Annotated in this window: 115 protein-coding genes (1 of these 115 running past the window's edge); 63 read left to right on the forward strand and 52 right to left on the reverse strand. The window is 58.1% G+C overall.

Features of this window, described 5'->3' with window-relative positions; all coding sequences use genetic code 11:
• Nucleotides 1-46 precede the first annotated feature (46 nt).
• On the forward strand, nt 47-601 hold the full coding sequence (locus tag JXR15_RS15260) for a YqgE/AlgH family protein (protein WP_422054290.1): 555 nt from the start codon (nt 47-49) through the stop codon (nt 599-601).
• 14 nt (nt 602-615) lie between these two features.
• On the opposite strand, the gene JXR15_RS15265 is transcribed toward JXR15_RS15260, so the two are convergent.
• Nucleotides 616-1,563 (reverse strand): L-threonylcarbamoyladenylate synthase, encoded by a 948-nt coding sequence (locus tag JXR15_RS15265; protein ID WP_422054066.1) that lies wholly within the window; start codon nt 1,561-1,563, stop codon nt 616-618.
• Between the two features lie 115 nt (nt 1,564-1,678).
• On the opposite strand from JXR15_RS15265, the gene JXR15_RS15270 reads away from it, so the two are divergent.
• From JXR15_RS15270 to JXR15_RS15290, 5 genes are all read left to right on the forward strand, one after another.
• A complete protein-coding gene (locus JXR15_RS15270) occupies nt 1,679-3,397 on the forward strand; it encodes an acyl-CoA dehydrogenase (protein ID WP_422054067.1) in 1,719 nt (572 codons plus the stop codon).
• A complete protein-coding gene (locus tag JXR15_RS15275; protein ID WP_422054068.1) occupies nt 3,397-4,440 on the forward strand; it encodes an MBL fold metallo-hydrolase in 1,044 nt (347 codons plus the stop codon). The genes JXR15_RS15270 and JXR15_RS15275 overlap by 1 nt, the downstream gene beginning before the upstream one ends.
• A 15-nt stretch (nt 4,441-4,455) precedes the next feature.
• Nucleotides 4,456-4,914, forward strand: a complete 459-nt coding sequence (locus JXR15_RS15280) for a DUF6173 family protein (protein WP_422054069.1) — start codon at nt 4,456-4,458, stop codon at nt 4,912-4,914.
• Nucleotides 4,915-5,006: 92 nt separating this feature from the next.
• Nucleotides 5,007-5,141, forward strand: coding sequence for an aa3-type cytochrome c oxidase subunit IV (locus JXR15_RS15285; RefSeq protein WP_299418673.1), 135 nt, complete (start codon nt 5,007-5,009; stop codon nt 5,139-5,141).
• Nucleotides 5,142-5,166: 25 nt separating this feature from the next.
• The gene (locus tag JXR15_RS15290; RefSeq protein WP_422054070.1) at nt 5,167-5,796 is read left to right on the forward strand and encodes a hypothetical protein; all 630 of its coding nucleotides are present in this window, start codon (nt 5,167-5,169) and stop codon (nt 5,794-5,796) included.
• A 105-nt stretch (nt 5,797-5,901) separates the two neighbouring features.
• On the opposite strand, the gene JXR15_RS15295 is transcribed toward JXR15_RS15290, so the two are convergent.
• Together JXR15_RS15295 and JXR15_RS15300 are read right to left on the reverse strand one after the other, a co-directional pair.
• The gene (locus JXR15_RS15295) at nt 5,902-6,225 is read right to left on the reverse strand and encodes an AzlD domain-containing protein (protein ID WP_422054071.1); all 324 of its coding nucleotides are present in this window, start codon (nt 6,223-6,225) and stop codon (nt 5,902-5,904) included.
• Nucleotides 6,222-6,935: an AzlC family ABC transporter permease gene (locus JXR15_RS15300; protein WP_422054072.1), complete on the reverse strand. Its 714-nt coding sequence runs from the start codon at nt 6,933-6,935 to the stop codon at nt 6,222-6,224. The genes JXR15_RS15295 and JXR15_RS15300 overlap by 4 nt, the downstream gene beginning before the upstream one ends.
• A 149-nt stretch (nt 6,936-7,084) precedes the next feature.
• Between JXR15_RS15300 and fdhD the strand changes: the two genes are divergently transcribed.
• From fdhD to glp, 4 genes are read left to right on the forward strand one after another with little or no spacing between them, the layout of a single operon-like run.
• The gene (gene fdhD / locus JXR15_RS15305) at nt 7,085-7,972 is read left to right on the forward strand and encodes a formate dehydrogenase accessory sulfurtransferase FdhD (RefSeq protein WP_422054073.1); all 888 of its coding nucleotides are present in this window, start codon (nt 7,085-7,087) and stop codon (nt 7,970-7,972) included.
• Nucleotides 7,969-8,589 carry a molybdenum cofactor guanylyltransferase MobA gene (gene mobA, locus JXR15_RS15310; RefSeq protein ID WP_422054074.1) on the forward strand — a complete coding sequence of 207 codons (621 nt, stop codon included), beginning with the start codon at nt 7,969-7,971 and terminating at the stop codon, nt 8,587-8,589. Before fdhD ends, mobA begins: the two co-directional genes overlap by 4 nt.
• A 2-nt stretch (nt 8,590-8,591) precedes the next feature.
• Nucleotides 8,592-9,089: a molybdopterin-guanine dinucleotide biosynthesis protein B gene (mobB, locus tag JXR15_RS15315; RefSeq protein WP_422054075.1), complete on the forward strand. Its 498-nt coding sequence runs from the start codon at nt 8,592-8,594 to the stop codon at nt 9,087-9,089.
• Between the two features lie 21 nt (nt 9,090-9,110).
• Nucleotides 9,111-10,382 carry a gephyrin-like molybdotransferase Glp gene (glp, locus tag JXR15_RS15320; protein ID WP_422054076.1) on the forward strand — a complete coding sequence of 424 codons (1,272 nt, stop codon included), beginning with the start codon at nt 9,111-9,113 and terminating at the stop codon, nt 10,380-10,382.
• Between the two features lie 34 nt (nt 10,383-10,416).
• Here glp and JXR15_RS15325 read toward each other — a convergent pair whose 3' ends face one another.
• Nucleotides 10,417-11,439 (reverse strand): hypothetical protein, encoded by a 1,023-nt coding sequence (locus tag JXR15_RS15325; protein WP_422054077.1) that lies wholly within the window; start codon nt 11,437-11,439, stop codon nt 10,417-10,419.
• Between the two features lie 26 nt (nt 11,440-11,465).
• The gene (gene greA, locus JXR15_RS15330; protein WP_422054078.1) at nt 11,466-11,936 is read right to left on the reverse strand and encodes a transcription elongation factor GreA; all 471 of its coding nucleotides are present in this window, start codon (nt 11,934-11,936) and stop codon (nt 11,466-11,468) included.
• Between the two features lie 251 nt (nt 11,937-12,187).
• Between greA and JXR15_RS15335 the strand changes: the two genes are divergently transcribed.
• From JXR15_RS15335 to JXR15_RS15345, 3 genes are all read left to right on the forward strand, one after another.
• A complete protein-coding gene (locus JXR15_RS15335; RefSeq protein WP_422054079.1) occupies nt 12,188-13,837 on the forward strand; it encodes an electron transfer flavoprotein-ubiquinone oxidoreductase in 1,650 nt (549 codons plus the stop codon).
• 112 nt (nt 13,838-13,949) lie between these two features.
• Entirely contained in the window at nt 13,950-15,656 is a 1,707-nt protein-coding gene (locus JXR15_RS15340; protein ID WP_422054080.1) for a tetratricopeptide repeat protein, read from the forward strand.
• Nucleotides 15,646-16,491: a 4-(cytidine 5'-diphospho)-2-C-methyl-D-erythritol kinase gene (locus JXR15_RS15345; RefSeq protein ID WP_422054081.1), complete on the forward strand. Its 846-nt coding sequence runs from the start codon at nt 15,646-15,648 to the stop codon at nt 16,489-16,491. The genes JXR15_RS15340 and JXR15_RS15345 overlap by 11 nt, the downstream gene beginning before the upstream one ends.
• Here the strand turns inward: JXR15_RS15345 and JXR15_RS15350 are convergent.
• The gene (locus tag JXR15_RS15350; protein WP_422054082.1) at nt 16,488-17,489 is read right to left on the reverse strand and encodes a polyprenyl synthetase family protein; all 1,002 of its coding nucleotides are present in this window, start codon (nt 17,487-17,489) and stop codon (nt 16,488-16,490) included. The genes JXR15_RS15345 and JXR15_RS15350 overlap by 4 nt on opposite strands.
• Nucleotides 17,490-17,548: 59 nt before the next feature.
• On the opposite strand from JXR15_RS15350, the gene JXR15_RS15355 reads away from it, so the two are divergent.
• The 3 genes from JXR15_RS15355 (at nt 17,549) to JXR15_RS15365 (ending at nt 18,886) form a co-directional block, all read left to right on the forward strand.
• Nucleotides 17,549-17,770, forward strand: a complete 222-nt coding sequence (locus tag JXR15_RS15355; protein ID WP_422054083.1) for a DUF2007 domain-containing protein — start codon at nt 17,549-17,551, stop codon at nt 17,768-17,770.
• Nucleotides 17,767-18,519 carry a tRNA1(Val) (adenine(37)-N6)-methyltransferase gene (locus JXR15_RS15360; protein WP_422054084.1) on the forward strand — a complete coding sequence of 251 codons (753 nt, stop codon included), beginning with the start codon at nt 17,767-17,769 and terminating at the stop codon, nt 18,517-18,519. Before JXR15_RS15355 ends, JXR15_RS15360 begins: the two co-directional genes overlap by 4 nt.
• A 202-nt stretch (nt 18,520-18,721) precedes the next feature.
• Nucleotides 18,722-18,886 carry a YdcH family protein gene (locus tag JXR15_RS15365; protein ID WP_299418704.1) on the forward strand — a complete coding sequence of 55 codons (165 nt, stop codon included), beginning with the start codon at nt 18,722-18,724 and terminating at the stop codon, nt 18,884-18,886.
• 3 nt (nt 18,887-18,889) lie between these two features.
• Here the strand turns inward: JXR15_RS15365 and JXR15_RS15370 are convergent, their stop codons facing one another.
• Nucleotides 18,890-19,756: a DMT family transporter gene (locus JXR15_RS15370; protein ID WP_422054085.1), complete on the reverse strand. Its 867-nt coding sequence runs from the start codon at nt 19,754-19,756 to the stop codon at nt 18,890-18,892.
• The gene (gene gcvA / locus JXR15_RS15375) at nt 19,753-20,703 is read right to left on the reverse strand and encodes a transcriptional regulator GcvA (protein ID WP_422054086.1); all 951 of its coding nucleotides are present in this window, start codon (nt 20,701-20,703) and stop codon (nt 19,753-19,755) included. Before gcvA ends, JXR15_RS15370 begins: the two co-directional genes overlap by 4 nt.
• A gap of 115 nt (nt 20,704-20,818) precedes the next feature.
• On the opposite strand from gcvA, the gene JXR15_RS15380 reads away from it, so the two are divergent.
• On the forward strand, nt 20,819-20,977 hold the full coding sequence (locus JXR15_RS15380) for a hypothetical protein (RefSeq protein WP_422054087.1): 159 nt from the start codon (nt 20,819-20,821) through the stop codon (nt 20,975-20,977).
• Nucleotides 20,978-21,051: 74 nt separating this feature from the next.
• Here JXR15_RS15380 and phbB read toward each other — a convergent pair whose 3' ends face one another.
• From phbB to JXR15_RS15405, 5 genes are all read right to left on the reverse strand, one after another.
• Nucleotides 21,052-21,774: an acetoacetyl-CoA reductase gene (gene phbB, locus JXR15_RS15385; protein WP_164644962.1), complete on the reverse strand. Its 723-nt coding sequence runs from the start codon at nt 21,772-21,774 to the stop codon at nt 21,052-21,054.
• A gap of 193 nt (nt 21,775-21,967) precedes the next feature.
• Entirely contained in the window at nt 21,968-23,146 is a 1,179-nt protein-coding gene (locus JXR15_RS15390; protein ID WP_422054088.1) for an acetyl-CoA C-acetyltransferase, read from the reverse strand.
• Between the two features lie 202 nt (nt 23,147-23,348).
• A complete protein-coding gene (locus JXR15_RS15395; protein WP_422054089.1) occupies nt 23,349-24,188 on the reverse strand; it encodes an EAL domain-containing protein in 840 nt (279 codons plus the stop codon).
• 193 nt (nt 24,189-24,381) lie between these two features.
• Nucleotides 24,382-24,999, reverse strand: a complete 618-nt coding sequence (locus JXR15_RS15400) for a hypothetical protein (RefSeq protein WP_422054090.1) — start codon at nt 24,997-24,999, stop codon at nt 24,382-24,384.
• A gap of 43 nt (nt 25,000-25,042) precedes the next feature.
• Nucleotides 25,043-25,645, reverse strand: a complete 603-nt coding sequence (locus JXR15_RS15405; RefSeq protein WP_422054091.1) for a TlpA family protein disulfide reductase — start codon at nt 25,643-25,645, stop codon at nt 25,043-25,045.
• A 22-nt stretch (nt 25,646-25,667) separates the two neighbouring features.
• On the opposite strand from JXR15_RS15405, the gene argH reads away from it, so the two are divergent.
• The 5 genes from argH (at nt 25,668) to JXR15_RS15430 (ending at nt 31,782) form a co-directional block, all read left to right on the forward strand.
• Nucleotides 25,668-27,062, forward strand: coding sequence for an argininosuccinate lyase (gene argH, locus JXR15_RS15410; protein ID WP_422054092.1), 1,395 nt, complete (start codon nt 25,668-25,670; stop codon nt 27,060-27,062).
• A 139-nt stretch (nt 27,063-27,201) separates the two neighbouring features.
• Nucleotides 27,202-27,399, forward strand: a complete 198-nt coding sequence (locus tag JXR15_RS15415; protein WP_422054093.1) for a hypothetical protein — start codon at nt 27,202-27,204, stop codon at nt 27,397-27,399.
• 105 nt (nt 27,400-27,504) lie between these two features.
• Nucleotides 27,505-27,822 carry a DUF2834 domain-containing protein gene (locus tag JXR15_RS15420; RefSeq protein ID WP_422054094.1) on the forward strand — a complete coding sequence of 106 codons (318 nt, stop codon included), beginning with the start codon at nt 27,505-27,507 and terminating at the stop codon, nt 27,820-27,822.
• Nucleotides 27,823-27,906: 84 nt separating this feature from the next.
• The gene (gene lysA, locus JXR15_RS15425) at nt 27,907-29,187 is read left to right on the forward strand and encodes a diaminopimelate decarboxylase (protein ID WP_422054095.1); all 1,281 of its coding nucleotides are present in this window, start codon (nt 27,907-27,909) and stop codon (nt 29,185-29,187) included.
• A gap of 21 nt (nt 29,188-29,208) precedes the next feature.
• Complete coding sequence (locus JXR15_RS15430; RefSeq protein WP_422054096.1) at nt 29,209-31,782, forward strand: TIGR02302 family protein; 2,574 nt, start codon at nt 29,209-29,211, stop codon at nt 31,780-31,782.
• A 20-nt stretch (nt 31,783-31,802) separates the two neighbouring features.
• On the opposite strand, the gene JXR15_RS15435 is transcribed toward JXR15_RS15430, so the two are convergent.
• Complete coding sequence (locus JXR15_RS15435; RefSeq protein WP_422054097.1) at nt 31,803-32,981, reverse strand: zinc-ribbon domain-containing protein; 1,179 nt, start codon at nt 32,979-32,981, stop codon at nt 31,803-31,805.
• Between the two features lie 144 nt (nt 32,982-33,125).
• On the opposite strand from JXR15_RS15435, the gene JXR15_RS15440 reads away from it, so the two are divergent.
• Genes JXR15_RS15440 through JXR15_RS15455 form a run of 4 tightly spaced genes read left to right on the forward strand, consistent with a single transcriptional unit; the run spans nt 33,126 to nt 36,034 of the window.
• A complete protein-coding gene (locus tag JXR15_RS15440) occupies nt 33,126-33,803 on the forward strand; it encodes a cell division ATP-binding protein FtsE (protein ID WP_422054098.1) in 678 nt (225 codons plus the stop codon).
• A complete protein-coding gene (locus JXR15_RS15445; protein ID WP_422054099.1) occupies nt 33,800-34,702 on the forward strand; it encodes a cell division protein FtsX in 903 nt (300 codons plus the stop codon). The genes JXR15_RS15440 and JXR15_RS15445 overlap by 4 nt, the downstream gene beginning before the upstream one ends.
• The gene (locus JXR15_RS15450; protein WP_422054100.1) at nt 34,702-35,445 is read left to right on the forward strand and encodes a lysophospholipid acyltransferase family protein; all 744 of its coding nucleotides are present in this window, start codon (nt 34,702-34,704) and stop codon (nt 35,443-35,445) included. The genes JXR15_RS15445 and JXR15_RS15450 overlap by 1 nt, the downstream gene beginning before the upstream one ends.
• Nucleotides 35,429-36,034, forward strand: coding sequence for a pyridoxamine 5'-phosphate oxidase family protein (locus JXR15_RS15455; RefSeq protein ID WP_422054101.1), 606 nt, complete (start codon nt 35,429-35,431; stop codon nt 36,032-36,034). The genes JXR15_RS15450 and JXR15_RS15455 overlap by 17 nt, the downstream gene beginning before the upstream one ends.
• Before the next feature lies 1 nt (nt 36,035).
• On the opposite strand, the gene JXR15_RS15460 is transcribed toward JXR15_RS15455, so the two are convergent.
• From JXR15_RS15460 to sucC, 8 genes are all read right to left on the reverse strand, one after another.
• Nucleotides 36,036-36,563 carry a hypothetical protein gene (locus tag JXR15_RS15460; protein WP_422054102.1) on the reverse strand — a complete coding sequence of 176 codons (528 nt, stop codon included), beginning with the start codon at nt 36,561-36,563 and terminating at the stop codon, nt 36,036-36,038.
• A gap of 64 nt (nt 36,564-36,627) precedes the next feature.
• Nucleotides 36,628-38,022 carry a dihydrolipoyl dehydrogenase gene (gene lpdA / locus JXR15_RS15465; RefSeq protein ID WP_422054103.1) on the reverse strand — a complete coding sequence of 465 codons (1,395 nt, stop codon included), beginning with the start codon at nt 38,020-38,022 and terminating at the stop codon, nt 36,628-36,630.
• 85 nt (nt 38,023-38,107) lie between these two features.
• Nucleotides 38,108-38,377: a hypothetical protein gene (locus JXR15_RS15470; protein ID WP_422054104.1), complete on the reverse strand. Its 270-nt coding sequence runs from the start codon at nt 38,375-38,377 to the stop codon at nt 38,108-38,110.
• 367 nt (nt 38,378-38,744) lie between these two features.
• Entirely contained in the window at nt 38,745-39,179 is a 435-nt protein-coding gene (locus JXR15_RS15475) for a hypothetical protein (protein WP_422054105.1), read from the reverse strand.
• Nucleotides 39,180-39,201: 22 nt separating this feature from the next.
• On the reverse strand, nt 39,202-40,698 hold the full coding sequence (gene odhB / locus JXR15_RS15480; RefSeq protein WP_422054106.1) for a 2-oxoglutarate dehydrogenase complex dihydrolipoyllysine-residue succinyltransferase: 1,497 nt from the start codon (nt 40,696-40,698) through the stop codon (nt 39,202-39,204).
• Between the two features lie 3 nt (nt 40,699-40,701).
• Entirely contained in the window at nt 40,702-43,662 is a 2,961-nt protein-coding gene (locus JXR15_RS15485) for a 2-oxoglutarate dehydrogenase E1 component (protein ID WP_422054107.1), read from the reverse strand.
• A gap of 249 nt (nt 43,663-43,911) precedes the next feature.
• Complete coding sequence (gene sucD, locus JXR15_RS15490) at nt 43,912-44,793, reverse strand: succinate--CoA ligase subunit alpha (RefSeq protein ID WP_422054108.1); 882 nt, start codon at nt 44,791-44,793, stop codon at nt 43,912-43,914.
• A 5-nt stretch (nt 44,794-44,798) separates the two neighbouring features.
• Nucleotides 44,799-45,992 carry an ADP-forming succinate--CoA ligase subunit beta gene (gene sucC / locus JXR15_RS15495; protein ID WP_422054109.1) on the reverse strand — a complete coding sequence of 398 codons (1,194 nt, stop codon included), beginning with the start codon at nt 45,990-45,992 and terminating at the stop codon, nt 44,799-44,801.
• An 885-nt stretch (nt 45,993-46,877) separates the two neighbouring features.
• Between sucC and JXR15_RS15500 the strand changes: the two genes are divergently transcribed.
• On the forward strand, nt 46,878-47,876 hold the full coding sequence (locus tag JXR15_RS15500; RefSeq protein WP_422054110.1) for a glycosyltransferase family 2 protein: 999 nt from the start codon (nt 46,878-46,880) through the stop codon (nt 47,874-47,876).
• Nucleotides 47,877-47,929: 53 nt separating this feature from the next.
• On the opposite strand, the gene mdh is transcribed toward JXR15_RS15500, so the two are convergent.
• A complete protein-coding gene (gene mdh / locus JXR15_RS15505; protein WP_422054111.1) occupies nt 47,930-48,892 on the reverse strand; it encodes a malate dehydrogenase in 963 nt (320 codons plus the stop codon).
• A gap of 222 nt (nt 48,893-49,114) precedes the next feature.
• Between mdh and JXR15_RS15510 the strand changes: the two genes are divergently transcribed.
• Both JXR15_RS15510 and JXR15_RS15515 read left to right on the forward strand, forming a co-directional pair.
• Nucleotides 49,115-49,318, forward strand: a complete 204-nt coding sequence (locus tag JXR15_RS15510; protein WP_422054112.1) for an SHOCT domain-containing protein — start codon at nt 49,115-49,117, stop codon at nt 49,316-49,318.
• 75 nt (nt 49,319-49,393) lie between these two features.
• Complete coding sequence (locus JXR15_RS15515; protein ID WP_422054113.1) at nt 49,394-50,134, forward strand: sulfite exporter TauE/SafE family protein; 741 nt, start codon at nt 49,394-49,396, stop codon at nt 50,132-50,134.
• A 12-nt stretch (nt 50,135-50,146) separates the two neighbouring features.
• Here the strand turns inward: JXR15_RS15515 and JXR15_RS15520 are convergent, their stop codons facing one another.
• Nucleotides 50,147-50,464, reverse strand: coding sequence for a hypothetical protein (locus JXR15_RS15520; protein WP_283427043.1), 318 nt, complete (start codon nt 50,462-50,464; stop codon nt 50,147-50,149).
• A 314-nt stretch (nt 50,465-50,778) separates the two neighbouring features.
• Here JXR15_RS15520 and JXR15_RS15525 point away from each other — a divergent pair, with 314 nt between their 5' ends.
• The 16 genes from JXR15_RS15525 (at nt 50,779) to JXR15_RS15600 (ending at nt 63,570) form a co-directional block, all read left to right on the forward strand.
• Nucleotides 50,779-51,633 carry an HpcH/HpaI aldolase/citrate lyase family protein gene (locus JXR15_RS15525; protein WP_422054114.1) on the forward strand — a complete coding sequence of 285 codons (855 nt, stop codon included), beginning with the start codon at nt 50,779-50,781 and terminating at the stop codon, nt 51,631-51,633.
• A gap of 39 nt (nt 51,634-51,672) precedes the next feature.
• The gene (locus JXR15_RS15530) at nt 51,673-52,224 is read left to right on the forward strand and encodes an NnrU family protein (protein WP_422054115.1); all 552 of its coding nucleotides are present in this window, start codon (nt 51,673-51,675) and stop codon (nt 52,222-52,224) included.
• Nucleotides 52,225-52,228: 4 nt separating this feature from the next.
• The gene (locus tag JXR15_RS15535) at nt 52,229-52,432 is read left to right on the forward strand and encodes a DUF1737 domain-containing protein (RefSeq protein ID WP_132858657.1); all 204 of its coding nucleotides are present in this window, start codon (nt 52,229-52,231) and stop codon (nt 52,430-52,432) included.
• Nucleotides 52,432-53,463: a MaoC family dehydratase gene (locus JXR15_RS15540; RefSeq protein WP_422054116.1), complete on the forward strand. Its 1,032-nt coding sequence runs from the start codon at nt 52,432-52,434 to the stop codon at nt 53,461-53,463. The genes JXR15_RS15535 and JXR15_RS15540 overlap by 1 nt, the downstream gene beginning before the upstream one ends.
• Nucleotides 53,464-53,471: 8 nt before the next feature.
• Nucleotides 53,472-54,224, forward strand: coding sequence for a DUF4344 domain-containing metallopeptidase (locus JXR15_RS15545; protein ID WP_422054117.1), 753 nt, complete (start codon nt 53,472-53,474; stop codon nt 54,222-54,224).
• Between the two features lie 52 nt (nt 54,225-54,276).
• Complete coding sequence (locus JXR15_RS15550) at nt 54,277-54,942, forward strand: DUF1194 domain-containing protein (RefSeq protein WP_422054118.1); 666 nt, start codon at nt 54,277-54,279, stop codon at nt 54,940-54,942.
• 258 nt (nt 54,943-55,200) lie between these two features.
• On the forward strand, nt 55,201-55,584 hold the full coding sequence (sdhC, locus tag JXR15_RS15555) for a succinate dehydrogenase, cytochrome b556 subunit (RefSeq protein ID WP_422054119.1): 384 nt from the start codon (nt 55,201-55,203) through the stop codon (nt 55,582-55,584).
• 11 nt (nt 55,585-55,595) lie between these two features.
• Complete coding sequence (gene sdhD, locus JXR15_RS15560; protein ID WP_299418779.1) at nt 55,596-55,967, forward strand: succinate dehydrogenase, hydrophobic membrane anchor protein; 372 nt, start codon at nt 55,596-55,598, stop codon at nt 55,965-55,967.
• 23 nt (nt 55,968-55,990) lie between these two features.
• Nucleotides 55,991-57,799, forward strand: coding sequence for a succinate dehydrogenase flavoprotein subunit (gene sdhA, locus JXR15_RS15565; protein ID WP_299418781.1), 1,809 nt, complete (start codon nt 55,991-55,993; stop codon nt 57,797-57,799).
• Nucleotides 57,799-58,353 (forward strand): hypothetical protein, encoded by a 555-nt coding sequence (locus JXR15_RS15570; RefSeq protein ID WP_422054120.1) that lies wholly within the window; start codon nt 57,799-57,801, stop codon nt 58,351-58,353. Before sdhA ends, JXR15_RS15570 begins: the two co-directional genes overlap by 1 nt.
• A gap of 46 nt (nt 58,354-58,399) precedes the next feature.
• The gene (locus tag JXR15_RS15575) at nt 58,400-59,218 is read left to right on the forward strand and encodes a hypothetical protein (RefSeq protein WP_422054121.1); all 819 of its coding nucleotides are present in this window, start codon (nt 58,400-58,402) and stop codon (nt 59,216-59,218) included.
• Nucleotides 59,219-59,271: 53 nt separating this feature from the next.
• Entirely contained in the window at nt 59,272-60,051 is a 780-nt protein-coding gene (locus JXR15_RS15580) for a succinate dehydrogenase iron-sulfur subunit (protein ID WP_283427031.1), read from the forward strand.
• Nucleotides 60,052-60,238: 187 nt separating this feature from the next.
• Nucleotides 60,239-60,391: a hypothetical protein gene (locus tag JXR15_RS15585; RefSeq protein WP_422054122.1), complete on the forward strand. Its 153-nt coding sequence runs from the start codon at nt 60,239-60,241 to the stop codon at nt 60,389-60,391.
• 135 nt (nt 60,392-60,526) lie between these two features.
• Nucleotides 60,527-62,167 carry an FAD-binding dehydrogenase gene (locus JXR15_RS15590; protein ID WP_422054123.1) on the forward strand — a complete coding sequence of 547 codons (1,641 nt, stop codon included), beginning with the start codon at nt 60,527-60,529 and terminating at the stop codon, nt 62,165-62,167.
• A 58-nt stretch (nt 62,168-62,225) separates the two neighbouring features.
• The gene (locus tag JXR15_RS15595; RefSeq protein WP_422054124.1) at nt 62,226-62,660 is read left to right on the forward strand and encodes a DUF4399 domain-containing protein; all 435 of its coding nucleotides are present in this window, start codon (nt 62,226-62,228) and stop codon (nt 62,658-62,660) included.
• Between the two features lie 49 nt (nt 62,661-62,709).
• Nucleotides 62,710-63,570 carry an urea carboxylase-associated family protein gene (locus tag JXR15_RS15600; protein ID WP_422054125.1) on the forward strand — a complete coding sequence of 287 codons (861 nt, stop codon included), beginning with the start codon at nt 62,710-62,712 and terminating at the stop codon, nt 63,568-63,570.
• Nucleotides 63,571-63,671: 101 nt separating this feature from the next.
• Here JXR15_RS15600 and JXR15_RS15605 read toward each other — a convergent pair whose 3' ends face one another.
• The 6 genes from JXR15_RS15605 to JXR15_RS15630 form a co-directional block, all read right to left on the reverse strand.
• A complete protein-coding gene (locus JXR15_RS15605) occupies nt 63,672-64,256 on the reverse strand; it encodes an HNH endonuclease (RefSeq protein ID WP_422054126.1) in 585 nt (194 codons plus the stop codon).
• Nucleotides 64,257-64,484: 228 nt separating this feature from the next.
• Nucleotides 64,485-66,179, reverse strand: coding sequence for a hypothetical protein (locus JXR15_RS15610; RefSeq protein WP_422054127.1), 1,695 nt, complete (start codon nt 66,177-66,179; stop codon nt 64,485-64,487).
• Between the two features lie 101 nt (nt 66,180-66,280).
• Entirely contained in the window at nt 66,281-66,946 is a 666-nt protein-coding gene (locus JXR15_RS15615) for an alpha/beta hydrolase (protein WP_422054128.1), read from the reverse strand.
• A 111-nt stretch (nt 66,947-67,057) separates the two neighbouring features.
• Nucleotides 67,058-67,762 (reverse strand): purine-nucleoside phosphorylase, encoded by a 705-nt coding sequence (gene deoD, locus JXR15_RS15620; protein ID WP_422054129.1) that lies wholly within the window; start codon nt 67,760-67,762, stop codon nt 67,058-67,060.
• 195 nt (nt 67,763-67,957) lie between these two features.
• The gene (locus JXR15_RS15625) at nt 67,958-68,272 is read right to left on the reverse strand and encodes an H-NS family nucleoid-associated regulatory protein (RefSeq protein WP_412555471.1); all 315 of its coding nucleotides are present in this window, start codon (nt 68,270-68,272) and stop codon (nt 67,958-67,960) included.
• 192 nt (nt 68,273-68,464) lie between these two features.
• Nucleotides 68,465-70,459, reverse strand: a complete 1,995-nt coding sequence (locus JXR15_RS15630) for a methylmalonyl-CoA mutase family protein (RefSeq protein ID WP_422054130.1) — start codon at nt 70,457-70,459, stop codon at nt 68,465-68,467.
• Between the two features lie 191 nt (nt 70,460-70,650).
• On the opposite strand from JXR15_RS15630, the gene JXR15_RS15635 reads away from it, so the two are divergent.
• Together JXR15_RS15635 and ccrA are read left to right on the forward strand one after the other, a co-directional pair.
• Nucleotides 70,651-72,009: a 1-acyl-sn-glycerol-3-phosphate acyltransferase gene (locus JXR15_RS15635; RefSeq protein WP_422054131.1), complete on the forward strand. Its 1,359-nt coding sequence runs from the start codon at nt 70,651-70,653 to the stop codon at nt 72,007-72,009.
• A 151-nt stretch (nt 72,010-72,160) separates the two neighbouring features.
• The gene (ccrA, locus tag JXR15_RS15640; RefSeq protein ID WP_422054132.1) at nt 72,161-73,447 is read left to right on the forward strand and encodes a crotonyl-CoA carboxylase/reductase; all 1,287 of its coding nucleotides are present in this window, start codon (nt 72,161-72,163) and stop codon (nt 73,445-73,447) included.
• Nucleotides 73,448-73,603: 156 nt separating this feature from the next.
• On the opposite strand, the gene JXR15_RS15645 is transcribed toward ccrA, so the two are convergent.
• Nucleotides 73,604-74,299, reverse strand: coding sequence for a hypothetical protein (locus JXR15_RS15645; RefSeq protein ID WP_422054133.1), 696 nt, complete (start codon nt 74,297-74,299; stop codon nt 73,604-73,606).
• 159 nt (nt 74,300-74,458) lie between these two features.
• On the opposite strand from JXR15_RS15645, the gene JXR15_RS15650 reads away from it, so the two are divergent.
• Nucleotides 74,459-75,991, forward strand: a complete 1,533-nt coding sequence (locus JXR15_RS15650; protein WP_422054134.1) for an ATP-dependent DNA helicase — start codon at nt 74,459-74,461, stop codon at nt 75,989-75,991.
• Complete coding sequence (locus JXR15_RS15655; protein ID WP_422054135.1) at nt 75,988-76,716, forward strand: SDR family oxidoreductase; 729 nt, start codon at nt 75,988-75,990, stop codon at nt 76,714-76,716. The genes JXR15_RS15650 and JXR15_RS15655 overlap by 4 nt, the downstream gene beginning before the upstream one ends.
• A gap of 114 nt (nt 76,717-76,830) precedes the next feature.
• Here JXR15_RS15655 and JXR15_RS15660 read toward each other — a convergent pair whose 3' ends face one another.
• The 4 genes from JXR15_RS15660 to JXR15_RS15675 form a co-directional block, all read right to left on the reverse strand.
• Entirely contained in the window at nt 76,831-78,729 is a 1,899-nt protein-coding gene (locus JXR15_RS15660) for a PhoX family protein (protein ID WP_422054136.1), read from the reverse strand.
• A gap of 126 nt (nt 78,730-78,855) precedes the next feature.
• Nucleotides 78,856-79,254: a BLUF domain-containing protein gene (locus JXR15_RS15665; protein WP_422054291.1), complete on the reverse strand. Its 399-nt coding sequence runs from the start codon at nt 79,252-79,254 to the stop codon at nt 78,856-78,858.
• A gap of 87 nt (nt 79,255-79,341) precedes the next feature.
• Nucleotides 79,342-79,827, reverse strand: coding sequence for a VOC family protein (locus JXR15_RS15670; protein WP_422054137.1), 486 nt, complete (start codon nt 79,825-79,827; stop codon nt 79,342-79,344).
• Between the two features lie 111 nt (nt 79,828-79,938).
• Complete coding sequence (locus JXR15_RS15675) at nt 79,939-80,523, reverse strand: M23 family metallopeptidase (RefSeq protein WP_422054138.1); 585 nt, start codon at nt 80,521-80,523, stop codon at nt 79,939-79,941.
• A gap of 181 nt (nt 80,524-80,704) precedes the next feature.
• Between JXR15_RS15675 and JXR15_RS15680 the strand changes: the two genes are divergently transcribed.
• A complete protein-coding gene (locus JXR15_RS15680; RefSeq protein ID WP_422054139.1) occupies nt 80,705-81,244 on the forward strand; it encodes a GNAT family N-acetyltransferase in 540 nt (179 codons plus the stop codon).
• A gap of 64 nt (nt 81,245-81,308) precedes the next feature.
• Here JXR15_RS15680 and trpS read toward each other — a convergent pair whose 3' ends face one another.
• Nucleotides 81,309-82,346, reverse strand: a complete 1,038-nt coding sequence (gene trpS, locus JXR15_RS15685; RefSeq protein WP_422054140.1) for a tryptophan--tRNA ligase — start codon at nt 82,344-82,346, stop codon at nt 81,309-81,311.
• A gap of 87 nt (nt 82,347-82,433) precedes the next feature.
• Here trpS and JXR15_RS15690 point away from each other — a divergent pair, with 87 nt between their 5' ends.
• Complete coding sequence (locus JXR15_RS15690; protein ID WP_422054141.1) at nt 82,434-83,120, forward strand: rhomboid family intramembrane serine protease; 687 nt, start codon at nt 82,434-82,436, stop codon at nt 83,118-83,120.
• Nucleotides 83,121-83,129: 9 nt separating this feature from the next.
• Here the strand turns inward: JXR15_RS15690 and JXR15_RS15695 are convergent, their stop codons facing one another.
• From JXR15_RS15695 to JXR15_RS15710, 4 genes are all read right to left on the reverse strand, one after another.
• Nucleotides 83,130-83,675: an HdeD family acid-resistance protein gene (locus tag JXR15_RS15695; RefSeq protein WP_422054142.1), complete on the reverse strand. Its 546-nt coding sequence runs from the start codon at nt 83,673-83,675 to the stop codon at nt 83,130-83,132.
• 95 nt (nt 83,676-83,770) lie between these two features.
• Nucleotides 83,771-85,312: a murein biosynthesis integral membrane protein MurJ gene (gene murJ / locus JXR15_RS15700; RefSeq protein WP_422054143.1), complete on the reverse strand. Its 1,542-nt coding sequence runs from the start codon at nt 85,310-85,312 to the stop codon at nt 83,771-83,773.
• On the reverse strand, nt 85,309-88,122 hold the full coding sequence (locus tag JXR15_RS15705; RefSeq protein ID WP_422054144.1) for a [protein-PII] uridylyltransferase: 2,814 nt from the start codon (nt 88,120-88,122) through the stop codon (nt 85,309-85,311). The genes murJ and JXR15_RS15705 overlap by 4 nt, the downstream gene beginning before the upstream one ends.
• The gene (locus JXR15_RS15710; protein WP_422054145.1) at nt 88,082-89,254 is read right to left on the reverse strand and encodes a penicillin-binding protein activator; all 1,173 of its coding nucleotides are present in this window, start codon (nt 89,252-89,254) and stop codon (nt 88,082-88,084) included. The genes JXR15_RS15705 and JXR15_RS15710 overlap by 41 nt, the downstream gene beginning before the upstream one ends.
• 93 nt (nt 89,255-89,347) lie before the next feature.
• Between JXR15_RS15710 and rsmI the strand changes: the two genes are divergently transcribed.
• The 3 genes from rsmI (at nt 89,348) to gshB (ending at nt 91,613) form a co-directional block, all read left to right on the forward strand.
• Nucleotides 89,348-90,208 (forward strand): 16S rRNA (cytidine(1402)-2'-O)-methyltransferase, encoded by an 861-nt coding sequence (gene rsmI / locus JXR15_RS15715; RefSeq protein ID WP_422054146.1) that lies wholly within the window; start codon nt 89,348-89,350, stop codon nt 90,206-90,208.
• A 26-nt stretch (nt 90,209-90,234) separates the two neighbouring features.
• Nucleotides 90,235-90,606: a YraN family protein gene (locus JXR15_RS15720; protein WP_422054147.1), complete on the forward strand. Its 372-nt coding sequence runs from the start codon at nt 90,235-90,237 to the stop codon at nt 90,604-90,606.
• A 71-nt stretch (nt 90,607-90,677) separates the two neighbouring features.
• Nucleotides 90,678-91,613 carry a glutathione synthase gene (gene gshB, locus JXR15_RS15725; protein ID WP_422054148.1) on the forward strand — a complete coding sequence of 312 codons (936 nt, stop codon included), beginning with the start codon at nt 90,678-90,680 and terminating at the stop codon, nt 91,611-91,613.
• Here gshB and JXR15_RS15730 read toward each other — a convergent pair.
• From JXR15_RS15730 to cobU, 4 genes are all read right to left on the reverse strand, one after another.
• Nucleotides 91,610-93,124: a YifB family Mg chelatase-like AAA ATPase gene (locus tag JXR15_RS15730; RefSeq protein ID WP_422054149.1), complete on the reverse strand. Its 1,515-nt coding sequence runs from the start codon at nt 93,122-93,124 to the stop codon at nt 91,610-91,612. The two genes, gshB and JXR15_RS15730, sit on opposite strands and share 4 nt — an antisense overlap.
• A gap of 78 nt (nt 93,125-93,202) precedes the next feature.
• Nucleotides 93,203-94,069, reverse strand: coding sequence for a glutathione S-transferase (locus tag JXR15_RS15735; RefSeq protein WP_422054150.1), 867 nt, complete (start codon nt 94,067-94,069; stop codon nt 93,203-93,205).
• A 57-nt stretch (nt 94,070-94,126) separates the two neighbouring features.
• Nucleotides 94,127-94,705 (reverse strand): histidine phosphatase family protein, encoded by a 579-nt coding sequence (locus tag JXR15_RS15740; protein ID WP_422054151.1) that lies wholly within the window; start codon nt 94,703-94,705, stop codon nt 94,127-94,129.
• A complete protein-coding gene (gene cobU / locus JXR15_RS15745; RefSeq protein WP_422054152.1) occupies nt 94,702-95,223 on the reverse strand; it encodes a bifunctional adenosylcobinamide kinase/adenosylcobinamide-phosphate guanylyltransferase in 522 nt (173 codons plus the stop codon). Before cobU ends, JXR15_RS15740 begins: the two co-directional genes overlap by 4 nt.
• Nucleotides 95,224-95,345: 122 nt before the next feature.
• Here cobU and JXR15_RS15750 point away from each other — a divergent pair, with 122 nt between their 5' ends.
• From JXR15_RS15750 to JXR15_RS15770, 5 genes are all read left to right on the forward strand, one after another.
• Nucleotides 95,346-96,137, forward strand: a complete 792-nt coding sequence (locus JXR15_RS15750; protein WP_422054153.1) for a ChaN family lipoprotein — start codon at nt 95,346-95,348, stop codon at nt 96,135-96,137.
• A 66-nt stretch (nt 96,138-96,203) separates the two neighbouring features.
• Nucleotides 96,204-97,400: a bifunctional phosphopantothenoylcysteine decarboxylase/phosphopantothenate--cysteine ligase CoaBC gene (gene coaBC, locus JXR15_RS15755; RefSeq protein WP_422054154.1), complete on the forward strand. Its 1,197-nt coding sequence runs from the start codon at nt 96,204-96,206 to the stop codon at nt 97,398-97,400.
• A gap of 40 nt (nt 97,401-97,440) precedes the next feature.
• Nucleotides 97,441-97,908: a dUTP diphosphatase gene (gene dut, locus JXR15_RS15760; RefSeq protein WP_422054155.1), complete on the forward strand. Its 468-nt coding sequence runs from the start codon at nt 97,441-97,443 to the stop codon at nt 97,906-97,908.
• Nucleotides 97,908-98,963, forward strand: coding sequence for a HesA/MoeB/ThiF family protein (locus JXR15_RS15765; RefSeq protein WP_422054156.1), 1,056 nt, complete (start codon nt 97,908-97,910; stop codon nt 98,961-98,963). The genes dut and JXR15_RS15765 overlap by 1 nt, the downstream gene beginning before the upstream one ends.
• 155 nt (nt 98,964-99,118) lie before the next feature.
• Entirely contained in the window at nt 99,119-101,131 is a 2,013-nt protein-coding gene (locus JXR15_RS15770) for a M3 family metallopeptidase (RefSeq protein ID WP_422054157.1), read from the forward strand.
• Between the two features lie 66 nt (nt 101,132-101,197).
• On the opposite strand, the gene JXR15_RS15775 is transcribed toward JXR15_RS15770, so the two are convergent.
• Nucleotides 101,198-101,566 (reverse strand): hypothetical protein, encoded by a 369-nt coding sequence (locus JXR15_RS15775; protein WP_422054158.1) that lies wholly within the window; start codon nt 101,564-101,566, stop codon nt 101,198-101,200.
• 156 nt (nt 101,567-101,722) lie between these two features.
• Between JXR15_RS15775 and JXR15_RS15780 the strand changes: the two genes are divergently transcribed.
• Together JXR15_RS15780 and JXR15_RS15785 are read left to right on the forward strand one after the other, a co-directional pair.
• On the forward strand, nt 101,723-102,232 hold the full coding sequence (locus JXR15_RS15780; RefSeq protein WP_422054159.1) for a hypothetical protein: 510 nt from the start codon (nt 101,723-101,725) through the stop codon (nt 102,230-102,232).
• Nucleotides 102,233-102,240: 8 nt separating this feature from the next.
• Nucleotides 102,241-102,453 (forward strand): helix-turn-helix domain-containing protein, encoded by a 213-nt coding sequence (locus JXR15_RS15785; protein ID WP_422054160.1) that lies wholly within the window; start codon nt 102,241-102,243, stop codon nt 102,451-102,453.
• 65 nt (nt 102,454-102,518) lie between these two features.
• On the opposite strand, the gene JXR15_RS15790 is transcribed toward JXR15_RS15785, so the two are convergent.
• The 6 genes from JXR15_RS15790 to JXR15_RS15815 form a co-directional block, all read right to left on the reverse strand.
• Nucleotides 102,519-104,015 carry a phosphomannomutase/phosphoglucomutase gene (locus tag JXR15_RS15790; protein ID WP_422054161.1) on the reverse strand — a complete coding sequence of 499 codons (1,497 nt, stop codon included), beginning with the start codon at nt 104,013-104,015 and terminating at the stop codon, nt 102,519-102,521.
• Between the two features lie 32 nt (nt 104,016-104,047).
• Nucleotides 104,048-104,881, reverse strand: a complete 834-nt coding sequence (gene kdsA, locus JXR15_RS15795) for a 3-deoxy-8-phosphooctulonate synthase (protein WP_422054162.1) — start codon at nt 104,879-104,881, stop codon at nt 104,048-104,050.
• Nucleotides 104,881-106,545 carry a capsule biosynthesis protein gene (locus JXR15_RS15800; RefSeq protein WP_422054163.1) on the reverse strand — a complete coding sequence of 555 codons (1,665 nt, stop codon included), beginning with the start codon at nt 106,543-106,545 and terminating at the stop codon, nt 104,881-104,883. The genes kdsA and JXR15_RS15800 overlap by 1 nt, the downstream gene beginning before the upstream one ends.
• Entirely contained in the window at nt 106,523-107,182 is a 660-nt protein-coding gene (locus JXR15_RS15805) for an ABC transporter ATP-binding protein (RefSeq protein ID WP_283426985.1), read from the reverse strand. The genes JXR15_RS15800 and JXR15_RS15805 overlap by 23 nt, the downstream gene beginning before the upstream one ends.
• A gap of 290 nt (nt 107,183-107,472) precedes the next feature.
• A complete protein-coding gene (locus tag JXR15_RS15810; RefSeq protein ID WP_422054164.1) occupies nt 107,473-108,510 on the reverse strand; it encodes a permease in 1,038 nt (345 codons plus the stop codon).
• On the reverse strand, nt 108,503-108,847 hold the full coding sequence (locus JXR15_RS15815; protein ID WP_422054165.1) for an ArsR/SmtB family transcription factor: 345 nt from the start codon (nt 108,845-108,847) through the stop codon (nt 108,503-108,505). Before JXR15_RS15815 ends, JXR15_RS15810 begins: the two co-directional genes overlap by 8 nt.
• An 84-nt stretch (nt 108,848-108,931) precedes the next feature.
• On the opposite strand from JXR15_RS15815, the gene JXR15_RS15820 reads away from it, so the two are divergent.
• Both JXR15_RS15820 and JXR15_RS15825 read left to right on the forward strand, forming a co-directional pair.
• Nucleotides 108,932-109,513, forward strand: coding sequence for a uracil-DNA glycosylase family protein (locus tag JXR15_RS15820; protein ID WP_422054166.1), 582 nt, complete (start codon nt 108,932-108,934; stop codon nt 109,511-109,513).
• A complete protein-coding gene (locus JXR15_RS15825) occupies nt 109,510-110,301 on the forward strand; it encodes an SseB family protein (RefSeq protein ID WP_422054167.1) in 792 nt (263 codons plus the stop codon). The genes JXR15_RS15820 and JXR15_RS15825 overlap by 4 nt, the downstream gene beginning before the upstream one ends.
• A 71-nt stretch (nt 110,302-110,372) precedes the next feature.
• Here JXR15_RS15825 and JXR15_RS15830 read toward each other — a convergent pair whose 3' ends face one another.
• A protein-coding gene (locus tag JXR15_RS15830; protein ID WP_422054168.1) for a 2-hydroxyacid dehydrogenase crosses the window boundary here: on the reverse strand, nt 110,373-110,653 show its 3' end. 649 nt of this gene lie beyond the right edge of the window; 281 of the gene's 930 nt are visible here — the last part of the coding sequence; its start codon lies beyond the right edge, outside the window — the gene reads right to left on this strand; its stop codon occupies nt 110,373-110,375.

The following is a 110,653-nucleotide window of genomic DNA, read 5'->3' on the forward strand; positions in this document are numbered from 1 at the left end:
AACGTATGAGGTCCCCTTGGACACAACACAAGACACTGACACGCAAATGGATTTGACCGGACAGCTTCTCATTGCCATGCCAGGCATGAGTGACCCGCGCTTTGCCCATTCCGTTGTGTTCCTCTGCGCCCATTCCTCAGACGGGGCCATGGGGTTGATTGTGAATAAGGCGATTGACGGCGTGAACCTGTCTGATCTGTTCGATCAACTCTCTATCGAACCCAAGTCCCCTGACGCCACATCCACGCTGCATTTTGGCGGACCTGTGGAAACCGGTCGTGGCTTTGTGTTGCACTCGCCGGAGTATAAATCTGATCTGTCAAACTTGAAGGTTGGGGCAACCTTCGCGTTGACCACAACTCAGGACATCCTCGACGACATGGCGCAGGATTTGGGCCCGCATAAGGCGCTCACCTTGCTGGGCTATAGCGGTTGGGGGCCGGGGCAACTGGAAAATGAGATTGGCGACAATGGCTGGTTGGTCGCTGATGCCACCGACCAGATTGTCTTTGAAACAAGCAATTCAGACAAATGGGCTGAAGCTTTAAAAAGCATTGGGGTGGATCCCCTGACGCTCAGCTCCGCAGCTGGTCACGCTTAAGACCCTCTTTGTCTTTAACTGTCTCGAGGCGCGGCCGCGCGGCGCAAACGGTCATTAATCGCACGGCCAAGACCGTGGTCAGGAATGGGTGAAACCGCAATTGGCGCGTCCCCGTCAGCATCCAAAGCATGCAGATGGTGGAAAAGGTTGGCCGCTGCTTCGGTCAAATCGCCCGCGGCGCTGAGGTTCAAAGCAGCCCCGTCAACTTTGCCAAATCCCAGGAGGCGCTCATCTTCCGCAATCTCAACCGCATTCAAGCGCACCGACGCGCCCGGCGCATAGTGCGACAACATCTGCCCGGGGGCGGTCAGCGGATCTGCCTCCGAGCGGATGAGAACCGGACGTCCCAAAGCGGCTTCTATAGCTTCCTGCGGCAAGCCGCCGGGGCGCAGTAATGTGGGTTCGTCAAACAATCCAAGGATGGTGCTTTCCACACCAACGCCGCACTCGCCACCGTCTACCACAGCCTCGATCCGACCGGACAACCCGTTGACCACATGTTGGGCGCGGGTGGGGCTGATTTTGCCTGATGGATTGGCCGACGGCGCGGCCACTGGCCCGTCAAATTCGCTGAGCAAGGCCCGCGCCACGGGGTGTTCCGGCACGCGAATTGCTAGGGTTGGCAGGTTGGCTGTCACCAGTGGCGACAATCCAGAATCATCTCGCAATGGCAGCACAAGGGTGAGCGGCCCGGGCCAGAAGGCGGCGGCCAGCCGGTCCGCCATATCGGTCCATTTTACGTAGCGTTTTGTCGCAGCCACATCCGCCACATGTACAATCAACGGATTGAAGGTTGGGCGGTTTTTGGCCTCAAAAATCCGCGCCACGGCCTTGTCCTGACGCGCGTCTGCGCCAAGCCCATATACGGTTTCCGTGGGGAACGACACCAATCCGCCACCCCGCAGAACCGATGCTGCACGCGCATATCCTGAGTCATCAGGGGAGAGGATTTCTGTGTCCAAGAGGCGCTCCTGTGACGCTGCGTTTTTCTGTGATCGTCTCAACAAGACCCTTACCGTAAGGCCCAAAGCTGCATACAAGCAGCAGCACTTATTGCCAAGCCTGCCGGAGAGACAGATGCCCTTTCGCGCCCCAGTAACCGATTTCCAGTTCCTTTTTGATCACGTGGTGGATTTTGCAAATGTCTCCGCAACTGAGCGTTTTGCCGATGCGGACCGTGACACAACTGAGGCGATCCTGCTCGAAGCAGGCAAGATGGTTGACGAGGTCATGGCGCCAATCAACCGCAATGGTGACCTCACCCCGGCGGTGTTGGAAAATGGCGTTGTGCGCACCTCTCCCGGGTTTGCCGACGCTTATAAGGCCATTGCCGAAGGCGGCTGGATTTCCACCGGAGCGTCGCCGGAATACGGCGGCATGGGCCTGCCACACACCATCACCACCGCAGTGAACGAAATGATGGCGGCGGGCTGCCTTTCGTTGCAACTCAACCCGCTGATGACCCAGGGCCAGATCGAAGCACTGGAGCATCACGCGTCCGAGCAGATCAAAGCCACCTATCTGGAAAAGCTGATCACCGGCGAATGGGCCGGCACCATGAACCTGACCGAGCCTGCCGCAGGCTCTGACGTGGGCGCGTTGAGCTCCAAAGCTGTGCCAAACGATGATGGCTCTTATGCTGTCTCCGGTCAGAAGATCTTCATCAGCTGGGGCGACAACGATTTCACCGGCAACGTCTGCCACCTGGTGCTGGCTCGTCTGCCTGACGGTGTGCCCGGCACCAAAGGCATCAGCCTCTTCATCGTGCCCAAATACATCCCGGACGAGGCAGGTAATCCCGGCGTGGCTAACACCCTGGGTGTGGTCAGCCTCGAGCACAAAATGGGCCTGCACGGGTCTCCAACTGCCGTGATGCAGTTTGACAACGCCAAAGGCTGGCTTGTTGGCGACGCCCATGATGGCATGAAATGTATGTTCACCATGATGAATAACGCCCGCCTTGGCGTCGGTGGTCAGGGCGTTGGCGCGGCCGAAGGCGCCTACCAAATGGCGCTGGAGTATGCGCTCGAGCGCAAGCAAGGACGCACCCCGGTTGAGGGTGGCGGCACCATCATTGACCACGCGGACGTGCGCCGCATGTTGGCGGGTATGAAAGCCGATATCTTTGCGGCCCGCGCCATCGAAATGGCCTGCGCAGTTGCCATCGACATGGGCACCGCCACAGGTGAAAAAGAATGGAAAGCCCGCGCGGCCTTCCTGACTCCCATTGCCAAAGCCTTTGGCACCGACGTGGGCATCAAAGTCTCTGAGGACGGCGTGCAAGTGCACGGCGGCATGGGCTTTATTGAGGAAACCGGCGCCGCGCAATTCTCTCGTGATGTACGTGTGACCGCGATTTATGAGGGCACCAACGGCATTCAGTCTATGGATCTTGTGGCCCGTAAACTGATGGACGGTGGTGACGCCGCCTATGCGCTGCTCGATGAAATCGAAGACTGCGCCGAGAAGGTCCGCGAAAGCATGGCTGATCTGGCCGAGCCTCTGTGGCAGGCCACCGAAACCCTGCGCGAAGCCACCGAATGGATGGTCGCCCAAGGCAACATGAACGACCGCTTTGCCGGCTCCGTGCCTTTCCTACGCGGCTTTGCCCGTGTGCTGGGGGGCTACTACCACCTGCGCGCTGCCATTGCCGAAGGGGGCGAAGGTCCACGCAGCAAGCTGGCGAAGTTCTACATCCGACGCCTGTTGCCAGAGCACGCCGGTGTGCTGGTCCACGCGATGCAGGGCGCAGAGGATCTCTACGCGATCACTGCCGAAGATCTGGGCGCGGCCTGATGCAAGATGGCGCGGCAGGCATCCGCTATCCTTGGGACACCCCTCCAGCTGAGGGAGAAGCCATCGAGGTGGCCAAAGGTGTCCTCTGGATGCGTCTGCCGCTGCCGATGAAGCTCGACCACGTCAATGTCTACGCGCTGGACGAGGGCGACAGCTGGACCATTGTCGACACTGGGTTTGATAGCAAGCGTGGCCGAGGCATCTGGGAGACCCTGATGGCCGGCCCCTTGGGCGGCAAGCCGATCTCCCGCGTGGTGGTGACCCATCACCATCCAGATCACGTGGGTCTCGCCGGATGGTTTCAATTTGAATACGGCGCCAGCCTCTGGACCACGCGCACCGCTTGGTTGTTTGCGCGCATGTTGCAACTGGACGAACAAGCCGTGCCACGCCAGGAAACGCTGGATTTTTACCGTGCCTGCGGCATGGATGAAGAGATCTACAATCAGCGATCCAGCGAACGGCCTTTCAATTTTGCCGATGTGGTTACTCCGATGCCCCTGGGCTTTAAACGCATCAAGCAGGATGACGTGATCGAAATGGGTGGTCGCAAATGGACCGTACATATCGGCAATGGCCACGCGCCGGAGCACGCCACCTTCTGGTCACAGGACGACAACCTTGTGCTGTCCGGCGATCAGATTCTGCCCTCAATCAGCTCCAACATCGGTGTTTATGCGACAGAACCTGAAGCGGATCCTGTGGCCGATTGGCTCGAAGCCTGCGAAAGGCTCAAGCAATACGCCCGCGATGACCAATTGATCCTTGGTGGCCACAAGCTGCCGTTCACCGGTGCGCCCCTGCGTATGCGGCAGTTGATCGACAACCACCATGGCGCGCTCAAGCGGCTTGTCGAGCATCTCGACACGCCACAAACTGCCGCTGAATGTTTCTTGCCGCTGTTCAAACGCCAAATTGATGGCGGGGCTTACGGGCTTGCGCTTGTTGAAGCCCTTGCACATCTCAACCATCTTTACCAAGTTGGCGACGTAAGCCGCACCACGCGCGAAGACGGCGCGTATCTATGGCAACGGATCGAATAACAGGCGCGAACACCTATGACTGACGACATCAAAACCACCGCAGAGGCCATCGAAGCGGAGGCTTTGCCACGCTTATACGAAGTGCATTCTGACCCTGATGCTGAAACCGTGGCGGTGCCCGAAGACATTGCCAAACAACCGGTGAAGCAGAAAAGCGCTGCGGAATGGGCCTACGAACGCCTGATCCTCTATATCCAGAACTTCGAAAAGCAGCTGGATAACGAACACGAAGTGGCGATGGGTTTCGTGGGCGGCGAAGCTGGCGTGCTGCGCATTGAGGGCATGGGCTTCTTTGATCCAGATATCGTGACCTTCTACGGCACCGACAGCAGCGGCATCAAAACCCAGCTGGTCCAACACGTCAGCCAGCTTAACGTGATGCTGCGGGCCTTGCCGAAACAGAAAGACACCGACGAAGCGCCTTCGCGGATTGGCTTCCGCCTGGCTGAAGGCCTCAAGAAAGACAGCGCCTGAGGCCGAGATCACTTCCTGCGACACCTGAGTGGGTGACAGGATCAGATGAATCAGCTATCCAGCGCTTTAAGCAGACAGGAAGGATTACTCCCATGGCGGAACACAAGCACGGTTCGATGAACATCGACGCTCAAGAAAAAGCATTTGCAGGATTCATCAAGGCCTCCACATATGTGTCGGTTGCTGCAATCGGCGTTCTGATTTTCCTGGCGATCTTCAACAGCTGATCGCATCGGGCGGGGGGGCCCTTTTATGAATGTTTTGGTTCGTGGTTTGGCGCTTTTGGTGCTGGTGGCCTCTGTGTCCGCGTGTTCGGTGCGCAATCCGGTGTCGGACAACTCACCGGATGCCGCTGTGGAGGCTGCGCGCTATGTGCATGACGGCCCCAGACAGCTGACGCTCTACACAATGATCTCCAACGAGAGCGGATCTGGCGCCCATACGTCGTTGATGATCAACGGCAGCCAACGGGTCGCTTTTGATCCGGCAGGCTCCTTCCGCAAAGAAGGCGCCATCGTTGCCAAAAACGATGTTGTCTACGGTATGACGCCTTACATGGTGGATCAATACACCCGCTTCCATGCGCGGGAGACCTACCATGTGGTGGTGCAGTCTATCGATGTGAGTCCACAGGTGGCAGAGATGGCCTTGCGCAAGGCGCAGACTTTGGGGCCGGTCACAGAAGCCCAATGTGCAAAATCAACATCGGCACTGCTGCAGACACTGCCAGGGTTTGAGGACGCACCGCAGTCTTATTATCCGCGCAAGCTGATGGACTACTTTGCCGACAAAGGCGCGACTTATGATCGTCTGTTTGAGTATGACGATGATGACAAGTCCAAGGTACTCGCGGCCTTTGTGCCGGAATACGAACGTCAGTAGCACTTGGTAAATGATGCACAGAAGCGCCCCACGGGGCGCTTTTTTGTGCGCGCATCGCCACAGTCGCAAAACAGTCGTGATACCGACGCAATACCGACGTGGATTTTAGAGGAAATACAGCCCCAAAAACAACGTCGCCGCGCCGCCAAAAATGGCTGCCAAAACGTTCTTGGTGACATAGCCAATCCCGAGCGTCACAGCCGCAGCTGCCAGGCGTGCAGGATCAGGTTGCCCTTCCGTTGCCGCAGGCCACAGCACAAGCGGTGCCACCAATCCTGGCAGTACGGCGACAGCGGTGTAGCGCAGGTGTCGCAGCACCCATTCCGGCATCTCACGGTCGCCGATCACGCCCAAAAACAGGTAGCGCAGACCAAAGCTGCCCAGGCCCATGGCGACAATGATCACCCAGATGGTTGTGCTCTCGCTCATGGCATGTCCTTGTTTTCGATGCGTAATTCCACAAATGCGCCAGTTACCATTCCGGCAATGCCAGCCACGATCAAACCAAGGTTCCATGGCAGGAAGGCAAAGAGCAGTGCGCAAATCACAGACACCACCGCCGCCGCAATATGCGCCTTTGTGCGTAGCATCGGGCCAATCATCGCCAAGAAGGTGATCGGGACCGCAAAATCGAGCGCAAAGCTGTCCGGAATGGACTGCCCAACCAATGCGCCGACGAGTGTGGCGAGATACCAATTTGGCAGAACCGGAGAGATAACCCCCGCAAAATAAGAGGTTTTTTGAGCCAGTGTCATTTTTGGCCGTTTCTCATACTCCATGACCGAAAGCGCGTAACTTTGGTCCACCAAACTATACGCCACCAACGCCCGCCGCCACGCGGGCAGGGCACCCAAGTGCGGGGTCATGGAGGCAGAATACATCGCCATGCGCAGGTTCACAGCGAGGGCTGAGGCGATCACCACCAATGTCGGCGCATTGTCCGCCATCAGTTGCAAAGCCGTGAATTGCGCGGCCCCCGCAATGACCACAATCGAGAAGCTCATGACCTGCACCAAAGGCAGCCCCGCCTCGGTGGCCACTACGCCAAACAACATGCCAAACGGCCCCACTACGAGGACAAACGGCAACCCATCCCGGAAGCCGCGCCAGAAGGTGGACCTATCCCAATATGACGCCATAATAGCCTCGCTGAAATGTACCTTTGTCGAGGTAGCGAGTTGGTGCAGGCTGCGCAAGCGTTGCGAACGTAAAGTCGCAGCAAAGTTATTGATGGTGGCAATGCAAAAAAATCATCACTAGGTTGCCTGCAAACCGACGGAGAACACCCATGGCAGATACGCCGGACCTGGCTCAATATGTGATTGCCCCTGATCCCAAGGCGCCGCGCCTGACACGTGCCGTCACTGGCACCGATCACCTTGGCCAAAAAACGGAAATTTCCGTTGTAGAAGAGAGGCCTCTGACAATTTACCTCAACAGTCAGGAAATTGTAACGGCCATGACCATTGGCGATTATCCCGAGTATCTGGCGGTTGGATTCTTGCGCAATCAGGGCATGTTGCGCGACGCCGATGTTGTCGCGCGGGTGGATTATGACGAAGAACTTGAAGTGGTTGTTGTGCGCACTGAAACCGAGACCAATCACGAAGAAAAACTGAAGAAAAAGACACGCACGTCCGGGTGCGCTGTGGGCACTGTTTTTGGTGATATGATGGAAGGGCTTGAGGGGGTAGAGCTGCCGCAGACGCAGGTCAAAACCAGCGACCTCTATGCGCTTGCCAACACCATCAATCGGACGCCGTCGTTGTATCTCGAAGCCGGGGCCATCCACGGCACGGTGCTGTGCCAAGGCGCGCGCCCTTTGGTCTATATGGAAGACGTTGGTCGACATAATGCGGTGGACAAAATCTCCGGCTGGATGTTTCAGAATGGAGAAACAGCAGCGGACAAAATTATGTACACCACTGGGCGATTGACCTCTGAAATGGTGATCAAATGCGCGTTGATGGGCATTCCGGTTTTGGCCTCTCGGTCGGGGTTCACTGCATGGGGGGTGGAGATCGCGCGGCAGGTTGGTTTGACCGTGATTGGCCGCATGCGTGGCCAGCGGTTTGTCTGTCTGAGTGGTGAGGAGCGCCTGCTGCGCGACGTCGATCCCTCGAGTGTGCCGGATGAGGCCAAGAAACATAACCGCAAAGGGGGATTTCGCAAATGAAGCAACCTCTTGGTTTAATTCTGGCTGGCGGGCAAGCGACCCGTATGGGGGGCGGTGACAAGGGACGCTTGTCTCTTGGTGGCAAGACTATCTTGCAGCACGTCATTGATCGGCTGGAGCCGCAGGTGGCGGGCATGGCAATCAACGCTAACGGCGATCCAACGCGGTTTGACGACCTCGATATGCCGGTGCTTCCGGATTCCTTGGCCGAGTTTCCCGGGCCGTTGGCTGGTGTCTTGGCGGGGCTGGACTGGGCGGCGGAGCAAGGTGCGGAAGCCATTGTGACCGCAGCTGCGGACACGCCATTTTTTCCATGTGATTTGGTGCCGCAATTGTTGCTGGCTTCTGAGGGGCGTTTGCATCCACTGGCCTTGGCCGCCTCCGGCGAACCGGAAGGAAAGGTATGGCGGCAACCCACCTTTGGTCTTTGGCCAGTTGCGTTACGGGATGATTTGCGGGCGGCGTTGGAAAATGGCTTGCGAAAAGTTGTGATCTGGACCGACAAACATGATGCAGGTCAAGCAGCCTTTGTGCAAAGCGGGATAGACCCCTTCTTTAATGTGAATACACCGGAAGACCTCGAAGAGGCGCGCCGGATTGCTGGAGAGATAAAATAACAATGCAAATCTATGGCGTTGTCGGGTGGAAGAACTCGGGCAAAACAGGACTGATGGAACGCTTGGTGACGGAAATCACCGACCGCGGTTTTAGTGTGTCTACCGTTAAGCACGCCCACCACAGTTTCGACGTGGATCATCCCGGCAAGGACAGCCATCGCCATCGTGTGGCGGGCGCACGCGAAGTTCTATTGGCAAGCAAAAGCCGCTGGGCTTTGATGCATGAGTTGCGTGATGAGGACGAACCCACGCTGGAGGAGTTGCTCACCAAATTGTCAGATGTCGACCTCGTGCTGGTTGAAGGGTATAAGCGAGACGCGCACCGAAAGGTGGAAGCACATCGTCAAGAGACCGGCAATGCATTGATTTCGCCAGAGGATCCCACCATTCGCGCAATTGCCAGTGATGTTCCCCTGGACAATGAGAAGCCGATTTTTGACCTGAACAACACAAAAGAAATAGCGGACTTTATTTTGTCCGACCTGGGTTTGTCTACGTAACTCAGTCCGTTGGAGGCCTGCATGTCGAAACGAAACGAGCTGGTGCCACCGCCGCTAAAAAATGACTGCTTTTCCCTGCCTGCCGACACGCATTGGACGCCGGTATCCGAAGCGCTTGCGCTTTTGAAAGAGCGGCTCCAGGTCTGTGTTGGAACGGAAACCGTGCCGCTTTATCAGGCGTTGGGGCGGGTCTTGGCAGAGGATGTTTTGGCGCTTCGGTCCAATCCGCCACAGCCAAATTCCGCCGTAGATGGCTACGGTCTGTGTCATGCTGAAATCAAAGAGGGGCCACAAACGGTGCCTTTGGTGGACGGTCGCTCTGCAGCTGGCGAACCATTTGAAGGAGCATTGCCCGAAGGGCATGCGGTGCGGATCCTGACCGGTGCCACGGTGCCCGAAGGTGTCGACACGGTGATCCTGCAAGAAGATGTAACGACTGATGGGCAGGCCATTGCCTTTCACGGCCCTCTAAAACGGGGAAGCAACACACGGAAGGCTGGCGAAGACGTCGCCAAAGGCGGGGCAATTCTTGCGCAAGGCCGACGTATCACACCAGCCGATTTGGCTCTGGCGGCAGCCACAGGTGTGTCAGAGCTCCCCGTTTTCAAGCGCTTACGCGTGGCGGTGGTCTCGACCGGCGACGAGCTGGCTGAGCCGGGAAGTACAGCTCGTCCGGATCAAATTTTTGACGCCAATCGCCCGATGTTGCTGGCTATGATTGCACAGTTTGGCTTTGAGCCAATCGACATGGGGCGCGCGCCTGACGATCGGGAGGGGTTGAAAGGCTTCTTAGACAAGGCCGCCAACAACTCGGATATGATCCTGACCTCTGGTGGCGCGTCTGCCGGTGATGAAGACCACATGTCTGCTTTGCTTAACGAGACCGGGTCCATGACGCTGTGGCGGTTGGCTATCAAGCCGGGACGCCCGCTGGCTTTGGGGATGTGGCATGGCACTCCGGTGTTTGGGTTGCCTGGGAATCCTGTGGCTGCCAAAGTCTGTACACTCATTTTCGCCAAGCCGGCCATGGATGTGATGGGCGGCGCGGGTTGGCATGACCCCGTAGGATTGAGGGTGCCAGCAGCATTTGCTAAGTCCAAGAAAGCGGGTCGGCGAGAGTATTTGCGTGCCCGTTTGCGGGATGGGCGTGCGGAGGTTTTTGCGTCTGAGGGCTCTGGGCGGATCAGTGGGTTGAGCTGGGCGGAAGGGCTGGTCGAGCTGCCGGACGAGGCCATGCAGATACAGGGGGGCACGGAGGTGCTCTACTATCCGTATTCTGCTTTTGGGCTGTAAAGAAAAGGCGCTCCGTAGAGCGCCTTTTTGTGTTTTAGTCGAAAATCCCGGCGACGCGCCCTAGTAACATAAACGCGCGTGCGGTGCGGGTTTCGGAGAGCGCCGCAATGTCGGCGTCGGTCGCTGTTTCCTCAAACTCTACAAAGCACTTGTCAAAGCGGCGTAAGAAGTGGTGCGCGGCATCGCGGAAGATTGGGTCTTGTTTCATGCGACCCGCGGCCAGGGCCAAAGAGCTGCGATCCCGAACGCCCCCGAGCGCGGCAATTGGCTTGCCGCGTTCACCCGCTGCAAACCGGCGCCAAATTTCCGGGCGTGCCAAGTCAGGGCGTAGGTCATCCATGTAGATACCGTCTTGGCTCAACAGGGTTAGCACGTCCTGACTTGCTTGAATGAGCTGTGCTGATTGTCGATCCCGCAATGCCTTGCGCAGAGCCGCAAAGCCTTCCGCGTCGTCCGCGTTTTCCGGGAAGTTCAGGGCTTGAATGAAGTCTGTTCGGGGCAGCGGAGGAGATAGCTCCTCCGCTGGCGTGCCCAAAGCCAACGTGCCTTGGTCCGCCAGATCATCTACCGGAACGTCGATTTCTGTGGGTTTGCGGATACTGTCGTCCCGCTCGCGGCTGGAAGAGAACGTAGCCAGTGCGGTTTCTGTCTTGCGCGTCGCTGCCGCGATCTCATCGAGTTTTTTTGCAACTGACGGCTCAACACCTTGCTGTGCCTGAACGCCTTGCGCCTGATTGACGTAAGTGCGGCGCATGGCATCTATCGCGGCTTGAAGGCGGGCACTTTCCTCACGCATCACACGAGATGACCGTGCGGCTGTGGCTGCGACCCAAATCATTGCGACGGGCATAAAGACCGCCAAAAGGGTCATCAGGAATTGAAGCCCGCTGGCGCCGTCAACAGGGTTATGTTCCAGCACAAGGAAGAACACGACAGATCCGACAAGCCAAACAAAGCTCAGGCCCACCGCAATGAGCTCAATTGAGGTGACTTTAGGGCCGCTTGGTTTGTCATAAATTCCCAGCGGGGTTGACTGAGAGTCTGTGTCGTCTTTCATGCGGGGCCGCATCTTAACTATCTGGTTCACTGAAAAGAAATACTTAGAACTTCGTAACTTTTTTCGCCACCGGGCGTGCGTACTTCAACGCTGTCGCCTTCTTCTTTGCCAATCAGGGCGCGGGCGATAGGGGACTTGATGTTGAGCAGGCCTTTTTCAATGTTGGCTTCGTGTTCGCCAACAATCTGCCAGGTTTTTTCTTCGTCGGTGTCTTCGTCCACCAAAGTCACTGTTGCGCCAAATTTGATCGCGCCAGACAGCGTTGCTGGATCAATCACTTCTGCCAGGCCAATCACCGCTTCAAGCTCTTTGACGCGGCCTTCGATGAAGCCCTGCTTTTCACGCGCGGAATGGTATTCCGCGTTTTCTTTCAGGTCGCCAAGCTCGCGCGCAGAGGCAATCGCCTCGATGATCGCGGGGCGTTCCACCGTTTTTAACTGTTTCAATTCCGCTTCAAGCGCCGTGTGGCCGGCGCGGGTCATTGGTATTTTTTCCATGGGTGCGGTCTCGTTGGTCATTGGCCGCCGAAAGAGATGGGCGGCAGTCTGTATTACGTACTAGCTCGGCAGAGTGCCCTGAGACCGCTTTCAAATGCAAGAGTGGAAGCCAATGCAAGAGGAATTATGCTGCACTGCTGCAAAATTACTCAAATGGGTCGAAATGTCGTGGGGTTCCGATTGACGGATTGATTGTAGTCAGGCTAGCAGATGCGAAAGAAAATTACCCAGCGATCCGGGAAGGGAAGCCAATGTCGGAAATCGAACGCGAAGCCATGGAGTATGACGTTGTCATCGTTGGTGCAGGTCCAGCAGGCCTGTCAGCAGCGATCCGTCTGAAGCAATTGGACGCGGACCTTGATGTTGTGGTCTTGGAAAAGGGGTCCGAAGTCGGCGCGCATATTCTTTCGGGTGCTGTTTTGGATCCTTGCGGTTTGGATGCGCTGATTCCTGACTGGAAGGCCAAAGGCGCGCCGCTGAACACGCCGGTGAAAGAAGACAACTTTTACATGTTGGGCGAAGCAGGCGAAATCCGCGTGCCGAACTTCCCGATGCCACCGTTGATGAACAACCACGGCAACTACATTGTGTCGATGGGCAATGTCTGCCGTTGGATGGCGGAGCAAGCGGAAGAGCTTGGTGTCGAAATCTTCCCGGGCATGGCCTGTTCCGAGCTGGTCTATGGCGACAATGGCGAAGTCAAAGGTGTTGTTGCAGGCGTCTTTGGCCTGGAAGAAGACGGATCTTATGGCCCCAACACTGAGCCTGGCATGGAGCTGCACGGCAAATATGTTTTCCTGTCTGAAGGCGTACGTGGATCCCTCGCCAAAGAGGTGATTGCGAAATACAACCTTCAGGACGGCAAAGAACCACAAAAGTTTGGCGTTGGCATGAAAGAGATCTGGGAGATCGACCCGGTCAAACACAACCTCGGCGAAGTGACCCATACAATGGGCTGGCCGCTGGGCAGCAACGCAGGCGGCGGTTCCTTTATCTATCACCTGGAAAACAATCAGGTGTATGTCGGCTTTGTTGTGCACCTGAACTATAAAAACCCGCACCTTTTCCCTTACATGGAATTTCAGCGCTTCAAGCATCACCCGAAGATTGCGGAGCTATTGGAAGGCGGCAAGCGCGTTGCATACGGCGCGCGGGCAATTTCCGAAGGTGGTTATCAATCCATGCCGAAGATGGTCGCGCCTGGTGTGGCATTGCTTGGCTGCTCAGTGGGTATGGTCAACGTGCCGCGCATCAAAGGTAACCACAATGCCATGCTTTCGGGTAAAGCGGCGGCAGAAGCGGCGTTTGATGCGATCAAGGCTGAACGTTCTGGCGACGAACTGAGCGCTTACGAAACCGAAGTGCGCAGCGGTGCCATTGGCAAAGACCTGAAGAAGGTCCGCAATGTGAAGCCCATCTGGTCCAAGTGGGGGCTGACCGCGTCCTTGATGCTCGGTGGTTTGGATATGTGGACCAACACCCTTGGTTTCTCTCTGTTTGGTACCGTCAAACACGGCAAAAACGATGCCGAAGCGACCGAAGAGGCAAGTAAGCACAAGCCGATCGATTACCCGAAGCCTGACGGAAAGTTGTCGTTTGACCGTTTGACCAATGTCAGCTTCTCGATGACCAATCACGAAGAAAGCCAGCCGTGCCATTTGCGTTTGGCAGACGCAGCCATTCCGGTCACGGTTAACCTGACAAAGTTTGCTGAACCTGCGCAGCGCTACTGTCCTGCTGGCGTGTACGAAATTGTTGAAGAAGAAGGCAAAGACCCACGCTTTGTTGTGAACTTCCAGAACTGCGTGCATTGCAAAACCTGTGACATCAAAGATCCGAGCCAAAATATCACATGGGTGACGCCGCAAGGTGGTGACGGGCCAAACTACCCGAACATGTGATCGTAACACGCGGATTTTTTACCAAAACATGGGGCGGCCAATAGGTCGCCCCATTGCGTGTTGGGAGCCCCCCGACTACCTTTAAGGCGAGAATAGAGCATGGGAGTCTCACGTGGCCGGACAGTTTTTAAAATCAGTGGCGATTTCCGCGCTTTTGGCGACGATGGCATTGCCTGTGCAAGCCGATGGCGGGGCAGGGGCGTATCTGGCTGCGCGCCAAGCCAGCTACGGATCTGATTATGCCGCCGCTGCCCGGTACTATAGTGACGCGCTGACCAAGGACCCGAGCAACCCTGTGCTTCAGGAGAACGCAGTTTTGGCCTTTCTTTCGCTTGGTCAAATTGATCGCGCCATGCCAATCGCCCGCAAAATGGATGCGGATGGCCACCAAAGCCAACTTGCAGAAATGGCGATTACCGCGGGGCTGGTTGAAGACAAAAACTACGGTGAGTTGGTTGAGCGCCTGGAGGGGGCTGGTGTTGGTCCGCTGGTCGATGGTCTCATGAAAGCCTGGGCGCATATTGGCCGGGGCGCCATGTCTGAGGCTCTGGCTGCATTTGATGAGGTGTCCAAAGAACAAGGTCTTGGCGGTTTTGCAGCGTACCATAAGGCTTTGGCCTTGGCTTCTGTTGGTGATTTTGAAAGTGCGCACGCGATCTTTCTGGAAGGCGCGATGAATGGGATGCAGTCGACGCGGCGCGGCGTGGTGAGTGAAGTTGAAATTCTATCACAGCTAGAGCGGAACGAAGACGCGGTTAAGCGGTTGGATGAAGCCTTTGGCGCCGATCTTGATCCTGAACTGCGGATGCTGCGGGATGACCTAGTTGCCGGAAAAGTACTGCCTTTTACTCATGTTGGCTCGGCGGCTGACGGAATCGCTGAAGTGTATTTCTCGATTGCAAATGCGCTGAGAAACGAGGCTAACGCGGACTACACATTGCTTTATGCACGCTTGTCGGAGTTTTTGCGTCCCGATCACACCGAGGCGCTGCTGTTGACGGCGGAGCTTCTTGAAACACTGGGGCGCTATGAGCTGGCATCGCAGACCTACCAGAAAGTGCCCGCTGATGATCCGTCATTTCATGCGGCGGAGCTTGGTCGCGCGGAAGCATTGCGTGAAGCCGGTAAAATTGAGGCGGCTATGGAGGTTCTTGAATCCTTGACGCGCAGCCAGCCGGACCTGCCGTATGTGCACACTGCACTTGGTGATTTGCGCCGTCAGGAAAAGGATTTTGATGGCGCGATCGCTGCTTACGATACAGCGATTGGCCTATATGACACGCTTGAAGTGCGGCAGTGGTTCTTATTCTACGCACGGGCTATTAGTCATGAACGTCTCGGAAACTGGAAGGCAGCAGAGGCAGACTTCCGTAAGGCTCTGGAGTTGAACCCAGAGCAACCTCAGGTGTTAAATTACCTCGGATATTCTTTGGTCGAGAAGCAGATCAAACTGGACGAAGCTCTGGAAATGATTGAGCGCGCTGTCGCGGCCCGTCCGGATAGCGGGTACATTGTGGACAGCCTCGCCTGGGTGTTGTTCCGCTTGGGCCGATACGAAGAAGCGGTGGGGCACATGGAACGTGCCAGTGAACTTATGCCGGTCGATCCGGTGGTGACCGATCACTTGGGCGATGTGTACTGGGCGGTTGGCCGTGAGCTTGAGGCGCAATTTCAGTGGCGTCGAGCTTTGAGTTTTGTAGATGAAGAAACCGCAGAGGAAGCCAAGCCAGATCGCATTCGTCGCAAGCTGGAAGTAGGGCTGGACATGGTGCTTGAAGAGGAAGGCGCCGCGCCTTTGACGGCAACGGATGGCAATTGAGGCTTTTGCGCCCGCCAAAATCAACCTGACGCTACATGTGACTGGACAGCGGGATGACGGCTACCACCGTTTGGACTCGCTGGTAATGTTGACGGATGTTGGGGATCGGTTGACGGTTGAGAAGGCTAACAAAACCAGCTTGAACGTCGTTGGTCCTATGGCGGCGGGAGTTCCGACGGACCGCAGCAATTTGGTGATCCGTGCAGCGGAGATGTTGGGCGTTTCGGCAAAGATCACGCTGCACAAGTCGTTGCCAGCAATGGCGGGGATTGGTGGCGGATCATCGGATGGGGCGGCCACGGTACGCGCATTGTGCGCTTTGTATGATCTTGCAGTTCCAAGTGCTGAAATGCTGTCTTCGCTTGGGGCAGATGTGCCTGTATGCATGGAGCCTGAATTGGTGCGGATGCGGGGCATTGGTGACGAGATCGACCACCTGGACACACCACCAGACTGGTCAATGATCCTTGCGAATCCGCGGGTTTCAGTGTCTACGCCGCAGGTGTTTGCAGCGATGGGTGAGAGGGGCAACCCATTGATGTCAGAGCAATTTCCGAATTGGACTGCCTTCGAAAGCACGGTTGCGTGGCTGTCTGCTCAACGTAATGACATGCAGGAAGCGGCAGTTGAGCTTCAACCGGTGATTGGCCTGGTGTTGGCCGAGCTCACTCAAACCGAGGGCTGCGCAATGGCGCGGATGTCCGGGTCGGGGGCGACGTGTTTTGCAATTTACAAAACCGCATCCGAGCGGGACGCGGCTTTGGAGGTTTTGCGCCGCCAACATCCAGATTGGTGGTGTGTACCCACGCGGCGGGTTGGGGCACGGTTCGCTTAGTTTAGGCGGGCGACAACGTAATCGGCGATGTCTGACAGCAAGCCCCGGATTTCGTGGTCCGGAAGTTTTTTTACAGCGCCTTTGGCTTTTTCTGCCCACTGCATTGCGTCGTCGCGGGTGCGAGTCAAAGTGTTGTATTTGTCCATCAAAGAAAGCGCATGATCTAGGTCGCCGTCTTCTTGGCGGCCTTTTTCAATTGTGCGTTCCCAGAAGCTGCGTTCTTCGTCAGTCGCTTGTGCAACGGCCTTAATCACCGGCAGCGTTAACTTTCTTTCGCGGAAATCGTCACCCACGTTTTTGCCGGTCTGGGCTGAGTCGCCCTGATAATCCAGCAGGTCGTCCGCGATCTGGAAGGCGATGCCAAGGGCGTCACCGTAGTCAAACAGGGCCTGCACATCCTCCGCAGACGCGCCAGCGATCACACCGCCGACTTCGGTGGCCGCAGAAAACAGAGCGGCGGTCTTTCCTCGTACCACCTGCAGGTAAATATCCTCATTGGTGGAGAGGTCTGTGGCAGCGGTGAGTTGCAACACTTCGCCCTCTGCGATGGTCGCGGAGGCGTTGGACAGGATGCGCAACACGTCGATGTTGTTGGTTTCGGTCATCAGCTGGAAGCTACGCGAAAACAGGTAATCCCCCACCAGCACTGAGCTTTTGTTGTCCCACAGCAGGTTGGCGGTGGGGCGGCCACGGCGTTGTTCACTTTCGTCCACCACGTCATCATGCAGCAGAGTGGCCGTGTGAATAAATTCAACGGTTGCCGCGAGGTGCACGTGGTAGGGGCCGTCATAGCCACACAATTTGGCGGCTGCCAAAGTCAACATCGGGCGCAGGCGTTTGCCACCGGCGCCAACCAGATGCGCGGTCACTTCGGGAATGCGTGGGGCATGTTTGGAGGCCATGCGCTCTTCGATCAGGGTGTTGACCGCATCCATGTCGTCGCGCAGCAGGACTGCGAGGGCTTCGTGCGGCTTGCTTGCGGCGTGATCGAGACTCATTTTGGACTTCCTGTCGTGAGGGGTCGACATTGGCCGCTCCCTAACCTTAAATCGTTATTATGAAAGAGCTTTTGCGTAGCACAGATCCGACCACCATCGCCTTTGCCACAGCCCTGCTTCAGGGGGAGGGTATAGACTGCTTTGAAATGGACGTAAACATGAGCGTCCTCGAGGGCAGCATTGGCATATTGCCGCGCCGGTTGATGGTGCGGACACAAGATTTGCAGCAAGCTGAACGGGTTATGCTCGACAATGAGATCGCTTTGGGACGGGCACTGTGAGTGCTGAGCTAACCCAAAACGATTTTTTGAACGGTCGCGTGACCTTATGGCAACCCAAGGACGGCTATCGCGCCGGGGTTGATCCGGTTTTGCTGGCCGCGACGATTCCTGCAAAGCCGGGGGATCGGGTTTTGGAGCTTGGCAGCGGCGTTGGTGCCGCATTCCTTTGCCTGACTGCACGTGTGTCAAACCTATCTGTTCATGCCGTCGAACTGCAGCCGGACTATGCTGCGCTGGCGCATCGCAATGCAAAGGAGAACGGGGCAGAGGCAACGATCTGGGAGGCCGATTTGGCCATGTTACCCATGGAGTTGCGCCAGATGCAGTTTGAGCATGTGTTTGCCAACCCACCTTATTTTGATCGGACTGCGAGCACAGCAGCGCATGATGCGGGCCGAGATGTCGCGATGGGGGAAGACACGCCACTTGGCACATGGGTTGAAGTGGCCGCCAAGCGCCTTGCCCCTAAAGGCACTGCAACCTTTGTGCATCGTGCGGAGCGTTTGCCGGACTTGTTGAGTGCAATGCACGGCGTATTGGGCTCCATACAAGTGATGCCCTTGCAAGCGCGAGTAGGGCGGGACGCCAATTTGGTGCTTGTTCACGGTGTGAAAAACGGGCGGGCTGCGTTTCGTCTTCATGCGCCGGTGCGCATGCACGAAGGGGACAGCCATACGCATGATGGCGACAGTTATACGGATCAAATTCGCGGGGTTTTGCGCGATGGTGCGGCGCTGCCTTTTCCTTAAAGTGTTACCGCAACGCTCGGGTCATTAAAGCTGACCGATTCGACTAAAAACCACGTCGGTATCGCGTCGGTATTACGACTGTTTTACGACAGCGTCGGCGGAAATTTTCCAGTGTTAAGAATATGTCACAAGTCGCACGTGACAGGGGGCAAAAACTGTGCTGCACTGTTGGGACTACATATTGTTTGCATAGGAGAACATGATGAGCGTAAGCGCACACCTCGAAGAGCTGAAACGCAAACACGAAGCCCTCTCTGACCAAGTCGAACAAGAACAACGCGCCCCTGGCAGCAGTGATCTTGATGTCGCAGAACTCAAGAAGCAGAAACTCCGCCTCAAGGAAGAAATCACGCGATTATCCGCGTAAGCGCTAGCCAGATTTCAAGCTGGCGCGTGCGGCAAGAACCGCGCCGCCAGTGATCAGCAAAGCCGCCGCGCCCAGATGTATCGTGGGCTCGGCAAACCCAACCCCCACCAGAGCCAAGGTCGATAACAGTGGTGCCGCATATGAGGCAGTGCCCAAGAGTTGGATGTCGCCACGCTTGACCCCCACATCCCAGACATAGAATGCCAGGCCAACCGGGCCGAGGCCGAGGGCGAAGACGGACAACCAAGTGAGAGTGTCGGCGGGCCAGATGGTGTCCTCAAGTGCGAGGTGCAACAGCGTGGAGAGCACGGCTGTGGCCAGGCAGAAGACCACCACGGAGACTGTGGGGATGTCGCCGAGGCGGCGGGAGAGCAGCGAGTAGCTGGACCAAGTGAAGGCGCAGGCGAGGGCAAGGCCATAACCGGGCAGATGGGCCGGATTGAAGCCAAGGCCGCCGCCACCAATGATCAGGGCCGCCCCCAAGAACCCGAGACAGGCGCCAAACAGGTGGCCGGCGCGCAGGTTTTCACCAGGCAGGAGGCCGGACATCAATACAATCAAAAGGGGCCAAAGGTATGCGATCAGCCCGGCTTCGGCTGCGGGCGCGAGGCGCAGGGCGGAGAAATAGAGCGCGTGATAGCCAAACAGGCTGAGGCTGCCAAAGAGGTAGACCTTGAAGGGGATGCTGCGCAGGGCGCGCCATTCGCCGGTGACAAGCGCCCAAATGACTCCCAGCGTGCCGCCGATGGTGAAACACAGCGCATTGAGCAGCAGCGGTGGTGTTGGGGCGCTGCCAACCGTGAAGAGGGCGAGTAGAGCCCAGAGCAGCACAGCGATGAAGCCAACTGCGGTCGCTTTGGTGCGGGTCATGCGGGGGGAATCTCCTCGATCGGCGTGATGATCAAGTTCTCGGTCACTTCAGCGGTTTTGTCTATCTCTGCCATCATCCAGTCGCGCAGGGCCGCGATGTGCGGACGGTCCTGGGTGCCCTCGCGACAGAGGAAGCGAAAGCGGGCCTGTAGCCAGATGGCGTGTTTGTAAGGTGCTACAAGGCGGCCTTCGTGGATGTCTTTCACCACCAAAGCGCGGCGGCCAAGAGCGATGCCCGCGCCAGCCAAAGCGGCGTCGATGCTGTGGTCCGCGCCGGTGAAGCGGGGGCCGTGGCTGGTGTCGATGTCGAGGTTCTTCAAGCGGCACCAGGCGGCCCAGTCAGCCCGTGGGCGCAGGAAGTCGATGGATTCGTCGTGGATCAGCGTGGCGCCTTTTAGGCTTTCCGGGGTGGGGAAACGCTCCGCCATTTCCGGTGTCATCACAGGGCTAACCCATTCCCGGGCCATTGGGGAACTCCAGAGACCTGGAGATTCCTTGTCGATGCCAAAGCGGATGGCGACGTCGACCTCGTCGCGATTGAAGTCAAGGTTGCGCAGGGTGGCGGAGAACCGTAGGTCGATCTCCGGGTGTGCGCGGGCAAATTCGTAAAACCGGGGGGCAAACCATTTGGCGGTGAAGGCTGGGCCTGCGGTGACCATCAGTGTGGCGTCATCCAACTGCCGCTGGGCGGCGCGCCAAGACGCGGACAGGGTTTGGAAGCCTTCCTGTATGCCGGGGGCAAGGGTCTCGCCGATCTCGGTCAGCGCCACGGCGCGGTTGAGGCGGTGGAACAGTTGCGCGCCGAGGTGCTCTTCAAGCGATTTGATCTGATAACTGAGCGCGGCAGGTGTGACGTGCAGCTCGTCTGCCGCTTTGGCGAAGGACATATGGCGTTGCGCGGCATCAAAGGCGCGCAAGGCGGTGAGAGGCGGGAGGCGATCAGACATTTCAGTTAAATACAGCTTAAGTGAGGTGAGGGAAAGTCTCGTTTGTTGAGAAGCCGTGTTGGCGTCATATTGGTCTCAGTTAAGTTTTCCATCGTCAAACAGAAGAGAGGCTATCATGATCGAGACTGCACCCAACGCCCGCACTCAGCAAGCCTACCAGGACGCGCATGCCGCCCGCAGCGCTGCCTTTGTTGGGTTTTTCAAAGCTCTGTTTGGTGGCAAATCCGTTCCGCTGAACCATGGGGTTCTTACGGAACCGTCCCGCTGCGCCTGAGGCAGGCACTTACGGGGCAAAAGAGAAGGGCCGGTCAGATGGCCGGCCCTTTTGGTTTGTAAGGCGTGTGTGGATCACACGAAGAACTGGCCACCATTGGCGGAGATGGTGGAGCCGTTGATGAAGCCTGCGTCGTCAGAAGCAAGGAAGGTCACACAGCGCGCGATCTCTTCTGGCTCACCCAGACGGCCGGTTGGGATCTGGCCAATGATCGAGTCGCGAACTTTCTCCGGCACAGCCATGACCATCTCAGTGGCGATGTAGCCGGGGCAGATGGCGTTGGCGGTGATACCGGCACGGGCGCCTTCCTGGGCCAGGGATTTCACGATGCCAAGGTCGCCGGCTTTGGTCGCGGCGTAGTTGACCTGCGCAAACTGACCTTTTTGACCGTTGATCGAAGAGATCACGATGATACGGCCGAATTTGCGCTCGCGCATACCGGTCCAGACAGGGTGCACGGTGTTGAACACGCCGGTCAGGTTGGTGTCGACCACTTCGTGCCATTGCTCCGGGGTCATTTTGTGGAATGGCGCGTCGCGGGTGATGCCTGCGTTGGCGACAATCACGTCGATCGGGCCGAGATCAGCTTCGACCTGTGCCAGACCTGCTTTGGACGCCTCATAGTCGGCCACATTCCATTTGTAGGTCTTGATGCCGGTGGCCTCGGTAAAGGCGGCGGCCTTCTCGTCGTTGCCAGCATATGTGGCCGCAACGTCGTAGCCTTCGGCCTTCAGTGCTTTTGAGATGGCTTCACCGATACCGCGGCTGCCGCCGGTGACGAGTGCTACTCTTGCCATGATATTCCTCCAAGTGAGTAAATGCGTTGGTAACTCTGTTACGTTTTTAAATCATGATACGCAACATAATTACGTGATGAATTGCCGCACTGCAGATATTTTTTGCTGCTTGTGCGAAAAATGACCTCCCGGTACCAAAAAAAGGGCGCCCGATGGACGCCCCTTTTCTTTTCAAATGCAAAGGGGCGCAGGCTTATGGACGCTCAAGGCACATGGCCACACCCATGCCGCCGCCGATGCAGAGGGTTGCGAGACCTTTTTTGGCGTCGCGACGCTTCATTTCAAACAGCAGCGTGTTCAGGATACGTGCACCAGATGCGCCAATTGGGTGACCAATGGCGATGGCGCCGCCGTTTACGTTCACAATCTCAGGGTTCCAGCCCATGTCTTTGTTCACGGCACAGGCCTGTGCGGCAAAGGCTTCGTTGGCTTCAACCAGATCCAGTTCCTCTGCGGACCAGCCAGCCTTGTCCAGCGCCTTGCGGGAGGCGTAGATCGGGCCAACACCCATGATGGATGGGTCCAGACCAGCGGTGGCATATGATGCGATGCGGGCCAGAGGCTCGATGCCACGCTTTTCAGCTTCCTCTGCGGTCATCAGCAGAGCACCTGCGGCGCCATCATTGAGGCCGGATGCGTTGGCTGCGGTTACGGTGCCGCCGTCGCGAACAAAGGCCGGACGCAGTTTCTGCATGGCTTCCATGGTGGCGCCGTGGCGGATGTACTCGTCGGCATCCACAACGATGTCGCCTTTGCGGGTCTTCACGGTGAACGGCACAATTTCATCAGCGAATTTGCCAGCTTTTTGAGCGGCTTCAGCTTTGTTTTGCGAGGCCACGGCAAAGGTGTCCTGGTCTTCGCGGCTGATCTGCCATTTCTCTGCGACGTTTTCGGCGGTCTGGCCCATGTGGTAGCCGTTAAACGCATCCCAAAGACCGTCACGGATCATCGAATCGATGTATTTCACGTCGCCCATTTTGGTGCCCGCACGCAGGTGTGCCACGTGTGGGGACAGGGACATGTTTTCCTGACCACCGGCGGCCACAATGGAGGCGTCACCCAGTTGAATGTGTTGCGCGGCCAGAGCCACGGCGCGTAGACCGGAGCCACACACCTGATTGATGCCCCAAGCGGCGCTTTCGATTGGCAGGCCAGCGTTGACGTGTGCCTGGCGGGCCGGGTTTTGACCTTGGCCACCGGTCAGAACCTGACCGAGAATGGTTTCAGAGACGTCCGCCTTGTCGATGCCGGCACGCTCTACCAGTGCTTGCAGCACAGTGGCGCCGAGATCATGTGCGGGGGTGTTGGCGAACGAGCCGCTGAAGCTACCCACGGCGGTCCGTGCCGCGGAAGCAATCACTACGTTGGTCATATGCAAATCCTCTACAAAATGCTGAACAAAGCATGTGCGGGACCGCCCCCCTCAGGCAACCCGCAGAACTCCGTTTCCGTAGCGTCAATAGCGTATTTGCCGCACTGCGGCAACGGTCAGGCTGTCACAGGTCTAAAGTCGCACGCAAGAAAGCGCCCATGGTAGGCCGGCGCTTCTTTGTAGATTGGATCTGAAACTGGATTTAGGCCGCGTCGCTTTTGCGCTGTTTCCAGGGCGGCGAGATCGTCGGCGCGCCAAAGGCGAAGCCTTGCAGGCAGTCAAACCCAAGATCCGCCATCATCTGCGCATCGGCCGGGCTTTCAATGCGGCTGGCGACAGAGTGCATGTCAAACCGTTCACAGATTGCCGCGACCGCGGAGGCAATCACCTGATTGCTGCCATCTTGGGAAATATTGCGGCTGAAGCTGCCGTGCAGTTTGATAATGTCAAAATCAAAATCACGGAACACGGTCAGCGTGGTCAGGCCGGCACCGTAGTCATCCAGCGCAAAAGACATGCCTTTGACCTGCAATTCTTCCATGAAACCTTGGACAATTTCAGGCACTTGCACGACGGATTTTTCGGAAATTTCAAAGATCAACCGTTCAGGAACGGTGGCGGCACGGGTCAGGCCCCGCTGCAGGCAGTCCATCCACGGCGCATAGCCAATTGAGCGGGCTGACATGTTGATCGACAGGCGCAGACCTGGCTGTTCGGCCAGGGCTTGTAAGCCAAGTTCGAGCGCCAGCACGTCAAGTTGGCGGCCCAGTTCGGTGTCTTCGACGGCCCCCATAAAATCCTTGGCTGGAATAATGCGGCCGGTTTCGTCCAGAACCCGCACCAGACCTTCGTAGAAGGCGGGGCGTTTGGTGTTGGAGGCCTGAACAACCGGTTGGTAGGCGAGCATCACCTGTTTGTGCGCAATTGCCTCGCGGACCATGTCCAGCGTGGAGGAATCCCGTGTGTCCAGGGCGTAAGCCAGCGGGCTGCGATGCTCTTGCTTCGCGCCAGCCTTGCGTTTCTTTTTCTTTGGGCGATCCATAGCAAGCTTCCCATCATCCCATTTAGCAGCGTGCCCATTTAAGAACACAGACATGAACCATGTCTTAAAATGGCGGTTTGACGGGGCGCTGAACAGGGGTGTTTTAGCCCTGTTTTTAACTAACTTAAGGCGAATAGAGGGTGGTGAACCAACACTGCGCCATAGGGCTTAAGAAGCGGTTTCCACGGCAAAGTCAGTGGGAGATGTGCACAATGTGACAGGTTTGACGTGCCGGACTCGACAACAGTGGCAGGAGGTCCTGTGGGGCGTCTCGCAGCAGTTTCACCGAGGCTTTGGCGCAACGATGGAGCGCTTGTTCACGGGCCACAACTGGCGACGCTTCGGCCCAAGAATAGCCAATCGCCCCGTTGTCCGCGACGGCAAAGGCACCGGAGCGTTTCTTGTTTTGCAGCTTTTTGTATTCGCGAAACTCTTTGTTGGCCGCGTGGGACAGGGTCACGCCAAAGGCGGTGCGATCAAAGTCCTTGGGCACGCTGCGCGCGTATAGGACACAGTAGTCAGGATTGCGTGACTGCTGGTGGCACAGGGTTTGCGCGTAGGCTTCGGCGAGCCAGAGAGAGTTGGCGTTGGCGTGCACGCCAGCGTGGCGTTCCGGGCGGTTGATGTAGATCGCGCCGAAGTAGTCGGATTTGCGCTTGAACTGGCGGAAGGCGGCGCGAGCGTCGCCGCGCAGCTCAAACCGTTTTACCATCTCGATCTTGGTGTGCCTGCCGTGCTGCTGGATGTCTTGCGCGGCAAGGTGGGCGGGGGCGCCCAACAGGAGAAAGAAAGCCAAGGCGTGGCGGATCATGTGCGTCTCTTCTTATGTGCCAGTCGTCAGGGCTTTGGGTGGATCAGGAGTCCCCCATGGCGATTACGGCGGTGAGGATAGCACGGGCGTTTTCGCTAGACCAGTCCGCATCCCCTTGTAAACGTGCAATTTCCTTGCCGTCGCGGTCCATAATGATGGTGGCGGGCAGACCAAAGACGGCCATTTCCCGTGCTACGAATTGCTTGGGGTCGCGGTGCAAGGGGAGGTTGTCGACGCCAATTTCGTCAAAGAACTTCTGCATCGCCGGGACCATGTTGCGGCCGGTGGCCAGGGTCACCACCTCAAAGTCTGCGCCACTCAGCTCGGATTGCAATTCCGACAGCATCGGCATTTCGTGGCGGCAAGGCGCACACCAGGTGGCCCAGAAGTTGAGGAGCACCACTTTACCTTTGTAGTCGCCCAGGGTGGCTTCGCCGCCGTCTTCCGTGATGAAGCTGTTTTGCGAGACCTCTTTGGGGGCGGAGTGGAAGTTCAATTTGCGCATGTCGCCGTCGCGCATATCGACCACGGCGGAAAAGTCGCGGGTTTCAGCCTCAGCTGAGGGTTTCAGGGCAACAAAGGACAGGGCGGCAATTGCGATTGCTGCCAAGCCTGTATACACCAGCGCGGACCCATTTACTTTCATCTTCCCTCCAAAAGGGCTTCTCATGACCAAAGATACCTCAAACCAGATGTGGGGTGGCCGTTTTGCCGCCGGACCGGATGCCATTATGGAAGCGATCAACGCGTCTATTGGCTACGATCAACGTATGGCGGCGCAGGACATTGCTGGCTCTCGGGCCCATGCGGCGATGCTCGCCAAGACAGGCATCCTGACAGATAGCGATGCCGAAGCCATTCGGGAAGGGCTTCTCACAGTCTTGTCAGAGATTGAAAGCGGCAATTTTGAATTTTCCACCGCGTTGGAAGACATTCACATGAATGTGGAAGCGCGACTGAAAGAGATCATTGGCGAGCCTGCGGGCCGTTTGCACACGGGGCGGAGCCGGAATGATCAGGTGGCGACGGACTTTAAATTGTGGGTACGGGACCAGATTGATGCGGCAATTGCCGGGATCGAAGCGTTGATCCGTGCCTTTGTGTCGCAGGCGGAAGCGGGTGCGGATTGGGTGATGCCGGGCTTTACGCATTTGCAGACCGCGCAGCCAGTGACCTGGGGCCACCATATGATGGCCTATGTTGAGATGTTTGGCCGCGACCTGAGCCGTTTCAAAGACGCGCGGGAGCGGATGAATGAGTCGCCATTGGGCGCGGCGGCATTGGCAGGCACGTCTTTCCCGATTGACCGTGAGATGACCGCCAAGGCGCTGGGATTTGACCGTCCGGCGGCAAACTCTCTGGACGCGGTGGCGGACCGTGACTTTGCGCTGGAATTCCTGTCGGCCTCCAGCATCTGCGCCATGCACTTGAGCCGCTTTGCCGAAGAGCTGGTGATCTGGTCCTCCGCGCAGTTCCGCTTTGTCACATTGTCTGACCGCTTCTCCACCGGCAGCTCAATCATGCCGCAGAAGAAGAACCCGGATGCGGCAGAACTAATCCGAGCGAAGATCGGCCGGATTTTTGGTGCGAACACCGCGCTTTTGATGGTGATGAAAGGCCTGCCGCTGACGTATTCCAAAGACATGCAGGAAGACAAAGAGCAGGTCTTTGATGCGGCGGACAACTTGATGCTGGCGCTGGCAGCGATGGAAGGCATGGTCAAAGACATGAATGCCAACCAGGACAGCCTGGAAGCGGCGGCGGGCAGCGGCTTCTCCACCGCAACGGATCTGGCCGACTGGCTGGTACGGGCGCTGAACATGCCGTTCCGCGATGCGCACCACGTGACCGGTTCGCTGGTGGCGATGGCGGAAAGCAAAGATTGTGACCTGCCGGGTCTGACGTTGGAAGACATGCAGTCCGTGCATGCTGCGATTACCGAAGATGTGTTTGGCGTGTTGGGCGTGCACAACTCGGTGTCCTCGCGCATGTCCTACGGTGGCACCGCGCCAACCCGCGTGCGTGAGCAGATTGCCGCTTGGAAAACCAAGCTGGATGGCTAAGCCCTCGGGGAGATGACGCCAAAAGGCGGTGTTTCCCCTTTTCAATCCGTGCGGTTTTTCCGTATGGTAGGGGCGTCGACGGCGGTTGCACTGGGGGTGCAACAGGTCCTGTTGGCGCTGCTGCCATGGGAGACCCCACATGTTTCGCGTTGTTTTTGCCTGTTTGAGTTTGGCTGTTGTGTCCGCCTGTGGTGTGGACGGAGAGCCCTGGACGCCGCGAGCTAACGCCAATATCGGAATCGGCTCAGACGGGGTGCACACATCCGGCAGCGTGGGTGTGACCAATGGCACGGTGAGCATTTCTGTTGGTGGTGGATGCCGTTGGTACGGCTGCTAAGCGCTTAGCCCCTTGAAAGCACATCCCTAATCAGGACATTCTGATCCGGAGCAAAGGCGGCGCCGTATCTGAGGTGCCGCTTACTTTTTTGGGATTGGGGAACACATGTCACCTTTGCGCTGGGTATTTCTGGGATTGGTCATTTGGGGCGCGATTCATCCGATGATGTATTTTGGTCCGTGGATCGCTGAAAACGGCTTGGACCTTCAGGCGATGGTGGCGCTGTGGAAAGCGAACAATGCGGTGACTGGACTGTACTGGGACCTGGTGATCTCTGCCATCACGCTAAACGTTTGGATTTTGGTAGAGGTGTGGGTGCGGCGCAATTGGATTGCGCTTTTGGCGATTCCGGCGACCTGGATGATTGGTGTGAGCTGTGGCTTGCCGCTTTATCTGTTCCTGCGGGCCAAACCGGTGAAGTAAGTCGGCTTAGGAGCATTGATCGGCGCTGCGCCGCGGCGTATGAGGGAGACCGAACGACGCTAGCGGCACGCAGGAGACGGCACTATGGATCATTTTCTTTATCGCGACGGGGAGTTGTTTGCCGAAGATGTGCCGGTGAAGGAAATCGCCGCGCAGGTTGGCACGCCGTTCTACTGCTACTCCACCGCGACCTTTGAACGTCACTTCCGTCTGTTTGATGAGGCGCTGGAAGGCACGGATCATCTGGTGTGTTACGCCATGAAGGCGGCCTCCAATCAGGCGATCCTGAAAACCCTTGCGGCGTTGGGCGCGGGCATGGATGTGGTGTCGGGCGGCGAGTATGCGCGCGCCAAGGCCGCTGGCGTGCCGGGTGACAAGATTGTGTTCTCCGGCGTGGGCAAAACCGAAGACGAGATCGAACTCGCGCTGACCGGCGGCATCCGTCAGTTCAACGTGGAGAGCGAGCCGGAGATGGCGGCCATCAGCGCCGTGGCCAGTCGATTGGGTGTTGAGGCGCCAATCACCATTCGGGTGAACCCGGATGTGGATGCCAAAACCCACGCCAAAATTGCGACGGGGAAGTCTGAGAACAAATTTGGCATCCCGATTAGCCGCGCCAAAGAGGTGTACGCGCTGGCAGCGTCTTTGCCGGGCCTGAAGGTGATTGGCATTGATGTGCACATCGGCAGCCAGTTGACCCAGTTGGAGCCGTTTGAGGCCGCTTACAAAAAGGTGGCCGAGCTGACCGAGCAGTTGCGGGCCGAAGGGCATGACATCAAGCGGTTGGATCTGGGCGGTGGCCTGGGCATTCCGTATGAGCGCTCCAACTCTGCACCGCCACTGCCGGTAGAATATGGTGCGATGGTGAAGCGAGTACTGGGTCATCTAAACTGTGAGATCGAAATTGAGCCGGGCCGTTTGATTGCGGGCAACGCGGGCATCATGGTGTGCAAGGTGATCTACGTGAAATCCGGTGAGGACCGCGAGTTCCTGATTGTGGACGGGGCGATGAACGACCTGATCCGCCCGGCGATGTATGAAGCGCACCATGATATTGTGCCGGTCGTTGAGGCCGAACCGGGGCAAGAGCCTGCGCAATATGACATCGTGGGGCCGGTTTGTGAATCTGGCGACACCTTTGCCAAGGGGCGCAACATGGCGCAGCTTGCCGATGGAGATTTGATCGCGTTTCGCAGTGCGGGGGCTTATGGCGCAGTGATGGCCAGCGAGTACAACACGCGGCCGCTGATCCCCGAGGTTCTGGTGAAGGACGATCAATTTGCGGTTATCCGCCGACGTCCAACCTATGAAGAGATGATAAACCGCGATAGCATCCCAGAGTGGCTGGATCAGACCAGCGACTAAGAGCCAACCGATAGGAGCGCCGTGACCCGTCAAACCCCTTCAGATGCAGCCCTGTTGCACCTTCGGTGGGTCATTGGCCTGACCCGGTTGGGTCTGTTTGCAGAATCATTCACACGTGCATTTTGGCCGGTGTGGACCATTGCCTTTGTGGTGTTGGCTGCGCTGATGGTGGGCGTGCAGGATCATCTGCCGCTGGAAATGATCTGGATTTGCGGCTTTTTGGCTGCGGCCGGGATGCTCGTGTTTCTGGTGCGCGGGGCGCGGCAGTTGGTGCTGCCGTCCCGAGACATGGCGATTGCGCGGTTGGATGCGACTTTGCCCGGACGACCGATTGCAGCGCTTCAGGATGTGCCAGCGGTGGGCAAAGATGATGCGGCGTCTCAGGCGCTTTGGGCGGCACATCAGAAACGCATGGCAGCGCGCACCCAAGGCGCAAAGGCGGTGCAGCCGGATTTGCGGATTTCGCGGCTAGATCCCTTTGGGTTACGTTACACGGCGATCCTGTTGTTGATGATTGCCTTTGTGGGCGGATCGTTTTCCAATCTGTCGTCGGTGCGAGAGCTGGGACCTGGTGGCGGGGCTGCTTTGGCGAGCGGGCCAACTTGGGAAGGTTGGATTGAGCCGCCAAGTTACACCGGCAAACCTGCGCTTTATTTGAACGATCAGCCTGCGGGCAAACTTGTGTTGCCGGAAGGCAGCCGGGTTTTGCTGCGTCTTTATGGCGAGGTTGGTGCGCTGACCGTGGCGGAGACCGTGTCTGGTCGGGTTGGTGCCATTGAGAGCGCGGCGGAGCCGGAGCAGAGCTTTGATGTGCGCCAGACCGGTGATCTGGAGATCGCAGGACCTGGCGGGGCTGCGTGGAACATTGTGATGCAAGACGACCGCGCGCCGAAAGTGATTTTGAGCGGGCAGGTGGAGGCCTCTGGGCGCGGTGAGATGACCTTGCCGTTTCATGCGTCAGATGATTATGGCGTTGTCGGCGGCACGGCGGTTGTGGAGCTGGATCTGGACGGTGTGTCCCGGCAGTACGGCTTGCGGGTCGATCCTGAACCGCGCGAGGTGGTGGTGGTAGAGCTGCCCTTGCCAATCTCTGGCGATCGGGCGTCTTTTGAGGAGACCTTGATTGAGGACTTTTCCGAGCATCCTTGGGCGCATTTGCCGGTCAAGGTCACCCTGACCGTGGAGGATGACGCAGGGCTGGAAGGTCAAACTGGTGCGCTGCAGTTTGATCTGCCTGCGCGGCGGTTTTTTGACCCGCTGGCGGCAGCGGTGATCGAGATGCGGCGGGACCTGTTGTGGTCGCGGGAGAATGGCAAACGCGTGGCGCAGTTGATGCGGGCGGTGTCGCACCGGCCAGAAGATGGTGTGTTCCGGCGGGAGACGGATTACCTGCGTTTTCGGACCATTCTGCGGCGGTTGGAAGTGAACGTGACGCACGGGTTGTCCGAAGAGAAGCGTGACGAGCTGGCTGAGGCGCTGTGGCAATTGGCGCTGAATTTGGAAGACGGCGATCTGGGCAGCGCGGCGGAGCGGTTGCGGCAAGCGCAGGAGCGGTTGTCCGAAGCGATGAAAAACGGCGCGAGCGATGCCGAGATTGCGCGGTTGATGCAGGAGTTGCGTGAAGCCACCGAGGATTACATGAGAGAGCTCGCGCGCCGCCAGCAGCAAGACGGAGAGCCGGGTGAAGATCAGCAAAATGCTGAGAACTCCATGCAGATGTCGCAGGATGATCTCCAGCGCATGATGGACCGCATCCAGGAGTTGATGGAAGAAGGCCGTATGGCGGAAGCGCAGCAAGCGCTGGAAGAGTTGCAACGGCTGATGGAGAACATGCGCGTCACCCAAGGGCAGGGGCAGCAAAACCAAGGTGAGCAGGCCATGGAAGGTCTGGCGGATACGCTGCGGAACCAGCAAGGGCTGTCGGACGAAGCTTTCCGTGAGTTGCAAGAACAGTTCAACCCCGATGCACAAAGTGGTCAGTCACAAGAAAACCAAGGCTATAGCGGTGGCGAAGGGCGCGGGCAGGCGCATGACGGCACCGGTGGGCAAGGCGACGGTGACGGCGAGGGTGGCGGGGAGACCGGTCAATCCAGTGGGGATCAGCAGAGCCCGCAAGGGTCACTCGAAGATCGCCAGCAGGCTTTGCGTCAGGAATTGAACCGTCAGATGCAGAACTTGCCCGGGCAGGGCACCCCAGAAGGTGATGCGGCCCGGGAAGCTTTGGGCAATGCCGAAGGCGCTATGGAAGGCGCAGAGGAAGCCTTGCGCGAAGATGACCTGGCCACAGCGATTGATCGGCAGGCAGAAGCCATGGATGCGCTGCGCGAAGGGTTGCGCAACCTTGGCGAAGCCATGGCGCAGCAACAACAGCAGGGGCAGCAGGGCACCGCAGAAGCACAAGGCCAAGCCCAAGACCCACTTGGCCGCAGCCAAGGTAATCGCGGGGCGGCGGGCACCGATGAGGGGCTGTTGCAGGGGGAAGACGTGTACCGGCAGGCGCGGCGCTTGTTGGACGAAATCCGCCGTCGGGCAGGGGATGCGGATCGCTCCGAGTCAGAGCGCAACTATTTGGAACGCTTGCTGGAGCGGTTCTAAGCGCTGCGAAGGGCCGTCGATTAAGACTGTCCCGTCAGCGCGTTGAGTTTTAAGAACAAACCGGTGACTTGATCGTCCAACCAAATACGTGCGCCGTTTGCGGAGCTCATAAAGCTTTCGATGTAAGGCGCGGCCTGTGGGTAGCTCTCACTGAGACTGGCGTGGGAGCTGTATACAAACACCGCCGCTCCAGCAACCACGAGTACCAGGGCAAAACCCAACCGAAAACCGCGGGCTCGGCTGGCCTTGTTTGTCGACTTCTGACCCAAATCCGGATTGCGCGGCGAGTCACCGGTGGTGCGCAGAGTGGAGTTGATTTCCTCAATGTCGGGCAGCAAGTCGCGTCGGGTGTCTTTGCTGCTGCGCACGGTTGAGGCCACGGCCGCAGCAGTGGCGTCGTCTTCACCACGCAATCGGCGCAGACGTGAGGCCGCTTCATCGCTTCGGCGTTCTGTTTCGACAGGGCGGTCATCGCCTTGATCCAAGCCAAGATCGCCTTGAGTTTCTAAGCTTTGCGGTTGCTCAGCAGCGCGCGCTTGGGTTTCGTACTCGACCTCTTCGCGCAGGATGTCTTTGACCGAGTCGTCCAGACCACGGGGCTTGGGGGCCGGAGCGGGCGCTTCGTCCAACGTTTCCGTGGCGGTTTCTGGTTCCTGCTCCGGTTCAAACTCAGGTTCAGACGCCGCATCAGGCTCCGGTTTGATGTCGGAGTCCGCGTTCTCTTCGGCAGTGTCAGCCTCAGGGGCTGGCTCGGATGTATCGTCTGCGACCTCGCCCGCGTCATCTACGGGCTCAGGTGTTTCTGCAGCTTCGTCGGCGTCGGACCCCGTCCAGTTTTCGTCTGTTTCTAAATCCCAGTCGTCACCGCCCAGATCCAGATCGTCGGCGTTTTCCTCTTCTTCCGGGGGCGCGAAGAAATCCTGATCTTCATCAGGAGCCGCCTCAATGGAGAGTTCAGGAGGCTCGACCTCTTCAAAATCTGTTTCGTCAGGTGCGGGGGGCGTTTGTTCGGTCTCTTCTGGTGTCTCAGCAACGACATCAGCGACGGCCTCTTCTACAGGGACTTCCGCCTGCATGTCAGCATGGACCTGAAACCACGTGTTGCCACAGTTGGAACACTGCACATCCCGTCCGCCTGTTGGGATGATATCGTCCGGCACCTCATATTGGGCGCCGCAATTTGGGCAAGTTAGCCGCATACTCGTCCCCTGCTGTCGAAGTTCTTGCTTTTGTTACGGAACCATATTCTGAAACATCGCTTGGCGAAAGTGCAAAGGCTGCGTGGAACAGATTGCAACCAAGGCGATGCTCGTGCACAACAATCGAGACAAATGAGGTCTCAGGTGATCGAACTAGACAATATTGCGTATAGCTATGGCGGCGGTGAGCTGCTGAGCGAGGTGTCTTTGAAGTTGGCACCCGGGTCTTTCCATTTTTTGACCGGTCCATCGGGCTCTGGAAAGACCACGTTTTTGAAACTGTGTTATGGCGCGTTGAGCCCCACAGCTGGGCAGGTGCAATTGTTTGGCAAAGATGTGCGGGACATGGATCGGGAAGATCACGCGATGACCCGCCGTCAGATCGGCGTGGTGCATCAGGATTGCCAGTTTCTGGACCATCTCTCAGTACGCGAGAATGTGGCGTTGCCGCTCACGGTGTCTGATCGTGACTCGCTTGAGCAGCACTCCAACCTGAAAGAGCTGCTGACTTGGGTGGGCCTTGGGCACCGGGCCAGCGCTTTGCCGCCGGAGCTGTCAGGCGGGGAGCGCCAGCGCGCCGCGCTGGCACGGGCGGTGATCATGTCGCCGGATGTGGTTTTGGCAGATGAGCCTACCGGCAACGTGGATTGGGAAATGTCTCAGCGGTTGCTGCAGCTTCTGGTGGAGCTCAACAAGATGGGCAAAACCATCCTGATTGCGACCCATGATTTGAACCTGATCCGCTCTGCCAAACATCATGTGCAGGCGCGGGTGCTGCGGATTTCCGGACGTAAGTTGCAACTGGCAGGGGCGGATCTATGAGCAAAGGTCTGCAGTTGTCTAAGTTGATTGTGGGGGACGCGCAGGCGGACCGTGTGGTGCCGCCAACGGGATTTACCGCGCGGCTGACGCTGTTCGCGTCAGGTGCGATGGCATTTTTGACGGTGTTTGCCTTGGCCTTGTCCCTGGCCTCGGGCCGATTGGCGACACGCTGGGGCGATGAGTTGGCGCAGAGTTCAACGTTGCGGATATCCGCGCCGGAAGAGCAGATGGCGGCGCAGACCGCTGCGGCCTTGACCGTGCTGGAGAGCACTCCGGGCATTGCTTCGGCGCGGGCTTTGAGCGTTGAGGAACAGCGCAGCCTGTTGGCGCCGTGGTTTGGGCCGGACCTGCCACTGGACAGCCTGCCGGTGCCGCAACTCATTGAGATTGTTGAGAGCGCCGAGGGCTATGACGGTGCAGGGCTGCGTCTGCGGTTGCAAGCTGAAGTGCCGGGCGCCGTGCTGGATGACCACACACGCTGGCGCAGACCACTTGAACGCGCGGCTGGGAGGCTGCGTCTGCTTGGGTGGGTGTCGATTGGTCTGATTGGCGCGGCAACGGCGGCAATGATTACCTTGGCGGCCAATGCAGCGCTGGCGGCCAATGCGCAGGTGATCTCGGTACTGCGTTTGATTGGCGCACGGGACAGCTACATAGCGCGGGCCTTTGTGCGGCGCTTCACTTTGCGGGCCTTGTTGGGCGCGGCGGTGGGGACAGCACTTGGAGCGATTTCTGTGTTCCTATTGCCAGCAACACAAGAAAGCGGTGGGTTTTTGACTGGTCTGGGTTTTCAAGGGCTTGGCTGGGCATTGCTGGGGTTGATCCCAGTCCTTGCCGCCGTGGTGGCTTATGTGGCGACCGGCGCGGCAGCACGACGTACACTAGGGGAGTTGACCTGATGCGCTTGGCGTTTCAATGGGTGATGTCGATCATCTATGTGGTTCAGAATGCGGTTGTGATGCTGGCGATGGGGATTGTGTTTTTCCCTTGGGCGCTGCTGTCCTCCAAAGGGGCCATGGCGGCGTGTAACACCTATGCCAGTTGGGCGATCTGGTCGGCGCGCTGGCTGGTGGGCATTCGCTCTGAGGTGCGTGGCGAGGTGCCGAGTGGCGCGGTGTTGGTGCCAGCGAAGCATCAGTCTTTCCTCGACATTATGATGATCTTCAAAGCGGTGCCGCAGCCGCGATTCATCATGAAGTATGAGTTGCTGTTCACGCCCATTATCGGTGTGTACGCATGGCGCTTGGGCTGTGTACCGGTGCGCCGTGGCAAGCGTGGTGCGGCGATCAAGGCGATGCTGGCGGATGTGGAAAGCGGTCGGGTGCCTCCAGGGCAGTTGGTGATCTATCCGCAGGGAACACGGGTGCCAGTGGGTGAGCACGTCCCGTATAAGGTTGGCCCTTACGTGCTCTATAAAGAGACTGGTCAAACGGCGGTGCCGGTGGCGACCAATGCCGGGATGTTCTGGCCCAAGGGCACCATGCTGCGCACGCCGGGTTTGGCTGTGGTTGAGTTTCTGGAGCCAATTGAGCAGGGCGCGGATCAGAAAGAGTTTATGGCGCGGTTGGAAGAGGTGATTGAGACCAAGTCCAACGCGTTGATGGTGGAAGCAGGGTTTGATCCCGATGCAGTACGTCAGTGATCTTGCAGAGTTAGAGGCACTTTACGGCAAACCGGCCTCTGCGTCGGTCAACAAAGTAGCGCAGAAGATGACGCCGCTCTATCGCAAGTGGATCATGGCGTCGCGGTTCTGTGTCGTGTCGACAGTGGGGCCTGAAGGCACTGATGGTAGCCCACGCGGGGACGATGGTCCCGTTGTGCGTGAGTTGGATGACCACACGCTGGCAATGCCGGACTGGCGCGGCAACAACCGGATTGATACGCTGCGCAACATCGTAGCGGATGGGCGCATATCGCTGATGTTCATGGTACCGGGCTCCAACAATGTGGTGCGGGTGAATGGGCTTGCCAAAGTGACCACAGACGCCGCGCTGTGCGAGAGTTTTGAGGTCCAAGGCAAACATCCGCGCGCGGTGATTGTGATCAAGATCGGCGAGATCTACACGCAATGCGCGCGGGCGGTTATGCGGGCCGGGCTGTGGTCCGGAGAGGATCAGTGTGATGGCTTGCCCACTGTTGGGCAGATTTTGGCGGAGCAGACCGATGGCGCTGAAGGTGGCGTGCCATACGATGACGGCTGGGCGGCGCGGGCGGCGAGGACGATGTGGTGAATCACAGAGCTTCACCTTTTGGTGCGACGATAAACAAAGTGCTACCGGCGCTTTCTAGCCAATCTGGATAGGCGAAAAAGAAGACTCCCCAGCGGCTTGGATGCGCAGGAGGACCCTTCGCCCACCCCTTGTGCACAGATCCCATCTGAGCATTTGGATCGTGCGAAAGTTCCGGGAACCGTCGTTTTACGATCGCTTCTAATAGGCGCAGTAACTCGCGTGCCTGGATTTCGCTGAGCGCGTAAGGGGCGAGGGTTTCTTGCCCACATTTACGCGGTTCGAATTTGAGAAAAGTGGCTGTTTTGGGATGCACCCACAGGGGGGAGCCATCCGTGTCTTTTACTGTTTCAAAACCCCAAGCTGCTGGCGACTCGTTTAGTTGCCCGTAGTGATTTGGAATGCAGATGTCTTCAAAGAACTCGGCAATCTGCACAGCCCTCGAATTGGGTGTCAGCGCTACTGCCGAAGTTAAGAGTCCAGCCACGAACCCGCCCAAGACGATGCCCAAAAGCTTCTCACGATCCACCAATGTGGCGCCCTCCATAACTTAAGGGCGCCCCAAGAGGCGCCCTTTTTTGTTCTTTGTAAACAGCTTAGCTGTGGATTGCGCCGTCGCCGCAGGCCAGTGCGGCTTCGCGAACCGCTTCGGAGTAGGTTGGGTGCGCGTGGCAGGTCAGGGCGATGTCCTGAGCTGAGGCGCCAAACTCCATGGCCACGCAGAGCTCATGGATCATGTCGCCCGCTGCCGGGCCGATGATGGCGGCGCCGAGGACGCGGTCAGTTTCCTTGTCGACGATGATTTTCACAAAGCCTTCGCCCTGATGCACCGCTTTGGCGCGGGCGTTGCCCATGAACATGAACTTACCAACCTTGATCTTGCGGCCTTCTGCTTTCAGCGCAGCCTCAGTGGCGCCGACGGTGGCAACCTCTGGGGTGGTGTAGACCACACCCGGGATTACGCCGTAGTTCACGTGGCCGTGCTTGCCAGCCAGAACCTCGGCAACGGCCATGCCTTCGTCTTCGGCTTTGTGGGCCAGCATTGGGCCTTCGATCACGTCGCCGATGGCATAGATGCCCGGCACGTTGGTGGCCCATTTGCCGTCCACGGCGATCTGGCCGCGTTCGGTCATTTTTACGCCAAGAGCATCCAGACCCAGGCCTTCGGCGAAGGGCTTACGGCCGGTGGCAACCAGCACCACATCCGCGTCCACAACCTCTTCGTCGCCGCCTTTCTTAGGCTGATAGCGCACTTTGGCTTTGGTTTTGGTGGCGTCCACGCCCTGCACAGCCGCGCCCATGATGAACTTAAGGCCTTGTTTTTCAAGGATACGCTTGAAAGTACGTTGCACATCCGCGTCCATGCCAGGGCAGACGGCGTCCATGTATTCTACCACGGTCACCTCAGCGCCGAGACGGGCATAGACAGACCCGAGTTCCAGACCAATCACGCCCGCGCCGATCACAGTCATTTTCTTAGGAACTTTTGGCAGGTCAAGCGCGCCGGTGCTGTCGACCACGATGCCTTTGTCGTTGTCGACTTCAACACCTGGCAGGGAGGACGGCACGGAGCCCGACGCGATCACGATGTTCTTGGCTTCGTGCACATCGTCGCCCACTTTGACCTGACCGGCAGCTGGAATTGAGGCCCAACCTTTGAGCCAGTCGATCTTGTTCTTCTTCATCAGGAACTCGATGCCGCCGGTGTTTTGTCCAACAACATCAGTCTTGTACGCCTTCATCTGCGTCCAATCAACAGACGGGCTTTTGCCCTTCAGGCCCATGTCGGCAAAGTTGTGCTCTGCCTCATGCAGCATGTGGGTCGCGTGCAGCAGCGCCTTGGACGGGATACAGCCCACGTTCAGGCAGGTGCCGCCCAGCGTTTCGCGGCCTTCCACGATGGCGGTTTTCAGGCCGAGCTGTGCGCAGCGGATTGCAGAGACGTAGCCGCCAGGGCCTGCGCCGATGATGATGACGTCATATTGAGCCATAGGTGTGTTTCCTTGGTCTATTGCAGGGGCGTTGTGCCCCGTGTTGTAGAAAAATCTCACTACAAGAGATTGATATGGTTGGTCTTTATTCGGGTTTCAACAGTTTAACGGTGACGTTGGTGATGCCGTCGCGCTCCATATGCATGGCCAGTTCCTCGCTCTCAAAAAAGGCGCGGGCCTGGTCTTTGTCAATGATGGCAAAGAGGGCAATAGCGTGGTTTTTGCGGTCGGGATCGGACCAGACGTTGAGGTCGACAATCCCGGCGGCTTTGCGGTTGGCGGCGTCCTGTCGGAAGACGGTGAGCCAGGCGTCGAAATCGGCAACATCAGCTTGCCAGAGCACATGGGTGGGCATGGTCTATCCTCCTATGTCCTGCATCTCGGGCGGCGCGGGGCCAGCGGCGGGCAGGGGAAATGCGCGTCTCTCCAATAGGGGCAGTTTGGGCGATTTTTGCACGTCTGCATAGCGTCGGTATTGCGTCTGTATCGCGGAGGTGGGGATTTGCGGAGTTGGGGAAGCGCCCTTCGCCTGTGCCACATGTGGCACGGGCAGCGCCCGACCCTCCCCACGGGAGGGCGCTTCTCGCCCACCCTGGGTCAGGCGCTGCCCTCTGTGAGGAAGACCGGCCATTAGATCAGAGATCCTGTTATGACGACGTGACACTGGGGCATGTCCTCTCCAAGCCTCAATGTCGGTGAGGCAAACACTTTGACATTTTTTTTCATCGGTCGCTTTTGGGACCGACGAGACGGACTCCAAGGACGAACAAAAAAAATGGGAGGGCAAACGAAATAATTGTTTTCAGTTCCGAAGCCCTAGCCACAATGGTATCGAATAGGAATTTCTTGCCATCTGGCACACCAAAACCCCATGCGGCTACTGGTCCTGACACGTTGAACAAAATCAAAGCCAAGGCGGCGAAGCCAAATACACCGGGTTGATGAAGTGGATCCTTGGATTGCTTTTCCACCAAAACGAACCCCGCCACCAGTGGCGTAAGCCAAAAAAACAACGCAAAAAACTGCACAAAGCTGCCTTGAATTTCAGTCTGGTGAGCGGTTGTCGCGATCAAAAGTGGCAAAACCGACAATCCGACAACAATCCAGCCGACACTTGTGGTCGGGGCAGGTGGATTGGTTGCTGGATCGCCGGTCATAGCTTTTATTCTAGTGTCCTAGTTACAGATCCATCAGCAGGCGGCGTGGGTCTTCCAGCGCTTCTTTCACGCGCACGAGGAAGGTCACAGCGCCTTTGCCGTCCACGATGCGGTGATCGTAGGACAGGGCCAGATACATCATCGGACGGATCACAACCTGACCGTTGATCGCCATTGGGCGGTCCTGAATTTTGTGCATGCCGAGGATACCGGACTGCGGTGGGTTCAGGATCGGCGAGGACATCAGGGAGCCGTAGACACCGCCGTTGGACAGCGTGAAGGTGCCGCCCTGCATTTCCGCCATGGAAAGCTTGCCGTCACGGGCACGTTTGCCTTTTTCGGAGATGGCTTTTTCGATCTCGGCAAAGGACATGCTGTCAGCGTCGCGGATCACAGGCACAACCAGACCGGTTGGCGTGCCAGCGGCCACACCCATGTGCACGAAGTTTTTGTACACGATGTCGGTGCCGTCGATCTCTGCGTTCACCTCTGGCACTTCTTTCAACGCGTGGCAGCAAGCTTTGGTGAAGAAAGACATGAAGCCCAGACGCACGCCGTGCTTTTTCTCAAAGGCATCTTTGTACTCTTTGCGCAGATCCATCACCGCGCCCATGTCGACCTCGTTGTAGGTGGTCAGCATGGCGGCGGTGTTCTGGCTTTCTTTCAGACGCTTGGCGATGGTCTGACGCAGACGGGTCATTTTCACGCGCTCTTCGCGAGAGGCATCGTCAGCGGATACCGGTGCGCGTGGGGCTGCGGCCGGGGCTGGTGCCGGTGCGGCTGCGGGGGCCAGGGCGGCTTTCATCACGTCTTCTTTCATGATGCGGCCATCGCGGCCTGTGCCGGTGACAGAGGCTGCGTCGATGCCTTTTTCCGCCATCAGTTTGTTGGCGGAGGGGGCGTTTTCCACATCAGCGGAACCGGCGGGTGCGGCAGCGGCAGTCGGGGCAGCAGCAGGCGCGGCGGCTGCGGAGGCAGAAGCGCCACCAATCACGGCCAGCTTTGCGGACGCGTCTACGGTTGCGCCTTCGGCTGCGATGATCTCAGTCAGAACACCAGCGGCTGGGGCAGGCACTTCGACGGAAACTTTATCTGTTTCCAGCTCACAGAGCATTTCGTCCTGCGCAACGGTGTCACCCACAGCTTTGAACCATGTGGAGACGGTGGCTTCGGTTACGGATTCACCCAGGGTTGGGACCATCACGTCAACCGCGTCGCCACCACCGGATGCAGGGGCTGCGGCGGCAGGCGCTGCGGCAGCGACTGGAGCCGGTGCGGCACCTTCGCCAGCGGTGATCATGGCCAGCAGGGCGTCAACACCCACGGTGTCGCCTTCGGCGGCCACGATCTCCCCCAGAACACCGGCAGCCGGGGCTGGCACTTCAACGGTCACTTTGTCGGTTTCCAGCTCGCAGAGCATTTCGTCCACGGCAACCGCATCACCCGGCTTTTTGAACCAGGTGGCAACGGTGGCTTCGGTGACGGATTCGCCAAGGGTAGGGACTCGAACTTCGGTCATGGATCAATTTCCTTCCATGGAGAGCGCGGCATCCACCAGCGCTGCTTGTTGGGCTTTGTGTTGGCTTGCCAGTCCGGTGGCAGGGGAGGCGGAGGCCGGGCGGCCTGCGTATACCGGACGGGAGTGTTTTGCTTTGATGCGTGTGAGCGCCCATTCGATGTTGGGCTCGATGAACGACCAGGCACCTTGGTTTTTAGGCTCTTCCTGACACCAGACCATTTCCGCATCTTTGAAGCGCTCAAGCTCCTTGATCAGCGAGTGGGCCGGGAACGGATAATACTGTTCGATCCGCATCAGGTAGACATCGTCGATGCCACGGGCGTCGCGTTCTTCGAGCAGGTCGTAGTAGACCTTGCCCGAGCACATGACGACGCGTTTGACGTCTTTGTCTTTGGCCAGCGTGGTGTCGGAGTTGCCTTTTTGGGCGTCATCCCACAGCACGCGGTGGAACGAAGAGCCATCGGTGAAGTCTTCTGCTTCAGAAATGGCCAGCTTGTGGCGCAGCAGGGACTTTGGCGTCATCAGGATCAGCGGCTTGCGGAAGGTGCGGTGCAGCTGACGGCGCAGGATGTGGAAGTAGTTGGCCGGGGTGGTACAGTTGGCCACAATCCAGTTGTCGCCCCCACACATCTGCAGGAAGCGTTCCAGGCGGGCAGAGGAGTGCTCTGGACCCTGGCCTTCAAAGCCGTGCGGCAGCAGAACGGTCAGACCGGACATTCGCAACCATTTGCTTTCGCCGGAGCTGATGAACTGGTCAAACATGATCTGCGCGCCATTGGCGAAGTCGCCAAATTGGGCTTCCCAGAGGGTCAGCGCGTTTGGTTCTGCCAGCGAGTAGCCGTATTCAAAACCCAGCACCGCGTATTCGGACAGAGCGGAGTCGATGACTTCGTACTGGCTTTGACCGGCGCGGATGTTGTTGAGCGGGTAATAACGCTCTTCGGTGTCCTGGTTGATGATGCCGGAGTGACGCTGGGAGAAGGTGCCACGGGTGGCATCCTGACCAGACAGGCGTACTGGGTAGCCCTCGGTCATTAGGGAGCCAAAGGCCATGGCTTCGGCTGTGGCCCAGTCGAAGCCTTTGCCGGAGGAGAACATCTTGCCACGGGTGTCTAGCAGGCGCCCCACGGTTTTGTGAACCGGGAAGCCTTCTGGCACGGCGGACAGAGACTTGCCGATTTCCGCCATGGTTTCTGGTTTGATCGAAGTTTGGCCGCGTTCATAGTCTTCGCCGCGTTTGTCCAGGTGGGACCAACGGCCGTCGAGCCAATCCGCCTTGTTGGGTTTGTACTCTTTGCCGGTCTCAAACTCTTCGTTCAGATGGGCCTGGAACGAGGCTTTCATGTCCTCAATCTCACCCTCAGGAATAAGGCCGTCTTTCACCAAACGCTCGGTGTAGAGTGTCAGTGTGGTTTTGTGCTTTTTGATGCGCTTGTACATCATTGGGTTGGTGAACATGGGCTCGTCGCCCTCGTTGTGACCAAACCGGCGGTAGCAGAACATGTCGATGACGACATCTTTTTGGAACTTCTGACGGAACTCTGTCGCCACTTTCGCCGCGTGCACAACCGCCTCTGGGTCGTCGCCGTTCACGTGGAAGATTGGGGCTTCCACAACCAACGCGTTGTCGGTTGGGTATGGAGAGGAGCGGGAGAAGTGCGGTGCGGTGGTGAAACCAATCTGGTTGTTCACCACGATGTGCATTGTGCCGCCTGTTTTGTGGCCTTTCAGGCCGGACAGGGCAAAGCACTCAGCCACAACACCTTGGCCGGCAAAAGCTGCGTCGCCGTGCAGCAGGATCGGCATCACGGAGGTGCGTGCATCGTCGTTGCGTTGGTCTTGCTTGGCGCGCACTTTACCCAAGACTACCGGGTTCACCGCCTCAAGGTGGGAGGGGTTGGCGGTCAGGGAGAGGTGCACAGCGTTGCCGTTGAACTCACGATCCGAGCTGGCGCCGAGGTGGTATTTCACATCACCAGAGCCGTCGACGTCTTCGGGCTTAAAGCTGCCGCCCTGGAATTCGTTGAAGATCGCGCGGTAGGGCTTGGCCATCACATTGGCCAATACGGACAGGCGGCCACGGTGTGGCATGCCGATGACAATCTCCTCGACACCCAAGCTGCCGCCGCGTTTGATCACCTGCTCCATGGCCGGGATCAGGCTTTCACCGCCATCCAGACCAAAGCGCTTGGTGCCCATGTATTTCACGTGCAGGAACTTCTCAAAGCCTTCAGCTTCGACCAACTTGTTCAGGATCGCTTTGCGGCCCTCACGGGTGAAGGTGATTTCTTTGTCGTACCCTTCGATGCGCTCCTTCAGCCAGCTCGCTTCTTCGGGGTTGGAGATGTGCATGTATTGCAGCGCAAAAGTGCCGCAGTAGGTGCGCTTCACGATGTCCATGATCTGGCGCATCGTGGCGATGTCGAGGCCCAGCACTTTGTCGATGAAAATCGGGCGATCCATATCGGCGTCAGAGAAGCCGTAAGATTTTGGATCAAGCTCCGGATGTGGGGTTTGATCGCGCATACCCAGTGGGTCGATGTCGGCAATCAGGTGGCCGCGAATACGGTAGGCGCGGATGATCATCAGGGCGCGGATGCTGTCCAGAACCGCGCGTTTGATGGCTTCGTCAGAGACCTCAACGCCTTTCTCGGCGGCTTTCTCTTTGATCTTTTTGCCAGCGGCCTTAGCTTCAACCTGCTCGGGCCATTCGCCGGTCAGGGAAGACGTCAGGTCATCATTTGGCTGTGGGGGCCAGTCGTTACGCGCCCAAGATGGGCCGGAGGCCTCTGCCTTTACGTCCAATTCCGCGTCACCAAGTTGGCGGAAGAACTCCTGCCAGACTTCGTCAACCGCAGCGGGGTCGGCGGCGTAGCGGGCATACATCTGCTCGAGGTATTCCGCATTGTGCCCCTGCATAAAGGAGGAGGCGTGGAAGATGTCGTTTGGCGACTGTTCGGTCATGATGGCACCTCGTGAAGGATGGGACCGGATTTATGTTGGCCCCACATAGGGCTGGCTTGGGGTAGATGAACGCGGGAGTGTTTCAAAAGACTTAGCGCAGGTTGCGCAGAAACATAATTTTTCGCGTTCACCTTTGAGTTATGAGCCCGGAAAATTTACCGGCAGCACCGTTCCCTCCCCGTGGGAGTACGCGAAACGTTCTCCCTGGGTCAGGCGCTGCCTAAAATTGATATGCCGGGCGGCAGTCATTTAGCCGATCGCTTTGAGCACAGCTTCGCCGAGGCCGGCTGGGCTGTCAGCGACGACGATGCCAGCTTCCTGCATCGCGGCGATCTTGTCTTCGGCACCACCTTTGCCACCGGCAACAATCGCACCGGCGTGGCCCATGCGGCGGCCGGGAGGCGCTGTGCGGCCAGCGATGAAGCCAGCGGTTGGCTTCCAGCGGCCTTTTTTGCGCTCGTTGGCGAGGAACTCTGCGGCTTCTTCTTCCGCGGAACCACCGATTTCACCGATCATGATGATGGACTGGGTCTCATCATCCGACAGGAACATGTCCAGCACGTCGATGTGCTCTGTGCCTTTGATCGGGTCGCCGCCGATGCCCACAGCGGTGGACTGGCCCAGACCGATGTCGGCGGTCTGTTTCACCGCTTCATAAGTCAGGGTGCCGGAGCGGGACACAACGCCCACGGAGCCACGCTTGTGGATGTGACCTGGCATGATGCCGATTTTGCAGGCGTCAGGCGTGATCACACCTGGGCAGTTAGGACCGATCAGGCGGGAGGCAGAGCCTTCCAGCGCGCGCTGTACCTTCATCATGTCCAGCACAGGAATGCCTTCGGTGATACAGATGATCAGTTCCATTTCCGCATCGATGGCCTCGAGGATTGAGTCCGCTGCGAAGGGAGGAGGCACATAGATCACAGAAGCGTTGGCTTCGGTCTTGGCTTTGGCGTCATGCACAGAGTCAAAGACCGGCAGGCCGAGGTGGTCCATGCCACCTTTGCCCGGGGTCACGCCGCCGACCATTTTGGTGCCATATGCGATGGCTTGTTCAGAGTGGAAGGTGCCCTGAGAGCCGGTGAAGCCCTGACAGATTACCTTTGTGTTTTCGTCTACGAGAATTGCCATGGGTGTTATCCTTTCACCGCTTTGACGATTTTTTCAGCGCCGTCAGACAGGTTGTCCGCCGCGATCACATCAAGACCGGAGGTGTTGATGATCTCTTTGCCGGCTTCCACGTTGGTGCCCTCAAGGCGCACAACCAGTGGCACCTGCAGGCCAACTTCTTTCACCGCGGCCACAACACCCTCTGCGATCACGTCACAGCGCATGATGCCGCCGAAGATGTTCACGAGGATGCCTTTGACGTTAGGATCAGAGGTGATGATTTTGAACGCTTCGGTCACTTTCTCTTTGGTTGCGCCGCCGCCTACGTCGAGGAAGTTGGCAGGTTCTGCACCGTAGAGTTTGATGATGTCCATGGTGGCCATCGCGAGGCCAGCGCCGTTCACCATGCAGCCGATTTCACCGTCCAGAGCGATGTAGTTGAGGTCGTATTTGGACGCCTCAAGCTCTTTTGGGTCTTCTTCGGTGTCATCGCGCAGTTCAACGATGTCCGCGTGGCGATAGAGGGCGTTGCCGTCAAAGCCAACTTTGGCGTCCAGCACTTTCAGGGAACCGCCTGGCATGACGATCAGCGGGTTGATCTCCAGCTGCTCCATGTCTTTTTCCATGAAGGCTTTGTAGAGAATGCCCATCAGCTTCACGCATTCTTTCACCTGTGCGCCTTTCAGGCCCAAGGAGAAAGCAACGCGACGGCCGTGGTAGGCTTGGTAGCCGGTGGCCGGATCGACGGAGAAGGACAGGATTTTCTCAGGGGTGGCTTCGGCCACTTCTTCGATGTCCATGCCGCCTTCGGTCGAGCACACGAAGGACACGCGGGAGGTCTGACGATCCACCAGCAGAGCCAGATACAGCTCACGCTCGATGTCGGAGCCGTCTTCGATGTAGATGCGGTTGACCTGTTTGCCCGCTGGGCCGGTCTGGTGGGTCACAAGGGTGCGACCCAGCATCTTTTTGGCTTCTTCGGCGGCTTCTTCGACCGATTTGGCGAGGCGGACACCGCCTTTTTCGCCGGCATCAGCTTCTTTGAAAGAACCTTTGCCGCGCCCACCTGCGTGGATCTGCGCCTTCACAACCCAAAGCGGGCCGTCAAGTTCGCCAGCGGCGGATTTTGCGTCTTCTGCTTTGAGAACGGCGCGGCCTTCGGACACCGGGGCGCCGTAGGAGCGAAGCAGGGCTTTCGCCTGATATTCGTGGATGTTCATGGAACTGTCCCATCTTGCTGCGATTGGAGCAGTTCTGGCACAGTCCTGTCGAGCCGATAAGCAAATTCGACAGGAATGGTGGATTTTTTCTTATTTGTGATCACAGTCTGAAATCGTGTGATCACAAATCCAGTGTACTCGGCGGAAAGTCGCACAAGTTAATTAAAATGTCTGTGAAATAAGGCGATGGGCGGGCGACTCGAACTGTGGCGCAGCGTTACCGCCAACGGTTCGGCGCCCGCACAATTTTGATGCGCTGGCTTTGTCGTGGTGGGTTGGGCGTCAAATGAGGCCAATTCACCCGCGCGGCAATGGTGAGACAGCCCCTCCCCCAAACAGTGCGGGGTGGAGCTGTCTCAAAATGGGCGGATGTGGTTCAAACAGGCCGCGTTGATGGTGGTGCAGTCCAAACCGGCGCACTGCTCGGGTTACGTTGGCGTGCACGATGTGACGCCACTCGGTGTACTCATCAGGGTTGTCCCTTGCGGGCACGCTGCGACGGGGTAGGATCCTGCGGTTGCTGGATACCCCTGCGTCGAGACCTGGCTGTTGGGGCCCGGGGAAACTGGCGGCTCACTTTGAGGACCGGCGCGCACACTTCGGTCTGACGTTGTTTGGTGATTTCCGCAGGCCGTGAGGGTTGCGAAAGATATCAGGACGACTGGCAGAATTAGGCGATGGAACATGGGGGCCTCAATCAGATTGTTAAAAAGAATTGGCGGCGGCAATGCGCGTACATGCAGAAAGTGTAGGCAGTTTGCGGGCCAACGCAACAGAAACGAAGCAATTGACAGTCAGGCGCCCATTGTTGTTTTACAGGCCAGGCTGTCTTAACCATTTTGGAGGCGGCAAACCGGCCAATTGGCCTTGATTTGGAGTAGTTGTTTGCGTTGGGATATTGTGACGACGGCCTTTGAGCCGACTGCGGTGACTTTAGGGTTTCTGGCGCACCACGTCGATTTAGGGGTAAACAAGATTTGGTTGCATCTGGATGCGCCGAACCCGGAGCTGGAAGATATTGCTGGGGATCATCCAAAAATTCAGATCATTAATTGTGATGCCGCTTATTGGGCTGCGAGTTCCAAAGGCAAGCGGCCGTGGGATTTCCGGGTCCGCCAAACCATCAATGCGGATGCGGCAATGGCGCAGAGTGATGCAGAGTGGATCGCCCATATCGATGCTGACGAATATGTCACCAACACCGATGCCCTGTTTGCCTTCCTGCACGAGCAGCCTGAGGACATTTTGTCGGTTGTGGTGCGTAACAGCGAAAGGGTGCATCAGCATGGGCAGGTACAGCCTCATATCTTTGCTGGGCTGTTCCGTGTGCCGTTCCCGCCTCGTATTCATCGGGCCTTGCCGGTGCTCTACGGCAAACATGCGTGTTATTTGCAAAAAGGGCTTGCGGGGTATTGGCACGGGAAAGCAATCACCCGCGTTTCCTCGGGTTTGCCTCTTGGATTACATCGCGCCAAATTGCCAGCGGGCATATCTGTTCATAAAGGGCAACGCGAGTTTTCAGAGCAAGTGATCTTGCATTTCGATGGGCTGACCAAGGCGCATTGGCTGGATAAAATGCGCAAAAAGGCGCCGGACGGTAAAGTTTTGAAACCGCACAATCCCGCGCGTATACGACAAGCGCAGGACGTTTGGGATAACCGGCAGAACGGCCCGTTTCTGGATGATCTCTATCGGCACGTAAAAGAGATCAGCGGATTTCAGGCGCTGGCGTTGCGCTTGCTGGGGCGGTTGATAGTCTCTGAGGTGGATGTGCCTGCAAAAATCAAAAAGATCTTCCCAGATGCATATGTGGACTTGTCACCTACGGCCGTGGATGCAGCGCTCAAAGACATTCAGGATGGGCGGGTGCCCACCGCGTTCTAAACACAAAAAAGGCGCCGCAGTGGGCGCCTTTTTCAATTCACTGCAAGCGTGGCTTAGGCCAGAGAGCTGTCGATGCCTTTGCAGGCGTCCACGAGGCCTTTGACGGCGTTCACGGAGGTGTCGAACATTTCCTGCTCATCTTTGTTGAGCTTGATGTTCACAATCTTCTCAACACCGCCGGCACCGATCACGGTTGGCACGCCAACATACATGTCTTTCACGCCCAGATCGCCGTCACAGTAAGCGGCACAAGGCAGAACGCGCTTCTGGTCTTTCAGGTAAGCTTCGGCCATTTCGATGGCGGAGGCCGCTGGAGCGTAGAAGGCGGAGCCGGTTTTCAGCAGGCCCACAATCTCTGCGCCACCATCACGGGTACGCTGAACCATTGCGTCCAGTTTTTCCTGCGTGGTCCAGCCCATGTCGATCAGGTCTGGCAGAGGAATACCGGCAACGGTGGAGTAACGCACGGAAGGCACCATGGTGTCGCCGTGGCCGCCCAGAACAAAGGCGGTTACGTCACGCATGGAGACGTTGAATTCTTCGGCGAGGAAGTGACGGAAACGCGCGCTGTCCAGAACGCCTGCCATGCCGCACACTTTGTGAGTTGGCAGGCCGGAGAATTGCTGCAGTGCCCAAACCATCGCGTCCAGCGGGTTGGTGATGCAAATAACAAAGGCGTCTGGCGCGTTGTCGCGGATGCCTTCGCCAACGGATTTCATCACTTTCAGGTTGATGCCCAGCAGGTCATCGCGGCTCATACCTGGCTTACGCGCCACACCTGCGGTCACGATGCAGACGTCTGCGCCGGCAATCGCGGAGTAGTCGGAGGTGCCGGACATGGCGGCGTCGATTTTCTCAACGGGGCCAGATTCTGCGATATCGAGCGCCTTGCCCTGAGGCAGGCCGTCAGCGATGTCAAACAGTACAACGTCACCAAGTTCTTTGATTGCAGCGAGGTGGGCGAGCGTGCCGCCGATGTTACCTGCGCCGATGAGGGCGATCTTTGGTCGTGCCATGGGATCAGTCTCCGGTCCGGTTGATTATCGGGGGGTGGCTTAAGTCGTATTTGGCGTTGACGCAAGTGTTTGAAGCCGGAGCCCCGTCAGTCGGCGGAGAAGTGAACATGGATAAGGTGTGAAATTTCTTGCGCAATTTGTAGGGTTTGGTGCGCTTGATTTGCGGCAAATCCTGTGAGTAGATGGCGGGCATAAATCACAGGCTTCTTTGAGGACCAAAAAATGAAAACAACCATGAAAACCCTGATGGCACTGACGTTGGTGGCCATGACAGTGTCCGCGTGCGGCGGTGGCAATGCGACAACAAACGTACAAGCCGTGAGCGTTGGCGACCAACTTGCTTCTTTGGAGAAGGCCTATGCAGAAGGGCTGGTGACAGACAAAGAATACAAAGATCAGCGCAAGAAGATTCTTGACGGGAAGTGATCGCACTTACGCTGCTTCGCAGCATGAGTGGCTGGAAATTTCAGCAGGCGCAGCAACGGCTGCGCCTGTTTTTCGATGACTGATTCTCTCACATTCTGGATGCTGGCGCCGATTGCGGTGTTGTTTGCTGGTGTGTCCAAAGCGGGTTTTGGCTCTGGTGCGGCTTTTGCCAGCGCGGCGGTGCTGGCGCTCATCCTGCCGCCGACGCAGGCGTTGGGGCTGATGTTACCCTTGTTGATGTTGGTTGATTTGGCGACGTTGCGGCCGTTTTGGGGAAAGTGGTACTGGCCCGAGGCGCGGGTGCTGATTCTGGGCGGATTGCCAGGTGTTGCGGGCGGTGTTGCACTGTTTCGCGTGGCCAATGATGACGTGCTTCGACTGTTGATTGGCGCTGTGTCTCTTGGCTTTGTGATTTGGCAACTGTGGCCGCGGGCGCAAGCACGGAAAAAGATGCCTGTACGGGCCGGATTGCTCGCGGGGGCCGTGGCCGGGTTTACCAGCTTTGTCAGCCACGCAGGCGGTCCACCAGCGGCCGTGTATTTGTTGTCGCGGGGAATGAACAAAACCGCGTTTCAGGCCACCACGGTTTTGGTGTTCTGGGCGATCAATATCGCAAAATTTGTACCCTATGCGTTTCTCGGGGTGTTTACCGCCGAGACCCTGCGCGCGGGTGCTCTATTGGCACCATTCGCTCTGCTAGGGGCCTGGGTGGGTGTGAAGTTGCATCACGCCGTTTCGGAGCGGGTCTTTTTTGCGTTGACCTATACGCTCCTGTCGATCACCGGCGTGACGCTGATTTGCAACGCGCTTTTCTAAGGGCGTGTGACATCAGGCGTCGTCACCTTTGGCCGGCAGAGCTTCGGCAAGCTTTTCATACGATTGGCCGGTCGCCATCAGACATGTAGAGCCATTTGGCATGGTGACGGTGATGGTCCAGCTGCCGGAATCTTCGGAAGCAAAAATCTCCACCATGGAGCCCTGTGTGCCAAGACCAAGCGCCTGACGGGATTCCCCGTACTTCTGCGCCAGACGTTCCACAACCAGGTCGCGGGTGGCGCAATGTTGCATGTTCTGTGCCTGGGCGATTGAGGTGGCGCAGATCGAAAGGCCAAGACCGGCCGTCAGGGTCAAAAAAGTGCGTTTCATGTGGTATCCTCTCATTAAGAAGGCATGTGCGCGCCTTTCGCACGCCATGGATGTTAAAGCTCTCGCCTCTTCTTATGATCGCGGTCCTTTTGAACCGTCTTTGCGTTCCTCCCACAGGAAGCGATAGGGTTAATGTGCACAGGTTTTCGCCAAAAAAAGGTTAACGTAACGATCTAATTGTTTCGGCTTGAGCAACAGAGCCTCATAGGCCTTGAAAAGATTGGGTTCTTTTTTCTGCGATGCGGCAAAATTGCGCTTGAAGTTTTCTGAGAAAAATGCCCCTCTCTGCGCAACATAATTGCGGAGAGAGTGTCATGGATCAGCGCGCACGCCCATTTCGGTCGGTTTTGTACATCCCCGGTTCCAAAGACCGTGCTTTGGAAAAGGCACGCGGATTGCCGGTGGACGCGATCATTTTTGATCTGGAGGACGCTGTCGCGCCGGATGAGAAGGTTAACGCTCGCACAACTCTGACGGATGCGTTGACCCAAGGAGGGTACGGCAATCGGATGCGCATTGTGCGCATCAACGGGCTCGACACCCAGTGGGGCGAAGCTGACGCCAAAGCTGCGGCCGTGATGGATTGTGATGCGGTGCTTCTGCCGAAGGTGGAAAGCGCGGCCCAGGTTGACGCGCTGGCCGCCTTGATAGGCGACAAGCCGGTTTGGGCGATGATGGAAACACCACGCGGCATGCTAAATGCAGCAGAGATTGCGGCACATCCGCAACTGACTGGCTTTGTCATGGGCACCAATGACCTTGCCAAAGAGCTACAAACCCGTTTCCGTCCGGACCGATTGCCGATGATGGCGGGGCTGGGCCTCTGCCTGTTGGCTGCAAAGGCGGAGGGCATTGTGGTTGTTGATGGCGTTTATAATGCCTTCAAAGATGCGGATGGGCTAAAGGTGGAATGTGATCAGGGCCGCGACATGGGGTTTGATGGCAAAACGCTGATCCATCCGGCGCAGGTGGATGTGGCCAATGCGGCCTTTGCGCCAAGCGAAGGTGAGATTGATCTCGCGAAACGCCAGATTGTCGCGTTTGAGGAATGTGAAGCCAGCGGGCAGGGCGTGGCCGTGGTGGACGGGAAGATTGTCGAAAACCTGCATGTTGTCACTGCGCGTGAAATTTTGGCGAAGGCAGATGCAATCGCCGCGCTGGAAGGTTAACTCTTACCCCACAACCAAATAATCCAGCGAGGGAGCGAGATGACATTATTGGTTCTTGGGGTTCTACTTTGGGCCGGGGCCCATTTTTTTAAGCGGGCCATGCCGGATGTGCGCGAGTCGATGGGCGACAAAGGCAGAGGGCTCATGGCCGTTTTGCTCGTTGCGTCGATTGTGCTCATGGTGATCGGCTATAAGGCCGCGCCAGTGGAAGACGTTTTGTGGGTGGCGCCAAGTTTTGCCAAACACATCAACAATCTGGCGGTGTTGGTGGCGATCTTCCTGATGAGCCCGGCTCCGCGCAAAGGCAAACTGTTTAACGGGATGCGACACCCGATGTTGATCGGGTTTGCTTTATGGGCAGGGGCCCACCTGTGGGTCAACGGAGATATGCCGTCGCTGATCCTGTTTGGCGGCCTGTTGGTTTGGGCGCTTGCCGAGATTGTGGTGATCAACAAAGCCGAAGGGCCTTGGACGCCAACAGAGAGCGGCAGCATTGCCAAAGATGGCATGTTTTTTGTTGCCTCCATCATCCTTATGGGGGTGATCGGGTACATTCACGGGCTGGTCGGTCCTAACCCTTTTGGAGGCTAAAGACATGAAACTTTACCGTTTTCTATCTGAAGAAGACACATCGGCGTTTTGTCACAAGGTGACGGACGCGCTTAACAAGGGGTGGGAGCTGTATGGCTCCCCGACACAGACCTTTTGTCACAAGACCGGCGTGATGCGCTGCGGTCAATCTGTGGTGAAAGAAGTGGAGGGCACTTACACCCCGGAGACCAAACTGGGAGAACACTAATGGCCAAGACCAATCCGGGCCGGTTTTTTGAAGACTACACACTCGGTCAAGTGATCGAACACGCGGTGCCACGCACCGTGGGGGCAGGGGAGCGGGCGTTGTATCATGCGCTTTACCCCGCGCGTCACGCTTTGTATTCGAGTGACGAGTTTGCGCGCACCTCTGGTCTGCCACAATCGCCGCTGGATGATCTGGCGGCATTCCATGTGGTGTTTGGCAAAACGGTTCCGGATGTGTCGCTCAATGCGGTTGCAAACCTCGGCTATGCCGAGGGGCGCTGGCTGAAGCCTGTGTATGCTGGCGACACGTTGCGCAGCGCGTCCGAAGTGATTGGTCTGAAACAGAACTCCAATGGCAAAACCGGTGTGGTTTATGTGCGCACACGTGGCATGAACCAGCGGGACGAAGTTGTCATGGAATATGTGCGCTGGGTCATGGTGCGCAAACGTGACGTGGACGCGCCGGCACCTGAGACTGTGGTACCGGAGCTGTCCAAAGTGATTGATCCAGCTGATTTGGTGATCCCGGACGGGCTGAATTTCACCGGCTATGATTTTGCACAGGCGGGCGAAGCCCATCGCTGGGGGGATTATGAGGTTGGGGAGACCATTGATCACGTTGACGGTGTGACGCTGGAAGAAGCGGAACACATGATGGCGACACGTTTGTGGCAGAACACCGCCAAAGTACACTTTGACGCCACCTTCCGTCCGGACGGGCAGCGCTTGATCTATGGCGGGCACATCATTTCGCTGGCGCGGGCGCTAAGCTTCAACGGGTTGGCCAATGCGCAAATGATTGTTGGCCTGAATGGCGGAGCGCATGCCAACCCGGCGTTCTCTGGCCTGACTGTGAAAGCGTGGTCAGAAGTGCTGGACAAGGCTGAGACTTCGGCACCCGGTGTGGGCGCAATCCGTCTGCGTTTGGTGGCAACCAAAGGTGGGGAGCCGTTTGCGCTGAAAGGCGAAGATGGAAAATACCAGCCGGATGTGCTGCTTGATCTTGACTACTGGGCGCTGATGCCGATGTGATCGGTTTCATGTTGAGACCACTTTGCACCGCCGCCGCGCTTGCTTTGGCCTGTCCCGCACAGGCCGAGCTCTCCTTTGACACCACCAGCGATGACACCATTGCGTATGTCGAAAGCAACTTGCTTGGGATTTTTTATCATGAGCTGGGGCACGCGCTGATCGACATTCTTGGATTGCCAATTTTTGGGCAAGAAGAGGATGCCGCGGATGTGCTGTCGATCTTTTTGATCGATGCTTTCTATGAAGAAGAGAGCGCAGTGCAGTTGGCTTACGATGCGGCCTTTGGCTTCCTCGGGGAAGCTGAGGCCAATTCTGAGATCGCCTTCTGGGATGTGCATGGTCCGGATTTGCAGCGCTACTACAATACCGTGTGTTTGTTTTATGGGGCCAATCCGGAGGAGCGTGACGATGTTGCGCAAGACTTGGGATTACCAGAAGAACGGGCTGAATATTGTCCAGAGGAGTATGATCAAGCGGCGCAAAGTTGGGGTGGCGTGCTCGATGAGATTGTGCATGACGAAGGCGGGAAGACGCTTGCGCTGGGCGATTTCGAGTTAGACAGCGATGGTGGCTCTCTGACGGCGGAGGTTGTGCGGGCCGAGATCGAGGCGCTGAATCAAGAGTTCCGTCTGCCAGAAGATTTGTTGATTTCGGTGATCCCCTGTGGGGAGGCCAACGCTTATTATGATCCGCAACGTGTTGAGATTGTGATGTGCACCGAGTTTGCCGACGCGTTGGTGGAAATGGCGCCACAGATGTGAGCCACACAAGGACGTGACAGGATTTTTCCGCGACCTGCGGTAAGGTGGCTGTATGATTGTGCGTCTTTGTCTCTTTGTTTTCCTTTGTGGTCAGGTGCCTATGGCGCGCGCCTGTGATCTGGCGCTTCTGTTGGCGGTGGATGTGTCCGGCAGTGTGGATGCCACAGAGTACAACATTCAAATGCAGGGGCTTTCCGCTGGTCTGCGCGATGGCGTGGTTGTTGAGGCGTTGATCAAAGCTGAGGCGGCGGTGGCAGTGATGCAGTGGACCGGGGCGGATCGGCAGGTGATGTCAGTGCCGTGGATGCGCGTGCGCAATGGTGCGGAGGCTGAGGCCTTGGCGGCCGCGGTGGACACAGCGCAGCGCGGCTGGCGCAGATATTCCACAGCGATTGGCGATGCATTGACCCGGGCGGCCGTGGAATTTGAGGCCGGTCCCAAGTGTCACAGGATGGTGTTGGACGTGTCAGGCGACGGGCCTTCAAATGAGGGAAGCACCCCTGAAACTGGCAGAAAACGTCTTGGCCAGATGGGCGTGACGGTGAATGGCCTGGTCATCGAAACCGAAGATGATGATCTCACCGGATACTATTGGGAAAATGTGATCACAGGACCCGGGGCGTTTGTTGTGACCGCAAATGGGTTTGAGGAATATCCCAAAAGGATTCGGCAAAAGCTGATGCGGGAGGTCGCCCAACAGCTTTCGCAGCTTCGCTGAGACCCGTACATGTATCCCAGTTTGTGAGCGCAAACATACTTAGGGGGCATGCCGACAGAGGATTCACTGTGATTGCGGGAAATTTTTCCGACAAAAAGACTCTTTGGTGCATGTGTGATCACAATTAAAAAAGCGTGATCACAAATGCGGAAAAATCCGTGGCATTGCACCAAAAAACCATGACATTTTGGGTATTGAAACCGTGACAAGGTGCAAAAAAGAGGTAAAACGATTTCAGCTAACCTGAAAGGAGCCAATATGGCCGATGTCAATCGGGGCAACCGCCCGCTTTCGCCTCATTTGAGTATTTACCGTCCGCAGATGACCTCCGCGTCGTCAATCATGGTTCGCATCAGTGGTATCGGCGTGCTGGGTGTGGCCCTCTTTGTTGTGTGGTGGCTTCTGGCCGCAGCAACCTCTGAGAGTGCTTTCGCCGGCATCGATGGTTTCATGCGCAGCTGGTTTGGCGGACTTCTGCTTACTGCCGGGGCCTGGGGCCTGTGGTACCACACGCTTGGCCGTCTGCGTCACGTGATCTGGGATCTGGGCTATTGCTGGAACGTGAAAACGTCTGAACGCATGGGCTTGGGCATGTTTGTTGGTGCAACCGTGCTGACCGTCATCACTGTGATTGCGGTGTAAGGAGAGACAAGATGCGATATCTTACTGACCGCAAACGCGCCGTGGGCCTTGGCTCTGGCCGCAACGGCACAGCCGCCCATTGGCAGATGATGGTGCGTTCCGTGATTATGGGTGTTCTGGCACCTTTGTTCATCTTCACCGTAGGGTGCGGCATTGGCGGCTCTTATGAGGAGGTGATTGCCTACTTCAGCCGTCCGTTCCCAGCGATTGTGACCGGCCTTGGCCTGGTTGTGGGGCTGATCCACCTGATGAACGAAGCGCAGGAAGCGATTGAAGACTATGTGCATGGCACAGCAGGCAAACTGCTGCTGGTGGCAAATAAGGCGTTTTGCTTTGCGTTGATCGCGGCAAGCCTGTTTGCGCTTGTGAAGCTCGCCCTGTGACCCCCGCGTGAGGATCTAAGAAGATGACTGCAGCATACGAATATGAAACCCACGAATATGATGTCGTGGTTATTGGCGCCGGCGGCGCGGGTCTGCGTGCGACGCTGGGCATGGCTGAGCAAGGCCTGCGCACCGCCTGTGTGACCAAAGTTTTCCCTACCCGCTCGCACACTGTTGCGGCGCAGGGCGGTATCGCGGCGTCCCTGTCCAACATGGGGCCGGACAACTGGCAGTGGCACATGTATGACACTGTGAAAGGCTCTGACTGGCTGGGTGACACCGACGCGATGGAATACCTCGCACGCGAAGCGCCCAAAGCGGTCTATGAGCTGGAGCACTACGGTGTGCCGTTCTCCCGGACCGAAGAAGGTAAGATTTACCAGCGTCCGTTTGGTGGTCACACCACCGAGTTTGGCGAAGGCCCTGCGGTACAGCGGACCTGTGCGGCTGCGGACCGGACCGGTCACGCGATCCTGCACACGCTCTACGGTCAATCGGTCAAGAACAACGCCGAGTTCTACATCGAGTATTTTGCGCTTGATCTGATCATGTCCGAGGACGGTCAGTGTCAGGGCGTGGTGTGCTGGAAGCTGGACGATGGCACGATGCATGTCTTCAATGCGAAGATGGTTGTTTTGGCGACTGGTGGCTATGGCCGTGCTTATTTCTCCGCAACCTCTGCGCACACCTGTACCGGTGATGGCGGAGGTATGGTTGCCCGTGCGGGTCTGCCCCTGCAGGATATGGAATTTGTACAGTTCCACCCAACCGGCATCTACGGCTCTGGCTGTCTGATCACGGAAGGTGCGCGTGGGGAAGGTGGATATCTGACCAACTCTGAAGGCGAGCGCTTTATGGAGCGTTATGCGCCACAGTATAAAGACCTCGCACCACGGGACTACGTGTCCCGTTCTATGACCATGGAAATCCGCGAAGGTCGTGGTGTGGGTGAGAATGGCGATCACATTCACCTGAACCTTAGCCACTTGCCAGCTGAAGCGCTGGCGGAGCGTCTGCCGGGTATCTCTGAGTCTGCAAAAGTCTTTGCGGGTGTGGATGTGAACAAAGAGCCAATCCCGGTTCTGCCTACTGTGCACTACAACATGGGCGGCATTCCAACCAACTATTGGGGTGAGGTTCTGAACCCGACTGCCGAAGATCCAACTGCCGTTGTGCCGGGTCTGATGGCTGTCGGTGAAGCGGGCTGTGCCTCTGTGCACGGCGCAAACCGTCTGGGTTCCAACTCGCTGATCGACCTTGTGGTGTTTGGCCGTGCGTCAGCCATTCGCGCCGGTAAAGTTGTGGACGCGGACGCGCCCAACCCTGTGCTGAACCAAGCGTCTGTGGATAAGGCGTTTGACCGCCTCGACACCGTACGCAACGCTAAGGGTGGCGCGCCAACGGCGGAGCTGCGTCTTGAGATGCAGCGCACCATGCAGGCAGATGCGGCCGTGTTCCGGACCGACAAAACGCTTAAAGAAGGCGTTGAGAAGATGACGGACATTGCGGCGAAGATCGACGATCTGCACGTGACCGACACCTCTCTGGTTTGGAACAGCGACCTGATGGAAACGCTTGAACTGACCAACCTGATGCCAAACGCATTGGCGACAATCCACGGTGCGGAAGCCCGTAAGGAAAGCCGTGGTGCGCACGCACATGAGGACTATTCCGAGCGTGATGATGAGAACTGGCGTGTGCACACTGTGAGCCGTGTTGATGGCAACAAGGTGGACCTGACGTATCGTCCGGTGATCAAAGATCCTCTGACCACCGAAGATGAGGGCGGCATCAGCCTGAAGAAGATCGCTCCAAAAGCGCGGACGTTCTGATGAAAGCGCTGGGTTTTGGATTTTGTATGGTTGTTGCCGGTTTGGCGACGCAGGTTTCGGCTGAGACCTCGGTTGTTGTTGATCAGGTTCAATCCTGCATGTCCAAAACCCGTGCGCCTGGCAGCTATCTGGTTGCGGTGCACAAAGAGGTGCCGACTGTCATGGCGGCCACAGGTGGCACGGAGACCGGCGTTGTGAAAATCAACGACTGTCTGGCGGATACCTATGACGTGCAGTTCAGCGCGGCGCTGTCCACGAGCAACGAAGCGCGCAAAGAGCTGGTGGCGCAGTGCCATCGCAAAGGCAACGCGCATTTGATTGTGGGTACAATTGTCACCGCCGCGACATTTGCGGCCGTGGGCACTGCCAACGAATTCTGGTTGCTGTTTGGGGCTGGTGTTGGGGGCGCCTCTATTGGCCGGGGGATCAAATATAAGATGTCCTGTAACCAACTGGCAGACCCAAATTACCAGAGCGGCAAGCAGATTGATGTCGCGACCGGCTGTCCCAAACATGCGGACGTGATGTATGGCGGGAGCCGCTATTGCCGGTAAGCTGGATGGCATATGATTTGCACGCTGTGCTGCGGGAGGGCCTGTGATGTCCTCGCGTCGTGTGATTGTGCATATTGGTGCGCAGAAAACGGGCTCCACGTCGCTGCACCGTTTTTTGGCGCGCAACCGGGACGCTTTGGCGGAGCGGCTGGATATTCGTGTGCCGAGCAAAGGCTCGTTGACGCGAGAGTTGGGTCGGACGTGCACGCTTTACAGCATGCGGCCCGCCAAACATGAGGCGGATCTTGTGGCGTTGATCGCGCAGGTGCGCGAAGCGCTGGAAGGGGACGACCGGGTTTGTGTCATCAGCCACGAGAATATCTGTGGCGCGATGATGGGGCGGTCCGATGTGCGGGAGCTGTTCCCGCGCCTGTCAAACATCCTGCGTTTGTTCGAGCAACACCTGGCACCGTTTCAGCTAGACTACGTGCTCTACACCCGTGACATGCAGAGCTGGAAACGCAGCGTGCACAATCAGGCTGTGAAGTCGGATGGCTATGCTGGCACGCTGGAAGATTTTCTGGCTGAAACAGTGGACAGCCGTGATTGGAATGCGGTGCAGGCCGAAATGGAAGGTCTGGTTGGTGCGGATCGCGTGCGCGTGTGTGCGCTGGAAGACGAAACCACGCCGGAGCGCCCGGGACGGCAGCTTTTGCGCTTTGCCGGTTTGACCGATGCCGAGATTGACACGCTGGAGCCGCTGGCCGGGCGGTCCAACCAAAGCCTCACCCCTGGGGCTCTAGAGTTTATGCGTCAACTCAATGAGTTGGCGCTCGCACAGCCCGCCCGCAAGCAGGTGGCCGAGCTGATTAAGAACAATCAAACGCTTTTTGCCGATGGTCCGATGCCATCACAGAAAGCCTGAACAGGAACGAAGGTATGCGCATCGCGCGCGCCCACGTATAGGAAGGAAAGACCATGGTCGAATTTGCCCTCCCCAAGAACAGCCGGATTGTGACCGGCAAGACCTGGCCCAAGCCAGAAGGTGCGACCAACGTGCGCAAGTTCCAGATTTACCGCTGGAACCCGGACGACGGTAAGAATCCGCAGATCGACACATATTTCCTCGACATGGACAAATGTGGCCCGATGATCTTGGACGCGCTGATCAAGATCAAAAACGAGATTGATCCAACGCTGACTTTCCGCCGTTCTTGCCGCGAAGGTATCTGTGGCTCCTGCGCGATGAACGTTGACGGGATCAACACATTGGCCTGTATTTACGGCCTCGATGAGGTCAAAGGCGACGTGAAAATCTACCCGCTGCCGCACATGTCGGTGGTTAAAGACCTGATCCCGGATCTGACCCACTTCTACGCGCAGCACGCGTCGATCATGCCGTGGTTGGAAACCAAGACCAACCGTCCGGCCAAAGAATGGCGCCAGTCGATTGAAGACCGCAAGAAGCTGGATGGTCTCTATGAGTGTGTGATGTGCGCGTCCTGCTCGACATCTTGCCCAAGCTACTGGTGGAACGGCGACAAATACCTCGGCCCAGCCGCGTTGCTGCACGCCTACCGCTGGATCATTGACAGCCGCGATGAAGCGACAGGCGAACGCTTGGATGAGCTGGAAGATTCTTTCAAGCTGTATCGCTGTCACACCATCATGAACTGTGCCAAAACCTGCCCAAAGGGTTTGAACCCGGCGAAAGCGATTGGCGAGATCAAGAAGATGCTTATCGAGCGTCACGTCTAAATTGAAGTGAAGAAGATTTCGAAAGCCCGTCTGTTTCAGGCGGGCTTTTGCTTTAGGCAAAGATGTATCCCACCGCATACATTTGCAATTTTTGCATAGCGTGATTGCAGGATCAGCGGTTTACGGGTGCGTAATCTGACTTAAGTTGGCGGCGAGGGAGGACACCGGATTTACATGGAGAGCCTCAATGTCCGCGTCTAAAAACGAGAGCCCTGAAGATTTTGCCGTCCGCGCGCAGGAAGCACTGGAACAAGCCTATGGCTACTACACCCAGCTACCGCGCATCGCAGAGGTAAAACCGTCTAGCGAAACCTACTATGAGTATGTGAAAGCCGCGTAAGCCAAACATACAAATGCCGATTAGCGCTCCGAGGTTTCGGGGCGCTTTTTGTTTGCCGCAAAGCGCTGACGTTAGGTCTGGCTTGGCGGTGTGCGGCGCTGGGGCTACCCTTTTGGGAACAGGGGAGGATGTGCCATGACCGATGTGATTATCGTTGGGGGCGGCTTGGCGGGGCTTGTGGCGGCCAATGAGGCGGCAAGCCGGGGGCGTAAGGTGCTGATGCTGGATCAGGAAGGTCCGCAAAGCCTAGGAGGGCAGGCATTTTGGTCCCTAGGCGGATTGTTTATGGTCGATACGCCTGAACAACGTCGTATGGGTATCAAAGACAGTCCAGAATTGGCGCTTACCGACTGGATGGGGTCGGCACAATTTGATCGCCCAGAGGATGCCAATCCTCGCAAGGTGGCGGAGGCCTATTTGGAGTTTGCGTCCGGTGAGATGCGTAGCTGGCTGCAAAGCATTGGCATGCGATGGTTCCCGATTGTGGGCTGGGCTGAGCGTGGCGGTGAGATGGCGCATGGGCATGGCAATTCGGTGCCCCGGTTTCACGTCACCTGGGGCACTGGGCCGGGCGTGGTTGCACCGTTTGAGCGGCTGGTCAGGGAGCATGTGTCCGGTGGGCGTGTCGAACTGGCGTTCCGGCGTAAAGTCACTGATCTGATTGTGGAAAATGGTGTTGCGAAAGGCGTGCGCGGGCATGTGCTTTCCGAGGATGGTGCAGAGCGCGGGAAGTCGACGTCCCGCTTAGTGGTCGGCGAGTTTGAGCATCGCGCGGAGGCGGTTGTGATCACCTCTGGCGGGATAGGTGGCGACCACGACATGGTGCGGCGCTATTGGCCCGAAGACCGGCTGGGCAAGGCGCCAAAACGCATGGTGGCCGGTGTGCCGGATTATGTGGATGGACAGATGCAGCAGGTGGCCGAAGGCGCTGGTGCGGGGATCATCAACGGCGATCGTATGTGGCATTACACCGAAGGCTTGGCGAATTGGGATCCGATCTGGCCCAACCACGGCATTCGCACTTTGCCAGGGCCAAGCTCGATGTGGTTTGACGCCCTAGGGGAGCGCATGGAAGCGCCGTATCTGCCGGGGTTTGATAGTCTTGGAACGCTGAAGCGGATTTTGGCGACGGGGCACGAGCACAGCTGGTTTATTCTGACCCAGAAGATCATCGAAAAAGAGTTTGCATTGTCTGGCTCTGAGCAGAACCCGGACCTGACCTCTGGCAAGTGGTCTGAGGTGCTCAAACGGCGGGTGATGAACAAAGGTGCACCGGGACCGGTGGAGGCGTTTAAGGAGCACGGCGAGGATTTTGTGGTGGCTGATTCACTGGAGGAACTGGTCGCCGGAATGAACAGGATCACGCCGGATGTGCCTGTCACCCTTGAGAAAATCCGATATCAGATTGATGCGCGGGATGCGCAGATTGACAATGCCTACTGCAAAGACGCGCAGGTGACCGCCATTCGTGGGGCGCGCAATTATCGCGGGGATCGGTTGATACGTACAGCCAAGCCTCATCGGATTTTGGACCCGAAGAATGGTCCGTTGATTGCGGTGCGTTTGAATATCCTGACGCGGAAGTCCCTTGGTGGGTTGCATACCGATGTCACGGGGCAGGTGTTGCGACCGGATGGGAGCGTCTTTGAGGGGCTGTTTGCCGCCGGAGAAGTTGCAGGTTTTGGCGGTGGTGGCTACCACGGCTACAACGCGTTGGAAGGGACGTTTCTGGGCGGCTGTATCTTCTCTGGAAGGGCGGCTGGGCGGAGCGTCTAGACCACTTTCGGATCTGTGTTATCCTCCCAGTATTGTTAAAAAGTTGGGAGGAAACGTTATGAAGAAACTAGTGGCCGCATTGGCAATTATGCTGAGTTCTCAGGCTTTTGCAGGGGACACTCCGTCGCCTGATGGGGCGATGGTCTACTTTATCAACCTGAGTGATGGCGATTCTGTTGAGGCGCCGTTTGTGGTGAACTTTGGCTTGTCTGGCATGGGGGTTGCGCCTGCTGGCACAGAGAAGGAAAACACAGGTCACCATCATATTTTCATCAACCGGCCGCCTTTGGGCGAAGGGGCTGAAGATGCAGAGTTGATGGAGAACGGTGTGCCGACGGACGACAACCACAAACATTTTGGCGGTGGTCAGACCGAAGTGACGCTGGATCTGCCGGCTGGCACGCACACGCTACAGCTGGTTTTGGGGGACGAATTTCATGTGCCACACAACCCGCCTGTGGTGTCTGAAGTGATTACCATCACTGTGAAATAACACGGTTTTTTGCATTGCAAGACTGTCTGGTCGGGGGCAGGATCGGGGTATGACAGACATGCCTTTGCCCCCCGCCGATGCAGACGAGCGCCGCGCCATCAAGCCGGTGATCTGCTACCCAAATGAGACGCTGCCGGAGGCGCCGATGGCGCTCTATAAGGCGGCGCGTGCGACTGCCACCAAGGTTGATGAGGTGCTGATACCGGCGCGGGATGCGCGGTGTTTTGAGGTGCCTGCAGGGCAGTTTTTTCGGATTTCTTCCGTCGAAGGTCCACAGGTTGGGGACCTGAATCTGTGGCACTCCAAGGATCTAAGTGAGCGGTTTTTCTCTGGAAAAACAAGAGCTTTGCACGGCACGCACATCACAACCGGTGAGCGGATGTGGACCAGCCTGCCGAGCCTTAGACCAATGGCGACCATCGTGGAGGACACGTTAGGCTGGTACGGGATCGACACTTATGGCGGCTCTGTGCATGACGTGATTGGCACGCGCTGTGATCCTTACACCGGCAACCTGTTGGCGGGGGATCATTACCACTATTGCTGTCATTCCAATCTGACACGGGCTTTAGCGGCGCACACGGGTATGTCACTGCAAGAAGCAGAGCCTTATGTGCATGATGTGCTTAATGTTTTTATGTGCACAGGCTTCACGCGCGACACGGGGCAATACTTCATGAAAGCCAGCCCGGTGCGGCCGGGAGACTATCTGGAGTTCTTTGCCGAGATTGACCTTCTGGGGGCGTTGAGCGCCTGTCCAGGGGGCGATTGTTCGAGTGAGCATAGCTCTGACACGGCGGCGTGTTATCCGATGTTGGTGGAGGTGTTTGCTCCGGAAGCGGGCGCCTTGGGAGACTGGAAGCCGCCTGCGGCCAACGGCTACGACAGGAGCCATGGAATGGCGCGTTAACCATCAAAAAACCACGTCGGTATTCTGTCGGTATCGCGACTGTTTCACGGTGGTGCGAGGTTTTCAGCGCAGAGGCCTGTTAACGCTTCTCACGGGAAGTGTCAGGCGTCGAGTTCCGCATCCCAATAGAGGTAGTCCATCCAGCTGTCGTGCAGGAAGTTGGGCGGGAATTTGCGGCCGATGTTTCGCAGCTCCTCGGAGCCGGGTTGGCGCGGTGGTTTGCGCAGGCTCATGCCGATCTGGCGCAGGCTTTTGGAGCCTTTTTTCAGGTTGCAGGGCGAACAGGCCGCGACCACGTTTTCCCAGCTGGTGATTCCGCCTGCGGCGCGTGGAATGACGTGGTCAAAAGTCAGGTCGCCACGTGCGCCGCAGTACTGGCAGCTAAACCCGTCCCTCAGAAAAAGATTAAAGCGCGTGAAGGCCACGCGCTTTTGCAATTTTACATAGTCTTTGAGCACCACGACGGAAGGGATCCGTATCTCGGTAGAGGGGCTGCGCACCACATGGTCGTATTCGGCCACAATATCGACCCGATCCATGTAGGCGGCTTTGATGGCGTCCTGCCACGGCCATAACGAAAGCGGGTAGTAGGAGAGTGGGCGGTAATCAGCATTGAGCACCAAAGCCGGATGATGCTTCAATCCGCCGGGATGTCGCGTGAATTCGGTCCTAAAGTCGCCGTCCATAAGGGTGCTCCCTCGCTGCGTTCGTGCCGCAGTGGCACGAGGCCTACATCCACTATATCTCGTGGTCTCGTTCTGACAAGCCTCACAATATGCGTTAGCGGCATTTGTGATGTGCAAGTGCAGCATGGCACGGCTGGGTGACGGATTTGTGACGCGGGTGGCGAAACGCAATCACCCCGCCTCACAAAGGGGCGGGGTGTTAAAGCGGGTTGTGACACTCAGGCGGTTTTACCAGAATTTCGCACCGGAAAGGTCAAAGGTCTTTGACAAGGTCAGGGCAAACCGGGGGTCGTCTTGGGCAATCATGCTTCCAATACCGTGGCGGCCAATGGCATTTGTGGCCTGAGCATCCACAGAAAAGCCGGATTGGCCAAAGTGGTACCGGGCGCCAGCGGCCCAGGTTGTTTTGCTGCCGTCTCGGCCGATGGGCGTGGCCTCTGCCATCAGTTCAAGGCCATTGGCGAACGTGTAGCCGATGCCCATGCCCAAGCCGACAAGCTCCTTGTTGCCCCAGGCCGCAATTTTGGGGCTTGCGGTGAAAGAGAAGCCACTGCGGGTTTTGTAGTTGGCGGTCAAATCGGTAAAAAATACGCCAATTTTCTGAGAGGAAGAACTGATCTGGCGCCCGTAGAGCATCCGCCCTGCCAGCGAGAACGGGTTGCCGTTGTTTTGATCCATCAGGCGCAGTTTTGGCCCAACCATGTAGCGCACATGGGTGGTGGGTACCAAGCTGGCGTCTGCGGTTGGGTTGTCAGAGAACTGCTCAAAAATGAACTGAATTTCGGCGTCTCGGTCGGGGCTGAAGTTGATTGAGACACCGGCGTTGTTGTCGCTGCCGTACCACAGGTCGGTGCGCATCAGGCCCGGATCCAGCGTGGCGGCGGAGCCAAGGGTAAAGCCGTCCTGTTGGGCGTTCAACTGCGGCCGCGTCGTGGGCAGGGACAAAGTGCGGTAGCTTTCGTCTCGCGTGACGCCAGGCGTGTAGATCAGGCGCCCGCCAACCATCACGTGATCCCCATCCGGCCAGAACGTCCAAGCGCTGGTGGCTGGGGAGATGCCAAAGCCGTTGGTCACATAGCCTTCAAAGGCAATGCGGGGTGTCACGTTGTACCGGCCCCCAGCGGACCACACAGGTTCGGTGACCCATTGGCCAGTGCTGGCGATGGTGTTGGGGCTGCCCACGGAGGATTCGACGGTGCCAAACAGGGACAGGCGGGGGTGGGCCTTGTAAGACACACCGGCGCCCATGGTGACCATATTGCCGTAGAACTGACCGCCGTCGATTTCATCCGGCCCAAGTGTGATGCCGGGGGTGAAATGCACCTGCAGCTTTGGATTGACTGTGTAGGAGATGGGCATCTTCAACGCGCCGATGGCGACGTTGGATTGCGGGCGGAACCAGCTGCCCCAGAGGTCGGTCTGCATTTTGGTAAAAACCTCAGCAGATCCAAGAGCCGCGATGGCCCAACGGTCATCCTTGTAGAGCTGGTATTTGCCCCAGAGGGCAATTTGGTTGGTTTCCAATTGTGGGATGCGCTCTGGGCCAACGCCTGGGAAGCCGTTGATGGGCCCGCCCACCGGATCGATGTAGTTTTGAATCTCCAGGCCGAGATTGAAGCGATCGGAGAACGCATAAACACCGCCGCCGTGGTAGTTCTGGTTGCCGGTGCCAGCGCGGTCGCTTGGGCTGGTTTGACGCGCGCCAACGGTCAGCTCCAGCGTGCCTTTTGGATAGAGGTTGCCGGTTTCAAGCGAGACAATGCGGGTGGGGCCGTTGTCCAGCGGGTTTACGCTTTGGGCGAGGGCGGTGTGCACGGGCGCCAGCGCAGTTGCGCAGAGGGCCGCAGCAAGTTTTGCGCGTCTGGAAGACGGGCGGGGCATAGACGGTTTGGGGCTGGCAGGGTGCAACACGGTGAAATCCAATACATCAAATCTTAAATTTTTTTACCGCAGCGGGTGGGTGGCGCAAAACACTTTTGCGCCACGGGCTTGTGTTTGCCGCAAAATTGCGGGGAGACGTGGCCTTAAAGGCCCAGTTTGTCGCGCATAAACGCCAGCGCCACGCCAAGACCATCCGGCGCAATGCCATGCGCTGTGCCTTTCATAATGTGGGCGTAGACGTCGCTGAAACCCGCCTCTTGTAGGGCTTCTGCCGCTTCGGGCAGGGACTGTGGCGGCACCACATCGTCTTGGTCGCCATGGATCAGCAGAATGGCTGGTTTGCTGATGGCTTCGTCTTTGAGCAGATCTGGCTGTAGCAAGCGTCCGGAGAAGGCGACGATGCCGGCCAAAGCGTCTTCGCGGCGCGGGGCGACATGCAGGCTCATCATGGTACCTTGGGAGAAGCCAAACAGCACCACCTGTTCCGGCAGCAGATCTTCATCAACCATCACCGCATCGAGGAAGGCGTTGAGGTCTTCGACGGCGGCCATCATGCCGCGTTCGCTTTCTTCTTCCGAGGAGCCATCGATCCATGGGATCGGGAACCACTGGCGGCCCATGGGCATGCCGGGGATTTCTTCGGGCGCATCAGGCGCGAGGAAAAGCGTATCTGGCAGGTGTTCGGCCAACGGATCGGCAAGGCCCATCAGATCCGCGCCATTAGCGCCGTAGCCGTGCAGGAAAATCACCGCAGAGCGGGTTTCGCCGGAAGCGGGTTCCTTGCGTTGAGCTTGCAATACACGTGTCATGGAGGGCCCCTTGTATCCTTAAGCTGCGGGTGCAGCAGTCAGGGGCGTGTGTGGCATGTCAGGCGGTCTGTCGCAAGATGTGCGCGGCCGCCTGACGGGATGTGTTGCCGATCAGGCGAAGGCGGCTTCGAGCGCAATTTCGACCATGTCGCCAAAGGTCTTTTCGCGGTCCTCGGACGGCAAGGCCTCGCCGGTCAGCAGGTGGTCGGACACGGTCAGAACCGCCAGAGCGCGGCGTCCGTGGCGGGCGGCGAGGTTGTAGAGCTCGGCCGCTTCCATTTCGACGCCAAGAATGCCGTGGCGGGTCATCTGTTCAGTCAGATCAGGGCGTTCGTCATAGAACACATCGGAGCTGTAGATGCCGCCCACATGGGTGGCGGTGCCTTTGGCTTCGGCTGCGTCGGCCGCGGCGCGCAGCAGGCCGTAGTTGGCACATGGCGCGAAGTTCATTTCTTTGAAGATGCCGCGAGAAGGGGTCGAAAGCGTGGTGGCGGTCATAGCAACAATCACGTCGCGCACTTTGACGCTGTCTTGCATGCCGCCGCAGGAGCCGATGCGGATCAGGGTTTTGGCGCCGTAGTCTTTGATCAGCTCGTTCACGTAGATTGACAGCGAAGGCATGCCCATGCCGGAACCGTGGATGGTGACACGGTTGCCTTTCCACATACCGGTGAAGCCAAGCATACCGCGCACTTCGTTCACCAGTTTCACGTCGGTAAGGAAGGTATCCGCTGCCCATTTGGCGCGGTATGGGTCGCCCGGTAGAAGAACGGTTTCTGCGATGTCTCCGGGTTGGGCTCCGATGTGAACTGTCATGGCAATTCCTTTTTTTGTCTATGTTATGGCAGCGGCGCTTGCGGCCCGCGCAAATGCTTAAGAGTGAATCACTTGCTCAGAATGGTATCGCGAAACAAGTCGGAAATCCGAGAAACATCTGCTGGGAAAAGCAAAAGCCGAAGCAGCGGCATAAACCGCGCTCCGGCTTCAATACGTGGCGCTCTCTTTAAGCGCTTAGATTTCCATCGCGTCAGGCGCAATGCCTGCGGCCAGAGCCTCGTCAAACCATTTGGGTTTGCGGCCTTTGCCGGTCCAGGTTTTGGTTTTGTCTTCAGGGTGTGCGTATTTTGGCACGCCTTTCATCAGGCCACCGCGTTTCTTTCCTGTCACGCTGGCCAGTTCTTCCAGAGAGAAGCCGTATTTTTCGGCCGCTTCTTCGATGGCTTTTAAGGCATCGGTTTTGCGTTGGGCCTCGCGCTTTTCCAGTTGGATATCGATCTGCGCGCGCAGGTCAATTAGGGCTTCGCGGCTCATGTCTTCCAAATTCATTCCGGAGATCCACTCGTCTATTGGGGTCGGCGACGATTTTCACAGCGATTAACCAGGATATGCAAGGCGGAACACTATTTTTGAGGGTTGTTCTGCAAATTATACAACTTAGAAGTGCGGGTAGGGTTTTCCTTACTCGCGCAATCTGCGCCGGTCCCATTTTTTGAGACCACGTTCTCGTTAAAAATGCGGTTACTCTGCGGCCACTGAACTGGGATTCGCCAGTGTGACGATGTCGCCCATAATGGTGTTGAGCTCGAAGTCTTTCGGTGTGTAGACCCTTGCTACACCCATGGCACGCAAGCGGTCCGCATCTTCGTCTGGAATGATGCCGCCAACAATCACTGGCGTGTCCCCCAATCCTGCGTCGCGCATCCGGTACATGAGGTCTTCAACCAGCGGGATGTGTGAGCCGGACAGGATCGACAGACCCACGACATGGGCGTCGTCTTCCAGCGCTTTGGTCACGATCTCCTCGGGTGTCAGGCGGATACCGTCGTAGGTGATGTCCATGCCGCAGTCGCGGGCGCGGAAAGCGATTTGCTCGGCACCGTTGGAGTGGCCGTCAAGTCCCGGTTTGCCAATGACAAATTTCAGGCGGCGGCCCAGTTTGTCGGACACGGCGTCCACGGCAGCGCGCAGGTCGTCCAGCCCTTCGGTTTTGTTGGACGGGGCACCGGAGACACCGGTGGGCCCACGGTACTCGCCATGCACAACACGCATTTGTGCGGCCCATTCGCCGGTGGTCACGCCAGCCTTGGCAGCGGCGATGGAAGCGGGCATGACGTTTTTGCCATTGGCCGCAGCGGCACGCAGGACGGCAAGGGCTTTTTCAACAGCGGCGTTGTCGCGCTGGTTGCGCCATTCAGCGAGGCGGGAGTTCTGTTCTTGCTCAACCGCCGGGTCCACCACCATGATGCCCCCGTCGCCGGTCATCAGCGGAGAGGCCTCGCCTTTCTGGAATTTGTTCACGCCCACCACCACGGTCTCACCGGCTTCGATGCGGTTGAGACGTTCGGCGTTGCTGTCCACCAGGCGGGATTTCATATAATCAATCGCGCCAATCGCGCCGCCCATGCTATCCAAATTGGCCAATTCGCTACGCGCGCCGTCTTTTAGCTCTTCAACTTTGGAATCCACTGCCGGGTTTCCGTCAAACAGGTCGTCGTATTCCAGAAGATCGGTTTCAAAGGCCATGATTTGCTGCATCCGCATGGACCATTGCTGATCCCAAGGGCGTGGCAAGCCCAGTGCTTCGTTCCAGGCTGGCAATTGCACGGCGCGGGCGCGGGCCTTTTTGGACAGGGTCACGGCCAGCATTTCAATCAGAATACGGTAGACGTTATTCTCCGGTTGTTGTTCGGTCAGGCCCAGCGAGTTAACTTGCACGCCATAGCGGAAGCGGCGCGATTTGGCATCGGTGACGCCGTAGCGCTCTACCAGAATTTCATCCCAGAGGTCGACAAAAGCGCGCATTTTGCACATCTCGGTGACAAAGCGGATGCCCGCGTTCACAAAGAAAGAAATACGGCCACAAAGGCGCGGGAAGTCTTCTTCGGCCACGCGGGGCTTCAGCGCGTCGAGCACGGCAATTGCGGTGGCCAAGGCAAAGGCCAGTTCCTGCTCTGGTGTCGCGCCCGCCTCTTGCAGGTGGTAGGAACACACGTTCATCGGGTTCCATTTGGGCACGTTGGTGTAGCAGTATTCGGCCACATCCGCGATCATCTTCAAGCTGGGCTCCGGCGGGCAGATATAGGTGCCGCGACTCAGATACTCTTTGATCAAATCGTTTTGCACCGTGCCTTGCAGTTTGGTGACATCGGCGCCTTGCTCCTCGGCGGTGGCGATGTAGAGCGCCAGCAACCAAGGGGCGGTGGCGTTGATCGTCATAGAGGTGTTCATCTGCTCCAGCGGGATCTGGTCAAACAGGGTGCGCATGTCGCCCAAGTGGCAGACCGGCACGCCGACTTTGCCCACTTCGCCGCGCGCCAGGATGTGGTCGCTGTCGTATCCTGTCTGTGTCGGCAGATCGAAAGCCACCGAGAGGCCGGTTTGACCTTTTTCCAGGTTGGAGCGGTAGAGCGCGTTAGACGCCTTGGCGGTGGAGTGACCAGCGTAGGTGCGAATCAACCACGGACGATCCTTGGCAGGTTTATCGGCGGGCTGGTTTTTCTGCGTCTGCGACATGTTTCATTCCTCTGCTGGGGGTCGAGAACCGACCTAGCAACAATCTTTCGTTTGAGCGTATGTACGCGAAACATCCTTTGCAAGTCAATTCGCTGCGTTGCGGCAAAAACGTTCTGTTGGGCGGGGACCACAAGGAGGGCCGTGCGCGAAGTCTATTGCGCCCGCGCGCGCGGTGTAGTCAGAGTCATTTCATGACATCGACGATTGAGCTCCCCCTTTGGCTTTTTGTACTGATCCTGCTGTTTGCGGTGGTCACAGCGGCCAGTCACTTGCTGTTCCCCTCTGTACGCTGGTTCTTCCGGCGGCGGATGGAGCGCGTGGTGGCGCGGTTAAATGAGCGGCTGGAGCGGCCCATTGAGCCGTTCAAGCTGGCGCAGCGCCACGATATGATCGAGCGGTTGATTTACCAGCCCGATGTGACGCGCGCTGTGGCGGAACATGCAGCAGAGGAAGGCATTCCGGAGGCGGTGGCCTTTGAGACCGCGAAACGCTACGCGGGGGAAATTGTGCCTTCGTTTTCGGCCACCATGTATTTTGGCGTGGCGATCAAGATTGCGCGGTTCTTAAGTCGCGCTTTTTATCGTGTGCGCTTGACACATGTGGATGAGGCGGCACTCGATGCGATCCCGCAGGAGAGCACGGTTGTTTATGTGATCAATCACAAGAGCAACATGGACTACGTGCTGGTGACTTATTTGGCCGCGCGACGTGGGGCGCTGTCTTATGCGGTGGGCGAATGGGCGCGGGTTTGGCCGTTGAGCCGGTTGATCAGGGCGATGGGGGCCTACTTTATTCGGCGCAAATCGCGCAATGATCTCTACCGTAAGGTGCTGGCGGGGTATGTGCGCTTGGCCACCGAAGCAGGGGTGGCGCAGGCGATGTTTCCGGAGGGGCGCTTGTCCCTGGATGGGGCGCCGCAGGACCCGAAGCTGGGGCTGATCAAATATATCACCGATGCGTATCAACCGGATGGGCGGGACGTGGTGTTTGTGCCGGTGGCGATCAATTATGACCGGGTGCTGGAAGACCGCATCTTGTTGGAAGCAGCGGCAAGTGGCGGCAAAGGGTTCCGGGCGCGGATTTCGGTGATTGTGGGGTTTTTCTTCAAACAGTTGTTGTTTCGGCTGCGCGGCAAGGTGCATCGCTTTGGCAATGCCACCGTGCGTTTTGGACGGCCCGTCTCGCTCACGGAGTTTGCACGCGGGAGACAGGGGGACTTGGCCAAACCTCTGGGTGTTCAGCTTATGAAGCAGATCAATGGGGTTGTGCCGATCCTGCCTGTGCCGTTGATGTCTGCGATTTTTGAGGCAGCTCAAGGGCCGCAGTCCCGGGAAGATGTCCGTGCGGCTTTTGCGGCGCGTTTGGCAGCCTTACCCGAAGGCCGCGCTCAGTTTATGCGTGATGCACCAGAAGAGGCGATTGAAAGTGCGCTTAAGACTTTGGTGGGGCGTCGGGTGTTGGTCGAAAGTGACGGCGCGTTTTCCGTGAACCGTGCGCAAACAGTGATTTTGCGGTATTATGCCAATTCAATAAGGCATTTGCTTGAGTAAATGTGCACGTGCAGCAATTCATGCTGCGGCTGCTGGGTCATAAAATTACAAAAATTGCAGCTTGAAGGTTGCAATGTTACCTCGCCGCCAATATCACGGTGGCAGGAACGCGATTCTGCATCGCGGCGAAACGACCACTCAGGAGGCGAAAATGGCTCTGGATACTGAAAACGGCATTGCGACCTACGACGCACCACAGAAAGACCTGTACGAAGTGGGCGAAATGCCTCCGATGGGCTATGTCCCAAAACAGATGTACGCGTGGGCGATCCGCCGCGAGCGCCAGGGTGAGCCAAACAAGGCGATGCTGCAGGAAGTTGTGGATGTGCCAACGCTCGACAGCCATGAAGTGCTGGTTCTGGTGATGGCCGCAGGCGTGAACTACAACGGCGTTTGGGCGGGCCTCGGCGTGCCGGTGTCCATGTTTGACGTGCACAAACAACCGTATCACATTGCCGGTTCCGATGCTTCGGGCATCGTTTGGGCCGTGGGTGACAAGGTGAAGCGCTGGAAAGTGGGCGATGAAGTTGTGATCCACTGCAACCAGGATGACGGCGACGACGAGCACTGCAACGGCGGCGATCCGATGTTCTCCGACAGCCAGCGCATCTGGGGTTATGAAACCCCTGACGGATCCTTCTCTCAGTTCACCCGTGTGCAGGCGCAGCAGCTGATGCCACGTCCCAAGCACCTGAGCTGGGAAGAGAGCGCGTGTTACACGCTGACGCTGGCAACCGCCTACCGGATGTTGTTTGGCCACGAGCCACATGATCTGAAGCCGGGCCAGAACGTACTGGTATGGGGTGCGTCCGGTGGTCTGGGCTCTTATGCGATCCAGCTGATCAACACCGCCGGTGCCAATGCGATTGGCGTGATTTCGGACGAGAGCAAGCGTGACTTTGTCATGGGGCTTGGCGCGAAAGGCGTGATCAACCGCAACGACTTCAACTGTTGGGGCCAACTGCCCACAGTGAACACGCCGGAGTACAATGACTGGCTGAAAGAGGCACGCAAATTTGGCAAGGCGATCTGGGAGATCACCGGCAAAGGCGTGAACGTGGACATGGTGTTTGAGCACCCAGGTCAGGCGACATTCCCGGTGTCCACCTTGGTGGTAAAAAAAGGCGGTATGGTTGTGATTTGCGCCGGTACCTCCGGTTTCAACTGTACCTTCGACGTGCGCTATATGTGGATGCACCAGAAGCGTTTGCAGGGCTCTCACTTTGCCCACCTGAAGCAGGCCGCGGCCGCCAACCAGCTGATGGTGGAACGTCGTCTGGACCCTTGCATGTCTGAGGTGTTCCCATGGGCTGAGCTGCCCGACGCGCACATGAAGATGCTGCGGAACGAGCACAAGCCGGGCAACATGTCGGTGCTGGTGCAGGCGCCAAAGACCGGCCTGCGCACGCTGGAAGATGTGCTCGACGCGGGCAAATGACACTCACGGATCGAAAAACGGTTTCCCCCCGTTTTCCTCCAGCCCTCGGAACCGTATGGTTTCGGGGGTCTTTTTTTGTTGGGGGCCAAACTTTAGTTCAGCATTGCTAGATTGACCTTGTTTGGTCTTTCTACAGCCGTCTGTGGCACTGCCAGACTAGAAAGCATTTTGTATTCTCAGAGCCATGTTGTCCATGTCCGAAAAGCTCAGAATAGAAAAGTGGTAGGCGGCAAACGTTAACGTTGCGCCCATCATAAAGAACAATGGGGTGCGCCAGGCGACTCGTCTTTGTTGAAGCAGAATGGCGACGGGCCTTTGTATCGCCGCGAACAGTTGGAGAAAAACCAACAGGAGACAGTACTTCGCGAAGAGCTGTAGAACTTGCGAGTTAAACTCGGCGGCCCTCACGGACAGCCCGAAGTAAGAGACCGTTGCGATGCCTAAGAGCAAGCCAACGGCGCTATCGGAGTATTTTCTGCGTTCAATGCGGCGCGCGATACTTTCTGGAGACATCTCGCTTGGATTGAGTTTCTTCTTGGATATCCGATAAATTGCGTAGGCTTCGATGACCGTGAAAATGGATATGATGGGGAGACAAATCAAAATGGCGGTAGAAAAGCTAGAGAACGTGGCCTCTGCGATGTTCTTGGGAAGGGCGTTTTCCAGTGCGAAGATGGTGTCTAGTTTGTTGGCAATGGCGAACAACAATGGCGCCAGGCAATTCACGTATAGACCTAAGCCAACGATGTCGGTCCTGCGCGGCTTATATTTGAACGCGGTATCAGCTTGCGGCGTCTCTGGGGCATTTGCTTTGATACGTTCAATGCGCGATGAAAAATCGGTGTGAGACATGAAATAGCTCCTTGAGCTTTGTTTAAGCGCGAACCTTCCTCAGGGATAGCAATTTTAAGGAGAATTCGTGTGCAATCGCGACCTGTGGGGTATTCGCAATAGTCGTGCCGCGAAACAAACCCGCTGGCCCCCAATCGTCGCCCGCTATAGGGTCGCGCCATGAGCAGTACCTCCATCACATTCAGCCACGATCAGGCCGAGGCCTTTGACAATATCTCCTCTTTGCTCAAAGGGCTGGGGGTGGATTTGGACGAGGGGCTGTTGACCCCTGCTGTCGAAGGCAAGCAGGCGATTGCTGCGGTGACCGGAAAGGCTGGTTCGGGCAAGACGTTGTTGCTTTCGGAGATGGTGAAGGCCTTGGAGGGGGCCGGGGTGGATATTGTCTCCGGCGACTATGAAGGCAAGCGCAAGAAGGATCACCGCACGCTGGCGATTTTGGCACCAACCAACAAGGCGGCCAGCGTGTTGCGGATGCGCGGTGTGCCCGCGACGACCATTCACCGGATCATTTATACGCCGGTGTATGATCCGGAATACGAGAAAATTGCGGAGTGGCTGGCCGACAAAGGCGAGCGTCCCGAAATTGAGGGGCTCACGGATGAGGCGCTGGATCGGGCGTTGGAGTTTTACAAACTGCACAAATCCATTCCGGGCGCTTTGGCGGCGGCTGGGCTGCGGGGTAGTGATTTTATCACCGGCTGGAAGCGGCGGGATGATCCTCTGGACATCGGGTTTATCGACGAAAGCTCGATGCTGGATGACAAGCAGTTTGAGGATTTGAAAGAGATTTTCAGCACTCTGGTGCTGTTTGGCGATCCTGCGCAGTTGGCACCGGTGAACCAGTCAGGCGCAATGGTGTTTGATAAGCTGCCTGCTCCTGCAGTCTATAATCTGGAGCGAATTCACCGCCAGGATGCGGACAACCCAATTTTGGATTTGGCCCATGCTTTGGCCGATCCGCAGCTGGGGTTTCAGGATTTTGAGCGCATGGTGGAAGAGTCTGCGCGCAAAGATGATCGTGTGGTTTTGGCGCAGCGGGTTGAGGTCGATCTGATGGCGCGCTCGCCGGTGTTGGTGTGGCGCAACGCCACCCGAATCCGGCTGATTAACGCATTTCGCAGGGTGCATGGCGCGCCTGAGGATGAGCTGCTGGAAGGTGAGCCGCTGATCTGTGACGGGATTGAGCTGCCGATGAAGCATCGCAAGAAGCGGCTGGATCTGGAGGCGCGGGGGCTCATTAAGGGTGCGCAGGTGATTTACCTTGGGCCGGGGCGCAAGCCGGGGTTCTCGAGGTTGCATGTGATGGGCGCGGAAGACCCGCGCGTGTCGGCGGCCTCGATTGTGAAGATTGAGATGCCGGATGAGGAAGAGCCGTTTATTCCCTATGCCGCGCGTATGGGGGCGACATTCTTGCACGGCGCGGCGGTGACCATTCACAAGGCGCAGGGGTCCCAGTGGGAAAACGTGCAGGTGTTTGCGCCGGACCTGTTTGTTGCGGCGCGGATGAACCGGCAGGAGGCGGGGCAGCCGTTGTGGAAGCGGCTGGCTTATGTGGCGATCACGCGGGCCAGCGAGCGACTACATTGGGTGGTGCGCAATCGACTAGCAAAGCCATCGGGGCCGCTGGACGTGAGTGATTTGACGGTGGCGCCTGCGCCGCTGGAGTTGATGGCGCAGGAGGAAAACGCGTGAAAAGCATCATTGTGACCGGCGCGAGCCAGGGGATTGGCAAAGCCACAGCGGTGGCGTTTTTGGAAGCCGGTTGGCGTGTTGGTGTGTTGGCGCGCAGCGAGGAAAAGCTGCAGGCGATTGCCGATGACTATGTGAACGCGGTTCCCTTGGTGGCGGATGTGACCGATGCGGCGGCGATGGAGAGCGCCTTTGCACGGTTTGTGGCGCGGGCAGAGCGGCTGGATGCATTGTTCAACAATGCCGGTATGTTTGGGCCTGCGGGGTCAATTGATGAGATTGATCTGGGTGGCTTTGATCAGGTGCTCGATGTGAACGTGCGCGGCATGTTTATCGCGGCCAAGCTGGCCTACGCGCAGATGCGGCGTCAGGTGCCGCAGGGTGGGCGGATCATCAACAACGGATCGCTGAGCGCGCATGTGCCGCGCGAAGGCTCGGTGTGCTACACGCTCACAAAGCATGCAGTGACGGGGCTGACGCGGACGTTGTCGCTGGACGGGCGGCCGTATGACATCGCCTGCGGTCAGATCGACATTGGCAACGCGGAAACTGACATGGTGGCCGGGTTGAATGCAGCTCTGGTGGCTGATGGCAAAGCCCCCAATGCCACGATGGATGTGCAGGACGCGGCGCGGTCGGTGCTGCATATGGCGGAGATGCCGCTCAATGCTAATGTGCAGTTCATGACAGTGATGGCAACCAAAATGCCTTACATCGGGCGCGGCTAAGCACCTTTCGGAAAAGAGAAAACCCTCGACCAGGGGGCGGTCGAGGGCCAAAGTTTTGGTTCTATAAAAGAGATCTATAAAAAGGTCTTTAGGTAGTCAGAATTTGTGTAGTTGTTATCCAATGAGGCCGCCGTCTGTGCGACGTACCGCGAAAACACCAGACCGTGGCACGGAGGTGCCGCCATCCGGGAAGTGGGAGTTGCCTTTTTCGCCCGGGTGCTGAATGCCGACAAACATGGTGCGGCGATCCGGGGACCAGCAAACTCCGGTGACTTCACATTCTTTGGGGCCAACCAGGAAGCGGCGGATTTCACCGGTGACGGTGTCGCCCGCAAGCATCTGGTTGTTGCCCATGCCCGCAAAGTCGCCTTCGTTAGAATATTTGCCGTCGGTCTGGATCCACAACAGGCCGGTGCTGTCAAAGGCCATGCCGTCCGGGGAATTGAACATATTTCCGGCATTGATGTTCTCGCTGCCTGCATATGCATCATCATGTACATCCGGGTTCCCGGCCAGTGCGAAGAGGTTCCAGCTAAACCCGTTTGCGCTGTGGTCTTCGTTGTCCGGCATCCAGCGGGCGATCTGGCCGTAGTGATTTTCGACACGTGGGTTTGGACCGTTGGCTGATGTGTCATCGCCGCCAGCGTTTGGCTTTTTGCCGCGGTTCTTGTTGTTGGTGAGCGCAACATAGGCTTCGGCCTTGGTTGGGTTCACCGCCACCCATTCTGGGCGGTCCATCGTGGTCGCGCCAACTTTGGACGCGGCCAGACGGGTATGGATGCGGATCTCTGCGTCGCTCATCCCGGTGGTGTCGGGCGTCAGGGCCAGCCACTCGCCGCGCATGTCATCAAAGAATTTGGCCACAAACAGGTCGCCACTTTCCAATAGATCGCTGTTGTCGCCGGTGGCGGAGTAGGTGCCGTGTGACACAAACTTGTAAAGGAACTCGCCGCGCTCATCGTCGCCGAGGTAAACAACCGCTTTGCCGTTGGGCGCCAGAACCACCGCGGCGTTTTCGTGTTTGAAACGGCCCAGGGCGGTGCGTTTCTTGGGCGTTGAGGTTGGGTCAAACGGGTCGATCTCGACCACATAGCCTGCGCGGTTTGGCTCATTTGGGTTTTTGGAGACGTCAAAGCGCGCTTCCACTTTGGCCCAGCCGTAGCCCCAATCTTTGGAGGATACACCGTAGCGCTTGAGTTCTGCGGAGACCTCATGGGCTTCATCTTCAGCAGAGAAATAACCGTTAAAGTTTTCTTCGCAGGTCAGGTAAGTGCCCCACGGGGTTTCGCCGTTGCCGCAGTTGTTCCAGGTGCCTTTGGTGGTGGTGCCAGTTGGGTCTGCGTCGGTTTTCAGCAGGGCGTGGCCAGCGGCCGGGCCGGTTAGGTCCATATCGGTTTGTGGCGTGATGCGGCGGTTCAGGTCGCTGTCGACCACCACCTGCCAGTTGCCACTCTCGTCGCGGGCCACTTCGAAGACGGACACGCCGTGGGCGTTCATGCCCTTTTGCACGTCGTCGTCAGAGACCCATTTGCCATCGGGGTTGTTGCCCCAGAGGATCTTGCGGTTGGTGTATTCGTTGTTGATGGCCATGACGGTGCGGCCATCTTTGGTGAAGATCGACATGCCGTCGTTGTTGTCGCCAAAGGCGCGCGCCTGAGAGGCGGCGGTGCCGCGGGTGGCTTCGTCAAAAGCCGGGGCGTCGGAGAAGAGCGGATCGCCCCAGGTCACAACTTGGTCCCACTCAAAGCCGTCTGGCACGGTGATGGTGTCCTCCGTGTTGGCCGCAACCTGGGTGAAGCCAAAACGGTCCCCTTCGGCCACAGCGTCGCGGGTGAGGGCGGTGGTGCCAACCAGGAAGGAGCCGAGGCCAAAGGTCATCACACCGCCCAGGAAACCACGGCGGGACAGGGCGGTTTCCACCACTTGGTCAAAGTCGGTTTCTTCCGCGCGGGGCGAGATCAGCTCGTCGATTTCGTCAAATGACAGGTCGTCGGTTTGGTGGTCAGAGGGCATTCCTGGCTCCGTAGGCTTGGATCGTTGGATGATGCCAAGACTAGGAGGCCGCTGATTCAGATTCGTGACAAGTTGTTTGCAGTATTGTGACGTGGCTTGGCGAAGGGATGCCGGAACAGAGGCGGCCTAAGCGGGGTCCTCGGACGGGGCGTCCGCCTGTTGACGCAGGGCTTCCTGATGCAGGACTTGAGAGACCTCATGGCCGCTGCTGTCCGGGGTGAGTAGTGCCGTTTGCGCCGCTCGCGCGATCCGCGAATACCCCATTGACCAACTGCCAAAGCGGCGCTGATCAGTGTTGCCAGATTGCAGGAGGTGAAATTCGGTGTGGCGCGTGTCTTTGGCGATACGATCCAGCAAGGCATCAATGTGATGACTGGGACCCTCCAGGTACTGGTAATAATGCTGTGCGCTGCGATGCAGGAAACCGGTGACGTCATGGGCTGCGTTGAAGGCAACTGCCGTACGCAGAATCTCCATGTCGATATCCTCGAAGGGCTTTGACAGGGAACGACTGTTATAGATCATAAACTTCACCAGTTACCTCCTACTGAACCGGGGGATCGTAAGATAAACGTGGTTAACAAGATGTTACCGCGGGCGCTTGGGCGGCGGTTAGGCCGCCTCTGCGAGTAGTGCTTCGAGTTGCAAGGGGCGGCTGTACATTTGCAGGCTGCCGTCACAGTGACGGGGCCATTCAGCGGCGTGCCGGTCGCGGTAGAGTTCGACGCCGTTGCCGTCGGGATCGTTGAAGTAGATGGCTTCGGATACGCCGTGATCTGATGCGCCCAGTACGGGATAGCCAGCGTCAATGACCCGTTGCACAGCGGTCGCGAGATCCGCGCGGGACGGGTAGAGGATGGCGGTATGAAACAGGCCGGTGTGGTGTTCCGGCGCGGGGCCGCTGCCTTTGCTGCGCCAGGTATTGAGGCCGATATGGTGGTGATAGCCGTCCGATCCGAGGAAGGCGGCGTCATTGCCGAGGCGGCTTTGTACCTCAAAGCCCAGGACATCTGCATAAAACGCTATTGCGCGGTCAAGGTCTGCGACTTTCAGATGCACATGGCCGATGCGGGCGGAAGGGGCGTAGGGCGCGGTCATGAGAGGTCTCCTTTGCTGAGAACAAAGGTAGGCGCGGGGCTAAGTGCTGAAAACTTGCGATTTGGCGCGGACAGTGTGCGAAAATGCGGAGGGCGAGCAGATGTAAGCCTGCTACTTGCAGGGCAGCGGAGCCACCATCCGTCCATTGGGTAGAGGTTTTGACGGGGTGTGGCAGGAGATGCGGCCGACGCCGTCGCGCCAAAAGTAGTTTGGGTCGATATGGCACGTGGGCCAATCGTTGCAGCGTCGCACGGCAAAGTGCACGTGGGGAGTGTCACCGATGCTGGGGCGGTTGGCTTTTTGCACGTGCCCGACAAGTTGCCCGGCGGAGACTTTTTGCCCTTTGCGCAGTCCTTGAATGGGCACAATGTGCACCATTTCCACGAAGATACGTTGTTTGCTTTTGCCGGGCGACGGGCGCAAGGAGAAGTTGGATGTGATGCCGACCACACCGCCCCAGGAGGCGTTGTCTTGTTCAATGAAGCGAATTTTGCCGTCCAATGGTGCAATGACGGGTGTCCCCGCGCGCCTGCAGAAGTCCATGCCTTCGTGGCTGGTGATGGTGCGGGCGGGTTCGACCACGTGATACGGTGCCCCATTGCGGAGGCGCGATTTGCCGTAGTCGAGACAGAGGCCAGCTTTGCGTTTGAAGCCACGTGCCACGCCAAACACAACGGGTTTGCCGTTGGGGGACACCAGAGCGGTCTCTTGGGCTGCAATTGGGGGGCTGGAGATAAGCGCGGCTCCCAGAACCGCGGCCGTACATACTCTCTTCAATGAGACAAACCAAACCATGGCTTATGGTTGAGCAGATGGTAGGGTCTGTCAAGATGGGAGCCGGATGTGGCGGATCATCCAGATAAGTAGGATAATTGTAGTGGCGATAGAAGTTCCAAGGCTTGAAACAGATCGGTTGATATTGCGCGGGCACGCGCTGGCGGATTTTGAGGACAGCGCTGCAATGTGGGCTGATCCGGAGGTTGTGGCGCGGATTTCGGGCGTGCCGTCGACAGCGTCAGAGTCGTGGTCACGACTGTTGCGCTACATCGGGCATTGGCAGGCGCTGGGCTATGGCTACTGGGTGCTGGAAAGCAAAGTGGACGGCACTTTTGTGGGCGAGGCCGGGTTGGCGGACTATCATCGAGATTCCCAGCCGAGTGTGCATGGCAAGCCTGAAGCTGGTTGGGCGTTGAAGACCTCGGCTCAGGGGCAGGGGCTGGCAACGGAGGCCGTGACGGCGGTGATGGCCTGGGCGGATGATGTGCTCGCCAAGGAGTTTCCTATGTCCTGCGCGATCTTTGATCCGGGGCATGCGGGCTCTGTTCGGGTTGCCGAGAAGGTTGGGTTTGGCAATCCGGTGATGGGTTTGTTTAAAGGTCACGAGGCGTTGTTTTTGGAGCGTGCGTTGGGGACGTGACGGGGGCTCAACAAAAAAAGCCCCGCCAGAGGCGGGGCTGATTGATTTTTGCGGTGTGAGAGGCTTAAGCGCCGACCATGCCGACAATTTCGTAGGTCTTTTTCAGAATCGGCGCGGCGATTTCGCGGGCCTGTGCTGCGCCGTGGGCGAGGATCTTGTCGATCTCGTCCTGATGCTCCATCAGGCGGGCCATTTCCGTGCTGATCGGGGACAGTTTGGACACCGCGAGGTCAGAGAGCATCGGCTTGAACTCGGAGAACTGCTTGCCGCCGACGTCCGCCAGAACCTGATCCACAGTCAGACCGGAAAGACCTGCATAGATGTTGACCAGATTGCGGGCTTCTGGACGCTCTTCCAGACCTTTGGCCTCGGACGGAAGCGCCTCCGGATCGGTTTTGGCCTTGCGGATCTTCTTGGCGATGGTGTCCGCGTCGTCGGTCATGTTGATGCGCGACGCATCAGACGGGTCGGACTTGGACATCTTTTTGGTGCCATCGCGGAAGGACATCACACGGGTGGCAGCGCCTTCGATCACCGGTTCAGTGATGGGGAAGAAGTCGACGCCGAAGTCGTGGTTGAACTTGGTCGCCACGTCACGGGTCAGCTCGAGGTGTTGCTTCTGGTCTTCACCAACAGGCACGTGCGTGGCGTGATAGATCAAGATATCTGCAGCCATGAGAGCAGGATACGCCAAAAGGCCAAGTGAGGCATTCTGCTGATTTTTGCCAGCTTTGTCTTTCCATTGGGTCATGCGCTGCATCCAGCCCATGCGGGCGACGCAGTTAAAAATCCAGGCGAGTTGAGTGTGTTCGGCCACTGCTGATTGGTTGAACAAGATTGATTTCTTTGGATCGATGCCTGCAGCAATAAAACCGGCGCAGAGTTCGCGGGTGGCGCGTTGCAGCTTGGCAGGGTCTTGCCAGACTGTGATGGCGTGCAGGTCAACCATACAGAACACGGTTTCATGGGTACCGGCCTCTTGCATGTCGACAAAGCGCTTCATCGCGCCGAGGTAATTGCCCAGCGTCAGACCGCCCGAGGGTTGAATCCCGGAAAAGACGCGTGGGGTAAAGGTGGAGGACGTTTGGACCGCCTCGTTCATTGGAAATACTCCATCTGGATTTGTTAGCCTGCTTGGCTTATCTCCGAGGCCAAACACCGTCAAGCAGGACGGGTAAGGAGTACAGGCATGTCGCACCCAGATGATCAAAGCCCCGTGAACCCGTTGCCGCCGGTGGTGACGGCGTTGTTTTTGCTATTGGTCGGGGTTGAGGCGGCACTTTGGCTCGGCTCCAAAGGGATTGTGGGTGGTCCTACGGCGGTGGGGTGGCGGCTTGACGCTATCCAACGCTACGCGTTTTCACCTGATATCTTTGATTGGATGGTGAGCAATGGGCAGTTTCCGGCGGAGCATATGATCCGTTTTGTGAGCTATCTGTTTGTGCATTACAGCTTTACCCATGCGCTGTTTGGCGGTGTGTTGCTGTTGGCGATGGGCAAGATGGTGGGAGAGGTGTTCTCTGGCTGGGCCACACTGGCGATTTTTGTGGTGTCCGGCGCTGTGGGTGCACTGGGCTATGCGGTGATTTTGGATGCCTCCACACCGTTGCTGGGCAACTATCCTGGCGTATACGGCCTGATCGGGGCGTTTACGTTTTTGCTGTGGACCAGCCTAGGGGCGGTGGGTGAACCACAAGTCCGCGCGTTTTCACTGATTGGCATGCTGGTCGCCATTCAGTTGGGTTTTAGCTTGGTTTTTGGTGGTGGTCCGGATTGGGTGGCCGATGTGATCGGCTTTGGCGCAGGGTTTTTGATGTCCTTTGCGCTGATCCCCGGAGGGTGGCAGCGGATCCGCGAAAAGATCCGCCGCCAGTGATTGAGACGCTTAGGCGGCGTCTTCTTGTGGGGCGTCCGCGTTGTTGGCGCTGCGCACGGCAAAGGCCAGCGCGATGGCGCTGATGCCGTTGGACAGAAGCTCGATGGCGAGCAACACACCCAGCAGCACGGCTGCGGATTGCGGGAAGTTGTTCAGCACCATCAGGCCCAAGATAACCGAGACCAGACCGGACAGAAGCAAGGCCCAACGGGCGCTGCCTTCGAAGTTGGAAAAGCCAAACACGCCTTTGAACACGCCGGACACAAGGAAGAGAATACCGGCGGCGAAGGTCAAGGACAGCAGGCCCTGAAGCGGTTGTGCGATGATGTGCACACCAATGACCAGAGCCAATAGGCCCAGTATCACGCCTGCGATTTTTGCGCCTGTGGACGGCGCGCTAAAGGCGGCAAAGGTTTGAAATGCGCCTAGGAAAAGAAAGCTCCAGCCAGCAAAGACTGTGGCGGTCATTGAGGCGGCGAACGGGTTGGCCAGCGCCAGAACACCCAAGACCACGGCAAGGATGCCGACGATCAACATTACGATCCAATTATTCATGTCTCACTCCCGAGATTAAAGAATGCCCAAGGTTAACGGCACATTAGGGTGCAGGAGCAACCGGTTTCTGAGTCTATTTGTCGGCCTGTGCCCGCTCAACCACGGCGGGCAGCGGCTTTTAGTTCGCTGGGAACATAGGCGCCGATGAGGCGGCCAACGGCAAAATACACAACCGCGCCGAGCGTGAGCAGGATCAGCAAAGCCACGTAGCGCCAGCCGGGCAAGCCGAACCACGGCACCAGAATGACCCAGGTTACCCAGAGCGCCCCCCCCATGGCGGCAGACGCCAGACTGATGCGCCAGAGGCGTTTGCGCAGACGGGTGTCAAATTTGGCCACTTGGCCGTAGCCGCGCGCGCCAAAGCCCAGTTGGGCAACCATGATCCAAGCGGAGACGGTGGCGGCAATGGCGGGGGCCATCCATTGGATGTAGGGCGCCAAACCAAAGGCCAGCGCGGCGTTCACCACCATGGCCCAAACGGCGTAGTGGAACGGGCGTTTGGTGTCTTCGCGGGCAAAGTAGAGTGGTTGCAGAAGTTTTTGCAGCACGAAAGCTGGCAGACCAAGCGCGTAGATTGCCAGGGCGACAGAAATGGCGGCAACGTCATCCGAGCCGGTGGCGCCGCGTTCGTAAAGAACGGAGACAATCGGCAGGGGGATTACTAAAAACGCCACGGCGCAGGGGATGGTCAAGAACATGGCGAACTCGCTGGCGCGCGAGAAGGCGTTTTGAGCCCCGGATTGGTCATCTGCTTTTAGACGGCGCGAGAGGTCCGGTAGGAGGACAATACCGATGGCGATGCCAATCACACCAAGGGGCAGTTGGTAGAGGCGGTCGGCGGCGTACAGCCAGCTCACGGCGCCTTCGGTGTTGGAGGCCACGATTTGTCCAACCACAAGGTTGATCTGCATGACGCCGGAAGCCAGAGCAGCTGGGACGGCGACGCGGACCATGCGGGCCATGTCCAGCGTCCATTTGGGCAGGCGCAGGGAGATACGCAAACCGGCGCGACGGGTGGCAATCCAAACCAGGCCCAACTGTGCAACCCCGGCGACAGGAATGGTCCAGATCAGCCAGGTGATGACAGGGCCACCGGAGAGGTGGCCAAATATCAGCGCTGGAATAATCAGGATGTTGAGCAGCACCGGGGCGGCAGCTGCGGCAGCAAAGCGGCCCGTGGCGTTGAGCACGCCGGAGAACAGGGCGGCCAACGACATGAAAAAGATGTAGGGAAACACAATGCGGCCATAGCCGACTGTCAGGTCAAAGCGCGCGTCCCCGGCAAAGCCTTCCGCTGTGAGCCAGACAAGCGCAGGCATGAAGATCATACCCAGTGCGGTGAGTGTCATTACAGCGACAAATAACAGGCTGAGGGCTTCGCTGGCAAAATGTTCCGCGTCTTCCTCGCCCTCTAGTTTCTTGGAGAACATCGGCACAAAAGCGGCGTTAAACGCGCCTTCGGCAAAGAAACGGCGGAACATATTGGGTAAGCGGAAAGCAGCGACAAAGGCGTCCAGCAAAGGGCCAGGGCCAATGAAGCTCAGCAACAGGATTTCGCGGACAAAGCCAAGCACACGGCTGAGCAGGGTCCAGAAGCCAACAGTTAGAAAGCCGCGCATCAGGCGGATAGGTTTCATGCGTTGGCCCTTTCGGCGCCTTTTTCGATGGCTTCGCGCAATTTCTTTTCGAGAGTCTTCTGTTTGCTGTCGGCATGGAACTTCAGGCCAAACATGTCTTTGACGTAGAAGGTATCCACCACCTGTTCGCCAAAGGTCGCGATCACGGCGGAGGCGATATAGACGTTGCTGTTGGCAAGCGTGCGGGTGAGGTCAAACAAAAGGCCCGGACGGTCGCGGGTGTCGACCTCAATAATTGTGTAGATTTCGGAGCCTTCGTTATCAAACAGGATGGTGGTGGGCACTTTGAAGGCGCGTTCACGTTTCTTGATCACATCGCGGGATCTGATGGCCTCGGTGGTGACCACCTCACCGGCCAAGGTACGTTCGATCATTTTACGCAGGCGGGGCAGGCGGGCGGCCTCATAAGGCGCGTCATCTGAATCTTGTATCCAGAAGGCAGCGGTGGCGTAGCCGTCTTTGGACGTGAAGGTACGGGCATCAACGATGTTGGCCCCCACGAGAGCCAGCGCGCCACACATACGGGAGAAGATGCCGGGGTGATCGGCCATGGCAAAACACACGCGCGTAGCGTCGCGGTCTTCGTCCGGGTGCAGGTCGATACGGATTTCGTCGTCCGGAATGTCGCGCAACAGATCGGCGAAGACTTTGTGTGCGGTGATGTGCAGACCTTGCCAATACGGCTCATAATGGCGGGCGGTCTCTTTTTTGAGGTCCTTGCTGGGCCAGTCGCACAGCTCTTCACGCAGAAGTTTTTTGGCCTTGGTGCCGCGGTTTTCGCGGGTGATGGCTTCCATGCCGTCTTCGAGCACAAGCTTGGTCTGTCCGTAAAGCGCGCGCAGCAGCACGGCTTTCCAGTTGTTCCAGGTGTCCGGCCCCACGCCGCGAATGTCGCAGACGGTCAGGATGGTCAGCAGGTTGAGGCGGTCCACGGTTTTCACGGCTTTGGCAAAGTCGCGCACGGTGCGCGGGTCAGCGATGTCGCGTTTCTGCGCGGTGTCTGACATCAGCAGGTGATAACGCACCAGCCATTCTACGGTTTCGCTGTCGGCTTTGTTGAGGCCGAGGTTGGGCGCGACCTTACGGGCGATTTGGGCGCCAAGCACCGAGTGGTCGATGTCGCGCCCCTTGCCGATGTCGTGCAGCAACATGGCAACCATGAGGGCCTTCCGGTTGATACCGCTGGAGGCAAGGATTTCGGAGCTAAGAGGCAGCTCCTCCTCAAGGTCCTTGCGCTCGATGTCCATGAAATTGGAGATCACCTGGATGGTGTGCTCATCCACCGTGTAGGAGTGGTACATGTTGAACTGCATCATCGCGACGATGGGTTCAAACTCCGGAATGAAAGCTGAGAGCACGCCCAGCTCATTCATCCGGCGCAACGCACGTTCGGGGTTTCCGTGCTTGAGCAGCAGATCGAGGAACAGGCGACGGGCTTCTTTGTTGGCACGGAAATCGTCGTCAATCAAATCCAGGTTAGCGGTGACCAGACGCATTGCGTCCGGGTGGATCAACATGCCGGTGCGCAGGCCTTCTTCGAACAGGCGCAACAGGTTAAGCGGGTCTTCGAGAAAGACTTTTTCATCCGCCACGTCGAGCCGGTTGTGCACCATTTTGTAGCCCGGTTTCATGCGCGGGCGGCGGCGGAAAATGCGCTCCAGAAGCGGTTCCGCTTTGGCGTGGTTGGCTTCGAGCTTGGTCAATAGAATGCGGGTCAGATCCCCCACGGCCGTGGCCTGACGGAAGAACTCCTGCATGAAGTGCTCAACCCCGCGGCGGCCACCTTTGTCGGAGTAGCCCATCTGATCGGCGATCTCGACCTGCACGTCAAATGTGAGCTGTTCCATAGGGCGACCGGCGGTCAGATGCAGGTGACCACGCACCGCCCAGAGGAAGTTTTCTGCTTCTATGAAGCGTTCCAGTTCGTCTTGCGCCAAGACCTCTTTCTCAACAAGTTCAGAGACTTCGGAGACATGGTACACGTATTTCGCAATCCAAAAGAGGGATTGCAGGTCACGTAGGCCCCCTTTGCCTTCTTTGACATTGGGCTCCACAACGTAGCGTTGGCCTTGCTTGTTGTGGCGTTCATCCCGTTCGTTGAGCTTGGCTTCGATGAATTCTTGCTCGGTGCCTTTGAAGAGTTCCTCTTCGAGGCGGGTATTGAGCTCCTCATCCAAGGGCTCGTGACCGCGCAGGAAACGGTTTTCCAGAAGGGCGGTGCGGATGGTGAAGTCTTCACGCCCCAAACGCAGGCAGTCTTTAACGGTGCGCGAGCTGTGGCCAACTTTCAGGCGCAGGTCCCAGAGGAGATAGAGCATGGATTCAATCACGCTCTCCGCCCATGGGGTGATTTTGTAAGGCGTCAAAAACAGCAGGTCGACGTCGGATTGCGGGGCCATTTCGCCACGGCCATAGCCGCCTACGGCAAAGAGAGCGATGCGTTCGGCTTCGGTGGGCGTGGCCAGAGGATAGAACCTGACAGTGGCGACATGAAATGCGCAGCTGACCAGGCAATCGGTCAGCCAGGTGTAAGAGCGCGTCATCGCGCGGGCCGCACGCGGCTGTTCCCGGAAAGACGCCGCAATCTGGGCCATGGCGGCTTTGCGCCGGGCCATAAGAAGAGGCACAATTTCCTTGCGCAGATCGCTTTCCTTGCCGTCCTTTTTGAGGATTTCGGCAAGTTCAGCCGTCACTTCGGCGCAATTGAAAATTTCGTCAGCAGAGCAGATCAGCCCCGCGCTGGGCGGGGCTGGAAAGATTGCGCCAGCCTTAGCTGCCAGCGCCTCCAAATCGGGTTGGGGCAGGGTCAATGATTACCACCTTTTTGTCGCGGATTGTGGCTACGGCCAGCCCGCGTTCGTTTGTGCCGTCTGTGCGCAGGCGGAAGATGCCGTTCACACCCTGGAAGCCCGCGCCTTGTGTCAATGCGCCTGTTGTCAGTGCATCAGATTTGCCTTGTTTGACCAGCGCGCCGATTGCCGCAATGCCGTCATATGCCAGACCGCCGATAGAGTGGGGCAGGCCACCGTAAGCTTGCGCATAACGGGTTTGGAATTGGTTGGTGAGGGTTGGGTCCGGCATGGTGTACCAGCCGCCTTGCACACCCGGCAGTTCCAGCGTTTGAGCCGGAATGTCCCAACGCGTCAGGCCCATGTATTGGATGGTGGCCGGGCTCAGGCCCGCTTCTGGCAGAAGCTGGGTCAGCAGCGGCAGTGCACCGGAGGTGTTGGCGGTGAGAAACAGGGTGTCAGCGCTGTTTTGGTCCGCGTTCAGCTTGATTTGGCTGACAGCGGCAATCACGCCTTCCTGTGAAAACTCATAGCCCACCGCACCGGCGTTGTTTGCGCCTTTGCGGGTGATGGCGTTGGCGATGGCGGTGTTGCCCAGAAGGCCAGCCGAATTGTTGGCGTGCACCGTCATGATGTTGTTTTTGCCCTGACCTTTGGCAAAGGCGACCAGTCGATCGGCGGTGTTGTCAAATGTTGGCCCAAGCACAAACAAGTTGCCGCCGGCGATGGTGGTGTTGTTGGAGAAGGACAGCACGTTCACGTTGCGGGCTGCCACGGCTGTGGCGGCGGCGTTGGCGGCTTCGCCAAACACCGGACCAAGAATGATTTTTGCACCTTCGTTCACAGCTTGCACCGCGGCGGCCTGTGCCGTGTTCGGGTTGCCAGCCGTTGGATAGACGCGCAGATCAATTTTCACGCCGTCAAGATCAGCAATGGCCAGTTTGGCTGCGTTCTCAAGGCTTTGCGCCAGCAGGGCATCACCGGAGTTGCTGGAGCCTTTGGGCACCAAAAGTGCCACAGGCACCGGGGCGGAGGCGTCAATTTTCGGACCGGAGCTTCCGGTGGTTTCCACACATGAGACCAGCGCCAGCGTGGACAGTCCTGCGACCGCCCCTTTCACAAAGCGGTGGGCGGGTTTAAGAAAAGACAACATAGGTAAGCTCCACTCCCGTTGGGGTCACGCCCGTGATTGAGGTCCGGCCGCGTTGCTGCCGAATAATAAACGAGTGAAAAGGCGGGTCCAGCTATGAATCACCAGACCGTGAAATTGCAGCCCGGTTTGTACTTTGTCGCCACACCAATTGGCAGTGCGCGTGACATCACCTTGCGGGCGCTCGATGTGCTGGCCAGTGCTGACGTGATTGCCGCAGAAGACACGCGGTCGATGAAGAAACTCCTTGAAATACACGGTGTGCCGCTAAATGGGCGACATGTTTTGTCGTATCATGACCACTCTGGAGAAGGGGCGCGGGGCAAGCTTCTGGGCTATCTGGAGGCTGGAAAATCGGTGGCTTATGCCTCTGAAGCGGGCACGCCATTGATTGCCGATCCGGGCTATCACCTGTCCGTTGCCGCTGCGGAAGCTGGCCATCTGGTGACCAGTGCGCCGGGGCCAAGCGCTATTATCACCGCATTGTCGCTCGCTGGCCTGCCGACGGATTCGTTTTTCTTTGCTGGTTTCCTGCCCAATGCCAAAAAGGCGCGGCAGACGGCCCTAGAGGCGGTGCGGGAGGTGCCGGGCACGCTGGTGTTTTACGAATCGCCTAAGCGGGTGGCGGCCATGGTCGCGGATGCGGCGGAGGTGCTGGGCGGTGAGCGTAAGGCGGCTGTGGCGCGGGAGCTGACCAAGAAATTTGAGGAGGTTCTGCGTGGGTCTCTGGACGAATTGGCGACGGAATTGCCGGAGCGCACAATCAAAGGCGAGATTGTTGTGTTGATCGACCGGCAGCGTGGCGAAGCGGCTAGTGAGGATGATATTGAGAGCGCGCTCAAAGAGGCGCTGGAGACGTTGTCGGTGCGCGATGCGTCAGATGCGATTGCCAAAGCCTATGGCATCAACCGGCGCAAAGTGTACCAATTGGCCCTGAAGCTGCAGAAGGCAGGGTAACGCCGGAGATTGAGCAAAGGTTTGGTATGAGTGACAGGCGCAAGGAAGACATCGGGCGCAGCAACTATTTGGCGGGGCAGGCGGCCGAGGACGTGGTCTTGCGCCACTATGTGGCGCGAGGGTTGGTTTTGGCGAAAGCTCGGTGGCGTGGCAAGGCTGGCGAGGTGGACCTGATCCTGCGGGACGGCGATGATCTGGTGTTTGTCGAAGTCAAACATAGCCGCAGCTTTGAAAGTGCTGCTGCGCGGTTGTTGCCGCAGCAGGTGCAGCGGTTGATGAAGGCTGCTGAGGAATTTGCTGGTGGCGAGCCCAAAGGCCTGTTGACCGAGATGCGGTTTGATGTGGCCCTGGTGAATGGGCAGGGCGAAGTTCACATCCTTGAGAATGCGCTTTGGTAAGATCATGCGCCCCATTGCAAGCGGGGGTGGCATGGGCCATGTAAGTGTGGACTTATTATCAGGGTGCGCACATGAAAATCGCCTTTCAAATGGATCCGATCACCTCGGTCGACATCAATGCTGACAGTTCTTTCCGCATCGCCGAAGAGGCGCAGGCGCGGGGGCATGAGCTGTTTTTTTACTCGCCCGATCATTTGGCCTATGAAGAAGGTGAGATCACCGCGCGGGGTCATTCCATGGTGGTGCGGCGCGAGCAGGGCAACCATGTGGACTTGGGGCCGTTTGAGCGGGTGAACCTGAAGGATTTTGATGTGGTCTGGCTGCGCCAGGATCCGCCGTTTGACATGCACTACATCACTAGCACGCATTTGCTGGACCGTTTGGCGCCGGACACGCTGGTGGTGAATGATCCGTTTTGGGTGCGGAACTATCCGGAGAAGCTGCTGGTGCTGGATTTCCCGGATCTGACACCGCCAACTACGATCGCGCGTGATCTGGAAACCATCAAAGAATTCAAAGCCAAGCATGGCGATGTGATCTTAAAGCCCTTGTATGGAAACGGCGGGGCCGGTGTGTTCCGTCTGGATGTCAATGACCGCAACCTGACCTCGTTGCATGAGCTGTTTACGGGCTTCAGCCGCGAGCCATTGATTGTGCAGAAATTCCTGCCGGATGTGAGTAACGGCGACAAGCGCGTGATCCTTGTGAACGGCGAGCCTGTGGGCGCAATCAACCGTGTGCCGGCGGCAGGGGAGACGCGGTCGAACATGCATGTGGGTGGGCGTCCTGAGAAGATTGGGCTGACCGAGCGAGACCTAGAAATCTGTGCAGCGATCGGACCGCTGTTGAGGGAGAAGGGGCAGATTTTTGTCGGGATCGACGTGATTGGTGACTACCTGACGGAGATCAACGTGACCTCGCCGACCGGAATTCAGGAGCTGGAGCGGTTTGACGGGGTGAACATCGCCGAAAAAATCTGGGAAGCGATTGAAGGCAAACTGGCCTAAATCTCTTGCGTTGTGGTGAGGCGGAAGCTGATGGCTTCTGCCAGATGGGGGCGGCGGATTTGGTCCGCGCCCTCCAGATCCGCGATGGTGCGGGCCACGCGCAAAACCCGGTGATAGCCGCGCGCGGTGAGGCCAAAGCGTTCGGCCACCTGTGAGAGCAAGGCGCGGCCTTCGGTGTCTGGTGTGGCGATTTCTTCCAAAGCTTGGCCGTGGGCATCGGCGTTCACGCGGATACCCTCGCGGCCTTTGAACCTTTCCGTTTGTATGGCGCGGGCGTCATCGACGCGCAGGGCAACTTTTTCCGAGGGGTCGCCATCGTTGGGCAGGTCGAGGTCTCGGAAAGCCACCGGCGGCACTTCGATGCGCAAATCCAGACGATCCATAAGCGGCCCAGACAGGCGACCAAGGTAGTCTTGGCCACAATCGGGTACGCGGGCGCAGGCTTGGGCAGGGTCATACATGTGGCCGCACCGGCAGGGATTGGCGGCGGCGATCAGCATGAACTTGCAGGGGTAGGTCACGTGGGCGTTGGCGCGGGCGATCATGACCTGACCGGTTTCAATGGGTTGGCGCAGGGTTTCCAGAACAGGACGGGAGAACTCTGGCATTTCATCCATAAACAACACGCCGTTGTGGGCGAGTGAGATTTCGCCGGGCTGGGCGCGGCGGCCGCCGCCCACGATAGCCGCCATGGAGGCAGAGTGATGCGGTTCCCGAAACGGGCGCGCGCGGGAGATGCCACCTTGCTCCAGAATGCCCGCCACCGAATGGATCATCGAAGTTTCCAGCGCTTCGGCAGGGCTCATTTGGGGCAGGATCGTGGGTAAACGTGCGGCCAGCATGGATTTGCCGGAGCCGGGGGAGCCGACCATAAACAAATGGTGCCTGCCGGCGGCGGCGATCTCCAACGCCCGTTTGGCGCGTTCCTGGCCTTTCACGTCACGCAAGTCGAGGGAACTTGTCGCACCTTGCACTTCGCCGGGTTGCGAGGGCGCGAGGGGGGATTGGCCGGTGTAGTGGCGTACAACGTCGGCCAAAGTGGCGGCGCCTATCACTTGCGTGGCGGCGACCCAGGCGGCCTCGGGGCTGCTGACTGCGGGGCAGAGCAACATGCGGTCTTCTTCGGCGGCACTCATGGCCGCGGGCAGAGCGCCAGTGACGCCGACAAGCGAGCCGTCGAGTGACAGCTCGCCCAGGCTAACCGTGCTTTCGGACGCGTCTTCGGGGATGATGCCAAGCGCGGCGAGCAAGGCTACGGCAATTGGCAAGTCGAAGTGACTGCCTTCTTTGGGCAGGTCGGCAGGTGACAGATTGATGGTGATACGCTTGGACGGCAAGGCAATGGCCATGGAGGCCAGCGCGGCGCGGATCCGGTCGCGTGCCTCAGAAACAGCCTTGTCGGGCAGCCCAACAATGGCAAAGGCGGGCAGACCCGGCGCAAGGGCGCATTGCACCTCAACCTGATGTGCTTCAACGCCTTCAAACGCCACGGTGTAGGCCCGTGCGACCATGACAAAACCCCCGCCACCAAATACTTAACAATCGTTAATTATTGGTAGCGAAGGATGGTTAGCGAATAGTTAATGCGCCTATTGCAGGGCCATAAAGGCGGGCCAGGCCTCAGGATCCGCCACGGTTTTATCGCGGCAGAAAGCGTTGCACATGCCAAAGGTGCGCCCGTTGAGTTCCATCAGATGGGTCACGGGTTTCTTGGAGTAAGGGCAGGCGGCGTTCTCGGGTTTCCCTGTTTCCACAGCTTTTGCGTTCAGTGGTTTTGGGCCTGGCCAAGGGCGGGTTGGGTAGTCTTTGGCGTACCACGGCAAGGTTTCGCCCCGCACAAGCCCCATGGCGCGCCAGCGACGGAAGGCTGGGTCAGTGAGGTGGGCGTCCACATAGGCCTTGGCCACGTCGCCAACGGGCAGGTTGTAGCCCGCAATGCGGGCAACAACGGGCGCGTAGAAAGCATCTGCGATGCTGTAGGATCCACACAGCCAGGGGCCATCCGCGCCGTAGGTGGAGCGGGCGTGTTCCCAAATGGTTTCAAGGCGTTGAATGTCTTTTAGGAGGTCCTCTGACGGGCTGCTGTCCGCATAAGACTGGCGCAGGTTCATTGGGCAATCGTTGCGCAGGGTGAAGAAGCCGGAGTGCATTTCGGCAGCCAGATTGCGTGCGGTGGCGCGCGCGCCGGGATCGGTTGGCCACAGACCCGCGTCTGGATGGCGGGTGGCGAGTTCCTCAGCTATGGCGAGGCTGTCAGAAAGGATTGCGCCTTCTGGGGTCACCAATGCGGGCACGGTCCGCGCCGGGGCGATCTTTGAGAGTTGTTCGGCCACTGATTGGTCGGAGAAGTCGACCAGTGTAAGATTGCGGCCGATGCCGAATTTTTCAAACAGAAGCCAGCCGCGCAGCGACCAGGAGGAATAGGCGTAATCGCCAAGATATAAATCATAGGTCATGCCACAAGGTAGCATGGAAACATGCATCACAAAATTAAAACATTTTGACGAAATCCATCACGGAATGTGATTGATTGGGTCGGTGATCCAGCCGTCTTTGGTGATTTTGATCGAGGTGACCGAGAGGTTGTCGATGCGATGGGCAAAGGCCTCGTCCGCAGTGAGACGCTCGGCGCGTTGGATTTGCGTCAGGATCACGCCAAAGTGCACAACCACAATCAGTTTGGCACCTTGGTGTGCGGTAATCAAGCGATCAATCGCTCCGTCGACACGGGTGGTGACCTCGTTCCAGCTTTCGCCATTGGGCGGGCGGACATCGCCGGGGGTTTCCCAGTAGGCGCGGATGCGATCTGGATCGTTGGCTTCGATTTCTGCAAAAGTCTTGAGTTCCCAGTCGCCAAAGTGGATTTCGCGCAAGGTCGGATCATGCGGCAACCGATGCCGGTCGCGTTGGATGGCGTCGGCGGTGGTAACGCAGCGTTGCAGGTCCGAGCTGATCACGATGCCGTCAGAGGGCAGGTGGTCCGCAAGGCGGGCGATTTGTGCAGTGTCGGAGAGATCGGCGGGTAGATCTGACCAGCCCACCATGGTTTTGGCATGGGTTGGGCCGTGGCGGACCAGATGCAATTCGGTCATGGCAGATCTCCTTTTAACACCATCGGCAATCCGGCCACGACAAGCACCGCCAATTCCGCTTGTTTGGCAATGGCTTGGTTCAGAGCGCCTTGGGCATCGCGGAACCGGCGGGCGAGGGCGTTTTCCGGCACAACGTCGAGGCCAACCTCGTTGGAAACAACCACTACATGGGCGGGGCAGGCGTTTAATGCGTCACGCAGTTTGGCTTGCTCGGCTGCAAGGTTAGTCTCCGCAAGCATATGATTGGACAGCCACATTGTGGCGCAGTCCAAAAGGACAATTGCGTCTGCAGGCAGGTCGCGCAGGGTGTCGGCTGTGTTGAGTGGCGCCTCAATCGTGCGCCAGTCCGGGCCACGCTGTACGAGATGTTTCTGCACCTTTTGGCGCATTTCGTCGTCAAAGGTCTGTGCGGTAGCGATGTAAATGCGTGGCTGTGGCGCCGCCATAACCAAAGACTCAGCAAATGCTGACTTGCCAGAACTGGCACCACCTAAAATCAGGCTCAGTTTTGGGAGCATGGGTTCATCCTTCGCTTATTGACCGGCACCCTGCGTCATTCGCTTTTGCTGGGCAAGCTGGAAAGCGGCATGCGACATGAGGTGGGCTTGCATCTGGATGCGGTGCGCGGTTTTGTGGCGCCATGAAAATGATTTTTGCCCCTCTGGCCGCCGCCCTTTTTGCCGGTTCTGTTGCCGCACAATCGGTGCCCTATGATGTGTTCCGCGACGCGGATGTGGTTTTCCTTGGAGAAATCCACGACAATCCAGTCCATCATGACAATCAAACCCAGGCTTTGCTGGCGATCGGACCAAAGGCGGTTGTGTTTGAGATGTTGGTGCCGGAACAGGCTGCGCAGGTGACCCCTGAGTTGTTGGATGATCAACATGCACTGGAAGCGGCGCTGGGCTGGGCGGAGAGTGGCTGGCCGGATTTTTCGATGTACTATCCCATATTTGCTGTGCTTGGAGACGCCAGAGTATTCGGGGCGCAGGTGCCGCGAGAGGCCGCAGGGATAGCGTTCAAGGGGGGCGATATGAGTGCTGTTCTTGAAGGGGCAGGCGCGGATTTTGGCCTGACGTTGCCTCTGCCGAAAGACCAACAGGAAGAACGCGAGGCGCTGCAACTGGCGGCACATTGCGATGCGCTACCAGAGGAAATGTTGCCCGGCATGGTCATGGCGCAGCGATTGCGTGATGCGCGGCTGGCACAAGCAGTGACCGAGGCGCTGGCGGAAACCGGTGGACCGGTGGCCGTGATCACCGGCAATGGACATGCCCGGACAGACTGGGGCGCACCGGTGCTTTTGCCCAAAGAGGTGTCTTCGATGTCTTTGGGGCAGTTCGAGAATAAGCCCGATGGGGAGCAGCCCTATGATCTCTGGGTCGTGACCGAGGCGGCAGAGCGGGAAGATCCGTGTGACGCCTTCAAATAAGCATGCTTGCTCCTTTGGTCCATGCGGCCTAGATTTGGGCACCCAAGCGCGAAAGAGCTCTGCTAAATGCTGACAGACAAACGAATTCTCCTGATCATTGCCGGTGGAATCGCGGCCTATAAATCCTTGGAGTTGATCCGGCGGTTGCGCGAGCGTGGCGCCTGGGTGACGCCAGTGCTGACGCGCGCGGCGGAAGAGTTTGTGACACCTTTGTCGGTATCGTCATTGGCGGGCGAGAAGGTCTACCGCGATCTGTTTGACCTGACTGATGAGGCAGAGATGGGGCATATCCAATTGTCACGCTCTGCGGATTTGATCGTGGTCGCACCGGGCACCGCTGATTTGATGGCGAAGATGGCCAACGGCATGGCAAATGATATGGCGTCAACGCTGTTGTTGGCGACGGACACGCCGGTTTTGGTGGCACCTGCGATGAATGTTCGGATGTGGGATCATCCGGCAACGCAGCGCAATCTGGCGCAGTTGAAGACGGATGGCATCGAGTTTGTTGGCCCCAATGAAGGTGACATGGCCTGTGGTGAATTTGGGCCGGGGCGGATGTCTGAGCCGATGGAAATTGTTCAGGCGATTCAAGGCGCTCTGTCAGAAGGGCCGTTGCAGGGGAAGCGGGTATTGGTGACCTCTGGGCCTACACATGAGCCAATTGATCCGGTGCGGTATATCGCAAACCGCTCGTCGGGGGCGCAGGGAACTGCAATTGCCAATGCTCTGGTGAAACTCGGCGCGAAGGTGGTGTTTGTCACTGGACCGGCGGATGCGGCTCGCCCGGATGGTGTGCATTTGGTCGAGGTACAGACGGCGGCGGAAATGATGGAGGCGGTACGGGGATGCCTGCCTGTAGACGCGGCGATTTTCTGTGCGGCGGTGGCGGACTGGCGGGTGGCAAGCGCCTCTGACAGAAAAATAAAAAAGACCAAAGGTGGATTGCCCACTCTGGAGTTTGCTGAAAACCCAGACATTCTGGCCACGGTGAGCCAGATGGACGCGGGGCGTCCTGGGCTGGTGGTAGGCTTTGCTGCCGAAACCGATGATGTGATCGACAATGCCACTGCAAAACGTATCCGGAAGGGATGCGACTGGATTGTGGCCAACGACGTGAGCCCGGCGACGGGGATTATGGGCGGCAGTGAAAATGCTGTGACCTTGATTTCGGACGCAGGATCAGAGGCTTGGCCGCGCATGGGCAAGGGAGAGGTGGCCGAGAAACTGGCGGCGCGTGTGGCGGAGACGCTGGTAAAGTGACGCGCGGCCTCCGGCGGGGATATTTGGGGACAGTGAAGACATGACGGTGGTGCCTATTAAGCTGAGATGGCTGGAGGAGGCGGATAGCGAGATTGCGCTGCCGTCTTATGAAACGGCGGGCGCTGCCGGGGCGGATGTGCGGGCAAATTTCCCGCCGGATCAAAGAGATGGCGTGACATTGGCACCAGGCGGACGGGTGTTGGTGCCAACTGGGCTGGCGCTGGAAATTCCGCAAGGCTATGAGGTGCAGATGCGGCCACGGTCTGGACTGGCGCTGAAGCATGGGATCACTTTGCCCAATAGCCCCGGTACAATTGACAGCGATTACCGGGGGCCGCTTGGGGTGATTGTTCTGAATGCCGGGCAGGAGCCTTTCGAGATCAGCCACGGAATGCGCATCGCGCAGATGGTGGTGGCCCCAGTTGTGCAAGCAGAGTTTCAATTGGATCAAGAGCTTAACGAAACCAGTCGCGGGGCAGGCGGGTTTGGTTCGACGGGAGTTGGCTAATGCTTCTGGTGTTGGTGATGGCCGCGGGGCTGTGGGGTATTGGTATGGTCATGGGCGCGCCAAAATCGGCGCGGTGGACCATGATCGGGCTGTTGTATCTGGCTGTTGTGGGTGTGCAGGCGGTGTTCCCGCCGGAGCATCAATTCGTGATCGCGACCGGTAGTAGTCTGGCGATGTGGTTGATGATTGGCGGTGCGGTAGCAGTGGTTCTGGTCTATTCCAGCATGCTGCAAAAACTGCGCCAGAAGGCGGATGCCAAGGCCGGGGGTGAGGCGCAGGAAAGTGCCGCGCAGGAACTGTTTTCCGAGACCGAATTGAACCGCTATGCGCGCCATATTGTGCTGCGCGAGTTGGGCGGGTTGGGGCAGAAAAAACTCAAAGATGCCAAAGTGTTGGTAGTGGGTGCTGGCGGGCTTGGGTCTCCTGTTCTGCTTTATCTTGCTGCGGCTGGTGTGGGGCGTATTGGGGTGGTGGATGACGATGTTGTCGACAACTCCAATTTGCAGCGTCAGGTGATCCACAAAGATGAGGCGATTGGCACGCCGAAGGTGTTGTCGGCGGCTGAGGCGATGACGGCGCAGAACCCGTTTGTGACGGTTGTGCCGTATCCGCGTCGATTGACCGAAGAGGATGCGGCGGAGATCATTGGCGAATATGATCTGGTGCTGGATGGGACAGATAATTTTGACACGCGGTATCTGGTGAATGAAGTCTGCGTGGCGCAGGGCAAACCGTTGATTTCAGGGGCGCTGTCGCAATGGGAAGGGCAGCTGAGTGTATTTGACACGGCCAGCGGAACCCCCTGTTATCAGTGCATTTTCCCCGAGGCGCCTGCGCCGGGTATGGCGCCGAGCTGTTCTGAAGCTGGGGTGGTTGGCCCGCTCCCGGGCGTTGTCGGCACGATGATGGCGGCGGAGGCAGTGAAGGTGATTACTGGCGCCGGGGCGGCGTTGCGCGGCGAGATGATGATCTATGACGCGCTGTGGGGAGAGACCCGCAAGATTGGGTTAAAACCGCGCGCGGATTGTCCGGCGTGTGGTGGCAAAAACGGCTGATTTTCACATCGGTATTGCGTCGGTATCACGACTGTTTTGCGACTGTGGCGATTAGTACACATGAACGTCGAGACTGTGCGGTTGCGCACGGAATGGTGAGGTTGATTGCACCTCCTTTGAGCGCTGCCTAGGGTGGGGCAAAGGAGATTCATCTGATGACAAATCCGCTGCTGTCCGCGTGGGACACCCCGTTTAAGCTTGCCCCGTTTGATAAGATTTCTGACGACGATTTTGCGCCTGCCTTTGAGGAGGCTTTGGCCGCGCATAAGGCCGAGATTGACGCGATTGCCGAGAGTGCTGAGGCTCCGAGCTTTGCCAACACCATTGAAGCCATGGAAGTGGCCGGAGAGGGGCTCGACAAAGTGCTGTCCGTGTTCTTCTCGGTGGCCGGGGCGGACAGCAATCCGGCGCGGGAAGAGCTGCAGCGCGCGTTCTCGCCAAAGCTGGCGGCGCACTCGGCGGAGATTTCGGCGAACAAAGCGTTGTTTGGCCGGATCAAAGCGATTTGGGATGCGCGCGACACGCTGGAGCTCACAGAGGAGCAACAGCGCGTGTTGATGCTGACCCATCGCGGCTTTGTGCGTGGCGGGGCGGCGCTGGAAGGCGATGCGGATGCGCGCATGAAAGAGATCAAAGGTCGCTTGGCTGTGTTGGGCACAGAGTTCACGCAGAACCTTTTGGCGGATGAGCGCGCATGGTTCATGCCGCTGGCGGAGGAAGACCTGGAAGGGCTGCCCGCCTTTGCCGTGGATGCCGCGCGGGCAGCTGGCGAAGAGAAAGGCGCAGATGGGCCGGTTGTGACGCTGTCGCGCTCTATCATTGTGCCGTTTTTGCAGTTCTCGCCGCGCCGCGACCTGCGGGAGAAGGCGTTTGAGGCCTGGGTCGCGCGTGGGGCCAATGGGGGCGAGACCGACAACCGCGCCATTGCGGGGGAAATCCTGGCGCTGCGTGAGGAACGGGCGAAGCTTTTGGGCTATGCCAGCTTTGCGGACTACAAACTGGAAACCGAGATGGCCAAGACGCCGGGCGCGGTGCGCGGGTTGTTGATGGATGTCTGGGCACCCGCCAAAGCGCGTGCAGAAGCGGATGCCGCTGTGCTGACCGAGATGATGCATGCGGATGGGATCAACGGCGATCTGGCGCCGTGGGATTGGCGGTACTACGCAGAGAAGCGGCGCAAAGCGGAGCATGATCTGGATGAGGCGGCGCTAAAACCATACCTGCAGCTTGATCGCATGATTGAGGCAAGCTTTGCCTGTGCGACCAAGCTCTTTGGGTTGCAGTTCAAAGAGTTGGACGTGCCGCTTTATCATGAGGACTGTCGTGCCTGGGAAGTCACGCGGGACGGGGCACATGTGGCGGTGTTTATCGGGGACTATTTTGCGCGGGGCGGGAAACGCTCTGGCGCCTGGTGTTCGGCGATGCGGGGGCAGGCAAAATTCCCAGAGGTGCAGGGGCCAGTTGTCATTAATGTCTGCAACTTTGCAAAGGGTGATCCGGCGCTGTTGTCTTACGATGATGCTCGCACGCTGTTCCACGAATTTGGTCATGCGCTGCATCAGATGCTGTCCAATGTGACCTATGAGAGCATTTCCGGCACCTCTGTGGCGCGGGACTTTGTCGAGCTGCCGAGCCAGCTGTATGAGCACTGGCTTGAAGTGCCGGAGGTGCTGGCGGAGTATGCCACCCATGCGGAGACCGGTGAGGCAATGCCGCAGGCGATGTTGGTGAAGGTGCTGGGCGCGGCGAATTTTGATCAGGGCTTTGCCACGGTGGAATATGTCGCCTCCGCACTGGTGGATCTGGCGTTCCATGAGGGTGCAGCGCCAAGCGATCCGATGGCGAAGCAGGCGGAGGTTCTGGCGGAACTGGGCATGCCTGCCGCGATCACCATGCGCCACGCCACGCCGCATTTTGCGCATGTGTTTGCCGGGGACGGCTATAGCTCCGGCTATTACAGCTATATGTGGTCTGAGGTGATGGATGCAGATGCCTTCGAGGCCTTTGAGGAGGCGGGGGACGCGTTTGATCCGGAGACGGCCAAGGCGCTGGAGCAGCATATCCTGTCGACCGGCGGATCGGTGGAGGCCGAAGAGCTATATAAACGGTTCCGGGGCCGTTTGCCGGGCGTTGAGGCCCTTTTGAAAGGGCGCGGCTTGGCGGCTTAAAGCCACCTTTCAATGAGATATAAAAACACCCGCAGGCGGAGGAAACCTGCGGGTGTTTTTGTGTGTTTAGCCGATCACGTCATGGCCGCGGTTTTGCATGCAGCGGATCAGAACGTTGCGGCGTTCGTCATTCACTTTGGAGGCGTTTTCGGCCGCGCCAATGGCGCCGCCGGTGATTGCGCCAACCACGGCACCTTCCCATTCATCGTCGGCTTCAATGGCCCCAACACCGGCGCCAACCACGGCACCGACGGCGGCGCTTTCGGCCCCTGCGCCGTTGGTGAAGGAGGCCGCCTGTACGTGGCAGGCGTTGTAATCGTTGTCAAAATTGGCGTTGCGGGTGCCGTCCACTGTCAGAGGACGATCCACGGGTGCGGTGCAAGCGGCCAGAGACAGGGCGGCAATCAGGCTTAGCATCAATGTGTTGTGGGTCATTTGGGGTGGTCCTTTCAAAATGAGTCTGTCTTGGGATGAGCGACATCTAGGAGGGTGAGATTTTCATTTCAAGAGAAAAGTTTTTCGTTTTACATAAAAACTTGCGCGCAAAACGTAATTAGATTAATGAAAGGCAATAACTTTAGGAGTGAGTAAATGAAGCTTGTGGCCCGTCTCGCGATGTTGATTACGCTGGTCTATTTCACCTTTGGCTGGGCGGTGTTGTGGATATCCGCCTTCCTTGGAACAGGCGAAATGCTGGCTGATGCCTTTGATTTGCCACTGGATATGCCTGTGCCGCCTCTCTGGGCGATTCTGGTTGGCATGGGCATGATGTGGCCCGCGTTGATCAGTTTGGGCGTCGGGTTCTGGGCGTTGGACCGAATCCTACTTTTGAAAAATCCGCAGGACTTTGCGCAGATGGGGAAACACCTGCGGCTGTGCGCCTACGCGTTTCTGGCGTTTTGGCTGCTCAATGCCTTGAATGTGTCGATGCAACCGGTGGTGTTGAGTGCCCATTTGGCACCAGATCTGCGCCCGGAGTTTGTGCTGATCGACATCGATATTGATGTGGTTTTCCTGGTGCTTGGGGTGGTGTTTTTTGCGATCAGCCGGTCGCTCACTCAGGCGCAAGAAATTGCTGACGAGAACAGCCAGTTCCTGTAGGAGGCCCTATGCCCATACGCATCAACCTCGATCTGGAACTGGTGAAACGCAAGATGACCTCGCGCGAGTTGGCGCAGGCCATTGGATTGACCGAGACCAACCTCAGCCTGCTGAAGTCCGGCAAAGTGAAAGGCATTCGTTTCAATACGTTGGAGGCGATTTGTGCCCACCTGGGATGTCAGCCGGGGGATATTCTGGAGTATATGCCGGAGGAAGAGTGAGAACCTCAAAAAAGGGCGCCGCAGTTTTGCGGGCGCCCTTTCAATGTTGTGTTTTTGATGTCTGATCAGATGGTCTGATCGTAGTCGCCGACACCTGGCTCGGTGCGGATCACGGCGTCGATCTCGGCAAATATCTGGCGCATTTCGGCGTCGCTTTCGTTGCTTTCGATCACCACCACCAAGTTGGGTGTGTTTGAACTGGCGCGCACGAGGCCCCAGCTACCGTTGTCCAGGATCACACGGGCGCCGTTGACGGTCACCATTTCGTTGATCGCGCGACCGGCGATTTTTTCACCTGCGTCGTGCATGGCGGTGAGCTTGCCCACGATGCGCTCGAGGATGTCGTACTTCTCTGTGTCCGCTGCATAGGGCGACATGGTTGGGGTCGACCAGGTTTTGGGCAGGGCCTTACGCATGTCCGACATTTTCATGTCCGGGTTGCGGTCCAGCATTTTGCAGATTTCCACGGCGACGCGCATGCCACAGTCATAGCCACGGCCCACGTCTCCCGCGAGGAAGTAGTGGCCGGATTTTTCAAAGCCTGCCAGTGCGCCCAATTCGTGCACGCGGCGTTTCATGTGGCTGTGGCCGGTTTTCCAGTAGTCGGTTTTGGCGCCGGTGGCCAAAAGATCTGGGTCGGCGGCATAGAGGCCGGTGGATTTCACGTCGGCCACAAAGGTCGCGTTGGGGTAGAGTTTGCCAAGGTCTTTGGCCATGATCACACCGACCTTATCGGCAAAGATCTCTTCGCCCTCGTCATCCACTACGCCGCAGCGGTCGCCGTCGCCGTCAAAGCCAAGCGCGAGGTCCGCGCCGGAGGCTTTCACGCTGTCAGACATGTCGTGCAGCATTTCCATGGCTTCGGGGTTGGGGTTGTAGTTGGGGAAAGTGTAGTCGAGCCGGTTGTGGCTATCGACGACTTCCACACCCATGCGTTTGAAGAGTTCTGGTGCAAAAGCGGCGGCGGTGCCGTTGCCGGTGGCGCAGACAACTTTCAGCGGGCGGGACATTTTGAAGTCTCCCACCAGGTCATCAAGATAGGCTTCGCGCACGCCGTCGATAAACTCGTGTTTGCCACCGTCATGGGCGTCAAAGTCGCCATTGAGCACGATGTCGCGCAGTTCGGCCATTTCATCGGGGCCGTGAGTCAGCGGCTTTTCAAAGCCCATTTTCACGCCGGTCCAGCCGTTGGGGTTGTGGGACGCGGTCACCATGGCCACGGCAGGCGCATCGAGGTGGAATTGGGAGAAATATGCCATGGGGGACAGGGCAGGGCCGATGTCTTTTACGTGGATGCCAGCCTTCATCAGGCCGACGATCAGCGCCATTTTGATCGAGACGGAATAGTCGCGGTAGTCATTGCCCACCGCAATCACCGGCGCGATGCCGCGGCGGCGCATCTGGGTGCCAAGGCCAAAACCAAGGGCGGTCATGCCTGGGAGGTTGATCGCCTCCGGGAACTGCCAGCGGGCGTCATATTCGCGGAAACCTGTGGGGGCGATCATCGGGTCGCGCAGAAATTCCCAGGTGTTTGGGCGCACTTCGGGCAATGGTTTTTTCATAACAATGTCTTTCTTCGTCAAAAATCAGTTGGTCAAATGGCCATTGGGTTGGCTTTGGCCAACACATCAAACTGCATTAATGTGTCAATCAGTTGCGGCATTTGGTCAAGATGGATCATGTTTGGCCCATCGGAGGGGGCGTTGTCCGGATCTTGGTGCGTTTCGATAAACACGGCAGCGGTGCCAATTGAGACCGCAGCGCGGGCCATAACGGGCGCAAATTCGCGCTGGCCGCCGGAGCTGCCGCCTTGGCCGCCGGGTTGCTGCACAGAGTGGGTGGCGTCCATCACCACCGGGTATCCGGTTTGGGCCATCTGCGGCAGCGAGCGCATGTCGGCCACCAGGGTGTTGTAGCCAAAAGAGGTGCCGCGCTCGGTCAGCAAGATGTTGGTGTTGCCGGTGCTTTCGATCTTGGTGACGATGTTGCCCATCTCCCAAGGAGCTAGGAATTGGCCTTTCTTCACGTTCACCGCGGCGCCGGTTTTGCCAGCAGCCACCAGCATGTCGGTTTGGCGGCACAGGAAGGCCGGAATTTGCAGGATGTCGACGGCTTCAGCGGCCACCGCGCATTGCTCTTCGGTGTGCACATCGGTCAGCACAGGCACGTCAAAGTCTTTGCGGATGCCATCCAGAACCGAGAGACCCGCGTCCAGGCCCAGGCCGCGAATGCCCGTGAGGGAGGTGCGGTTGGCTTTGTCGTAGCTTGCCTTAAAGACATATTGCGCGCCGGCTTTGGCGCAGGCCTCTTTCATGGCGCCTGCGATCATTTCGGCGTGGTCTTTGCTCTCCAATTGGCACGGGCCGGCAATGACCGTCAAAGGAAGGTCATTGCCGATGGTGAGAGCACCAACATTTACATGTTTCATTACGAAGACACCTGTTCTCTGAGGATGGACGCGGTCAGCGAGATCATCAGATAAATGCCCGAAAAGATCAGGAAGGCCAAGATCGTGTTTTCAAAGCTGCGTGGGTAAGACGGATCCTGCGCCGAAACCGGGTCCACCGAGGTGGTCAGGTAGCGCACCTGGCGGTTGGCTTCCAATTCGGTCTGTTTCAGGGTCTGCAGCGCGGTTTGCATTTGCAGGTCGGCTGCGGCCAAGTCAGCTTGAGCGATCTGAATTTGCGAGGTTTTGGAGGCGAGGGATTCTTCACCGGCGGTGGCCTCAGTCATGCGCGCTCGCTGGGTGGCCAACGCGGCCTGCAAGCGGCGCACGTCGCCTTGAACACCTTCGACGCGGGCTTTGTTCGGGCGCGCGTTGTCTTGCAGCGCGGCCAATTGCAGCTGCTTTTCTTGCAGTTGGATTTCAAGATTGGTGATCTGTTGACGCAATGAGGCAATCACACCTTCGGGGTCCAGAACGGTGCTTTCTTGCAGGCGCACCAGCTCAATTTGCGCATTGCGGCGTTCTTGTTTGGCGGTGTCCAAGCTGTTCTGTGCGTCGCGCAACTGGTCTTTCCTCTTGCGTTGAGACAGGTCATCAACCCGTTGTTCCGCATAGGAAATGAGCGCTTTCGAAAACTGTGTCGCAATTTCAGGATCAGCGGCGCTGACCTCCATGCGGATGGAGCCTTCGGTCGGATCGTAGCCGATTTTCACAAACTTTTTGTAGACCTTATAGGCCTTTTCGTTGGACGGGTTTTCGTCCAGCCGCTGGATTGGGTCGATTTCCGGATTGGAGAAGTGGTCTTTGAAGCCCACATCGTTGTCCAATCGGATCATCGCGTCCTTACTGGTCAGGTAGTCCTGCACCGCGATGGCGTCCTGGTTGGAGTTGAGCTGAGCCGGAAGCAGGCCGCCAAGACCGCCGCCGCCGGTGCTGTCGGCTTGCTGCACCAGGAAGGCGGATTTGGTGGAGTACATTGGGGTGGCAACTGAATAGAAGTACCAGCCAGCAAAGAGGGTCGGCAGGAAGACAAAGGCCGAAAGGCGCGCCAGCAGCAGAAGCAGGCGGCGACGGCGACGGCGGGCGATGTCTTTCTGGATTTCGCCAATCTCGAGCGCGCGCATCTCCGCCGGGGACATGGTCTCAGTCGACGGCAGGTTGGATTTGCCCAAAGGCATGGTCTGCGGCAGCTGCACCTTGCCCGCTTTGGCCGGGGGCTTGGCCCCTTTGTCGGATGGCATGAGGTCCAGCATGTTGGTGCGCTGGAACGGATCGATGCCCGCCTCGCGCAAAAGGCGCACGGCGTCGTAGTCGGAGGTTGGGGCCAGATTGTTTTTCTGCGCCATGCGGCGGGCCATACGCAACTGGCGACCGGTGAGGCCTTCGCGTTTGATCGCGTCAATGGCGGCCTCTGCGCCCTGTGGCGTGGGCCGCGCCTTGTTGGCGGCAGCGGGCTGCGGCTGCGGTGTTGGTTGCGGTGCGGCTTGGCCTTGTGGCTGGGCGCCCGGATTGGGCAGATTCACGGCGCGGGGGCGTGGTTGCGGCTCGCCCTGGGGGGCGGGCGGGGCACCCTCTGGCGTTGGTTGCGCAGATGGGGTCTCGCTGCGGCGGACGCGGAATTTTTTAGCCTTGGGTTTGGTAGTCATAGAGCTGCTTGGCCTCTTCCAAGGTGTCGAACATATAGAGTTTGCCGTTCAGCAGCACAGCGGCGGAACGGGCAAATTTTTCCAGCACTTGCGGCTGGTGTGACACAATCACAATTGTGGTGGTGCGCAGGCGTTCGCGGAGCACTTCACCGGCTTTTTTGTTAAAATCCACATCGGTAGAAGAAGGCATGCCCTCGTCAATCAGGTAGATGTCGAAGTCCAGCGCCAGCATCAGCGCAAAGGTAAAGCGCGAGCGCATACCGGACGAATAGGTGCCCAGCGGCTGATCAAAATATTCGCCGAGGTTGCAGAGCCAGCGGCAGAAGGCCTCGACATAATCCGGGTCCAGCCCGTACAGCCTGGCGATATAGCGGCTGTTTTCTACGGCGGTGTGTTTGTTCACCACGCCGCCCATAAACCCAAGCGGGAAGGAAATGCGGCAGTCGCGGCGGATCACCCCTTCGTCAGGTTTTTCCAACCCCGCCATCATATTGATCAGCGTGGTCTTGCCGGTGCCGTTGGGGGCAAGGATGCCCAGAGAGTTGCCCAATTCGACACGGAAAGAGACGCGCTCAAGGATGACCTTGCGCTGCGTGCCGGTCCAGAAGGACTTACTCACATTGTCGAACTCGAGCATTACCTGCTCCTGAAACTGCTCTCACGTGCCGTTATAGCACAAAACTATACACCATAGTGGTTAACGCTCTGACGGCGTTTTGCCCAATATGTCGGATTTGTCAGGCAGATAGCAACTGTCTGAGGCGGGAATGGGGCAAGAAATGCAAAAAATTGAAACGGAATGCGGAAGTCTCGGGGAAATTTGAGGAAATTCAGTGTTTCCAGTTGCTTTGTTAAGCACCGCCGCAAAAAACCACCGATGCGTTGGGGCACCGGTGGTTTGCATGGGTTTTGGTTAAGGTCTTAGTCTTAGGCAATGGCCTGCCAGACGGTGCCGGCGATCAGCGCGCCGGTCAGGGCAAAGCCGAGGTAGGCGGCAAAGATGCGCGGTTTCACCAAGGCCCAGACCGCGATGGCGGCGGGGATGCAGCTGACGCCACCGGCGATCACAAAGGACATGGCAGCACCCTGGGACATGCCTTGCTCCATCAGGCCGCTGATAAAGCCCACGGCGGCAAAGCCGTTGAGGTAGGCGGGCATGCCGATCAAGGCTGCGATCAGAATGGTACCGAAGCCTTCGCCGCCAAGGAATTGACCAACCCAAGCTGTGGTGTCGTAGACAATCATCAGGGCTTCGAACATGTAGGCGATCAGCAGCCACTTCACCAGGAACAGGGCGTTTTCCATCCAAGTTTCGCGGAAAACTGAGCGACGGTCGGCTTCGCCCCAGAACTGCCAGACAGGTTTTTCGGAGAAGGGCGCTTTTGTGCCGCAGCAGCTGCCGACCTGAGGTTTTTCACGCAAAGGTTCGGCAAAGACTGCGGTGTTGGAGAAGGTCATGGTCAGGAAGCCACCCATCATGCCGATGCTCACGGCGGCAACGGTTTTGGCAAGCGCAAAGTCCAGCCCAAGTTCGCCCCAAGTGATTGTAAACATGGCGGGATCCATCAGAGGCGACGCCAACCAGAAGGCCATCACTGCCCCCAATGGCGCACCAACTGCCAGCAGGGCCGCGATGAAGGGGATGACTTCACAGGAACAGAACGGCGACATGCCGCCCATAAAGGCTGCGAGGATAATCATGCGCACCTGATTGCCTTGGAACGCCTTGGCAATCAAGTTGTCCGCGCCGGTGGCTTTCACAAAGGCCACCAGCGTGATGGCGATGATGATGAAAATGCCGGTGTGGCTCATCGCGTCAAAAACAATCTCCGACGCGGGCAGGAATTTTTCTGGCGCGACCAGCAGCAGGATCAGCGGGATGATCCCCACCGCCAGCCAGGCTTTGTCGAGTTTTTGCCATCGAGATCGCCAAGTGGTGGGGGCGGTTTGGGTTGTGTCAGCCATGGTCGTGCTCCTTGCACTTTTTGGCAACGTCGGCGCAGCACTCTCGCAACAGGAAGGTGGAGAGATCACGCACAGCGTCATAAGCGATGGCGGCGCAGATGATGGACCGCCCTTGTTTTTCCTGAGTCACCAGCCCGGCCTGGGCGAGGATCTTCATATGATGGGTCAAGGTGGAGCCGGTCACGCCTGTGCGTTTGCCGAGTTCACCAATGGAGAGGCCCTCATGGCCAGCGCGCACGAGGCAGCGCAAAACCGAAAGCCGTTGTTCCGATCCAAGCGCCGCGAAGGTGGAGGCGGCCACTTCAAGGGAGATGTCTGTTGGGTCATTGTGTTCCATATTTCTAAAAATATCGAAATGAATGAGTCGCGCAAGTCATATTTCGAATATTGTCGAAATAATTTTGTGCGGCTATCAGGGGGCATGTCACTATGCCAGGAAATACAGGGCTGCCAGATTTGCGCAGACCGGTTTGCAGCCACCGCGACGGGCCACTCCCCACGGCCTGTGGTGTGGTTTGAGGGAAAGTCTCAGCTGCTGATTGTCGGACAGGCACCAGGGGCGCGGGTGCATGAGAGCGGGCGGCCCTTTACAGATCCCAGTGGCGATCGGCTGCGGGATTGGATGGGCGTGGACGAGACTGTTTTCTATGACACATCCCGCGTGGCGATTGTGCCGATGGCGTTCTGTTTTCCCGGCTACAACGCGGCGGGGAGCGACCTGCCACCGCCGCCGATCTGCGCCAAAACTTGGCGGACACAGGTGATGGACGCTTTGGGGGATGTGCCGCTGACCCTTGTGGTGGGCGGTTATGCCCAAAAGTGGCATCTGGCTACCAAGGCAGGGGTGACGGACACAGTGCGTGCTTGGCGCGACCATGCGCCCAAGGTCTTCCCCTTGCCACATCCGTCCTGGCGCAATACGGCATGGCTCAAGAAGAATCCCTGGTTTGAGGCTGAGCTGTTGCCCGCGCTGCAAACCCGTATCAAGGAGGTGCTGACATGAGCGATTTGACCCCATTGGACAAGGCCCATGCGGCGATGGAAGCGGCGCCGGAAGATGACGCCGCGCGTCTGCGGTTTTATGAACGGCTGGCGGATGCGGAGCTGTTCTTGCTGCTGGAAAAAGAGCCAGAAGATGATCGCATCGCGCCGGAAATTTTTGAAACCTCAGATGCGAGTTTTGTGCTGGTGTTTGATACCGAAGACCGGCTGGCGCAGTTTGTCGGGCGGGTGGCACCTTATGCTGGTCTGTCCGGGCGGGTGATTGCCAATATGTTGGCAGGGCAGGGCATTGGGCTTGCGGTCAATCCGGAAGTGGCGCCGTCCTCGATCCTAATCCCAAACGAGGCGTTGGGCTGGTTGGCAGACACGCTGGAGCATGCGCCGGATGAGGTTGAGGCCAAAGTTGAGAGCTTTGCGCCACCTGCGGGCCTGCCGGAAGTGTTGATCACCGCACTGGATGCGAAGCTGAGCACGGCGGCAGGTCTTGCCAAAATGGCGTACCTTGTGGGCACGACTTATGAGAGCGGCAGCCGCTCACACATGCTGGGCTTTGTTGACGTGGTGCCTGGCGCAGAGGGCGCGCTGGCGAAAGCCGTGAACGAAGCGCTGACCTTCTCTGGCATCGAAGCGGGCGCGCTGGATGTGGGGTTCTTTGCCATTAACGACCCGGTGGCGGCCCAGCTGGCGCGGATTGGTTTGCGGTTTGATCTGCCGGAGCCGCCAAAGGCGGAAGACCACGTGCCCGTCACGCCCGGCAGTGATCCCGACAAGCCGCCAATTCTGCGCTAAACTGGCGCTTTCACAGTCGCCAAATATCCCGGGGTGAATGGCGCAGCGTGCTGCGCCAGAGGGGCTGGCCCCTAATATCCGGCGCTGCGGTCGACGACATGCACAAAGGGTTCGCCTGTTTCTCCCCGGCGCACGTTTTCAACCACAACTTCGCTTGAGGTTTTCACGCGGGTTTCCGAGGCGATGTGTGGCGTGACCGTGACATTGGGATGCGCCCAATAGGGGTGGTCTTTTGGCAGCGGTTCCACGCGGAAAACATCCAAGGTGGCGTGGGCGATGTGGCCCGAGTTGAGGGCTGCCAGCAGGGCGTCGTCATCAATCAGTGGGCCGCGGCCCGGGTTCACGATCATCG

Origin of the sequence: Shimia sp., from assembly GCF_049116215.1 — a bacterium.
Taxonomy (GTDB): Bacteria; Pseudomonadota; Alphaproteobacteria; order Rhodobacterales; family Rhodobacteraceae; genus Shimia.

What these genes read in the sequence shown, in the direction of transcription:
- JXR15_RS15260 (WP_422054290.1), top strand. Translation starts at nt 47, where the DNA reads ATGGATTTGACCGGACAGCTTCTCATTGCCATGCCAGGCATGAGTGAC.
- JXR15_RS15270 (WP_422054067.1), top strand. Translation starts at nt 1,679, where the DNA reads ATGCCCTTTCGCGCCCCAGTAACCGATTTCCAGTTCCTTTTTGATCAC.
- JXR15_RS15275 (WP_422054068.1), top strand. Translation starts at nt 3,397, where the DNA reads ATGCAAGATGGCGCGGCAGGCATCCGCTATCCTTGGGACACCCCTCCA.
- JXR15_RS15280 (WP_422054069.1), top strand. Translation starts at nt 4,456, where the DNA reads ATGACTGACGACATCAAAACCACCGCAGAGGCCATCGAAGCGGAGGCT.
- JXR15_RS15285 (WP_299418673.1), top strand. Translation starts at nt 5,007, where the DNA reads ATGGCGGAACACAAGCACGGTTCGATGAACATCGACGCTCAAGAAAAA.
- JXR15_RS15290 (WP_422054070.1), top strand. Translation starts at nt 5,167, where the DNA reads ATGAATGTTTTGGTTCGTGGTTTGGCGCTTTTGGTGCTGGTGGCCTCT.
- JXR15_RS15295 (WP_422054071.1), bottom strand. Translation starts at nt 6,225, where the DNA reads ATGAGCGAGAGCACAACCATCTGGGTGATCATTGTCGCCATGGGCCTG.
- JXR15_RS15300 (WP_422054072.1), bottom strand. Translation starts at nt 6,935, where the DNA reads ATGGCGTCATATTGGGATAGGTCCACCTTCTGGCGCGGCTTCCGGGAT.
- fdhD (WP_422054073.1), top strand. Translation starts at nt 7,085, where the DNA reads ATGGCAGATACGCCGGACCTGGCTCAATATGTGATTGCCCCTGATCCC.
- mobA (WP_422054074.1), top strand. Translation starts at nt 7,969, where the DNA reads ATGAAGCAACCTCTTGGTTTAATTCTGGCTGGCGGGCAAGCGACCCGT.
- mobB (WP_422054075.1), top strand. Translation starts at nt 8,592, where the DNA reads ATGCAAATCTATGGCGTTGTCGGGTGGAAGAACTCGGGCAAAACAGGA.
- glp (WP_422054076.1), top strand. Translation starts at nt 9,111, where the DNA reads ATGTCGAAACGAAACGAGCTGGTGCCACCGCCGCTAAAAAATGACTGC.
- JXR15_RS15325 (WP_422054077.1), bottom strand. Translation starts at nt 11,439, where the DNA reads ATGAAAGACGACACAGACTCTCAGTCAACCCCGCTGGGAATTTATGAC.
- greA (WP_422054078.1), bottom strand. Translation starts at nt 11,936, where the DNA reads ATGGAAAAAATACCAATGACCCGCGCCGGCCACACGGCGCTTGAAGCG.
- JXR15_RS15335 (WP_422054079.1), top strand. Translation starts at nt 12,188, where the DNA reads ATGTCGGAAATCGAACGCGAAGCCATGGAGTATGACGTTGTCATCGTT.
- JXR15_RS15345 (WP_422054081.1), top strand. Translation starts at nt 15,646, where the DNA reads ATGGCAATTGAGGCTTTTGCGCCCGCCAAAATCAACCTGACGCTACAT.
- JXR15_RS15350 (WP_422054082.1), bottom strand. Translation starts at nt 17,489, where the DNA reads ATGAGTCTCGATCACGCCGCAAGCAAGCCGCACGAAGCCCTCGCAGTC.
- JXR15_RS15355 (WP_422054083.1), top strand. Translation starts at nt 17,549, where the DNA reads ATGAAAGAGCTTTTGCGTAGCACAGATCCGACCACCATCGCCTTTGCC.
- JXR15_RS15365 (WP_299418704.1), top strand. Translation starts at nt 18,722, where the DNA reads ATGAGCGTAAGCGCACACCTCGAAGAGCTGAAACGCAAACACGAAGCC.
- JXR15_RS15370 (WP_422054085.1), bottom strand. Translation starts at nt 19,756, where the DNA reads ATGACCCGCACCAAAGCGACCGCAGTTGGCTTCATCGCTGTGCTGCTC.
- gcvA (WP_422054086.1), bottom strand. Translation starts at nt 20,703, where the DNA reads ATGTCTGATCGCCTCCCGCCTCTCACCGCCTTGCGCGCCTTTGATGCC.
- JXR15_RS15380 (WP_422054087.1), top strand. Translation starts at nt 20,819, where the DNA reads ATGATCGAGACTGCACCCAACGCCCGCACTCAGCAAGCCTACCAGGAC.
- phbB (WP_164644962.1), bottom strand. Translation starts at nt 21,774, where the DNA reads ATGGCAAGAGTAGCACTCGTCACCGGCGGCAGCCGCGGTATCGGTGAA.
- JXR15_RS15390 (WP_422054088.1), bottom strand. Translation starts at nt 23,146, where the DNA reads ATGACCAACGTAGTGATTGCTTCCGCGGCACGGACCGCCGTGGGTAGC.
- JXR15_RS15395 (WP_422054089.1), bottom strand. Translation starts at nt 24,188, where the DNA reads ATGGATCGCCCAAAGAAAAAGAAACGCAAGGCTGGCGCGAAGCAAGAG.
- JXR15_RS15400 (WP_422054090.1), bottom strand. Translation starts at nt 24,999, where the DNA reads ATGATCCGCCACGCCTTGGCTTTCTTTCTCCTGTTGGGCGCCCCCGCC.
- JXR15_RS15405 (WP_422054091.1), bottom strand. Translation starts at nt 25,645, where the DNA reads ATGAAAGTAAATGGGTCCGCGCTGGTGTATACAGGCTTGGCAGCAATC.
- argH (WP_422054092.1), top strand. Translation starts at nt 25,668, where the DNA reads ATGACCAAAGATACCTCAAACCAGATGTGGGGTGGCCGTTTTGCCGCC.
- JXR15_RS15415 (WP_422054093.1), top strand. Translation starts at nt 27,202, where the DNA reads ATGTTTCGCGTTGTTTTTGCCTGTTTGAGTTTGGCTGTTGTGTCCGCC.
- JXR15_RS15420 (WP_422054094.1), top strand. Translation starts at nt 27,505, where the DNA reads ATGTCACCTTTGCGCTGGGTATTTCTGGGATTGGTCATTTGGGGCGCG.
- lysA (WP_422054095.1), top strand. Translation starts at nt 27,907, where the DNA reads ATGGATCATTTTCTTTATCGCGACGGGGAGTTGTTTGCCGAAGATGTG.
- JXR15_RS15435 (WP_422054097.1), bottom strand. Translation starts at nt 32,981, where the DNA reads ATGCGGCTAACTTGCCCAAATTGCGGCGCCCAATATGAGGTGCCGGAC.
- JXR15_RS15445 (WP_422054099.1), top strand. Translation starts at nt 33,800, where the DNA reads ATGAGCAAAGGTCTGCAGTTGTCTAAGTTGATTGTGGGGGACGCGCAG.
- JXR15_RS15450 (WP_422054100.1), top strand. Translation starts at nt 34,702, where the DNA reads ATGCGCTTGGCGTTTCAATGGGTGATGTCGATCATCTATGTGGTTCAG.
- JXR15_RS15455 (WP_422054101.1), top strand. Translation starts at nt 35,429, where the DNA reads ATGCAGTACGTCAGTGATCTTGCAGAGTTAGAGGCACTTTACGGCAAA.
- lpdA (WP_422054103.1), bottom strand. Translation starts at nt 38,022, where the DNA reads ATGGCTCAATATGACGTCATCATCATCGGCGCAGGCCCTGGCGGCTAC.
- JXR15_RS15470 (WP_422054104.1), bottom strand. Translation starts at nt 38,377, where the DNA reads ATGCCCACCCATGTGCTCTGGCAAGCTGATGTTGCCGATTTCGACGCC.
- JXR15_RS15475 (WP_422054105.1), bottom strand. Translation starts at nt 39,179, where the DNA reads ATGACCGGCGATCCAGCAACCAATCCACCTGCCCCGACCACAAGTGTC.
- odhB (WP_422054106.1), bottom strand. Translation starts at nt 40,698, where the DNA reads ATGACCGAAGTTCGAGTCCCTACCCTTGGCGAATCCGTCACCGAAGCC.
- JXR15_RS15485 (WP_422054107.1), bottom strand. Translation starts at nt 43,662, where the DNA reads ATGACCGAACAGTCGCCAAACGACATCTTCCACGCCTCCTCCTTTATG.
- sucD (WP_422054108.1), bottom strand. Translation starts at nt 44,793, where the DNA reads ATGGCAATTCTCGTAGACGAAAACACAAAGGTAATCTGTCAGGGCTTC.
- sucC (WP_422054109.1), bottom strand. Translation starts at nt 45,992, where the DNA reads ATGAACATCCACGAATATCAGGCGAAAGCCCTGCTTCGCTCCTACGGC.
- mdh (WP_422054111.1), bottom strand. Translation starts at nt 48,892, where the DNA reads ATGGCACGACCAAAGATCGCCCTCATCGGCGCAGGTAACATCGGCGGC.
- JXR15_RS15510 (WP_422054112.1), top strand. Translation starts at nt 49,115, where the DNA reads ATGAAAACAACCATGAAAACCCTGATGGCACTGACGTTGGTGGCCATG.
- JXR15_RS15515 (WP_422054113.1), top strand. Translation starts at nt 49,394, where the DNA reads ATGACTGATTCTCTCACATTCTGGATGCTGGCGCCGATTGCGGTGTTG.
- JXR15_RS15520 (WP_283427043.1), bottom strand. Translation starts at nt 50,464, where the DNA reads ATGAAACGCACTTTTTTGACCCTGACGGCCGGTCTTGGCCTTTCGATC.
- JXR15_RS15525 (WP_422054114.1), top strand. Translation starts at nt 50,779, where the DNA reads ATGGATCAGCGCGCACGCCCATTTCGGTCGGTTTTGTACATCCCCGGT.
- JXR15_RS15530 (WP_422054115.1), top strand. Translation starts at nt 51,673, where the DNA reads ATGACATTATTGGTTCTTGGGGTTCTACTTTGGGCCGGGGCCCATTTT.
- JXR15_RS15535 (WP_132858657.1), top strand. Translation starts at nt 52,229, where the DNA reads ATGAAACTTTACCGTTTTCTATCTGAAGAAGACACATCGGCGTTTTGT.
- JXR15_RS15540 (WP_422054116.1), top strand. Translation starts at nt 52,432, where the DNA reads ATGGCCAAGACCAATCCGGGCCGGTTTTTTGAAGACTACACACTCGGT.
- JXR15_RS15545 (WP_422054117.1), top strand. Translation starts at nt 53,472, where the DNA reads ATGTTGAGACCACTTTGCACCGCCGCCGCGCTTGCTTTGGCCTGTCCC.
- JXR15_RS15550 (WP_422054118.1), top strand. Translation starts at nt 54,277, where the DNA reads ATGATTGTGCGTCTTTGTCTCTTTGTTTTCCTTTGTGGTCAGGTGCCT.
- sdhC (WP_422054119.1), top strand. Translation starts at nt 55,201, where the DNA reads ATGGCCGATGTCAATCGGGGCAACCGCCCGCTTTCGCCTCATTTGAGT.
- sdhD (WP_299418779.1), top strand. Translation starts at nt 55,596, where the DNA reads ATGCGATATCTTACTGACCGCAAACGCGCCGTGGGCCTTGGCTCTGGC.
- sdhA (WP_299418781.1), top strand. Translation starts at nt 55,991, where the DNA reads ATGACTGCAGCATACGAATATGAAACCCACGAATATGATGTCGTGGTT.
- JXR15_RS15570 (WP_422054120.1), top strand. Translation starts at nt 57,799, where the DNA reads ATGAAAGCGCTGGGTTTTGGATTTTGTATGGTTGTTGCCGGTTTGGCG.
- JXR15_RS15575 (WP_422054121.1), top strand. Translation starts at nt 58,400, where the DNA reads ATGTCCTCGCGTCGTGTGATTGTGCATATTGGTGCGCAGAAAACGGGC.
- JXR15_RS15580 (WP_283427031.1), top strand. Translation starts at nt 59,272, where the DNA reads ATGGTCGAATTTGCCCTCCCCAAGAACAGCCGGATTGTGACCGGCAAG.
- JXR15_RS15585 (WP_422054122.1), top strand. Translation starts at nt 60,239, where the DNA reads ATGTCCGCGTCTAAAAACGAGAGCCCTGAAGATTTTGCCGTCCGCGCG.
- JXR15_RS15590 (WP_422054123.1), top strand. Translation starts at nt 60,527, where the DNA reads ATGACCGATGTGATTATCGTTGGGGGCGGCTTGGCGGGGCTTGTGGCG.
- JXR15_RS15595 (WP_422054124.1), top strand. Translation starts at nt 62,226, where the DNA reads ATGAAGAAACTAGTGGCCGCATTGGCAATTATGCTGAGTTCTCAGGCT.
- JXR15_RS15600 (WP_422054125.1), top strand. Translation starts at nt 62,710, where the DNA reads ATGACAGACATGCCTTTGCCCCCCGCCGATGCAGACGAGCGCCGCGCC.
- JXR15_RS15605 (WP_422054126.1), bottom strand. Translation starts at nt 64,256, where the DNA reads ATGGACGGCGACTTTAGGACCGAATTCACGCGACATCCCGGCGGATTG.
- JXR15_RS15615 (WP_422054128.1), bottom strand. Translation starts at nt 66,946, where the DNA reads ATGACACGTGTATTGCAAGCTCAACGCAAGGAACCCGCTTCCGGCGAA.
- deoD (WP_422054129.1), bottom strand. Translation starts at nt 67,762, where the DNA reads ATGACAGTTCACATCGGAGCCCAACCCGGAGACATCGCAGAAACCGTT.
- JXR15_RS15625 (WP_412555471.1), bottom strand. Translation starts at nt 68,272, where the DNA reads ATGAATTTGGAAGACATGAGCCGCGAAGCCCTAATTGACCTGCGCGCG.
- JXR15_RS15630 (WP_422054130.1), bottom strand. Translation starts at nt 70,459, where the DNA reads ATGTCGCAGACGCAGAAAAACCAGCCCGCCGATAAACCTGCCAAGGAT.
- JXR15_RS15635 (WP_422054131.1), top strand. Translation starts at nt 70,651, where the DNA reads ATGACATCGACGATTGAGCTCCCCCTTTGGCTTTTTGTACTGATCCTG.
- ccrA (WP_422054132.1), top strand. Translation starts at nt 72,161, where the DNA reads ATGGCTCTGGATACTGAAAACGGCATTGCGACCTACGACGCACCACAG.
- JXR15_RS15645 (WP_422054133.1), bottom strand. Translation starts at nt 74,299, where the DNA reads ATGTCTCACACCGATTTTTCATCGCGCATTGAACGTATCAAAGCAAAT.
- JXR15_RS15650 (WP_422054134.1), top strand. Translation starts at nt 74,459, where the DNA reads ATGAGCAGTACCTCCATCACATTCAGCCACGATCAGGCCGAGGCCTTT.
- JXR15_RS15660 (WP_422054136.1), bottom strand. Translation starts at nt 78,729, where the DNA reads ATGCCCTCTGACCACCAAACCGACGACCTGTCATTTGACGAAATCGAC.
- JXR15_RS15665 (WP_422054291.1), bottom strand. Translation starts at nt 79,254, where the DNA reads ATGATCTATAACAGTCGTTCCCTGTCAAAGCCCTTCGAGGATATCGAC.
- JXR15_RS15670 (WP_422054137.1), bottom strand. Translation starts at nt 79,827, where the DNA reads ATGACCGCGCCCTACGCCCCTTCCGCCCGCATCGGCCATGTGCATCTG.
- trpS (WP_422054140.1), bottom strand. Translation starts at nt 82,346, where the DNA reads ATGAACGAGGCGGTCCAAACGTCCTCCACCTTTACCCCACGCGTCTTT.
- JXR15_RS15690 (WP_422054141.1), top strand. Translation starts at nt 82,434, where the DNA reads ATGTCGCACCCAGATGATCAAAGCCCCGTGAACCCGTTGCCGCCGGTG.
- JXR15_RS15695 (WP_422054142.1), bottom strand. Translation starts at nt 83,675, where the DNA reads ATGAATAATTGGATCGTAATGTTGATCGTCGGCATCCTTGCCGTGGTC.
- murJ (WP_422054143.1), bottom strand. Translation starts at nt 85,312, where the DNA reads ATGAAACCTATCCGCCTGATGCGCGGCTTTCTAACTGTTGGCTTCTGG.
- JXR15_RS15710 (WP_422054145.1), bottom strand. Translation starts at nt 89,254, where the DNA reads ATGTTGTCTTTTCTTAAACCCGCCCACCGCTTTGTGAAAGGGGCGGTC.
- rsmI (WP_422054146.1), top strand. Translation starts at nt 89,348, where the DNA reads ATGAATCACCAGACCGTGAAATTGCAGCCCGGTTTGTACTTTGTCGCC.
- JXR15_RS15720 (WP_422054147.1), top strand. Translation starts at nt 90,235, where the DNA reads ATGAGTGACAGGCGCAAGGAAGACATCGGGCGCAGCAACTATTTGGCG.
- gshB (WP_422054148.1), top strand. Translation starts at nt 90,678, where the DNA reads ATGAAAATCGCCTTTCAAATGGATCCGATCACCTCGGTCGACATCAAT.
- JXR15_RS15730 (WP_422054149.1), bottom strand. Translation starts at nt 93,124, where the DNA reads ATGGTCGCACGGGCCTACACCGTGGCGTTTGAAGGCGTTGAAGCACAT.
- JXR15_RS15735 (WP_422054150.1), bottom strand. Translation starts at nt 94,069, where the DNA reads ATGACCTATGATTTATATCTTGGCGATTACGCCTATTCCTCCTGGTCG.
- JXR15_RS15740 (WP_422054151.1), bottom strand. Translation starts at nt 94,705, where the DNA reads ATGACCGAATTGCATCTGGTCCGCCACGGCCCAACCCATGCCAAAACC.
- cobU (WP_422054152.1), bottom strand. Translation starts at nt 95,223, where the DNA reads ATGCTCCCAAAACTGAGCCTGATTTTAGGTGGTGCCAGTTCTGGCAAG.
- JXR15_RS15750 (WP_422054153.1), top strand. Translation starts at nt 95,346, where the DNA reads ATGAAAATGATTTTTGCCCCTCTGGCCGCCGCCCTTTTTGCCGGTTCT.
- coaBC (WP_422054154.1), top strand. Translation starts at nt 96,204, where the DNA reads ATGCTGACAGACAAACGAATTCTCCTGATCATTGCCGGTGGAATCGCG.
- dut (WP_422054155.1), top strand. Translation starts at nt 97,441, where the DNA reads ATGACGGTGGTGCCTATTAAGCTGAGATGGCTGGAGGAGGCGGATAGC.
- JXR15_RS15765 (WP_422054156.1), top strand. Translation starts at nt 97,908, where the DNA reads ATGCTTCTGGTGTTGGTGATGGCCGCGGGGCTGTGGGGTATTGGTATG.
- JXR15_RS15770 (WP_422054157.1), top strand. Translation starts at nt 99,119, where the DNA reads ATGACAAATCCGCTGCTGTCCGCGTGGGACACCCCGTTTAAGCTTGCC.
- JXR15_RS15775 (WP_422054158.1), bottom strand. Translation starts at nt 101,566, where the DNA reads ATGACCCACAACACATTGATGCTAAGCCTGATTGCCGCCCTGTCTCTG.
- JXR15_RS15780 (WP_422054159.1), top strand. Translation starts at nt 101,723, where the DNA reads ATGAAGCTTGTGGCCCGTCTCGCGATGTTGATTACGCTGGTCTATTTC.
- JXR15_RS15785 (WP_422054160.1), top strand. Translation starts at nt 102,241, where the DNA reads ATGCCCATACGCATCAACCTCGATCTGGAACTGGTGAAACGCAAGATG.
- JXR15_RS15790 (WP_422054161.1), bottom strand. Translation starts at nt 104,015, where the DNA reads ATGAAAAAACCATTGCCCGAAGTGCGCCCAAACACCTGGGAATTTCTG.
- kdsA (WP_422054162.1), bottom strand. Translation starts at nt 104,881, where the DNA reads ATGAAACATGTAAATGTTGGTGCTCTCACCATCGGCAATGACCTTCCT.
- JXR15_RS15800 (WP_422054163.1), bottom strand. Translation starts at nt 106,545, where the DNA reads ATGACTACCAAACCCAAGGCTAAAAAATTCCGCGTCCGCCGCAGCGAG.
- JXR15_RS15805 (WP_283426985.1), bottom strand. Translation starts at nt 107,182, where the DNA reads ATGCTCGAGTTCGACAATGTGAGTAAGTCCTTCTGGACCGGCACGCAG.
- JXR15_RS15810 (WP_422054164.1), bottom strand. Translation starts at nt 108,510, where the DNA reads ATGGCTGACACAACCCAAACCGCCCCCACCACTTGGCGATCTCGATGG.
- JXR15_RS15815 (WP_422054165.1), bottom strand. Translation starts at nt 108,847, where the DNA reads ATGGAACACAATGACCCAACAGACATCTCCCTTGAAGTGGCCGCCTCC.
- JXR15_RS15820 (WP_422054166.1), top strand. Translation starts at nt 108,932, where the DNA reads ATGTCACTATGCCAGGAAATACAGGGCTGCCAGATTTGCGCAGACCGG.
- JXR15_RS15825 (WP_422054167.1), top strand. Translation starts at nt 109,510, where the DNA reads ATGAGCGATTTGACCCCATTGGACAAGGCCCATGCGGCGATGGAAGCG.